Source organism: uncultured Metabacillus sp. (genome assembly GCF_947503125.1).
Taxonomy (GTDB): domain Bacteria; phylum Bacillota; class Bacilli; order Bacillales; family Bacillaceae; genus Metabacillus.
In genome coordinates this window covers 170185-285527 of record NZ_CANNCR010000002.1, presented here as the reverse complement: position 1 = coordinate 285527, position 115343 = coordinate 170185, and the positions used below count along the sequence as shown (strand labels likewise).

141 protein-coding genes, 3 pseudogenes and 2 riboswitches (2 of these 146 only partly in view) are annotated in these 115343 nt (G+C 34.9%); of the genes and pseudogenes, 9 read left to right on the top strand and 135 right to left on the bottom strand.

The annotated features are described in order from the left end of the window. Positions 1 to 122 carry the 3' portion of a metallophosphoesterase gene (locus Q1B07_RS03325; protein ID WP_299088391.1) on the top strand. 691 nt of this gene lie to the left of the window's left edge, so 122 of the gene's 813 nt are visible here — the last part of the coding sequence; its start codon lies beyond the left edge, outside the window; the stop codon is at positions 120 to 122. A 51-nt stretch (positions 123 to 173) separates the two neighbouring features. Here the strand turns inward: Q1B07_RS03325 and Q1B07_RS03320 are convergent, their stop codons facing one another. The 26 genes from Q1B07_RS03320 to Q1B07_RS03195 all read right to left on the bottom strand — a co-directional run bounded on the left by Q1B07_RS03320 (position 174) and on the right by Q1B07_RS03195 (position 27845). Beyond that, on the bottom strand, positions 174 to 593 hold the full coding sequence (locus Q1B07_RS03320; RefSeq protein WP_299088567.1) for a bifunctional adenosylcobinamide kinase/adenosylcobinamide-phosphate guanylyltransferase: 420 nt from the start codon (positions 591 to 593) through the stop codon (positions 174 to 176). Continuing rightward, complete coding sequence (locus Q1B07_RS03315) at positions 557 to 1180, bottom strand: histidine phosphatase family protein (protein ID WP_299088393.1); 624 nt, start codon at positions 1178 to 1180, stop codon at positions 557 to 559. Before Q1B07_RS03315 ends, Q1B07_RS03320 begins: the two co-directional genes overlap by 37 nt. After that, positions 1132 to 1905 carry an adenosylcobinamide-GDP ribazoletransferase gene (cobS, locus tag Q1B07_RS03310; RefSeq protein WP_299088395.1) on the bottom strand — a complete coding sequence of 258 codons (774 nt, stop codon included), beginning with the start codon at positions 1903 to 1905 and terminating at the stop codon, positions 1132 to 1134. Before cobS ends, Q1B07_RS03315 begins: the two co-directional genes overlap by 49 nt. Positions 1906 to 1910: 5 nt before the next feature. Next, positions 1911 to 2453, bottom strand: coding sequence for a bifunctional adenosylcobinamide kinase/adenosylcobinamide-phosphate guanylyltransferase (locus Q1B07_RS03305; RefSeq protein WP_299088398.1), 543 nt, complete (start codon positions 2451 to 2453; stop codon positions 1911 to 1913). Further along, the gene (locus Q1B07_RS03300; protein ID WP_299088401.1) at positions 2447 to 3535 is read right to left on the bottom strand and encodes a histidinol-phosphate transaminase; all 1089 of its coding nucleotides are present in this window, start codon (positions 3533 to 3535) and stop codon (positions 2447 to 2449) included. The genes Q1B07_RS03305 and Q1B07_RS03300 overlap by 7 nt, the downstream gene beginning before the upstream one ends. Positions 3536 to 3552: 17 nt before the next feature. Further along, complete coding sequence (gene cbiB, locus Q1B07_RS03295) at positions 3553 to 4509, bottom strand: adenosylcobinamide-phosphate synthase CbiB (RefSeq protein WP_299088402.1); 957 nt, start codon at positions 4507 to 4509, stop codon at positions 3553 to 3555. After that, positions 4506 to 5972, bottom strand: a complete 1467-nt coding sequence (locus tag Q1B07_RS03290) for an adenosylcobinamide amidohydrolase (RefSeq protein WP_299088404.1) — start codon at positions 5970 to 5972, stop codon at positions 4506 to 4508. The genes cbiB and Q1B07_RS03290 overlap by 4 nt, the downstream gene beginning before the upstream one ends. Beyond that, complete coding sequence (locus Q1B07_RS03285; RefSeq protein WP_299088406.1) at positions 5969 to 7039, bottom strand: iron ABC transporter permease; 1071 nt, start codon at positions 7037 to 7039, stop codon at positions 5969 to 5971. Before Q1B07_RS03285 ends, Q1B07_RS03290 begins: the two co-directional genes overlap by 4 nt. Beyond that, positions 7002 to 8000, bottom strand: coding sequence for an ABC transporter substrate-binding protein (locus Q1B07_RS03280; protein ID WP_299088408.1), 999 nt, complete (start codon positions 7998 to 8000; stop codon positions 7002 to 7004). Before Q1B07_RS03280 ends, Q1B07_RS03285 begins: the two co-directional genes overlap by 38 nt. A 136-nt stretch (positions 8001 to 8136) precedes the next feature. Beyond that, a riboswitch (cobalamin riboswitch) is annotated at positions 8137 to 8336 on the bottom strand. A 71-nt stretch (positions 8337 to 8407) separates the two neighbouring features. Next, a complete protein-coding gene (gene cobT, locus Q1B07_RS03275; protein ID WP_299088410.1) occupies positions 8408 to 9472 on the bottom strand; it encodes a nicotinate-nucleotide--dimethylbenzimidazole phosphoribosyltransferase in 1065 nt (354 codons plus the stop codon). Further along, positions 9469 to 10995 (bottom strand): cobyric acid synthase, encoded by a 1527-nt coding sequence (locus Q1B07_RS03270; protein WP_299088411.1) that lies wholly within the window; start codon positions 10993 to 10995, stop codon positions 9469 to 9471. The genes cobT and Q1B07_RS03270 overlap by 4 nt, the downstream gene beginning before the upstream one ends. Further along, on the bottom strand, positions 10982 to 12364 hold the full coding sequence (locus Q1B07_RS03265; protein ID WP_299088412.1) for a cobyrinate a,c-diamide synthase: 1383 nt from the start codon (positions 12362 to 12364) through the stop codon (positions 10982 to 10984). Before Q1B07_RS03265 ends, Q1B07_RS03270 begins: the two co-directional genes overlap by 14 nt. A 25-nt stretch (positions 12365 to 12389) precedes the next feature. Further along, positions 12390 to 12932 (bottom strand): cob(I)yrinic acid a,c-diamide adenosyltransferase, encoded by a 543-nt coding sequence (locus Q1B07_RS03260; protein WP_299088413.1) that lies wholly within the window; start codon positions 12930 to 12932, stop codon positions 12390 to 12392. Between the two features lie 142 nt (positions 12933 to 13074). Continuing rightward, positions 13075 to 13267: riboswitch (cobalamin riboswitch) on the bottom strand. Between the two features lie 664 nt (positions 13268 to 13931). Then, positions 13932 to 15092: a phosphoribosylglycinamide formyltransferase 2 gene (gene purT / locus Q1B07_RS03255; RefSeq protein WP_299088414.1), complete on the bottom strand. Its 1161-nt coding sequence runs from the start codon at positions 15090 to 15092 to the stop codon at positions 13932 to 13934. Between the two features lie 284 nt (positions 15093 to 15376). Then, positions 15377 to 16789 carry a LysM peptidoglycan-binding domain-containing protein gene (locus tag Q1B07_RS03250; RefSeq protein WP_299088415.1) on the bottom strand — a complete coding sequence of 471 codons (1413 nt, stop codon included), beginning with the start codon at positions 16787 to 16789 and terminating at the stop codon, positions 15377 to 15379. A 217-nt stretch (positions 16790 to 17006) separates the two neighbouring features. Then, positions 17007 to 17789, bottom strand: a complete 783-nt coding sequence (locus Q1B07_RS03245; RefSeq protein WP_299088417.1) for an enoyl-CoA hydratase — start codon at positions 17787 to 17789, stop codon at positions 17007 to 17009. Positions 17790 to 17819: 30 nt separating this feature from the next. Then, on the bottom strand, positions 17820 to 19166 hold the full coding sequence (locus tag Q1B07_RS03240; protein ID WP_299088418.1) for an acetyl-CoA carboxylase biotin carboxylase subunit: 1347 nt from the start codon (positions 19164 to 19166) through the stop codon (positions 17820 to 17822). 19 nt (positions 19167 to 19185) lie between these two features. Continuing rightward, positions 19186 to 20325, bottom strand: coding sequence for an acyl-CoA dehydrogenase (locus Q1B07_RS03235; protein WP_299088420.1), 1140 nt, complete (start codon positions 20323 to 20325; stop codon positions 19186 to 19188). Between the two features lie 52 nt (positions 20326 to 20377). Then, positions 20378 to 21037, bottom strand: a complete 660-nt coding sequence (locus Q1B07_RS03230; RefSeq protein WP_299088421.1) for a CoA transferase subunit B — start codon at positions 21035 to 21037, stop codon at positions 20378 to 20380. 17 nt (positions 21038 to 21054) lie between these two features. Further along, positions 21055 to 21756 carry a CoA transferase subunit A gene (locus Q1B07_RS03225; RefSeq protein ID WP_299088424.1) on the bottom strand — a complete coding sequence of 234 codons (702 nt, stop codon included), beginning with the start codon at positions 21754 to 21756 and terminating at the stop codon, positions 21055 to 21057. 29 nt (positions 21757 to 21785) lie between these two features. Beyond that, positions 21786 to 23315: an acyl-CoA carboxylase subunit beta gene (locus Q1B07_RS03220; RefSeq protein ID WP_299088426.1), complete on the bottom strand. Its 1530-nt coding sequence runs from the start codon at positions 23313 to 23315 to the stop codon at positions 21786 to 21788. A 172-nt stretch (positions 23316 to 23487) separates the two neighbouring features. Then, positions 23488 to 23697: an acetyl-CoA carboxylase biotin carboxyl carrier protein subunit gene (locus tag Q1B07_RS03215; protein ID WP_299088428.1), complete on the bottom strand. Its 210-nt coding sequence runs from the start codon at positions 23695 to 23697 to the stop codon at positions 23488 to 23490. Between the two features lie 198 nt (positions 23698 to 23895). Beyond that, on the bottom strand, positions 23896 to 24054 hold the full coding sequence (locus Q1B07_RS03210) for a hypothetical protein (protein ID WP_299088429.1): 159 nt from the start codon (positions 24052 to 24054) through the stop codon (positions 23896 to 23898). 101 nt (positions 24055 to 24155) lie between these two features. Next, positions 24156 to 24782: a YitT family protein gene (locus Q1B07_RS03205; protein WP_299088430.1), complete on the bottom strand. Its 627-nt coding sequence runs from the start codon at positions 24780 to 24782 to the stop codon at positions 24156 to 24158. A gap of 410 nt (positions 24783 to 25192) precedes the next feature. Then, a complete protein-coding gene (locus Q1B07_RS03200) occupies positions 25193 to 26548 on the bottom strand; it encodes a multi antimicrobial extrusion protein MatE (protein ID WP_299088431.1) in 1356 nt (451 codons plus the stop codon). Positions 26549 to 26702: 154 nt separating this feature from the next. Next, positions 26703 to 27845, bottom strand: a complete 1143-nt coding sequence (locus Q1B07_RS03195) for a M20 family metallopeptidase (RefSeq protein WP_299088432.1) — start codon at positions 27843 to 27845, stop codon at positions 26703 to 26705. A 225-nt stretch (positions 27846 to 28070) separates the two neighbouring features. On the opposite strand from Q1B07_RS03195, the gene Q1B07_RS03190 reads away from it, so the two are divergent. Beyond that, the gene (locus Q1B07_RS03190) at positions 28071 to 28385 is read left to right on the top strand and encodes a pyrimidine/purine nucleoside phosphorylase (protein WP_299088434.1); all 315 of its coding nucleotides are present in this window, start codon (positions 28071 to 28073) and stop codon (positions 28383 to 28385) included. A 23-nt stretch (positions 28386 to 28408) separates the two neighbouring features. Here Q1B07_RS03190 and Q1B07_RS03185 read toward each other — a convergent pair whose 3' ends face one another. Both Q1B07_RS03185 and Q1B07_RS03180 read right to left on the bottom strand, forming a co-directional pair. Then, positions 28409 to 29050: a branched-chain amino acid aminotransferase gene (locus Q1B07_RS03185; protein ID WP_299088436.1), complete on the bottom strand. Its 642-nt coding sequence runs from the start codon at positions 29048 to 29050 to the stop codon at positions 28409 to 28411. Positions 29051 to 29098: 48 nt separating this feature from the next. Beyond that, on the bottom strand, positions 29099 to 29869 hold the full coding sequence (locus Q1B07_RS03180; protein ID WP_299088437.1) for an exodeoxyribonuclease III: 771 nt from the start codon (positions 29867 to 29869) through the stop codon (positions 29099 to 29101). 226 nt (positions 29870 to 30095) lie between these two features. Between Q1B07_RS03180 and Q1B07_RS03175 the strand changes: the two genes are divergently transcribed. Continuing rightward, positions 30096 to 30785 carry an MgtC/SapB family protein gene (locus Q1B07_RS03175; protein WP_299088438.1) on the top strand — a complete coding sequence of 230 codons (690 nt, stop codon included), beginning with the start codon at positions 30096 to 30098 and terminating at the stop codon, positions 30783 to 30785. A gap of 401 nt (positions 30786 to 31186) precedes the next feature. Here Q1B07_RS03175 and Q1B07_RS03170 read toward each other — a convergent pair whose 3' ends face one another. The 9 genes from Q1B07_RS03170 to Q1B07_RS03130 form a co-directional block, all read right to left on the bottom strand. Beyond that, positions 31187 to 32110: a DUF1835 domain-containing protein gene (locus tag Q1B07_RS03170; RefSeq protein WP_299088440.1), complete on the bottom strand. Its 924-nt coding sequence runs from the start codon at positions 32108 to 32110 to the stop codon at positions 31187 to 31189. A 14-nt stretch (positions 32111 to 32124) separates the two neighbouring features. Beyond that, on the bottom strand, positions 32125 to 32262 hold the full coding sequence (locus Q1B07_RS03165) for a hypothetical protein (protein ID WP_299088581.1): 138 nt from the start codon (positions 32260 to 32262) through the stop codon (positions 32125 to 32127). Next, positions 32250 to 33218, bottom strand: a complete 969-nt coding sequence (locus Q1B07_RS03160) for a sugar phosphate isomerase/epimerase (RefSeq protein ID WP_299088441.1) — start codon at positions 33216 to 33218, stop codon at positions 32250 to 32252. Before Q1B07_RS03160 ends, Q1B07_RS03165 begins: the two co-directional genes overlap by 13 nt. Positions 33219 to 33499: 281 nt before the next feature. After that, the gene (locus Q1B07_RS03155; RefSeq protein WP_299088568.1) at positions 33500 to 34327 is read right to left on the bottom strand and encodes a carbohydrate ABC transporter permease; all 828 of its coding nucleotides are present in this window, start codon (positions 34325 to 34327) and stop codon (positions 33500 to 33502) included. Then, positions 34327 to 35268, bottom strand: a complete 942-nt coding sequence (locus tag Q1B07_RS03150; RefSeq protein ID WP_299088442.1) for a carbohydrate ABC transporter permease — start codon at positions 35266 to 35268, stop codon at positions 34327 to 34329. Before Q1B07_RS03150 ends, Q1B07_RS03155 begins: the two co-directional genes overlap by 1 nt. 61 nt (positions 35269 to 35329) lie before the next feature. Then, positions 35330 to 36574 (bottom strand): sugar ABC transporter substrate-binding protein, encoded by a 1245-nt coding sequence (locus Q1B07_RS03145; protein ID WP_299088443.1) that lies wholly within the window; start codon positions 36572 to 36574, stop codon positions 35330 to 35332. A 14-nt stretch (positions 36575 to 36588) separates the two neighbouring features. Beyond that, positions 36589 to 37602 carry a Gfo/Idh/MocA family oxidoreductase gene (locus Q1B07_RS03140; RefSeq protein WP_299088445.1) on the bottom strand — a complete coding sequence of 338 codons (1014 nt, stop codon included), beginning with the start codon at positions 37600 to 37602 and terminating at the stop codon, positions 36589 to 36591. A gap of 197 nt (positions 37603 to 37799) precedes the next feature. Next, a complete protein-coding gene (locus Q1B07_RS03135; protein ID WP_299088447.1) occupies positions 37800 to 38834 on the bottom strand; it encodes a LacI family DNA-binding transcriptional regulator in 1035 nt (344 codons plus the stop codon). A 321-nt stretch (positions 38835 to 39155) separates the two neighbouring features. Next, positions 39156 to 40307, bottom strand: coding sequence for a CapA family protein (locus tag Q1B07_RS03130; RefSeq protein ID WP_299088448.1), 1152 nt, complete (start codon positions 40305 to 40307; stop codon positions 39156 to 39158). 117 nt (positions 40308 to 40424) lie between these two features. On the opposite strand from Q1B07_RS03130, the gene Q1B07_RS03125 reads away from it, so the two are divergent. Further along, a complete protein-coding gene (locus Q1B07_RS03125) occupies positions 40425 to 41048 on the top strand; it encodes an NUDIX domain-containing protein (protein WP_366945124.1) in 624 nt (207 codons plus the stop codon). Between the two features lie 31 nt (positions 41049 to 41079). On the opposite strand, the gene Q1B07_RS03120 is transcribed toward Q1B07_RS03125, so the two are convergent. Continuing rightward, complete coding sequence (locus tag Q1B07_RS03120) at positions 41080 to 41349, bottom strand: DUF1292 domain-containing protein (protein ID WP_299088450.1); 270 nt, start codon at positions 41347 to 41349, stop codon at positions 41080 to 41082. A 164-nt stretch (positions 41350 to 41513) separates the two neighbouring features. Between Q1B07_RS03120 and Q1B07_RS03115 the strand changes: the two genes are divergently transcribed. After that, on the top strand, positions 41514 to 42197 hold the full coding sequence (locus Q1B07_RS03115; protein ID WP_299088452.1) for an SIMPL domain-containing protein: 684 nt from the start codon (positions 41514 to 41516) through the stop codon (positions 42195 to 42197). A 39-nt stretch (positions 42198 to 42236) separates the two neighbouring features. On the opposite strand, the gene Q1B07_RS03110 is transcribed toward Q1B07_RS03115, so the two are convergent. From Q1B07_RS03110 to Q1B07_RS03095, 4 genes are all read right to left on the bottom strand, one after another. Further along, positions 42237 to 43334: a PRK06851 family protein gene (locus Q1B07_RS03110; RefSeq protein WP_299088454.1), complete on the bottom strand. Its 1098-nt coding sequence runs from the start codon at positions 43332 to 43334 to the stop codon at positions 42237 to 42239. A gap of 157 nt (positions 43335 to 43491) precedes the next feature. Next, positions 43492 to 44727 (bottom strand): beta-ketoacyl-ACP synthase II, encoded by a 1236-nt coding sequence (gene fabF, locus Q1B07_RS03105; RefSeq protein ID WP_299088456.1) that lies wholly within the window; start codon positions 44725 to 44727, stop codon positions 43492 to 43494. Between the two features lie 158 nt (positions 44728 to 44885). Beyond that, positions 44886 to 45323, bottom strand: a complete 438-nt coding sequence (locus Q1B07_RS03100) for a DUF6376 family protein (RefSeq protein ID WP_299088458.1) — start codon at positions 45321 to 45323, stop codon at positions 44886 to 44888. Between the two features lie 752 nt (positions 45324 to 46075). Continuing rightward, positions 46076 to 48436: an FdhF/YdeP family oxidoreductase gene (locus Q1B07_RS03095; RefSeq protein WP_299088460.1), complete on the bottom strand. Its 2361-nt coding sequence runs from the start codon at positions 48434 to 48436 to the stop codon at positions 46076 to 46078. Positions 48437 to 48671: 235 nt separating this feature from the next. Between Q1B07_RS03095 and fdhD the strand changes: the two genes are divergently transcribed. From fdhD to Q1B07_RS03080, 3 genes are read left to right on the top strand one after another with little or no spacing between them, the layout of a single operon-like run. After that, a complete protein-coding gene (gene fdhD, locus Q1B07_RS03090) occupies positions 48672 to 49463 on the top strand; it encodes a formate dehydrogenase accessory sulfurtransferase FdhD (protein ID WP_299088462.1) in 792 nt (263 codons plus the stop codon). 57 nt (positions 49464 to 49520) lie between these two features. Continuing rightward, positions 49521 to 50543: a GTP 3',8-cyclase MoaA gene (moaA, locus tag Q1B07_RS03085; RefSeq protein ID WP_299088572.1), complete on the top strand. Its 1023-nt coding sequence runs from the start codon at positions 49521 to 49523 to the stop codon at positions 50541 to 50543. Positions 50544 to 50556: 13 nt separating this feature from the next. Continuing rightward, positions 50557 to 50799, top strand: a complete 243-nt coding sequence (locus tag Q1B07_RS03080) for a hypothetical protein (RefSeq protein WP_299088463.1) — start codon at positions 50557 to 50559, stop codon at positions 50797 to 50799. A gap of 77 nt (positions 50800 to 50876) precedes the next feature. Here the strand turns inward: Q1B07_RS03080 and speD are convergent, their stop codons facing one another. The 4 genes from speD to dacB all read right to left on the bottom strand — a co-directional run bounded on the left by speD (position 50877) and on the right by dacB (position 56992). Then, complete coding sequence (gene speD, locus Q1B07_RS03075) at positions 50877 to 51683, bottom strand: adenosylmethionine decarboxylase (protein ID WP_299088574.1); 807 nt, start codon at positions 51681 to 51683, stop codon at positions 50877 to 50879. A gap of 156 nt (positions 51684 to 51839) precedes the next feature. Next, a complete protein-coding gene (locus Q1B07_RS03070) occupies positions 51840 to 54329 on the bottom strand; it encodes a rhamnogalacturonan lyase (RefSeq protein WP_299088575.1) in 2490 nt (829 codons plus the stop codon). Positions 54330 to 54783: 454 nt separating this feature from the next. Next, complete coding sequence (locus tag Q1B07_RS03065) at positions 54784 to 55428, bottom strand: SDR family oxidoreductase (protein ID WP_299088464.1); 645 nt, start codon at positions 55426 to 55428, stop codon at positions 54784 to 54786. Positions 55429 to 55519: 91 nt separating this feature from the next. After that, the gene (gene dacB / locus Q1B07_RS03060; RefSeq protein WP_299088465.1) at positions 55520 to 56992 is read right to left on the bottom strand and encodes a D-alanyl-D-alanine carboxypeptidase/D-alanyl-D-alanine-endopeptidase; all 1473 of its coding nucleotides are present in this window, start codon (positions 56990 to 56992) and stop codon (positions 55520 to 55522) included. A gap of 147 nt (positions 56993 to 57139) precedes the next feature. Between dacB and Q1B07_RS03055 the strand changes: the two genes are divergently transcribed. Beyond that, complete coding sequence (locus Q1B07_RS03055) at positions 57140 to 57811, top strand: SOS response-associated peptidase (protein WP_299088466.1); 672 nt, start codon at positions 57140 to 57142, stop codon at positions 57809 to 57811. Between the two features lie 52 nt (positions 57812 to 57863). Here the strand turns inward: Q1B07_RS03055 and Q1B07_RS03050 are convergent, their stop codons facing one another. The 89 genes and pseudogenes from Q1B07_RS03050 to Q1B07_RS02610 all read right to left on the bottom strand — a co-directional run. Continuing rightward, on the bottom strand, positions 57864 to 58478 hold the full coding sequence (locus Q1B07_RS03050) for an alpha/beta hydrolase (protein ID WP_299088467.1): 615 nt from the start codon (positions 58476 to 58478) through the stop codon (positions 57864 to 57866). A gap of 21 nt (positions 58479 to 58499) precedes the next feature. Further along, the gene (locus Q1B07_RS03045; RefSeq protein WP_299088468.1) at positions 58500 to 59477 is read right to left on the bottom strand and encodes a ring-cleaving dioxygenase; all 978 of its coding nucleotides are present in this window, start codon (positions 59475 to 59477) and stop codon (positions 58500 to 58502) included. Positions 59478 to 59668: 191 nt separating this feature from the next. Continuing rightward, positions 59669 to 60040, bottom strand: coding sequence for a hypothetical protein (locus Q1B07_RS03040; protein WP_366945122.1), 372 nt, complete (start codon positions 60038 to 60040; stop codon positions 59669 to 59671). A 23-nt stretch (positions 60041 to 60063) separates the two neighbouring features. Next, the gene (locus Q1B07_RS03035; RefSeq protein ID WP_299088469.1) at positions 60064 to 60654 is read right to left on the bottom strand and encodes a spore coat protein; all 591 of its coding nucleotides are present in this window, start codon (positions 60652 to 60654) and stop codon (positions 60064 to 60066) included. A 225-nt stretch (positions 60655 to 60879) separates the two neighbouring features. Beyond that, on the bottom strand, positions 60880 to 61164 hold the full coding sequence (locus tag Q1B07_RS03030) for a hypothetical protein (RefSeq protein ID WP_299088471.1): 285 nt from the start codon (positions 61162 to 61164) through the stop codon (positions 60880 to 60882). A 93-nt stretch (positions 61165 to 61257) separates the two neighbouring features. Continuing rightward, positions 61258 to 61884: a YitT family protein gene (locus Q1B07_RS03025; protein WP_299088472.1), complete on the bottom strand. Its 627-nt coding sequence runs from the start codon at positions 61882 to 61884 to the stop codon at positions 61258 to 61260. Positions 61885 to 62067: 183 nt separating this feature from the next. Further along, positions 62068 to 64017 carry an LTA synthase family protein gene (locus tag Q1B07_RS03020; RefSeq protein ID WP_299088474.1) on the bottom strand — a complete coding sequence of 650 codons (1950 nt, stop codon included), beginning with the start codon at positions 64015 to 64017 and terminating at the stop codon, positions 62068 to 62070. Between the two features lie 432 nt (positions 64018 to 64449). Next, positions 64450 to 64785: pseudogene (locus tag Q1B07_RS03015) on the bottom strand (peptidylprolyl isomerase); the annotation flags it as partial. Then, positions 64754 to 66445: a recombinase family protein gene (locus Q1B07_RS03010; RefSeq protein WP_299831812.1), complete on the bottom strand. Its 1692-nt coding sequence runs from the start codon at positions 66443 to 66445 to the stop codon at positions 64754 to 64756. The pseudogene Q1B07_RS03015 and the gene Q1B07_RS03010, both read right to left, overlap by 32 nt. 74 nt (positions 66446 to 66519) lie before the next feature. Next, positions 66520 to 66684: a hypothetical protein gene (locus Q1B07_RS03005; protein WP_299831809.1), complete on the bottom strand. Its 165-nt coding sequence runs from the start codon at positions 66682 to 66684 to the stop codon at positions 66520 to 66522. Positions 66685 to 66769: 85 nt separating this feature from the next. Then, positions 66770 to 67339, bottom strand: a complete 570-nt coding sequence (locus tag Q1B07_RS03000) for a RusA family crossover junction endodeoxyribonuclease (protein ID WP_299831806.1) — start codon at positions 67337 to 67339, stop codon at positions 66770 to 66772. Between the two features lie 29 nt (positions 67340 to 67368). Further along, entirely contained in the window at positions 67369 to 67548 is a 180-nt protein-coding gene (locus Q1B07_RS02995) for a hypothetical protein (protein ID WP_299831803.1), read from the bottom strand. Positions 67549 to 67676: 128 nt separating this feature from the next. Continuing rightward, entirely contained in the window at positions 67677 to 68378 is a 702-nt protein-coding gene (locus Q1B07_RS02990) for a hypothetical protein (RefSeq protein WP_299831800.1), read from the bottom strand. Positions 68379 to 68417: 39 nt separating this feature from the next. Further along, positions 68418 to 68711: a hypothetical protein gene (locus tag Q1B07_RS02985; RefSeq protein ID WP_299831797.1), complete on the bottom strand. Its 294-nt coding sequence runs from the start codon at positions 68709 to 68711 to the stop codon at positions 68418 to 68420. Positions 68712 to 68829: 118 nt separating this feature from the next. Next, positions 68830 to 69246, bottom strand: a complete 417-nt coding sequence (locus Q1B07_RS02980; RefSeq protein ID WP_299831794.1) for a hypothetical protein — start codon at positions 69244 to 69246, stop codon at positions 68830 to 68832. Between the two features lie 6 nt (positions 69247 to 69252). After that, complete coding sequence (locus Q1B07_RS02975; RefSeq protein ID WP_299831791.1) at positions 69253 to 69432, bottom strand: hypothetical protein; 180 nt, start codon at positions 69430 to 69432, stop codon at positions 69253 to 69255. A gap of 169 nt (positions 69433 to 69601) precedes the next feature. Next, positions 69602 to 70102, bottom strand: coding sequence for a dihydrofolate reductase (locus tag Q1B07_RS02970; protein ID WP_299831788.1), 501 nt, complete (start codon positions 70100 to 70102; stop codon positions 69602 to 69604). Continuing rightward, positions 70102 to 70920 carry a thymidylate synthase gene (locus Q1B07_RS02965; RefSeq protein ID WP_299831785.1) on the bottom strand — a complete coding sequence of 273 codons (819 nt, stop codon included), beginning with the start codon at positions 70918 to 70920 and terminating at the stop codon, positions 70102 to 70104. Before Q1B07_RS02965 ends, Q1B07_RS02970 begins: the two co-directional genes overlap by 1 nt. A gap of 70 nt (positions 70921 to 70990) precedes the next feature. Beyond that, positions 70991 to 71311: a hypothetical protein gene (locus Q1B07_RS02960; RefSeq protein WP_299831782.1), complete on the bottom strand. Its 321-nt coding sequence runs from the start codon at positions 71309 to 71311 to the stop codon at positions 70991 to 70993. A gap of 25 nt (positions 71312 to 71336) precedes the next feature. Next, on the bottom strand, positions 71337 to 71708 hold the full coding sequence (locus Q1B07_RS02955; protein WP_299831780.1) for a hypothetical protein: 372 nt from the start codon (positions 71706 to 71708) through the stop codon (positions 71337 to 71339). Positions 71709 to 71764: 56 nt separating this feature from the next. Next, complete coding sequence (locus Q1B07_RS02950; protein ID WP_299831777.1) at positions 71765 to 71923, bottom strand: hypothetical protein; 159 nt, start codon at positions 71921 to 71923, stop codon at positions 71765 to 71767. 47 nt (positions 71924 to 71970) lie between these two features. Beyond that, positions 71971 to 72813, bottom strand: a complete 843-nt coding sequence (locus Q1B07_RS02945; RefSeq protein WP_299831774.1) for a prohibitin family protein — start codon at positions 72811 to 72813, stop codon at positions 71971 to 71973. A gap of 166 nt (positions 72814 to 72979) precedes the next feature. Then, on the bottom strand, positions 72980 to 73594 hold the full coding sequence (locus tag Q1B07_RS02940; RefSeq protein WP_299831771.1) for a hypothetical protein: 615 nt from the start codon (positions 73592 to 73594) through the stop codon (positions 72980 to 72982). Between the two features lie 61 nt (positions 73595 to 73655). Beyond that, the gene (gene nrdF / locus Q1B07_RS02935) at positions 73656 to 74606 is read right to left on the bottom strand and encodes a class 1b ribonucleoside-diphosphate reductase subunit beta (protein ID WP_299831768.1); all 951 of its coding nucleotides are present in this window, start codon (positions 74604 to 74606) and stop codon (positions 73656 to 73658) included. A 17-nt stretch (positions 74607 to 74623) separates the two neighbouring features. Next, positions 74624 to 75103 carry a hypothetical protein gene (locus Q1B07_RS02930; protein ID WP_366945120.1) on the bottom strand — a complete coding sequence of 160 codons (480 nt, stop codon included), beginning with the start codon at positions 75101 to 75103 and terminating at the stop codon, positions 74624 to 74626. 58 nt (positions 75104 to 75161) lie between these two features. After that, a complete protein-coding gene (locus Q1B07_RS02925) occupies positions 75162 to 76166 on the bottom strand; it encodes an HNH endonuclease (protein WP_299831765.1) in 1005 nt (334 codons plus the stop codon). Between the two features lie 262 nt (positions 76167 to 76428). Further along, positions 76429 to 77031 carry a hypothetical protein gene (locus Q1B07_RS02920; RefSeq protein WP_366945125.1) on the bottom strand — a complete coding sequence of 201 codons (603 nt, stop codon included), beginning with the start codon at positions 77029 to 77031 and terminating at the stop codon, positions 76429 to 76431. A gap of 262 nt (positions 77032 to 77293) precedes the next feature. Further along, entirely contained in the window at positions 77294 to 78454 is a 1161-nt protein-coding gene (locus tag Q1B07_RS02915; RefSeq protein WP_366945119.1) for a ribonucleotide reductase N-terminal alpha domain-containing protein, read from the bottom strand. Continuing rightward, positions 78432 to 78812: a class Ib ribonucleoside-diphosphate reductase assembly flavoprotein NrdI gene (gene nrdI, locus Q1B07_RS02910; protein ID WP_299831762.1), complete on the bottom strand. Its 381-nt coding sequence runs from the start codon at positions 78810 to 78812 to the stop codon at positions 78432 to 78434. Before nrdI ends, Q1B07_RS02915 begins: the two co-directional genes overlap by 23 nt. After that, the gene (locus tag Q1B07_RS02905) at positions 78809 to 79042 is read right to left on the bottom strand and encodes a glutaredoxin domain-containing protein (RefSeq protein ID WP_299831760.1); all 234 of its coding nucleotides are present in this window, start codon (positions 79040 to 79042) and stop codon (positions 78809 to 78811) included. Before Q1B07_RS02905 ends, nrdI begins: the two co-directional genes overlap by 4 nt. Before the next feature lie 58 nt (positions 79043 to 79100). Continuing rightward, positions 79101 to 79427 carry a hypothetical protein gene (locus tag Q1B07_RS02900; protein ID WP_299831757.1) on the bottom strand — a complete coding sequence of 109 codons (327 nt, stop codon included), beginning with the start codon at positions 79425 to 79427 and terminating at the stop codon, positions 79101 to 79103. Between the two features lie 134 nt (positions 79428 to 79561). Beyond that, a complete protein-coding gene (locus Q1B07_RS02895) occupies positions 79562 to 79840 on the bottom strand; it encodes a hypothetical protein (protein WP_299831754.1) in 279 nt (92 codons plus the stop codon). A 40-nt stretch (positions 79841 to 79880) separates the two neighbouring features. Further along, positions 79881 to 80747 (bottom strand): RNA ligase family protein, encoded by an 867-nt coding sequence (locus Q1B07_RS02890; protein ID WP_299831751.1) that lies wholly within the window; start codon positions 80745 to 80747, stop codon positions 79881 to 79883. Positions 80748 to 80990: 243 nt separating this feature from the next. Beyond that, entirely contained in the window at positions 80991 to 81182 is a 192-nt protein-coding gene (locus Q1B07_RS02885) for a hypothetical protein (protein WP_299831749.1), read from the bottom strand. Between the two features lie 24 nt (positions 81183 to 81206). Further along, the gene (locus Q1B07_RS02880; protein WP_299831746.1) at positions 81207 to 81521 is read right to left on the bottom strand and encodes a hypothetical protein; all 315 of its coding nucleotides are present in this window, start codon (positions 81519 to 81521) and stop codon (positions 81207 to 81209) included. 382 nt (positions 81522 to 81903) lie between these two features. Then, entirely contained in the window at positions 81904 to 82047 is a 144-nt protein-coding gene (locus tag Q1B07_RS02875; protein WP_299831743.1) for a hypothetical protein, read from the bottom strand. 143 nt (positions 82048 to 82190) lie between these two features. Next, positions 82191 to 82391 carry a hypothetical protein gene (locus tag Q1B07_RS02870; protein WP_299831740.1) on the bottom strand — a complete coding sequence of 67 codons (201 nt, stop codon included), beginning with the start codon at positions 82389 to 82391 and terminating at the stop codon, positions 82191 to 82193. 12 nt (positions 82392 to 82403) lie between these two features. Continuing rightward, positions 82404 to 82634 (bottom strand): hypothetical protein, encoded by a 231-nt coding sequence (locus Q1B07_RS02865; RefSeq protein WP_299831738.1) that lies wholly within the window; start codon positions 82632 to 82634, stop codon positions 82404 to 82406. 15 nt (positions 82635 to 82649) lie between these two features. After that, positions 82650 to 82955, bottom strand: coding sequence for a hypothetical protein (locus tag Q1B07_RS02860; protein WP_299831735.1), 306 nt, complete (start codon positions 82953 to 82955; stop codon positions 82650 to 82652). Positions 82956 to 83061: 106 nt separating this feature from the next. After that, positions 83062 to 83289: a hypothetical protein gene (locus Q1B07_RS02855; protein ID WP_299831732.1), complete on the bottom strand. Its 228-nt coding sequence runs from the start codon at positions 83287 to 83289 to the stop codon at positions 83062 to 83064. After that, positions 83276 to 83596, bottom strand: a complete 321-nt coding sequence (locus Q1B07_RS02850; protein WP_299831729.1) for a hypothetical protein — start codon at positions 83594 to 83596, stop codon at positions 83276 to 83278. The genes Q1B07_RS02855 and Q1B07_RS02850 overlap by 14 nt, the downstream gene beginning before the upstream one ends. A 16-nt stretch (positions 83597 to 83612) precedes the next feature. Beyond that, complete coding sequence (locus Q1B07_RS02845) at positions 83613 to 84338, bottom strand: metallophosphoesterase family protein (protein WP_299831726.1); 726 nt, start codon at positions 84336 to 84338, stop codon at positions 83613 to 83615. Between the two features lie 36 nt (positions 84339 to 84374). Further along, complete coding sequence (locus Q1B07_RS02840; RefSeq protein ID WP_299831723.1) at positions 84375 to 85106, bottom strand: DNA adenine methylase; 732 nt, start codon at positions 85104 to 85106, stop codon at positions 84375 to 84377. Positions 85107 to 85218: 112 nt separating this feature from the next. Continuing rightward, positions 85219 to 86172 carry a DNA (cytosine-5-)-methyltransferase gene (gene dcm, locus Q1B07_RS02835; RefSeq protein WP_299831720.1) on the bottom strand — a complete coding sequence of 318 codons (954 nt, stop codon included), beginning with the start codon at positions 86170 to 86172 and terminating at the stop codon, positions 85219 to 85221. 46 nt (positions 86173 to 86218) lie between these two features. Next, a complete protein-coding gene (locus Q1B07_RS02830) occupies positions 86219 to 86377 on the bottom strand; it encodes a hypothetical protein (RefSeq protein WP_299831718.1) in 159 nt (52 codons plus the stop codon). Between the two features lie 58 nt (positions 86378 to 86435). Beyond that, positions 86436 to 86846, bottom strand: coding sequence for a hypothetical protein (locus tag Q1B07_RS02825; protein ID WP_299831715.1), 411 nt, complete (start codon positions 86844 to 86846; stop codon positions 86436 to 86438). A gap of 38 nt (positions 86847 to 86884) precedes the next feature. Beyond that, positions 86885 to 87631 (bottom strand): HNH endonuclease signature motif containing protein, encoded by a 747-nt coding sequence (locus Q1B07_RS02820; protein WP_299831712.1) that lies wholly within the window; start codon positions 87629 to 87631, stop codon positions 86885 to 86887. Between the two features lie 69 nt (positions 87632 to 87700). Next, the gene (locus Q1B07_RS02815; protein WP_299831709.1) at positions 87701 to 88225 is read right to left on the bottom strand and encodes an adenylate kinase; all 525 of its coding nucleotides are present in this window, start codon (positions 88223 to 88225) and stop codon (positions 87701 to 87703) included. Continuing rightward, on the bottom strand, positions 88222 to 88377 hold the full coding sequence (locus Q1B07_RS02810) for a hypothetical protein (RefSeq protein ID WP_299831706.1): 156 nt from the start codon (positions 88375 to 88377) through the stop codon (positions 88222 to 88224). Before Q1B07_RS02810 ends, Q1B07_RS02815 begins: the two co-directional genes overlap by 4 nt. A 5-nt stretch (positions 88378 to 88382) precedes the next feature. Beyond that, entirely contained in the window at positions 88383 to 88589 is a 207-nt protein-coding gene (locus tag Q1B07_RS02805; RefSeq protein WP_299831703.1) for a YorP family protein, read from the bottom strand. Beyond that, on the bottom strand, positions 88590 to 88895 hold the full coding sequence (locus tag Q1B07_RS02800) for a 3D domain-containing protein (protein WP_299831700.1): 306 nt from the start codon (positions 88893 to 88895) through the stop codon (positions 88590 to 88592). 46 nt (positions 88896 to 88941) lie between these two features. After that, on the bottom strand, positions 88942 to 89274 hold the full coding sequence (locus tag Q1B07_RS02795) for a hypothetical protein (protein WP_299831697.1): 333 nt from the start codon (positions 89272 to 89274) through the stop codon (positions 88942 to 88944). 96 nt (positions 89275 to 89370) lie between these two features. Continuing rightward, a complete protein-coding gene (locus Q1B07_RS02790; protein WP_299831694.1) occupies positions 89371 to 90552 on the bottom strand; it encodes a hypothetical protein in 1182 nt (393 codons plus the stop codon). Positions 90553 to 90565: 13 nt separating this feature from the next. After that, a complete protein-coding gene (locus tag Q1B07_RS02785) occupies positions 90566 to 91951 on the bottom strand; it encodes a hypothetical protein (RefSeq protein WP_299831692.1) in 1386 nt (461 codons plus the stop codon). Between the two features lie 315 nt (positions 91952 to 92266). Next, the gene (locus Q1B07_RS02780; RefSeq protein WP_299831689.1) at positions 92267 to 93085 is read right to left on the bottom strand and encodes a hypothetical protein; all 819 of its coding nucleotides are present in this window, start codon (positions 93083 to 93085) and stop codon (positions 92267 to 92269) included. 64 nt (positions 93086 to 93149) lie between these two features. Continuing rightward, positions 93150 to 94244: pseudogene (locus Q1B07_RS02775) on the bottom strand (DNA polymerase III subunit alpha); the annotation flags it as partial. Between the two features lie 319 nt (positions 94245 to 94563). After that, a complete protein-coding gene (locus Q1B07_RS02770) occupies positions 94564 to 95499 on the bottom strand; it encodes a hypothetical protein (RefSeq protein WP_299831686.1) in 936 nt (311 codons plus the stop codon). A 55-nt stretch (positions 95500 to 95554) separates the two neighbouring features. Continuing rightward, a pseudogene (locus tag Q1B07_RS02765) lies at positions 95555 to 96949 on the bottom strand (PHP domain-containing protein); the annotation flags it as partial. Between the two features lie 47 nt (positions 96950 to 96996). After that, on the bottom strand, positions 96997 to 97617 hold the full coding sequence (locus tag Q1B07_RS02760; protein WP_299831683.1) for a hypothetical protein: 621 nt from the start codon (positions 97615 to 97617) through the stop codon (positions 96997 to 96999). A gap of 13 nt (positions 97618 to 97630) precedes the next feature. Next, positions 97631 to 99340, bottom strand: a complete 1710-nt coding sequence (locus Q1B07_RS02755) for a DHH family phosphoesterase (RefSeq protein WP_299831680.1) — start codon at positions 99338 to 99340, stop codon at positions 97631 to 97633. Beyond that, positions 99337 to 100446, bottom strand: coding sequence for a hypothetical protein (locus Q1B07_RS02750; RefSeq protein ID WP_299831638.1), 1110 nt, complete (start codon positions 100444 to 100446; stop codon positions 99337 to 99339). The genes Q1B07_RS02755 and Q1B07_RS02750 overlap by 4 nt, the downstream gene beginning before the upstream one ends. A gap of 13 nt (positions 100447 to 100459) precedes the next feature. Then, the gene (locus Q1B07_RS02745) at positions 100460 to 102001 is read right to left on the bottom strand and encodes a DnaB-like helicase C-terminal domain-containing protein (protein WP_299831635.1); all 1542 of its coding nucleotides are present in this window, start codon (positions 101999 to 102001) and stop codon (positions 100460 to 100462) included. Positions 102002 to 102018: 17 nt separating this feature from the next. Next, complete coding sequence (locus Q1B07_RS02740; RefSeq protein ID WP_299831632.1) at positions 102019 to 102492, bottom strand: hypothetical protein; 474 nt, start codon at positions 102490 to 102492, stop codon at positions 102019 to 102021. Between the two features lie 53 nt (positions 102493 to 102545). Beyond that, the gene (locus Q1B07_RS02735; protein WP_299831629.1) at positions 102546 to 103529 is read right to left on the bottom strand and encodes an ATP-binding protein; all 984 of its coding nucleotides are present in this window, start codon (positions 103527 to 103529) and stop codon (positions 102546 to 102548) included. Between the two features lie 88 nt (positions 103530 to 103617). After that, positions 103618 to 104553 carry a hypothetical protein gene (locus Q1B07_RS02730; protein ID WP_299831627.1) on the bottom strand — a complete coding sequence of 312 codons (936 nt, stop codon included), beginning with the start codon at positions 104551 to 104553 and terminating at the stop codon, positions 103618 to 103620. 127 nt (positions 104554 to 104680) lie between these two features. Continuing rightward, positions 104681 to 105058: a hypothetical protein gene (locus tag Q1B07_RS02725; protein ID WP_299831625.1), complete on the bottom strand. Its 378-nt coding sequence runs from the start codon at positions 105056 to 105058 to the stop codon at positions 104681 to 104683. Positions 105059 to 105166: 108 nt separating this feature from the next. After that, complete coding sequence (locus tag Q1B07_RS02720) at positions 105167 to 105556, bottom strand: hypothetical protein (protein WP_299831622.1); 390 nt, start codon at positions 105554 to 105556, stop codon at positions 105167 to 105169. Between the two features lie 28 nt (positions 105557 to 105584). Next, positions 105585 to 105755: a hypothetical protein gene (locus tag Q1B07_RS02715; RefSeq protein ID WP_299831619.1), complete on the bottom strand. Its 171-nt coding sequence runs from the start codon at positions 105753 to 105755 to the stop codon at positions 105585 to 105587. Between the two features lie 222 nt (positions 105756 to 105977). Next, a complete protein-coding gene (locus Q1B07_RS02710) occupies positions 105978 to 106169 on the bottom strand; it encodes a hypothetical protein (RefSeq protein ID WP_299831616.1) in 192 nt (63 codons plus the stop codon). A 68-nt stretch (positions 106170 to 106237) separates the two neighbouring features. Continuing rightward, positions 106238 to 106702 (bottom strand): hypothetical protein, encoded by a 465-nt coding sequence (locus tag Q1B07_RS02705; protein WP_299831613.1) that lies wholly within the window; start codon positions 106700 to 106702, stop codon positions 106238 to 106240. Positions 106703 to 106733: 31 nt separating this feature from the next. Beyond that, positions 106734 to 107315: a hypothetical protein gene (locus Q1B07_RS02700; protein WP_299831610.1), complete on the bottom strand. Its 582-nt coding sequence runs from the start codon at positions 107313 to 107315 to the stop codon at positions 106734 to 106736. Between the two features lie 44 nt (positions 107316 to 107359). Beyond that, positions 107360 to 107746, bottom strand: coding sequence for a hypothetical protein (locus Q1B07_RS02695; RefSeq protein ID WP_299831607.1), 387 nt, complete (start codon positions 107744 to 107746; stop codon positions 107360 to 107362). A 17-nt stretch (positions 107747 to 107763) separates the two neighbouring features. Continuing rightward, positions 107764 to 108849, bottom strand: coding sequence for a hypothetical protein (locus Q1B07_RS02690; protein WP_299831604.1), 1086 nt, complete (start codon positions 108847 to 108849; stop codon positions 107764 to 107766). A 45-nt stretch (positions 108850 to 108894) separates the two neighbouring features. Continuing rightward, positions 108895 to 109041 carry a hypothetical protein gene (locus tag Q1B07_RS02685; RefSeq protein ID WP_299831602.1) on the bottom strand — a complete coding sequence of 49 codons (147 nt, stop codon included), beginning with the start codon at positions 109039 to 109041 and terminating at the stop codon, positions 108895 to 108897. A gap of 34 nt (positions 109042 to 109075) precedes the next feature. Further along, positions 109076 to 109219: a hypothetical protein gene (locus Q1B07_RS02680; protein ID WP_299831599.1), complete on the bottom strand. Its 144-nt coding sequence runs from the start codon at positions 109217 to 109219 to the stop codon at positions 109076 to 109078. Positions 109220 to 109252: 33 nt separating this feature from the next. Further along, positions 109253 to 109423: a hypothetical protein gene (locus tag Q1B07_RS02675; protein WP_299831596.1), complete on the bottom strand. Its 171-nt coding sequence runs from the start codon at positions 109421 to 109423 to the stop codon at positions 109253 to 109255. Between the two features lie 32 nt (positions 109424 to 109455). Further along, positions 109456 to 109833 carry a hypothetical protein gene (locus Q1B07_RS02670; RefSeq protein ID WP_299831593.1) on the bottom strand — a complete coding sequence of 126 codons (378 nt, stop codon included), beginning with the start codon at positions 109831 to 109833 and terminating at the stop codon, positions 109456 to 109458. A 59-nt stretch (positions 109834 to 109892) separates the two neighbouring features. Beyond that, positions 109893 to 110555: a hypothetical protein gene (locus tag Q1B07_RS02665; protein WP_299831590.1), complete on the bottom strand. Its 663-nt coding sequence runs from the start codon at positions 110553 to 110555 to the stop codon at positions 109893 to 109895. Between the two features lie 75 nt (positions 110556 to 110630). Next, entirely contained in the window at positions 110631 to 110996 is a 366-nt protein-coding gene (locus Q1B07_RS02660; RefSeq protein ID WP_299831588.1) for a hypothetical protein, read from the bottom strand. A gap of 88 nt (positions 110997 to 111084) precedes the next feature. Further along, positions 111085 to 111411, bottom strand: coding sequence for a hypothetical protein (locus Q1B07_RS02655; protein ID WP_299831586.1), 327 nt, complete (start codon positions 111409 to 111411; stop codon positions 111085 to 111087). 229 nt (positions 111412 to 111640) lie between these two features. Beyond that, positions 111641 to 111847 (bottom strand): hypothetical protein, encoded by a 207-nt coding sequence (locus tag Q1B07_RS02650; RefSeq protein WP_299831583.1) that lies wholly within the window; start codon positions 111845 to 111847, stop codon positions 111641 to 111643. 24 nt (positions 111848 to 111871) lie between these two features. Beyond that, positions 111872 to 112084, bottom strand: coding sequence for a hypothetical protein (locus Q1B07_RS02645; protein ID WP_299831580.1), 213 nt, complete (start codon positions 112082 to 112084; stop codon positions 111872 to 111874). Continuing rightward, the gene (locus tag Q1B07_RS02640; protein WP_299831577.1) at positions 112085 to 112234 is read right to left on the bottom strand and encodes a hypothetical protein; all 150 of its coding nucleotides are present in this window, start codon (positions 112232 to 112234) and stop codon (positions 112085 to 112087) included. It lies immediately after the preceding gene. Position 112235: 1 nt separating this feature from the next. After that, on the bottom strand, positions 112236 to 112637 hold the full coding sequence (locus tag Q1B07_RS02635) for a hypothetical protein (RefSeq protein ID WP_299831574.1): 402 nt from the start codon (positions 112635 to 112637) through the stop codon (positions 112236 to 112238). A 23-nt stretch (positions 112638 to 112660) separates the two neighbouring features. Next, positions 112661 to 113233, bottom strand: a complete 573-nt coding sequence (locus Q1B07_RS02630; RefSeq protein ID WP_299831571.1) for a metallophosphoesterase — start codon at positions 113231 to 113233, stop codon at positions 112661 to 112663. An 18-nt stretch (positions 113234 to 113251) separates the two neighbouring features. Then, positions 113252 to 113392, bottom strand: coding sequence for a hypothetical protein (locus Q1B07_RS02625; RefSeq protein ID WP_299831568.1), 141 nt, complete (start codon positions 113390 to 113392; stop codon positions 113252 to 113254). Positions 113393 to 113472: 80 nt separating this feature from the next. Then, positions 113473 to 114201: a site-specific DNA-methyltransferase gene (locus tag Q1B07_RS02620; RefSeq protein ID WP_299831565.1), complete on the bottom strand. Its 729-nt coding sequence runs from the start codon at positions 114199 to 114201 to the stop codon at positions 113473 to 113475. Positions 114202 to 114227: 26 nt separating this feature from the next. After that, the gene (locus Q1B07_RS02615; protein ID WP_366945117.1) at positions 114228 to 114980 is read right to left on the bottom strand and encodes a site-specific DNA-methyltransferase; all 753 of its coding nucleotides are present in this window, start codon (positions 114978 to 114980) and stop codon (positions 114228 to 114230) included. Between the two features lie 141 nt (positions 114981 to 115121). After that, positions 115122 to 115343 carry the 3' portion of a hypothetical protein gene (locus Q1B07_RS02610; RefSeq protein ID WP_299831562.1) on the bottom strand. The gene runs 72 nt beyond the window's last position, so only the last 222 of its 294 coding nucleotides appear in the window; its start codon lies off the right edge, out of view — the gene reads right to left on this strand; its stop codon occupies positions 115122 to 115124.

Here is a 115343-nt window from a genome sequence, read left to right as displayed (position 1 = left end):
TGGTGAAAGGATTACATTATCATAATGATAAACCCTTTTATATAAGTGAGGGGCTCGGACAAACCGGGGTAAATATTCGGATTGGAAGTCGTCCTGAAATTACCATTCATAACCTTTCATAAATATTAGAACGTTTCAAGATAAAGTTAAACCCCCACTTCGTTTTAGGGGGTTTATTTAATGGTTTTTACTAAACCGTGCCAACAATATTGCACTGAATCGGCCTTGCTTGCAGCATACTGCAGCACCCAACCAGCTATATCACGGATGTTCCTATCCTCTTCATTTAATGGTACAATCCCTCTCCCCATTTCCAATATTATGAAAATAACAGATTTTTCGTACCTCTTCTCTAACTCGCAAATTTCATCAATTAGTTCATAAAAATGATCTTTTGCATCATCAAGAGTGGAGTATAATTTTAATTCATTCTTAATCCACACTTCCCACCCTTCTAATACTAGCATTGAGCTTGATCTGAATTTTATCTTCCAATCAAGTAACAGATCATATTGATAAGCACTATGCCAAGTTATTTCATCATAATGATCTCTTATTAACTTTCTTTTTCCTGAATAGGCACCTCCGACCACGAGTTGCAAATCCATTCCCCCCTTTGATGATAAAATGACAGACAATAGGCTGTTCCATGGTTAATTTGTATATCCCAATAAGTACTGATTAAATCTAAGTTTTTCATTATTGCGCGAATAACCCCGCCGTGTGTTACGATCAATGTTTTGCTATTTGACACGGTTTGTCGTGATTGTAATTCTGCAAGAAAAGTATTAATTCTGCTAGTAAATTGCTGCAATGTTTCTCCTTTTGGCGGTACATTCTTTTCAAAATCTGCTAACCATGCCTGATAAATGTGATCTCCTTTAAGATCTTCATAAGTTAAGCCTTCCCATTCGCCAAAATGAATTTCCCTTAGCCTGGAATCTAAACAAACTAGCTTATTGGGAAGTAAATACCGAAACGTTTCTAGACATCTCTTAAGATCACTACAATAATAAAAATCAAAATCAATGCTTTCAAGTGCTCTTCGCAGTTGATTTAATATATGAAGCTCTTGCTCTAATAAAGGTTCATCTGAATGACCCATATATCTTTTTTCAAGATTCCATCTCGTTATCCCATGACGAACAAAGTATACATCCATAGAATGAAAAGTCCCCATAATTCCCCTCCTTCAATTGAAGCACCTAGTATATCTCCGTTAATTCCTTTAAAGTTTTTCATGATCCATATTCGGAAGAAGAAGAAATAGACAAAATATGAAAAGCAAATCAACAGCATGCTTGGTGAAATCAATGTAAAAAGTATGACAACTACAGTTCCAATGATAACCTCGCGGATGGAAAGGTGCTGCTTCCAGTAATAAGCTAACCCCTCTTGCTTCATAACTGGTACAAAATATAGTAAAAAAAGCGGTATTAATCGGCTGCATGCAGCAATCAAGCTTAGACCCACGAAAAGCTGCTCAAATTGAACATTAAACTGTAAAACGATCACATAAAAAAGAGCTACTTTCCATACGAGATGAAAAATAACCGTGAGCACTGCAAAACTACCAACTTGAGGATCTTTCATAATTTCCAGCTTTTTCCCATAAGGAGCATTTGATCCGATTGCATCAGCTACATCCATTAAGCCGTCTAAATGCAATCCACCTGTTAAAATCACCCATAGAGTTATAATAAAGAGGGAACTCATCCATAAAGGAAATACCGGGTCTGTAATCGTGTAGACCAGTGACAAAATTCCGCCGATAATGAAACCAATTATACCAAAAGATTGAAGTGCTCCTTTTATAAATTGCTTTTCCCATGGACAATTAATTGGAATAGGAATACGGGTTAAAAATTGCAATGCTAAAATAATTCCAAGAACGAAATGCTTCATCCTGATCAACCTTTCCATTTAATCGGAATTCCTGCGACAACTTGATAAACCGATTTTGCATTTGAAGTAATAAGTTGATGCACTTTTTCAAGATTGTAGATATATTGGTGAATGAACAAATTGTCACTGGGCATACCTTCATTAACATCATTTGAGACAATGATCAATTCAAGTTTTTTCTGTTCCGATAAATGGATCCATTTTGAAACTTCTTGCAAAATCAGAAATAAATCAGCGTTTGCCTTGTACATGATGTTATTTACCCAAATAGTTAAGCAATCCAATAAAATGACATTTTGCTCATTAATGTTTTGTAACACGTTTGTTATATCCAAAGGAGCTTCTATTGTATGCCAAACCGAATCCCGTTCTTCTCTATGACGTTCAATTCGTCTTTCCATTTCAAGATCTGTCCGTTCTGCTGTTGCGATATAAAGTAACTTTTCTTTTTTTCCAGTCTTAATGCCTTTATTGAATTGGTGAATAGCATAGGTCTCTGCAAACGAACTTTTTCCAGAACGGGCGCCCCCTGAAATAAACGTTAACATCTTTTTTCTCTCCAGTTCCTTAAGGTTTCCAGTAAATAATTGTTTTCCTCAGCGCTGCGGACAGCCATCCGCAAATAGTTCCCATCAAGACCTTTAAAGGTATGAGTATGCCTTGGAATAATCTTATTATCTAGTAAAAATTCTAATAACTCTTCTGTATTTGTATCCTGGTTAAGATCCTTTAACAGGTAAAAATTTACGCAGGTTGGAGAATAATAGAAGCCAAGTTTAGTAAACTCTGTTGTTAAAAGCTTTAGCTGGCCTTGCAACCATGATTTCGTTGCTTCGATAAATCCGTCTTGTGCAACTAAGCTTGGCAAAAATGAAGCGACAATGCCATTTATACTCCATGGTATTTGGTTTTTCTTTAATTGTACGATTATCTCTGGTCTAGCAATTACATAACCTAGCCGCAAGCTTGGTATCGCATAAATTTTCGTTAATGATCGAAGTAAGATCAGATTTGAAAAGGTATCCATTAAATGTGTTAAATCAGTTATTTCTGACGGAAGAAAATGGATAAATGCCTCGTCAATAACAATGGTCGTTTGGCACTCAAGCCCTTTTTCCAGCAATTCCTTTATATCTTCAATCGCAACCACCGTGCCTGTAGGGTTATTAGGGCGACATAAAAAAACGACATCTACTTCTTCGATTTTGGATAATACCTTTTCAAGAGGAAATGAGAAGTCATGATCAAGTTGAAGAGAAACATGGGATACGGAAAGCCGGTACACATAACAAGCCCTTTCATATTCAGAAAAGGTCGGCTCAATAATTAAAGCCTTCTTACCAGAAAACAGCTGGGCAACAAGAAAAATCGCTTCTGAACCCCCATTCGTTAGCAGTACTACATCCTCATATAACCTTTCATGAGCCGCGACCAGCTTTGTCTCTTTTCGATAATCAGGATCAGGGTATCTCTCAAATTGATCATAAGCTTTGAACAAGCTCTCTTTTAGTTCTGGTGGGGGACCTAGTGGATTAATATTGGCACTAAAGTCAAAGAAATGATGATCTGTTGCTATGCCTTTTAATGCAAATATTTTATTCGGCTGTCCTCCGTGTTCTGGCCATTTCATTATAGTCACACCTCTCTTCATGATAAATTAATGGTAACTAAGAACAGGAGAAGGAGAAAGATGATCCAAGTGCCATGCATATAAACTATTATTTTCTTAATATCATTTGGTTCTAGACTTCGAATAGGATTTCCCAACTTAGCCCTGTTAGATACAACTCCTTTGTAGCGATTTTTTCCACCTAGGACAACGCCTAAAAGCCCTGCTCCCATTGCTTCAGGCCAGCCGCTATTCGGACTAGGATGCTTCTTTGCATCTCGCAATGTTACTGCAAGTGCATTCCACTTTAACGAATAAGGAACAAGCCATGAAAATAACCACATGTGAAGTGCAGTTAATCTGGCTGGTATCCAATTAACAACATCATCAAATCTTGCCGATGCCCAACCAAAATGTTCAAATTTCTCATTTTTATACCCAACCATTGAGTCCAATGTATTTGCAGCACGGTATGCCATTGCCATTGGTGCACCTCCAATAAGTGCCCAGCATAATGGCGCAATTATCGCATCAACTGTATTTTCGGCAACTGTTTCCACTGCTCCCCGTACCACTTCTTGCGGCGGCAAATCCTCAGTATCTCTCCCCACTATATAACTCAGCTTTTTCCGCGCTAGTTTAAGATCCCCTTTTAACAATGGGGAAGCAACCTCTATTCCGGCTTTATGCAAGCCCCTCATGGCAATTGTTGTGGAGATTAGGTAGATTTCGATAACCAGCTTTGCAACTGGATTGATGAAGTTGATGAAGGAAAGGAGGGCAAAGGTGCAGCCATATGTCCCGCCAACAATCGTTATGGTTAACAGAACACCTTTAAGCTTTTTCTGTCTCCTTTTATTCCATTTCCTTTCGAAAAAACTAACACATTTTCCTATGATGATAACAGGATGGGGAAGCCATCTTGGGTCTCCGATGAGTAAATCTAATAAAATGGCAGCTGTTATGAGATAAAAGTGAATAGTAATAATGCTCATAGCTGTTGTTCACATCGTTTTTTATATTTTTGAAGAGCTTCTATCATCGCTTTATAAACAGTCCTGCCAATTGCCTTACCGATTACAGTACCTGACCCAGCATAAGGTGTAGGCTCTCCGTTTTGTGTAGCAGCAACAAGCGTGATATCTGTTGAGGTACCACTTGCTAGTGTCCCACTATTCGGATCTTTTATTTTTAAATCAATCAAGGCTTTTGTTTTAGCTTCTGTAACAGACTGAACGGCATTTACTAATGCTCCGTCTGTTAAATGGGCATCGATAAAAACCATAATATTTATTGTACCTATGCTAAAGCCTAAATCTACAGGCTGTTTTGCTGTTATATCAACCGCATTCCCGACACCAGCGGTTAGGACAGCTAATATAGAAACATCCCCAAACTTCTCTTCTATTATACTTCTATCTTTAAGGTTAACGGCTGTCATCATTCCTGCAGTATCAAATTCTGAAATCCCTGCCTCTCTTAACCAGTTAATGATATCATTTTTCGGACAAGAGCAATTGTAATTTTTATCAACATGGAAATTACAAAAGTTCTTAGTCCATTGTAGACCTTCACCTAAAACACTGTTGGAAATCGTCCTTAGTTTCCCATTAAATTCAAGATGAATATACCGATCAGTTTCCGTAAAGTCATACTCTATGTCAAATACATCTTGCTCCCGCTGATTTGGTATGACGGAAACCTGTGGTTTTGGAAGGACCGGGTGATGATTCGTTTTTACGTCCACCTCATATATGCTGGTAAGCAATGCTTCGTTCTGCAAAATAGAAAGATCACCTGTTTCAACTAACTTCCCTTCATTTAGTAGCCCGATCTGATCTGCAAACAGGGCTGCCGTATTCAAATCATGTAAAATTGCAACAATTGTGAGCTGACGGCTTTGCTGATATTCCTTCAACTGCTGAAGCATTATGACCGTGTGCTTCATATCAAGATGGTTTGTTGGTTCATCTAAAAAAAGAATCTTCGGTTCTTGGGCAAGGGCTTTTGCTAGCAGAACACGTTGTTTTTCTCCGCCGCTCAATCGCTTAAAAGGCTGTTTTCGAAATTGGAAGACATTCGTTTGCTTCATGATTTCCTCGACAACCTGATGGTCTTTTTTTGAAGGATACTTAAAAAAGCCTGTTTGATGAGGATAACGGCCGAGCATGACAATTTCTTCTACGAGAAAATCAAATTCAACATGAACCTCCTGGGATAACACCGCCATAATCTTTGCTCTTGCAGATGCTGAATAGGACTGTATTGACTGATCAAAAAGGGTAATTGTGCCTTCTTGAATCGGGAGAACACCCGTTATTAACTTAACAAGAGTTGTTTTCCCGCTCCCATTTGGGCCAATAAGGGCATAGAATTTACCAGTTTCAATAGAAAGTGTTAGATTCTGTATGATTGCTTTCTGATGATAACCGCCTGTAACGTTTTGTATGTCAATCATGCCGATCCCCTTCCAATTCGTTCTCTAATTAACAGCAATGCAAAGACTGGTGCACCGATTAATGACGTAATAACACCTATTGGCAATTCACTTGGGGCAATAATCGTTCGCGCCACCAGGTCTGCCAGAATCAAGTATCCTCCACCAACTAGCATCGATAAAGGCAAAACATGGCGATGATTTGGCCCGCATAATAATCGGATAAAATGAGGAATCACTAATCCAACGAAGCCAATCGAACCAGATACAGAAACGGCTGCACCTGTTAATAGAGAAGCACCGACTAAAATGTAAAGCTTACTACGTTGCACATCAACACCTAAATGTTCTGCAGATTCCTCACCTAAAGCAAAGGCGTTTAATTCTCTAGAGCGGGAAAGTAAGATAATTGCCCCGATTAATAAGAAGGGGATCATTAGTTTTACATGGCTCCAGCCTCTCATTCCAACGTTCCCCATTAACCAATATAAAATTTGCCGAACATCTTCTCTTGCACTTAAGGAAATAATAAGCGAAATAACAGCACTAATAAAGGAACTGACGATAATCCCAGCAAGGATAATTGTTTCGATTGAAAGCTGTCGAGTAGATAAATGGGTAACTCCAAAAACAATAAACATCGTGATAAAACCGCAAATAATCGCTACCACCGGTAATGTATAGCCCTCTAAAAACGGAATTGTCAGTTGAAAATACAGAACGAAAACTGCACCTAAGGACGCACCTGAAGACACACCAATTGTATAGGGGTCTGCAAGCGGATTTCGCAACAGCCCCTGAAAGGCCGAACCTGCAAGAGATAATGCAGCACCCACTAAAAATGCCAATAATACACGAGGATAACGAATCTCCCAAATAATCGTCTCTGCCGACTTTCCGCCTTCACTATCAAAAAATGTTAGACCAAGCAATTTCGTCGTTAATACATCTATGATCATTACAATCGGATACTGAACACTACTAATGAATAAACCAAGGAGTGCTGTACTTACGACAAACACTCCGCTTAAAAGATACATCCAACTAATTTTATTTCCCAAAAACTTCCGGATAAACGAGCTTTGCAAGTGTCTCAACCCCATCAATTAATCGTGGCCCTGGTCTTGTTACCGTGTCATTGTTCACATCATAAACCTGCTTGTTTTGAATAGCCGGCACTTCCTTCCATCCAGCCCGGTTTAATACTTGCTCCTCCGGATTTTCAACATAATACCCATATGTAGTGATAATAACATCTGGATTTAATGTGACAATTTCTTCTTCTGTCATTTTTACCCAACCATTTTGTTCACCTGCAACATTTTCTGCATTAATCGCTTGGAGCATTTCATGCATAAACGTATTTTGTCCTGTTGTAAATATATCTGGAGCAGGTGATACTTCTACCCAAACTTTTTTCTTTTCTGTAACAGCCTTTGCCTTTTCTTTGATCTCAGCTAAGGAATCCTTCATTTCTTTCACGACCTTATCGGCCTCATCTGCGGCACCTGTCACTTGACCAATCAACTGGATCGTATTGTAGACATTTTCAAATGATTCGGCACTGCTTATAACAATTACATTAATTCCAGCATCTTTAAATTTCTTCAAGATATCTGGATTATTCTCATGCTGAAAATCGGTTACGAGCGCAAGATCAGGCTTTAAAGCTAAAATCTTTTCAACATTTAATTGCTGGTCACCAATTTTTTCAATCTTCTCCACCTCGGGCGGATAGTTACTATAGTTATCAACACCAATTAGCTTATCACCTTGCCCTAAAGCAAAAGTGATTTCCGTGTTACTTGGGATAACAGAGACGATCGTTTCCGGTTCAGTTTCAATGGTTACTTCTTCACCCGTACCATCAACTACAGTTACTGGAAAAGCTGTATCCCCTTTTCCTTCTTCCGCAGTTTTTGTTTCAGTTGCTTTATCCTTTTCATCTGTCGCTTTTTCTTCTGTCGCTCCACATGCAACTGTAAATACTGTTAACATGGTCAATACAAAGCTTAGAAAAAGCCATTTCTTCATACCTGTTTTCATCATTACACACTCCTTGACGTTTTTTGCCCACAAAAAAACGCCTATTCACTTGGAAAAGGCGATAAATGCAAAAAGAAATGATGATTCTAATAAATACAGAAAACACCAGCATTAAAAAGCCATCCTTTTCCTCGAAGGATCGTTTTTCTTTACAATAGGCAGGTCTCCTGGCTTACGCATCATCATGTTCGCTTTCCCTTCCCATATTCAATAATACAGTGGGTTCCTTTAAGCGCCATTCTGCGTTTACAGTGGCGGGACCGCGTTGGATTTTCACCAAACTTCCCTATTATCCTTAAATGCTCGATTACTTTAAGGACCTATTGCCTGAAACTATTCGTTTTTTTGTGACACGCCTTATTATAAAAGAAGATTTAGAACCTGTAAATGAATATTTTCTATAATTTGTCTTATTGACTTTTGCTTGCTATGCCAGCAGATTGAAAGGTTGCCATTTCTTTCATCATTCGAGCAGCTGCCTCAACTAATGGAAATGAGAGAGTAGCCCCAGTCCCTTCTCCTAACCGCAAATCAAGATTTAAAAGCGGTGATTTATGTAATGAAGCTAGTGCATGAGCATGACCCTGCTCATGAGATAGATGACCAGCAATGAGAAAATTACTCACTTTTTCTTCTAAAAGACATGCTAACAAAGCAGCAGATGTACTAATAAAGCCATCAAGCAGTACCGGTATTCTTTGTTCTGCAGCCTTAATGATCGCACCTGTCATTCCACCGATTTCAAGTCCGCCTACCTTTGATAAAATATCGATCGCATTATTGGGATCAGGATTTCTTTCCACCAATGCTTTTGAAAGAATGGAAATTTTCTTTTGCAAACTTTCATTCGTTATCCCAGTTCCTTTACCAACTGCTTCTTCAAGCGAACATCCGGTAATGACTGAAGTAATAGCACTTGCACTTGAAGTATTTCCAATCCCCATTTCACCAATAATAAGGCACCTCGTTCCTTCATCAATCAGATGCTGAGCTGCCTCCATCCCAATAAGAATTGCTTGATTAGCTTCTTCTTCTGACATGGCATTTTCAATTGCAAAGTTTTTGGTACCATATCTTATTTTTTTATGTAGCAGATGCTCATGTTGCAGGTCCCCAGCTACACCAATATCAACAATTTTGAGGATGGCATTAATTTGTCTTGAAAACACATTAATTGCAGCTCCTCCATTTAGAAAATTGTAAACCATTTGCATCGTTACTTCTTTTGGATAAGCTGAAACGCCCATATCACTTATTCCATGATCGGCTGCAAATACTGCAACACCAGGACGGCTGACGACAGGAAATACTTGATTTGTTATACCTGAAAGCTGAATCGCAAGCTCTTCTATTTTTCCTAAGCTTCCGATCGGTTTTGTTAGCGTATTAACATATTCCTTCGCATGCTCCATTTGTTCTTGGCTTAGCGGTTGAATAGATTGTAAGACTTCTTGAATTTGTCCATTTATATTCATCTGTTCTCTCTCTTTCTTTTTGCAAATTGTTCTATTTTTTGATTAAGCTGGCTGATATCGATAGCCGTTCTTACTTCCTCTGCTAAGCGGTTAAAATCATTTTCTTGTCGATCTTCATATGCTTCGCGCAGTATGTCAGGCTTGAGCCCCTTTTTCCACCGAATATTTTTTAGAAACGACCACCTGAACTCATCATTATGAAAAATCCCATGAAAATAAGTACCTATACATGTTTCTTCTTGATTCTTACTGCCATCGACACCTTCCTTTAATTGAATAAAAGGGGATACATGCGTTAGGCAAGTGGTCTTTCCCATATGAATTTCATATCCCGTCACATCCAGCTTTTCACCGCTAACTTCCACAGTACCTTTAGATCGTATCGTTATCTTTTCTTTCGTTAATATTGTGTGGATCGGCAGCAAGCCTAAACCTTTTATCTCATGTGTATTGGATTCCACCTGGTAGGGATCCTCAATCAAGTCACCTAGCATTTGGTATCCGCCGCATATTCCAAAGATGATTGCTCCATTTTGATGGGCTTTCAGAATCGCTTGATCAAGCCCTCTCTCTTTTAGAAACATGAGATCTTCTATTGTATTCTTACTTCCAGGTAAAAGAATGACATCAGGCTGTTCAAGCTGCCGGACATTTTCCACTAGCCGAACATGACAATCCGTCTCATAGTGAAGAGGGTCAATATCTGTGAAATTGGATATTCTAGGATAATGAATCACCGCTATATCTAGTTCTTTATCTTGATTTTTATGAATACTGTAGTTATTTAGACTTAATGAATCCTCAGCTTCAATTCCTAAATCGTTTATGAATGGTATGACACCTAATACAGGCTTTCCTGTATATTCTTCAAACCATGTGAGGCCCGGTTCTAGTAGGGAAAGATCTCCGCGAAACTTGTTAATGATCACTCCAATAATCCGATCACGTTCATCTTGAGATAGAAGCTGCAATGTACCAACAAGACTTGCAAAAACGCCTCCTTTATCAATATCCCCTACTAAAACAACCGGAGCATCAGCCATCTTTGCGATGCTCATATTAACAAGCTCACGGTCATTTAAATTTACTTCTGCTGGACTTCCAGCACCTTCGATGACAATTCTTTCATATGAAGAGGCAAGGTTTTCATAAGACGATTGAATAATAGCTTTAGCTGTTTCATAATAATCACTGCGATAGCTTTTCGCTTCCATGTTTTTCAACGGTTTTCCATGAACAACAACTTGGGCTTCATGATCCCTGGTTGGTTTAATTAAAATGGGGTTCATGTCTGTTGTAGCAATAACTCCTGCTGCCTCGGCTTGAATACCTTGTGATCTGCCTATCTCTTTCCCATCAAGAGTAATATAAGAATTTAACGCCATATTTTGTGATTTAAAGGGTGCTGTATGATGGCCATCCTGTGCAAATATCCGGCACAATGCCGTAACAATAATACTTTTCCCGGCATCCGAATGTGTTCCTTGGATCATAATCGGAAGCGCTGCTTTATTTGCTGCCATTATTTTTCATCTCCAAGCATTTTTGGATAAGGTTTTCGACCAGCTCTGGACATGATGCAAAATGGAGATGGGTGTAGCCAGCAATGACGTTGTTTGTTAGGCAGCCTTCATCTCCTTCGCTAAAGGATCCTTTTGTATAATAAGCGAAAGGTAACGATTCAATTGAATGATAAGAAGAATAGTGAAATTCATGACCACGAGCAATGAGCTTGTTTTGAAGAAGATAATTATCAGGATATCCGGAGACTTCTCTGTAGCCAAAGCCTGCAAGTTTTTCTCCCATTTTCATTTTTCCTGGAATAACCCCAACCATCGGATGAACTAAACCATCTAAGGTTTCAATCGCTTCTGCCAAATACATATAGCCTCCGCATTCAGCTATCGTTGGAAGCCCTTCAAGTATTTTCCGCTTTATTGATTCCTTGACTTCAACTTGATTTGCAAGCTCAGCTGCAAACTGCTCTGGAAAGCCGCCTCCTATGTATAATCCATCCGCCTCTTCAAGGATTGACTCACCATTCAAAGGAGAAAAGTAGATACATTCAGATCCGTATGCTTCGAGTAATTCAAGGTTTTCTCGATAGTAAAAATTAAATGCACGATCCTTGGCAATGGCTAACTTCACTCTTTTAGGTCCCCGTTTTTCAAAAATCGATTTCGCTGGATTTTTCTGTAATGGCTTTTGCTTGCTTAAATCTATGAGCTGATCCAAATCAATTGTCCCTTCAACTAATTTCGCTAATTGGTCAAAAAGGCTAGTTAAATCACCTCGTTCTATAGAAGGGACAAGCCCTAAATGCCGTTCTGGCATTTGAATGCTCGTATTGGCTAAAAGATAACCGCATACCGGGATGTCACACTCCTGTTCAACTGCTTCTTTAATGATTTGAAAATGACCCATGCTTCCAACCTTGTTTGCGATAACACCAACGATATTTACGTCTGGCTCTAAAAGCTGATAGCCTTTCACTATTGCGGATGCACTTCTTGCCATCTTGCTGCAATCAATGATTAAAATCGTTGGGCAATCAAGCAGCATGCTAATTTCTGCTGTTGAACCTTGATTTGAAAGAGCGGACTTGCCATCATAAAAGCCCATAACTCCCTCAATAACAGAAATATCTGCACCATCACTTCCATTTACATATACTTCCTTTAACACATCTTTCGAAAACATCCAACTGTCCAGATTCCGTGACGGCCTTCCTGTAACTGCTGTATGAAAACTTGTATCTATGTAATCCGGACCGCATTTAAAGCCTTGAACAGTCAAACCTCTTTGTTTTAGTGCAGCCATTAAACCAATTGTAATCGTTGTTTTGCCCACACCACTGGAAACTCCTGCAATCACTAGTCGCTGTGCAGTCACGGCGCTTCCCCCCTTTTATATTATGCTAATATTCTATTCCTTTAACCGCTGGTATCCCAGTGTCATAATAATGCTTTTCCACATCGACAACAGAAACTAGATCAGCGAGTTCCTTGATTTCTCCTTTTGCATGTCTACCTGTTATAACTAAATGCACATGTGAAGGCTTGTTTTTAATTAGTTCCTTGACTTCCTGAATTGGAAGAACATCATCAATTGGAAATGAATCGATCGCGAGTGCATTATTCAATTCATCTAAGACAACAACATCATATTTCCCTGACATAACCGTTTCTTTTGCTGTCTTCCATGCTGATTCGAGTGCTTTTCTGTGAACCTCAGGAGTTTTTGTCCATGTAAAGCCCTCACCAAGCTGAACCATTTCAACTCCTAACTTTTCTAACGATATCTGTTCACCATATGACCTTCCCTTTGATTTAATAAATTGAAGAATCTTTACTGACATTCCCTGTCCGATTGCACGTACACATAGACCAATCGAAGCAGTCGTCTTCCCTTTTCCATTACCTGTAAAAACAAGTGTTAATCCTTTTTGTTTTTCCAACACGAACCCCTCCTTGAATTTTTGAAAATAAAAAACGCCTTTCCTTTATTAGGTAAGGCGGGAGTTAAAAAGATTAAGAGTAAAATTGAAGAATTTCTACATCAATGCTGCTCTCGTTCTTTCAAATCCCCTTTCCTCGAAGGCTACTTGAACCAAACAAATAGGCAGGTCTCCTGGCTTACACTTCCTTGCTTACACAACTCCCTTCCCGTAAGCATCTGGTTACAGTGGGCTTCTGTCATGCAGCTCTGTGATTACAGTGGCGGGACCGCGTTGGACTTACACCAACTTCCCTATTATTCTTAATCTTATTAAGAACCTATTTGCGAAATCGTTATTTAGTTGAATCTAAGTCATTATAAATGTAGGTTTACGAGTTGTAAATATATCTAAAAGAAAAAAGTAGTTATCTATAATATAGTTATGTAAACAAATAAACAAAGAAAAAGCCCGACGAAGATCATGCAATTGTCAGGCTCAAATGAATTTATGACCACCACAAACGGCTCGTTTAGTGGTAATTTGAAAGACCTTTTCATTTTTTAGTTAACGTCTTTAACCAGATTTTAACCATTTAAAAAATCCGATTGTTCCCTTCCCTTCACATGAGGAACATGAAATGACACCCTCACCAGAACATGTATTGCACTTGTGATTTCCGAAATCAAACCCTTCACCTGAACAGTTTTCACAGTTTATAAGTCTAGTTCCGCTACAGCTTTTACACTTCATGAGTTTCCCTCCTGCTTCTACTATATTTAAGGAGCATTATTAAACGAAAATTAAAATAAATAGTTAAAATTTTGCTCCCATAACAGTATATTTACGTTCAGGAATTGATATGATTTTCCCAAGTTACAATTAAATTATATAACTATTACAACATGTAAGAGACCTAAGTATCTTATAACTCATAACGGTTGACATAATCCGACTAATTCTTGTGCTAATGTCTATTTATGCGCTTACCTGGGAAATGTTGCACCTGTTTGAATCTTTCTCTTATCTTTTTTCAATTTTTAAGCAATTCGATGCTTGCTTCGCCAGTTCCTTTGCATTATCAACAGTATCCGAGGTTGAGAGGGCAACAGCGATTCTTCTTCCAACTTTAGTCACTGGTTTTCCGAATATTCGTAGCTGAGTGTTCGGAACAGATAATGCCTGATCCACCCCTTCGACTGTATAATCATTCATTTCTTTCAGAGCCTTTAATGGACAACTTGCCCCAGGTGCTAAAAGGGTAATTTCAGGAATCGGAAAACCTAAAATTGCTCTTACATGTAGAGCGAACTCTGATAAATTTTGGCTGACTAATGTAACTAACCCCGTATCATGCGGCCGCGGTGATACTTCACTGAAATATACTTTATCCTTTGCAAGAAAAAGCTCTACACCGAAAACACCATATCCGCCAAGTTCATCAGTGATTGCTTTGGCAATTGCTTTTGCTTCTTGAAGTTGCTGCTCTGTTATGAAATGCGGCTGCCATGATTCAATATAGTCGCCATCTTTTTGAACATGTCCTATTGGTTCACAATACATTGTCCCATTAACCGCTCGAACGGTTAATAAGGTGATTTCAGAGTCAAATGGAATAAACTCTTCAATGATCACTCGTCCATTTTGCACCCTTCCTCCTTCCATTGCTATTCTCCAGCACTCCGCTATCGTTTGTTCTGAATGACATACACTCTGTCCCTTACCAGAAGAACTCATTAATGGCTTAATAACACATGGAAAACCAATTTCTTTTGCACCTTGCACAAATTCCTCATATGTATCAGCAAATTTGTAGTTAGCTGTAGGAAGCATAAGCTTTTCAGCAGCAAGACGGCGGATTCCTTCACGATCCATTGTCAGCTTTGCAGCACGTGCGTTAGGAATGACCTGAAACCCCTCATCCTCCAATTTGATAAGCTCTGAGGTTGCAATGGCCTCGATTTCCGGAACAATTAAATCAGGCTTTTCCTTTTCAATGACTTCCCTTACTTCCTTTGGATCAAGCATATCAATTACATAGCTGCGATGTGCTACCTGCATCGCAGGTGCATCCTCATATCTGTCTATTGCGATGGTCTCAATACCGAGGCGTTGTGCTTCAATTAGAACCTCTTTACCTAATTCACCTGAGCCTAATAAGACGATTTTCTTTGTATGATACATGCTACCAACCCTCTCTTATTTAGTTAACGCTATTATAAACGAACGTTAAATAAATAAAAAGAAGTTTTATTCGTATTTCAAATCAGAAGCTATGTATATAAGGTATATTTTTCTCAATACCTTTATGGGAACCGTATATTAAAAAACTCTTCTTAAATAGTTTAAAAAAAGGTATGTTCTACACCGATTGCTCCACTCCTCACTATCAACCATTATAAAAAAGCAGACAGGCTCCTCCCCATCCGCTTTCGTGTATTTTCATACCAATTTCACTTTATAGTTTCTTAATAATTTGGCGGTGGTGACCATTGTAAGGATGTAATTTGCAGATCTTCCAGTAAGCGTATAGGCACAGGATGTTTAATGTCAACAACCCACATTTCTCTTGCCGTCCCTTGATCATTACAGCCAGAAAGATAAGCAATTTTCCTACTATCAGGCGACCATGTAATAGGAGTGGCGAAACAATCTGAAATAGCCCATGTTCGATCGTTTTCCCCTTTTCTTCCCGAAGAGCGAATGAAAGAAAAATACCCTCTATCTTCAAATGCATTTGCACTATATGCGAGATGCAGCGAATTTGGCGACCATTCCGGGAAGTAATTTTTTCCGAGCGGTCCGCCACTCACTTCAACTGTATTTCCAGTTGCTATGTCAACAGTATGAATGATGGATATGCTTGCTCCAGGGGTTGTAAATAATGCATATGTCCCGTCTGGTGATAATCGGACATTATTTAGGCGTCCTTCTGTATTTCTGGTGATAACCCGCTTTTCTAATCCATTTGTTTTGATTCGGAAAAGCTGACTAAAACCAGCAGAATCCGGTGCTTGAAACAGCAATTCATCTCCGTTAGGAAACCATTGAACATCAGTAGCCGCAGGCTCCCTGATCCTTTGTGCTTGATGGAGGGTTACATCATAAAGAACAATCTCATCATTCTTTGTATAGACAAGCTTTTGATTATTTGGCGACCAATCTAAGAAGATTCCGAGCTCTGCCTCAAACTGGTCAATTTTTGCCACACTTCCGTCATCTAAATGAACGACATAAAGAATGTTATTCCTTCCTACAAAGGCAATTTTTCTTAGGTCCCAAGACCAAAAGGGTACGGAAAAACTGTCTGCTAATTGATTTGTCAGCCTGACTTTCTTTCCGCTGCACGGGTAAAACAACCAAATATCATAGCCGTCTTCTCGATTGGATGTATAGGCGATTATTCCGCTTACGAAAGGTGGCGTGTATGGTATTTTTAATTTCATCCCCGGGTAAATCACATTCGTTTGAAGCTGATTTACAATTCTTATCGGCTCAGGGTTAATATATCCTCCTACAATGACATTGAAGCGTTTTGCAATTTGATAAAGGGTATCTCCAGGCTGAACAGTGTAGTAGGGAACACCAGGCGGAACGTTTAACAGATCCCCTGCTTGAATGGTATATGGAGGCTGTAGTTTATTTTCTTCGACAATAATGGATTGCGGTATACCAAAATACTGGGATAGCTTAAAAAGTGTATCTCCCTCCTTAACTCGAATCGTTGTTACACCTGGCGGGATCGAGAGCTGCCCCCCAATATAAATCGTATACGGCGGAAGTAAATTATTTGCAGCAATAAGGGAATCAACCGGGAGCTCCCAACGTGTCGCAATTTGAAACAATGTATCCCCTGAACGCACGGTGTAAAACATTTGCATGATTATCCCCCCTAAACCATCAATCTTTTATGAAAAACAATGACATTAACCTTTTATTTATAAGTTCGTATTAAGGTATTTAATTTAGTTACGAGGAACCTGTTGATAAAAAATCTATATCTTTAAAGCTTATTCTTTTAGAAAGATGTCCTAAACCAATTTTCTCAAAAATGATTTAGAGCATCTTGGAGTCTTTCCGCTTTAGGGGGTTTTGTTTTTACTCTCCGATAAAATTAGGCTGTCTCTTTTCTTTAAAGGCTTGCAGTCCTTCTAACCGATCTTTAGTTGGAATTGTCCGTTCATAGGCACTTCTTTCGATAGCGAGTCCGGAATGTAAATCGACTTCAAAGCCATTATCAATCGCAAATTTTGCTTGGGTAATAGCGATCGGTGCATTTTTGACTATCTGATTCGCTATAGCTAACGCTTTATTTAGCACCGATTCAGCTGGAACCACATATTCAACTAATCCTATTTCCTTTGCTTCATTTGCATCAATCCTTCTCGCGGTATAAATCAATTCCTTTGCTTTTCCCTTCCCGATCAATCTTGGTAAACGCTGTGTACCGCCAGAGCCAGGAATAATACCAAGTGAAGTCTCGGTAAGAGCAAGCTTCGCTGTTTCAGATGCAATTCGAATATCGCAGGCCAAGGCCAATTCTATTCCACCGCCGAAGGCTACCCCATTTATCGCAGCAATCACTGGCAACGGCAATGCTTCTAAATCATTTATTGATTCGCGTATTTTTGCAACAGCTTTTTTGACCTGATTCTGATCCATTTTAGCCCGTTCCTTTAAGTCCGCACCTGCACAAAATATCCGTTCACCTGCTCCAGTAATGACCACACATCTTACCAAAGGGTCGAATTTTATTGAAGATATGGTCTCTTGAAGTTTTTCTAAAAGCAGGAGAGATAGTGAATTACCTGCTTCAGGACGATGTAATGTGATCATCACAATACCGTTGTTTAACGTCGAGATTACTAGTGGATTACTCATCCAACTCCTCCCTGTTCAACATTCCTTCTTTTATGTTTTTCTATTAATATATTTGTCTATAAAAGCGGTTGTTGTGTCTCCAGACCGGAACTTAGGATGTTCAGCTACTCTTTGCAGCATAGGAATATTCGTTTTAATTCCTTGAATTTCATACTTTGAAAGTGCTGCTTGAAGTTTATCAATTGCCTCATCACGTTCTTTTCCTTTAACTACAAGCTTTGCAATCATTGGATCATAATAAGTGGTTACCATTGAGGCTTCATGGATACCGAGCTCATGGCGGATACCAGACCCCTGCGGGATATTTAGCTTCGTTATTTTACCCGGGGATGGATAAAAGGTTTTTGGATCCTCTGCATAGATTCTTACTTCAATCGCATGGCCGTCTTTTTTAACATCTCCTTGTGTAATTGTTAAGGTTCCACCTGTTGCAATTCGAAGCTGCTCAGCGACTAAATCCAATCCGGTTATTTCTTCGGTGACAGGATGCTCGACTTGAAGCCGGGTATTCATTTCCAGAAAATAGAATTGCTTTTGTTCATCTACCAAAAATTCAATCGTTCCAGCATTTTTATAACCGATTGATTTTGCTGCGGTTACCGCTGCCTCCCCCATTTTTTGTCGAACAATCTCATCTAAAAAAGGGGATGGGGCTTCTTCAACAACCTTTTGGTGACGACGTTGGATCGAGCACTCACGCTCCCATAAATAAATTGTATTTCCAGCGCCATCGGCAAGAATTTGTATTTCGATATGTCTTGTATGTTCAATATACTTTTCCACATACATCGACCCATCGCCAAAAAAATCTTTGGCACGTTTTTGATTTCCTTCAAAGGCTTTCCGAATTTCATCATCACTTTTTACGATTTGCATGCCTATTCCACCGCCACCAGCTGAAGCTTTGAGCATAACCGGGTAACCAATTTGCTTTGCTGCAGCGATCGCTTCCTCAGCATCTGTTAAGGGAAACGATTTCCCTGGTACAACCGGTATACCTGCAGTTTCCATTGCCTTCCTTGCTTCAATTTTGCTACCCATGAGTGCAATTACATTATGTGATGGTCCGATAAATACAATTCCCAATTCCTCACAGCGCCGGGCAAATTCAGGATTTTCCGAAAGGAGCCCATAGCCCGGATGAATAGCCTCAGCTTTTGTTTGTAATGCCACTTCAAGAATTTTATCGATATTTAAATAGCTCTCGGCTACCCGTGGACCGCCAAGAAAGCAAGCCTCATCAGCCAGTTTGACATGCGGGGCATCCGAATCGGCTTGTGAGTAAACACCAATCGTATAAATCCCTAACAATTTACATGTTCGCATAATTCGTACAGCAATTTCACCTCTATTGGCGATTAATATTCGTTTAAACATCCATTCACTCCCTTTTTGCCTAACATCCTATTTGTCTGGCAATTACCATCCGCTGAACCTCTGATGTTCCTTCCCCAATTTCCAAAAGCTTTGCATCACGGAAAAATCGCTCTACCTGATATTCCTTCATATATCCGTAACCGCCATGAATCTGAATGGCTTGGTCACAGACCTTCATACACATTTCTGATGCAAATAATTTTGCAATCGCCGCTTCCTTTTTGAATTTTTTCCCTTGATCCTTTAACCATGCTGCTTTATACACCATATTTCGAGCCAATTCAATTTTCATTGCCATATCGGCCAATTTAAATTGGATCGCTTGAAACGCAGATAAGCTTTTACCAAATTGCTTGCGTTCCTTCGAATATTGTAAGGATTTTTCATAGGCACCCTGTGCGATGCCTACAGCCATAGCGCCAATTCCAATTCTTCCTCCATCTAATGTCGCTAAAAATTGTTTAAAGCCATTCCCTTCTGTTCCAAGAAGATTTTCTTTAGGAATCGTGACATTTTCTAAAATGAGTTCTGTTGTATTTGAGGCATGCAAACCCATTTTTTCGTAATTATTTACCACTGAAAATCCGCTTGCATCTGTTGGAATAATAAATGCACTAATGCCTTTTGTTCCTTGTGCCTGATCAGTTACAGCCGTAATGGCCAGATTTTTTGCATAGCCCGCATTTGTAATAAAACATTTTGACCCATTTATTACCCAGTGTTCTCCTTGAAGAGTGGCCTTTGTTTGTGTTCCGCCTGCATCTGAACCGGCATTAGGTTCAGTTAGGCCGAATGCACCTAAATATTCACCTTGACAAAGCGGTGTTAAATATTTTTTCTTTTGTTCTGGGGTACCGAATAAATGGATTGGTGCAGCACCTAAAGAAATATGGGCCGAATAGGTGATACCGGTTGAGGCGCAAACTCTGCTTAATTCTTCCGTCACGATGGCGAAGCTGATTGTATCTGCACCGCTGCCGCCATATTCTTCAGGAAAAGGGAGCCCCAGCATCCCGAGCCCTGCCAATTGCTCAAAAATTTTTTCTGGAAATGCACCTGTTCGGTCTCTTTCATCCGTTCCAGGTGCGACCTCTTCCTCAGCAAATTCGTGAATCAAGTTGCGAATCATTTCTTGTTCATTTGTTAAATCAAAATTCATCGCGCTTCAATCCTTTCTTATTTGCGGTCAGATAAAATCTGTTTCTATTTAACTAGAAAGCTCCAACCTTAGTCTGGTCGTCGATGATTAAATCCGGCTCCGTAACAGATTGAATATCTTCTACTGAATAGCCCTTGGCCGTTTCCACAAGTCTTAAACCTTTACTTGTTACATCGATTACAGCGCGTTCGGTGATAATCTGATCAACTACCCTTTTTCCTGTTAATGGAAGCGTGCATTGTTTTACTATTTTTGCCTCTCCTTGTTTTGTTGTATGATCCATGATGACGATAATTTTTCTTGCTCCATGGACAAGGTCCATCGCACCTCCCATGCCTTTAATCATTTTGCCGGGAATCATCCAATTGGCAAGATCGCCATTTTCTGATACTTCCATGCCTCCGAGTATCGCTAGATCGATATGTCCGCCGCGAATCATCGCAAATGATTCAGCACTGTTAAAATAGCTCGCACCCTGGATGGCTGTCACCGTTTCTTTTCCTGCATTAATTAAATCTGGATCCACCTCAACATTTTCTGGATAAGGGCCGATTCCAAGCAAACCATTCTCAGATTGCAGTACGATTTGCTTGTTAGAAGGAATATAGTTTGCCACAAGAGTGGGCATTCCGATCCCGAGATTTACATAAAAGCCATTTTGAATCTCTTTTTCTGCCCTTCTAGCAATCTTTTCTCTACTATTTGCAGACATACGAAACCTCCTTTACATTATTTCTTATTTTTATGTTGAATTGTTAATCGTTCGATCCGTTTTTCTTGTTTTCCAACAAGCAATTTTTGTACATAAATTCCTGGTGTATGAATATGATTAGCCGGCAGCATCCCTTTATCCACCAAATTCTCGACCTCAGCTATTGTCACTCTCCCTGCGGCAGCAATCATCGGATTAAAGTTTTGCGCGGTTTTATTGTAGATAAGATTACCGCTTTTATCTGCTTTCCAAGCACGGACCAAACTGAAATCCGCTGTCAGCGCTTCTTCCAGTAAATATTCCTTCCCATGAAAAATACGAGTTTCCCTGCCCTCCGCAATTGGCGTTCCTACACCTGCTGGCGTATAAAACGCAGGAATTCCGGCACCGCCGGCACGAATTTTTTCTGCCAATGTGCCTTGAGGGATAAGCTCTACCTCAAGCTCACCATTTAATACCTGACGTTCAAACTCCTTATTCTCTCCTACATATGAGGAAATCATCCTTTTTATTTGTTTCGTTTTTAAAAGTAAGCCAAGTCCCCAATCATCAACACCGCAATTATTTGAAATCACGGTGAGATTTTTAACACCAGTATGACAGAGCGCTTTGATTAAGTTCTCCGGTATCCCGCAAAGCCCAAAGCCGCCAACCATTATGGTTGCACCATCTTTGATTTCACTGACTGCTTCTTTAAAAGACGATAAAATTGGTTTCAATTTGACACCGCTCCATTCTCTTTATGAGGTTAAACAGGATAAACAGGGTGTTTTCGCTGTGAAAAAGGGAGATACTTTGTTTGATATGCTTCAAACCTTGTGAGTAGTTCTTTTCTTAATGAGTTAGGCGGGATGATTCCGTCGATAATCATTTCTGATGCAAGTCGATAAAGATCGATGTCTTTTTTGTATTCCTCCCGTTTTTCTTCAATAAAAGCCTTCTGCTCTTCTTTTGGCAACTCTGCGATCTTATTAGCATAAACTGCGTTTACTGCTGCTTCCGGTCCCATCACAGCAATTGATGCTGTCGGTAGAGCCAGGCAGCAATCTGGTTCAAATGCTGGTCCTGCCATTGCATATAGCCCTGCACCATACGCCTTGCGAACAATTATTGATATTTTTGGAACGGTCGCTTCTGACATGGCGGAAATCATTTTTGCCCCATGTCGAATGATTCCTGCTCGCTCCACCTTCGTCCCAATCATGAATCCAGGGATATCAGCTAAAAATAACAAGGGAATATTAAATGCATCACATAACGTAATAAACCTTGCAGCCTTATCTGCTGAATCATGAAATAGGACACCCCCCTTTACTTTTGGCTGATTTGCTATGATCCCGACCGATTGGCCATTTAACCGACAAAAGCCTGTAATAAGTTCTGGAGCAAACAATGCTTTAATTTCAAAAAATGAATCCTGATCGATCATTCGATCAATTAAATCCTTTATATTAAATGGAGCATTCTGATTTTTTGGAATGATATCTTCTAATGATTGATCATGTGTTTTAGGAGGGAGTGCTTCTTTTAATGGCGGTCTTTCTGAAAAATTGGCTGGTAAATAAGAGAGATATCTGCGTGCTAAAGAAATAGCCTCTTCTTCAGAATTGGCCAAAATGTCACCACATCCTGAAACAGTACAATGCATCCTCGCTCCTCCCATCTCTTCAAGCGAAACGCGTTCTCCTATAACCATTTCTGCCATACGGGGTGAACCTAAATACATGGATGCATTCCGGTTTACCATGATTACAACATCACAAAAAGCAGGGATATATGCTCCTCCTGCAGCCGAAGGTCCAAATAAAATACAAACTTGCGGAATTTTCCCCGATAGTTTCACTTGATTGTAGAATATTCTCCCTGCACCACGTCGGCCTGGAAACATCTCGATTTGATCTGTAATTCTCGCCCCTGCCGAATCAACTAAATAAATCAGTGGTACACTAAGCTTATCCGCTGTTTCCTGGATTCGGATGATTTTCTCAACTGTTTTTGCCCCCCAGGATCCTGCTTTTATAGTGGAATCATTACCCATAACACAGACAGTTTGCCCATTTACTTTCCCGATACCCGTGACAACACCATCTGCCGGTAAATGGTCTTCCATACAATTAGCCAGTAAAGCATCTTCTAGTTGTAAACCGTTGTCAAATAGTAATTCAATTCGTTTCCGTACAAAAAGCTTTCCCTTTTCCGCATTTTTAACATGGTATTTAGGTGCTCCTCCTTTTTTTATCGTTTCCAGCTTTTCTTGCAATGCTTTTTCAAGCGACATAGCCGTTCCCTCCTATAAAACATATAGCCTGTTGGAATTTAACTGCTGCTTCATAAACAACTGATCAAAATTCTTTAACAATGAAAAAATGATTTCAAACCTAAAGGAAGCGTTTACATTGATTTTCTATCGTATAATCTTCAATCGTATTAAATGGGCAAATGACAGTGAGTTACATTAATTCAATTAACACATCACCATCGTTTACAAAGTCACCTTCATTTATATTAATTTTTTTTACTGTACCCTTACACTCTGAAGTGATTGGAATTTCCATTTTCATTGATTCTAGGATGATAACATCCTGTCCCTCTTCGACTGTATCCCCAACTGCAACTAAGATTTTCCAGACGCTTCCCGCCATATTTGTCATAATCTGCATTCATATTCAGCCCCTTTCATTTATGTTATAAAGCTTTTATTATTTAAAAATAACTGCCTAGTTATATACTATTCATGTAAAAGCTAGTTATAATCAACAATGAATATTTGAATTATTTAAACTATTTGAGATAACCATTAGAAAAAGAAAAGTCAACGTTTTCACGTTGACACTGTCAGATTGGTTCTAAAAGACTTCCTATTTATCTCGGCAATTTTTGCATACATTTAGCAATTGCTTTCCTTCTCTTTTATATGGATATAATAATTTTATTCTCGTTTTTCCACAAATCGGACATGTACCTCTGCCTTTAGAAGGTAATTTTTTCAGTGATTTTCCGCGATATCTTTTTGCCATTAACCTTCATCCTAACTGTTTTTTAGTTACAATTTATTTAATGATAATAAGAACTAAAAATTGTTAGGCATTTATTAGGGTTGGCCAAAAATATTTTTTTATTAAAATATTTCTTGCTCCTTGTGAGCTTTTAAACTTCTTGATTTAACAGGAAGCTTGTAAATTGCATCTAATACCTTTGTCCCAATAAATTGACAAAGTAATGCGTAAATAATAATGTTCCATGAAACAACAATTCCTGTTATACCTAATAAGATTCCATTAATCAAAAAAAGTGCTTTGCCTGGTGAAAATCCAAAAGCCCTTGAAAGAATCAAGGCTAAAATATCCATTCCGCCTGAAGAGGCTCCCATTCGGAACAATATTCCTAACCCTAAACCAAAGAAAACTGATCCGAAAGCAATATCAAAAATATCAAGTAAAACATAAGATAATGGATCTTTAATCAGCGGGGAAATCCAGTTAATCACCGAAGATGTAACCGTTACACAGTACATTGTCCACAGCGCACTCTTTTTACCGAGCCATTTTACTGCTGCAAGTAACAACCCGGCATTTAAAAACCAAAGTGAATAGGCATATGGAATATTCAATAGGACATTTAATAATACCCCAACACTTGCAGCACCACCTGAGGGTATAAAGTGCGGAAATAAAAAAACAGCCATTGCTAAGCCTTGCACAGCTGCGGCAATTCCAAGTATGATGCATTTTACAAGTATATTCATTTGCAGATCTCCTAGCTGTCATTAAAATATGAAAATATAAGACAATTTATTTTACCATAAACAATAAAAAGGACTTCGTAAAACACCTCCAGATGATATCTTGTATGGATTTTTCATCGCTCTGTAAAAAAACATATCTGTTATTTTTTTGCTTCAGCTTTTATCTTTTATACGTGCCGACAGAATCCTTCTCGCTTCAGTGTGTCAGTTAGTTCTCCCTATGACACTTTAGCTGAGTCTCACATACTTATTCCTTTTCTTTTCACCTTAGCGTACTGTTGTATTGTGCATAACACATTCTGAGCTGATTGTTAATCATGAATAAAGCTTATGCTGGACAAAACTCAAAAAATAAGCTGCCATTCATAAGTGGCAGCTTAACCGATTAAAACATATATGATACCTCTTCCTTATCCATTTACATACTTATTCTCCCTATGTTTCAGCTGATGGCTATTGTTTGCTTTCTTTTCGATTTTATTAATGATCACAAATAAAACACATAACTCTGCCAGCATTCCAATTGATTGAGCCAATGCACCGATCTTTCCGTTCCAGTAAGGAAATAGACTTGAAGTTAGCAATAAAATGAGAAAGGTAAACAATAAATTGGTTGATTGGGAAATAACCATAATTTTTGTTTGCTTCCTTACCATTAACAGTCCATTACAATAATCAATAAATGGAAAAACAAGTGTCATAAGCATAAACACTTTTAAACTATCCAAGCTTGCAGCAACCAAGCGTTCATTAGCACCTAATGCATGCTCAATTACATATCCTCCAATAGGTGTAAAGCAAAAAACAGCTAATATACAAGTTGGAATAAATCCAATCATTAATGTAAACCTCTGCACTTTTTGCGGATGATCCTTATAAAAGGTTAAAACAATTTGATGAATATAACTAAAAAAGCTTAAAAAAAGCTGAGCAATACTTAAAGCAATTGCATATGAAGCAATCGCTAACTCTATTTCACTCGTTTTACCTAAAAAGGAATTAATAATTGGTCCTACCATTACAATAATGAGAGATGAGAGGATTAAAGGATTGTAAAAATTAAAAATTTGCGACTTCTTCGTTATTGTATGTTGTTCATCATTACCTACCATTTTTTTGACCAATGCTCGCCCTTCGATAAAACTTATCAGACATTCAACGATCATTCCTGATAAAAAGATGATTGCTCCTGTCTGCGCATTAATATTACCTGATCGAATAAATAGAAGGGATAATCCATACATGACAATTAACCGAATAATCATGCCAATTGTCAGCCATTTCGTTTGTCTATTTAAGATGATAACCCCTTGAAATAAACAGCGGATCGCAGAAAAAAAGGTGACGATGATAAGAATTTGATAAACATCGACTATTTGAACGATCATATTGGAATCTGCTCCAAAGAAGGTTGAAAATATCCATTTCCCTGCTGGAGTGTAAGCAATTGTTCCAGCCACAATCATTAAAGCTGCTACGACATATGCCGCAACAGCAGACATTACTTTAAACGATACCCTGTCCCTAACAAGTGCCGAGCATGCATTCCTCAATAAGACACCGAGACGTTCTGTAATCCCAAATAAACTCATTGCGATGACATAGCTTGCAATAACAACCTCTGCATTTTCTCCCCTTGTTAACGTCCCATTAATAATCATGTGGGAAAACGTTACTAAGCTAGCAGATAACCCTAAGGGGACAAAGAACCTTAGAATCTTCTTCGTTGACAGCCCATTTTCTGCTTGATCAAAAATTTTTCCCATCTCCCTTATTAATTTTAAATCTAGACAATCTCTTTCTTGTTTTTAATGATTTTACCAGATAATGAAAACGCATTCTATAATATTATCATTATTTTTTTCTTTTAGAACTTTAATTTATCCCTTTCAAGCAGAAAAAGGGAGAGAAAAACGTTTCTCACCCTTCTGATCTAGATAATCGTTCAATAACGGTTGCTAATAATAATGTGCGCTCCACTAAACTCGGTATTTCCAAATATTCTTTTTCACTATGAGCATTTCCGCCAACTGGACCTAATCCATCAATGGTTGCTACACCTAGTGAAGACGTATACGAGGCATCAGAACCTCCTCCAGTAGCTGTGTCTTCAATCTCGACACCTAATTCTTCGCCAACATCTTGAATAATACTAAGCAACTTGCAGGTTTTTTTATTTTTTTCCATTGGCGGGCGATTCATTTCACCTTCAAGAATGATTTTTGTACCAGCAACATCAGATGATGAACAAATTTTTTCAAGACGTTTTTCTAATAATTTGACTTGCTTCATTTCCTTTATCCGGACATCAATCTGTGCCTCTGCATGATCTGAAACGGTATTTGCACTTGAGCCGCCTTCAATCAACCCGACATTTACACTGATCCCTTTCTCATGGTCGGAAAGTTCGTGTAATTGAATGATTTTATGGGCTAACTCTTCAATTGCACTTCTGCCTTTTTCAGGTTCAATCCCTGAATGTGCTGCTTTTCCTTCCACAATAAGTGTATAATTTCCTTTTCCCCTTCTAGCAGAAACAATTGAACCATCTTTTCTTGCCGGCTCTAAAACGAGAGCATATTTTTTTCCTTTAGCTTCCCTTTCAATAATTTCTCTAGAGGTTGGTGAACCGACTTCCTCGTCACTATTAAAGACTAATCGAATGTTTTTATAGCCTTTATACCCTTCATTTTTCAATGCCTTAACTGCATACAGAAGGGACGCATGGCTTGCTTTCATATCAATCACACCGGGGCCATAAGCCCGATTTCCTTTAATATGAAATGGCCTTACCATTGCCGTGCCTTTTGGATACACTGTGTCCATATGAGCGAGAATAATGATCTTCGGTTCTTTTGCATCTTTATGCTCAATGATTAGGTGGTTACCGTATTCCTCTTGCTCCTCAATAAAAACATTAAAGCCTAACTCCTTATAGCAATCTTCCAAAATTTGTCCTATTGAATCGACACCTTTCTTGTTATGAGAACCACTATCAATATTTACAAGCCTTTTGATGAATAGCAGCATTTCTTTCTGATGAAGTTGTAAAAACGATTCCATGAAGTATTGCCTTCTTTCTTTCCTACTGATGAAATTTAATTATATTGATTTTATCAGAATGGCGGTAAATAGGTAAGAGTTCCTAATTGAAATTTTGAAAAAAATCACGCTTTTACACGTTACTTGATCAAATTTTTCAGAATTTCTAAATTTTTATAATGAATATTTTATTATTCATAATTTTATGATAAATTAAATTATACTACTTTGAGAGGAAGCTAAAATATGTCACAATTTACAAATATTACGATTGAAAAAGAGGCAAATATTTACTTTGAGGGAAAGGTTTCAAGCAGAACCATTTTATTTGCCGACGGTACAAGAAAAACATTAGGAATTATGCAGCCAGGTGAATATGAATTTGCAACAAGTGTAAAGGAAGAAATGGAAATTGTCTCAGGAAAATTGGAATATAAACTTCAGGGTGAAAATTGGAAAACAATTGAAGGAAGCGGTGTGTTTTACGTTCCTGCAAATGAAACATTTCAAGTAAAAGCAAATACAGTTGTTGATTATTGCTGTTCATATATAAACCAATAATCAAGCATAAAAAATGTCGACGGTTATCGCGTCGACATTTTCTCTTCCTCGACCGTTTCAACTAATTTAAAAAGAAAACGATAAATGATACACATCGCCTCACCTAAGGTAATCTCTTCGATAAAACCTTGAAGACATTCCAATGATACATTCAAATCCCACATGCCATCCTTTTGATTGTATATAAGATCAAATGAAACATCCTTACAAACAGATTCTTTAATGAGATAGTTTCTAATCACCTTTTCATGCTTCTTCTGAAGCTTAAGGCCAAGCAAAGCATCATATGTTTTGAAAACATCATCGACCTCTAAAGAAATCGCATCAACCCCTATTAATTCAAGCCACTTCGTTTCGATATAAATGAATTCATCCATATGCTCTTTTAAATACTTAACAGGTCTAGTTAAAAAAGAGGATGTCTCTGTATCTATTACTTCTTCTGTTTCCTTTATCCCTCGTTCTATATATGCATCATCAAAACGAGTGATCGGTTTTTTTTCTTTGAAGGTAAAGGTTTCCCTAAGATTATCATCGATTATTTGGTGCCTTTCAATATAGTCTTTTTCCTCTTTGTAAATTTCAACTATTCCACCCTTTTGTTGGTTCTTTTGCAGTTTCTCAATTTCTGTTACGATAAATTGTTTTAATACATCTTTTAACAATTTTTCTATCCTCCAGCTAAAATTTCCTTATTCTATCATTATACCCATTTACACTAAATTAAATGTAGGGTCAAGTTCAATGTATACCGGGCAATGATCACTACCCAATACATGACAATGTGCCTGAGAATCTTTTAAGTATCCAGCCAATTTTTTTGAAAGAATAAAATAGTCAATTCTCCAACCGATATTTCGTTCCCTGACTTTGTTCATATAAGACCACCACGTATAGACATCCTGTTTTTCAGGATATAGAAACCGAAAGCTATCAATAAAGCCAGCTTCGAGTAAAGAGGTCATTTTTCCTCGTTCTTCTTGGGTAAAACCTGAGTTTCCGTGATTTGATTTTGGATTCTTTAAATCGATTTCCTGATGTGCAACATTGAGGTCTCCGCAAAGGATAACCGGTTTGATTTTATCCAGATCTAGTAAATAGTCGAGTATTTGATCCTCCCATTCTAATCGGTAGTCAAGTCTTGACAAATCTCGTTTTGAATTCGGTGTATAGACAGTGATCAAATAATATTGATCAAATTCTAATGTAATGATTCTTCCTTCTGGTTCAGGATCAGAATCACCTAGCCCGTAAGAAACAGAAATCGGTTTATGCTTTGTAAAAACGGCGGTGCCTGAATACCCCTTTCGTAACGCATAATTCCAATATTGATGATACCCTTCAAGCTCTAATTCAATTTGACCTTCTTGTAATTTTGACTCTTGGATACAAAAGATATCCGCATCCATTTCCTTAAAGTAATTCAAAAACCCTTTTTTCACACATGCTCTAATCCCGTTAACATTCCATGATACAAGTTTCATTATTGAGTGCTCCCCGCTTCTATTATGTCCTATAATTATATATATTTAGTGGCAAAATTGCTATTTTTATATACTATAGTTAGTAATAGTTTTTATTGTCCCAAATTACCCATTAACAGAGTAAATACGAAATGCTTCCATTGTTATAGGTTTACTGCATGTTAAGATTGGGATAAATATTCATATGAATTTATGGAAAAATAATAAAAAAAATAGGAGATCAAATATGATATTACAGCCAAATTCTTTTATCTTTAATTTAACCATAGCAACTATTTTATCTATTATTATTGGACTGGAGCGTCAGTTAAAGAAAAAGCCGTTAGGTTTAAAAACATGCTTAGTGATTGGAATCGTCAGCTGCTTATTAACAACTGTTTCAATTGAAGCTTCCGAAAAATTTGCTGAATCCTATGTAAGACCAATGGATCCCTTAAGGCTGGCAGCACAAATTGTTTCCGGGATTGGTTTTCTTGGAGCGGGTGTGATTTTAAGAAGGAATAATGATATGATTTCAGGACTTACTACCGCTGCAATGGTTTGGGGTGCAGGTGGAATAGGAATTGCTTGCGGAGCAGGCTTTTGGATTGAAGCATCGATCGCAACATTGTTGTTAATCGTAAGTGTGGAGATTATCCCGTTTATTTTTAAGTTTATCGGACCAAAATCCCTTAGAGAACGAGAACTAAAAGTTAAAATTGTTGTTGATGAACACGATAAAATGACTGATATCCTTAAGGAGCTTAAGCTTAAAAAAATGAAAGCGAAAAAAGTGCGAGTAAAGGATATAAAAGAAGGTGATATGCAGCAATTAGAGCTAGTCCTGATCGTTAATGAAAATTTATATGTGACAGATGTCTATTACTCATTAAAGCAAATCAAGCATGTCATTAATGTTGAAATGGAATCTCTCTAATAAAAAAAGCGCAAGGCGCTAAGCATTCGGCGACAAGCATAAGTCAAATAGGAATAGAAGGTGTTATTTACCTTCAATTCCTATTTGACTAAACCCTAGTGGCAGTCAAAAACGCGACGTCCTGTCGCATTGACTGCACTTGCACATCCTGTGCTTCGCCGATGGTGCTTGGAGCTAGACACTAAAACTAAGTACAAAATTTTATACTTCTTAAACTTTAACAAAAGCATAAGCGCCTTATTCAGCCTAGGGCAAATAAGGCGCTCTTTGCCTTCAATTCTAGAGGGGCTAGGCGCTGGAGCTTATACGTGAGCGCTTAGCCACAGTTCAAGAATTTTATAATTTCCTGGCAACAATAAAACCACCAGTGGCTGTTTGACGTCACAATTGGAGGTTTTTGTTTATTTTAGATGCTGTAAATGAACTCCACCAATCCACCAATCAATTCCGATCAAATCAATCCGATTTGCTTCCCCAGACAAAACACGTTCGCCAAAAGAAGTAATAGTCAATATTGGATTATGCTGTTCTGAACCATACATTGGGAGCAAGCCATTGGTTTTTAGTAATGCTTGATCACCTTTTACTAACTCATTTAACAACGCAGATAGATGCAGATTACTTAAACCTTCATCCTTCAAAGAAGGAGCAATTTGATGAAATAAATCCCTAAAAGAAACTGGTTTTGTTGCAATCGCATTAAGAGCTATGCTTTCAATTATATTTAATCCTGTTTTAGCTGAAGGAAGATAGCTTTCATGTCTTGTTAATACCTCTAACAAAAAAGGCAATTCATGATCAATATCTGCTACCCACTTTTTCACCTCCTCTGAATCGGACGAAGTATAAACTCTCCACCCCGCTTCAGCTTCATTTACCTGCTTACTTGAGACGGTTTTTCTACTGTGAAAAAGCTCCAATAATTGATTACCAAGTAATTGACTTAATCCGTAAAAGGGAGAGATACCTGGATAAGAATTAACACTAACCATCGATATATTTAGATGATGCTGGTTCGCTAATTGTGTAAGTATGTACATGAGCATCGTTTGATCATAACGGTCATGCTCAAACCAGAGCACAACTTCCTCATCATGCGGGATCTCAGAAAGCTGAGCTAATTGCTTGTGACAAATTGCACTGAATAATGATGAAGGGATTTCCAGCTTTTCATCAAAAAAAGCGGCCCTTCTCGTTATTAACTCCTCATTTGACCATGACGAATGGAAAGGACCAAAATCATACATTTCTCTCCAACTCATAATTTTACCGCTTAATCCTTGTAATTTACTTGCGAGAATATCGCCATTTACGATATGGATCATCTGTTTTTCACCTCTTAATGCTTATCACTAACAGATTCAACCTTCAGATCAAAGAAAAAAGAAACATCTCTATTAGCATGTGAATGTGCTTTCCCCATAAACTTATAACCAACCATACAGATTCTTACTTGTTTATTAGTTAAGCCCACCACAGCTCTTTTGCTCCTTCCTTAATTAATTTATCTTGTAAGAATTCAACCGCTTTTGTAAATCCTTCTTCAATGCTCATTAGCCCATCTTCATGTTCGATGCTAACCGCACCTTCATACCCGATTGTTTGCAGGCTGCTAATGATTTCTCTCCACGTATCTTCACCATGACCATAACCTACAGTACGGAATACCCAAGAGCGGTTTGCGATATCCTTATAGCTTTTTGTATCTAATACACCATTTAATGGGTTGTTTTGACCATCAATTCTTGTATCTTTTGCGTGGAAATGGAATAACGCATTTTCCTTGCCAAGTGCTTTGATACACGCAACAGGATCCATCCCTTGCCAAAAATAGTGGCTTGGATCAAAGTTAGCACCAATTTGTTCGCCACACTCATGTCTCAAGCGAAGCAATGTTTCCGTATTATAAACGACAAAGCCTGGATGAGGCTCAACGGCAACACGAACATGATGTTCTTTTAAAAATTGATTTTGCTCGCGCCAATATGGAATCACCTTTTCTCTCCATTGCCAATCAACAACCTCAGAGAAATCATTCGGCCATGGGCATGTGATCCAAACCGGATGCAGGGAAAAGTCTGATTCTCCAGGGCATCCTGAAAAAGTTACAACATTTTCAATCCCTAACTTCGAAGCAAGTCTTACAGTATCTTGAAAAACCTGATGATGTTCATTCGCAATTTCTTTATTCGGATGCAGAGGATTACCGTGGCAGCTAAGAGCACTAATTTGGATGCCACGAGATTGGAATGCCTCTTTAAAAACAGCTAACTTTCTTTGATCAGCCAATAATTCTGCAGGATTGCAATGGGCATTGCCTACATATCCACCTGTGCCAATTTCTACAGTATCCAGTCCGGATTCCTTAATATAATCCAATGCTTCATGTAATGACTTTTCTGAAAACAATACAGCGAAAATTCCAAGTTTCATCTCAATCTCTCCTTCTACATAAATGAAAATGTTGTTTATTTCATACTGTCTGCTCATTAATCTTATTCTTCCTTTATCCCATTCTTAACGGGCAGTAAGACCTTAATAAAAAATTTCAGCCATTTAATAAGTATAAAAAATTGGATGAGGATAAACTGCCCGTAAAGATTCGACGAAGGACAGGACGTCCAAGTCAGGCGAAAGCCACAGGAGGTGGCGTACTAAGCATGATAAGTTTCACTACCATTCAGTAAAAAAACGCCACTGAATGAATTCTCACTTTATTTCTCAGATCCTGCTGTGATTCCGCTTACAATATATTTTTGCAAGAGGATAAACATAATGATTATCGGGGCAGCGGCAATGGTAGACACCGCCATTAGGCCGTCCCATTGTGTTCCATATTGACCGATAAATTTAGTTAATCCCATTGTCAGCGGGCGTATTTTTTCATCCATTGCAAGAGTTAAGGCGAAAATTAAATCTCCCCATGCAAATAAAAAACTGAACGTTCCAACTGTAAGTAAAGTAGGTTTTGTTAAAGGTAGTACAACTCTTACAAATGCAGTAAACCGATTACAACCATCTATAACTGCTGCATCCTCCAAACCTCTAGGAATGGATAGGAAAAACGGGCGCATGATCAGAATCGCAAATGGTAATGCAAGAGTTGTGTTTCCGATAATTAAACCTGCATAACTATTAAGAAGATTAAACTTTGAAAACAAAATAAATAGCGGCATCGCTGTCATTACCCCAGGCACCATTTGTGTAACAAGAAGGATAAGTAAAAAGATCCCACTTCCCTTTAACTTAAAACGCGCCATGGCATATGCTGCTGGCAATGCCAATAGAAGAGTAAGGGCTGCTGTTCCAATTGCAATAATGAATGAATTTTTTAAGTATAGTAATATACTACGATCCTCGATTATATTTTTAATGTACGCATCAAACTGAATTGTCTCAGGAAAGATCATCGGAGGGGTAGCAAATACGTCTTGTATCGGCTTTACAGATGTAGTTATCATCCAATAAATTGGAAATAAAAATACCAGTGTTATGACAAGTGCGACGAAAAACATCCCATATTCTCTAGTCGTATATTTCATCACATTGTCTCCTCCTTCCTGATCAAATATAAATAGATAAGGGAAATGCATGTTAAGATTAATAGAATAATCGTAGCAACTGCACCGCTAAGTCCGAACTTAAAATTTACAAATGCCAGCTCATATCCAAAAAACGGTAAAACTTGTGTAGCATTTACCGGTCCTCCCCCGGTCATGATCAAGATGATATCAAACACTTTAAATGTGTAGATTATTCCTAGAACGAGAACAACCAAAATGGCGGGCTTCATCAGTGGAACCGTGATTTTAAAAAAGGACTGAAGCCTTGATGCACCATCTATTTTTGCAGCTTCATATACGTCGTTTGGCAGCGCTTGCAACGATGACAATAAAAGAATCATATTAAAAGGAATTCCTATCCAAATATTCGTGACAATAATTGCGATTAACGCAGTGCTTTGTTGCCCCAACCAGTTTATCGGCTCATTAATCAAGCCGATTTGGACAAGAAAATAGTTGATAACACCATAATCAACATCATATAGCCATTTAAATAACGTACCAGTAATAACTAATGGCGTCATCCAAGCTAAAAGCAATATCGAACGAAAAAAATTACGGAGCGGAAATCGCTGATTAAAAAACAATGCCAATAAAAATCCAATCGAAAGCTGAAAAACAATGCAGGAAACGGTATAAATCACAGTGTTTTTCAAGGCGGGTAGAAATCTTTCATCTTGAAAAATTTGTCTGTAATTTTCAATTCCTATAAAAGGTTTTTCTCCTTTCAAATTATAGATCGTAAAGTCCTGAAAACTAATAAAAATATTATAGAAAATTGGGTAAAGCATAAAAATAACAACAAAAAGAAAAGCTGGTATAATGAATAAATATTTTGGGAGAGTTTTCTTTATAAATGGTCCAACCTGCATCTCGGTACCAATCTTTTTATTCGTTTCGATTCTTGTATCTGCTTCCATAGTATTGCCTCCTTTTGCTTCTAACCGTTTAGAAGCTATTATTCTAAAAGAATTCAATCCTTTATGGTAATAAAGGCTCTATCTTCTCAGCAGATTCTCTCATTATTTTCTCAACATCCTCACCAGTGATTGATCGTTGTATTGCTTCCTGAACTGCCGTTGAAATTTCAGGATATTTTGTTCCGTAAGCACGCGGTTTTGACGTTTTAATTTGTTGAACAAAAACTTGCAATTGCTCGTCTTTATTCCATTCATATCTCTTATCGTCAGCAACATCTTCTCGATTAGGCAAACGACCGCCAAGTTCATGCATTGGCCCTAAAATGTCAGGCTGTTGAGACCAAGTGATAAAATCAAACGCCTCTTGTCTATGCTCTGTAGTAGCAGAAATTGCCCAATTTTCTCCTCCTAGAATTGAAGCAGATTGTTTTCCTTCCGGCATAAGGGTAACATCCCAGTTTAAATCTTTCGATTCTTCTCTAAGAGTGGGTAATTGCCAAGGGCCGTTTACCATCATGGCTGCTTTACCAGTTTGAAATTGGACAAGTACATCTTGCTGATTCCAGTTCACAATATTTTCTGACATCGAACCTTCCTTCACCATATTCTGAATAAATTTCATCGCCGAGATTGCTTCCGGACTGCCAAAGGAATCTAAATCCGCGCCAGCCTGCCATAAAAAAGGAAGAAATTGAAATGTGCCTTCCTCACTTTTAGTGGCCGCAATGGCTAAACCTTTCCTGTCATTTGTCGTTAATTTTTTCGCTGCTTCTTCCAATTCACTCCATGTTTTCGGCGGTTCTGTAATACCTGCTTCTTTAAACATATCTTTATTGTAAAAAAGGGCAAGTGCATTACTGTTATTAGGAATGCCGTAATACTTTCCATCAAGCATCGTTGAGGCTCTTGGACCTTCAAAATATTGATCAGCCTCTCCCCATTCTTCCACTTCCTTCGTAATATCTGCAAATACCCCTGCTGCTGCGAATGCTTGATGATCAGGATTGTCGATGAGCACGATATCAGGCAGCTCACCACCGGCAATCCCTTGTAGAAGCTTTGTTTTTAAATCCGCAAATGGAAAGTACGTTCGCTCAAACTTTATATTTGGGTGGCTTTCTTCGTATTTACGAAGTAATTCTAACTGTTCTTTTTCCGATGGGGAATCCGGACTCAAATAATCCCAAACCTTTAATGTTATCACTCCATCATTTCTGCTTTCATTACTTGCCCCATCGCTGCATCCAACAAGTGCAATGACCATTAATAATAAAAGCCCGCATAACAGCTTCCATTGCAACTTCATTAACAATGCCCCCTTTATTTAGTTGCTTCAGTGGTTATACTTTCAAAAATCGTCACTTCTTCCCCTTTTTTAATCGATTGTAATGCTCCACCGACAATTGCAAAGCTCTTAAGATTATCTTCAAGATGTGTGATCGGTTTTCGATTTTCCTTTATTGCCTGAATCATCTCGTAAATGGAAAATTCCCGATCTGTATAGCGCATGTTTGGCAGCTCCAGCTCTGTTGTTATGCCATCTTCAAGTGTAATCATTGGCACATCATCGATTAATTCAACAATTCCTTTGCTGCCGACAAGACGAACCTCTCCGTTCCAAGAAGTTTCTTTTCCACGAGTAACCCAGCTGCCAAAATAATTGATAAGTGTATTATCAAAATTAATGATTGCGCTTGCAACTCCATTCCCGCCGAACCAACTCCAAGAAGGCTTCATGCTTTTCGCAAAAATAGATGATGGCTCCTTCCCTAAAATATGCCTTAATAAATCAAAGTGATGAATGCTCATATCCTCTATTAAAATCTCACTATATTGATCACGCCAGCCGCCAAATTTTGTTGCCCTTCTAAAATTCCATTCCCCATATTCGACAACGCCTATCGTTCCTTCTTGAATGCAATTTTTAATTGCTTCAATTTCTGGTCTCCAACGATAATTTTGGCTGATCATAATAAATTTCTCATATTGTTTTGCTTGATTTGCTAGCTCAATTGCTTCTTCAAAGGTGTGGGTAATGGGTTTCTCCATGAACACATACATTCCTGCTTCTAATGCATCTAGAGCCAATTGTTTATGGGTTTGCGGAGGTGTAATGATAATGGCAATATCTGCAGGAACCTGCTCAAAAGCATCTAAATGATTTTGAAATGTCTGGACAGATTTATCGTTTAATACATTTTTAGCATTCTGAATATTTATCGTATCAACATCGACTATGGCAACGAGTTCGATTTCGGCGAATTCTTTTAAAATAGTCAGCCAGGATTGACCAAAGCCGCCAACTCCAATTTGAATCACTTTTAGCTTATTCATGCATCAATCATCCTCCTAATGTTTGTGAATCTATAAATCAATTAATCTCATCAAAAATTTTTCCAAACACCACATCCTTTCAAGTATGTTTGATTATCGTACCTCATTTTTGAATAAACAAAAGGATAATCCTTTTGTTATCCATTTAAAAAGATCAGCAACCAATCTAAAACGCTTCCAATAATAAGGTACGATCATCAATCATGTATATAATATTTCACATTCCCCTTTGTTACAATTTCAAGCTTTACGATATCCTCTACCACCTTAATTGGCTCCTCCAGCATTAAATGATCAAAAGCCTTCCTTACTGCTAAAGAACCTTGATAAACCGGGTCCTGGCAGATCGTAGCTGTAATCATATCATTCAATAGATAATGATGAATTTCTTTATTCATATCATGCCCAATTAAGATTGGTTTTTTTGAAAGCTTCATTTTTTCTATTTCCTTAGCTACTTCTGCAAGAGCACCAGTGGCGACATAAATTCCGTCTACTTGTTCTAGATCTTTCTTTAATTCCAAGATTGAATTGGATAAATCCGAATTGCTGATCTTTAACGGCCGAATTGATTCGATTTGATCGCATTGTGTTATGTAGTCAATAAACCCTATTACTTTTTGTTGCATTTGAAATGTATTTATTTTGTCGGTGATTAATGCGAATTTCTTTGAGGTGTGTGTAAATCGATACAATAACTCACCAGCTAAACGGCCTGAATCTTGATAATTTGCACCAACATACGATAATCTTTTGCTTGAAGGAGAGTCATTATTGAATGTGTAGATAGGGAAACCTTTTTCAATTCCCGTATTTATAACTTGCATTAATGGGGCTGCATCATTTGCTGAAAGAACAAGTCCATTGTACTTCCCAGAATGAATAATGTCTTGCACGACCTTTACTTGTTCCTGAATATCAAATTTTTTCGTTCGTATAATCTCAATCTCAAATCCAAAGTCACGTAAATCCTTATATGCTTTCATGATTCCTATTTCGATTTCCTTCCAAAAGTATTCAGGATAAACGGGAAAAACAATCGCAATAAGAATGTTTTTCTTTCGAGAAAGCAAGCTTGCTGACATATTCGGTTTATAGTTTAATTCCTCTGCTTTCTCCAACACTTTTTTCAATGTTTTAGGACTAACCTTTCCCCTATTGTTTAGTGCCCGATCGACAGTGGCAATGGATAACCCTAGCTGCTCAGCAATTGTTTTAGCCGTAATTTTCATGTTTATCACCACATATCCTTGGTATCTTCTGTATAATTTACTAGCTATTTGATTTATATCATATGAGAAAAGACGAAGTCAATCTATTTTTAGAATTTTTTGATTATTGAGGTGCGTTCATCATAGTGTGATTGTGAAATATACTACTGTTGAGGTAATTTGTTATTATATTACATAGAATGTATTTATAGTTTACATAACAAGATTATTGTCAATTTATTTTTCGCTTTACTATATAAATTTATTAGAGTTGGTTCTCCCCTTTTCTTTATTTTTAATCTAATGAAAGGTATGGAGGAAAACCAACTTAAATTGCTTTGCTTATTTCAGTGAAAATGTCAGCTCTGGCATCCATTGTGACATATGCTTTTTGATTTTTTCATAATCAGCTTTTTTGCTTTTTATTTGATTCAGAGGTGAAACTACATATTTTTCGTTTACAAAAGTTGGAAAGAATGCAGGATCCTTTAATGTTATTGACATTTTTCCATCCACATCCACCTTTTCGACCTTAATTTGCATGATTCCGCCAAGGTCTTTATAATCTCCTGTTTGACCTGTTAAGAAATTGCCAAGTGAATAAGCGACAAAGGTCCGTTTGCCATCTTCTCTTGTGATCCATTCCATCGGCTGCAGTACATGTGGATGATGACCGATGATAATATCAGCACCAGCATTTGCGGTTTGACGAGCTATATTCTTTTGCTCATTATTTGGCAGCCTTTCATATTCCTTTCCAAAATGAAGACTGACCACTACAACATCAGATACCTTTTTAGCAAGGGCAATCTCTTTTTCTATTTTCTCCGCATCTATTAAGTTAACAAGATATGGCTTGCCCTCTGGTACAGGAATCCCATTTGTCCCATATGTATACGCTAAAAAAGAGAACATAATCCCATTCTTCTCGATTGTTCGAATGTTCGTTTGATCCTTAGCAGAAACAAATGAACCAGTATAAAGCATTCCGATCTTATTCCAATGGGCAATCGCATTCTGAATGGCCTTTTCACCTCGATCTAAAGTATGGTTATTCGCCATCGTAACAATATCTACACCGCTTTCTTTTAATGCATTCCCCACCTCATGCGGACTGTTGAACGAAGGATATGTCGAAAGGCCAATTCCTGCTCCGCCAATCATTGACTCTTGATTCGCAACCGTTATATCTGCTGTTCCGATAGAGGATTTAACAGGTGCAAGCAATGGCATAAAATCATACTTGTCATTTCCTAGATGTTGAGGATTGTATACCCGATCATGAATAAGCACATCTCCAATAGCAGAAAGAGTTACTGTAGAGGCTGCAATTGGCGTTTCTGACAGCTTAGCTGGCCGTTCCATTTCTTCGATAAACTGTTTCTTTTTTGAATCAGCATTCTCATTTTGAATCGATTTGTATTGAACAAAAGTATAAATCGAAACGATAATAAGAAGAGGCGCTAGCATCCAACAAAATAATCGCTTTTTCATCATCATTCTTCCTTTTTCTACTTAAATCTCTTTTAAATTTACCATTTTTTTCAGCAGATGACAAAAGACTAGGATAAATAAGCTTTTTTCAATTTAAAATGAATTAGGAAAAGGAGAATGATTCAGGATGTCGAATTTGACTACTACATTTATTTTTTTGATATAGAGAGGATGTTAGATTTGTCAGCAAATTTCTGTTTAAAATGTGGAATTGCATTGGAGAATCGGGACATTGATGGAACAATTAGAAAGGCCTGCCCGAACTGTGATTTTATCTTTTGGGGAGATTATAGTATTGGCGTCGGAGCTTTAGTAATAAAAGACGATAAATTTCTACTGGTTAAAAGAGCACAAAATCCTGGAAAAGGCTATTGGACGAACCCTGGTGGTTATATTGAGCAATTAGAATCAATTGAGGATACAATTGTACGGGAAGTTGAAGAAGAGGCGGGAATTAAAGCTAAGATAAGAAGTATTGTGGCTATTCGTGACCTTCCGCGAAGTGTACATAACCTTTATATCGCTTTTGCTATGGATTATCTTGATGGAACACCTATTCCAGATGGGGTGGAAGCAGATGAAGCAGGTTTTTACAGTATAGAGGAGACCGAATCAATGAATGTTGCTCCTTTCACTAAATGGCTCATCCATCTTGCTTACAATGGAAAAAGCGAAGGATTGCTTAAAGATCTGAAACCTCTAGTATCACTTAATGACCATGTCTTATTCCGAATATCTTAGAAATACAATAACTAGAGAGGGAATTCCCTCTCTATTCCTCTTCATCCATCAATTCTTCAAATGCAGCTGAAACCTTCGCAAAATCCTCATCACTTTCAATAGACGAGAAATCCCCTTCCTCATCTACCATCAAAAAAAAGACATCAATATCTTCTTCTGATTCTTCTTGTAAATCCTCAACAAACCCAACAGCAACATAATCAGTACCTTCTACATTTATCGCTGCTAAAACTTCGACTTCGTTTTCCCGATCGTTTTCATCTGTAATTGTAAAAACTTCTCCTATTTCGATTTTATCCATGGAAAATCAATCCTTTCTAGACATTCTGCTTCAAAAAATACCTTATTTAGTTTTTCCACTTCGAAATCTTGTATTCATAAATTGTCTAGCAGCATACGTTTATATAGATCATTTATCCTTTTCAAATAGGAATTCGGAAATTAAAAAGAGAGGATGTCATTTTCATGAACTATTTTCAAACACCATATATATTTCATCGTTCATCAGTAAGATCTGTTAGACAGGCACAAGGTAAAATGATAGTTGAGGGTACTGGACGTTTAACGGTTATGCCTGATAAAGCAATCATTCATATCGGGGTAATGACGGAAAATAAAGATGTTGAGGCTGCACAAAATGAAAATTCCAAACGATCCCAACAAGTGATTGAGGCACTTAAGAAAATTGGCATGACTGATGATGATATTCAAACATTATCATATACCATCCACCCAGTCTATGACTTTGTCGAAGGTAAATCAATCTTAAGAGGCTACCAAATTCAGCATGTTTTCGAACTAACTGTTCGTGATCTTCAAAAAGCTGGGGTCATTTATAAAACAGCCGTTTCCGCTGGAGCAAATATGGCAGGAAGCTTGCGGTTTGAAGTCACGAATGAACAGTCATACTACCAAAAAGCGTTACAGCTTGCAATGAAAAATGCCACTGATAAAGCAGTAAAGCTTGGAGAACAAATTGGTGTTACAATCCAACAGCCTCCAGTAAAAATAACGGAAGCTCCTTCTGTTATTAAACCAAAGGAATTAAGTTTATCTATTGCAGCAGAAGCATCCTTTCAAGCACCTCCTCCTATACAAAGGAGAGAAATTGAAATAGAGGCTAATGTATCGACTGTTTTTGAGTATTAGTATGAAAGGCGGTCAAATGATCTGACCGCCTCAACTATATTATTTCTGGTCAATAAACGCATTAATCTCCTTTAAGATGCCTTGTTGAATCTCTTCTACCTTGGCAAAATCCATAGCTTCAATATAATAATCCTCTAGCTTATCTCGAAGCTCTTTTGCTTCTGCCAAGTAGGAAATAGCTTCCTTCATTTTATCTTTATATGCTTTTGTTGTTCTTGCAATGTCTTCTGCATATTTTTCGTCTGTCCCTGGTGTCATGCATCTTTCGTACATATCGATGATTTCATCTGATTCTCGATCTGGAAAATACTCATGCGGGGCTGTACTGTCAAAGATGGCAATACTTTTTTCCCTCAAAATGACCATATCAAGACTATTAGGATCAAAGCCGCAATGATAGACTTCGACATCAAAGCCTTTTTCTTCACCCGCGGCAACAATTTTCTTAAGCATAGTTGATTTACCAGACCCTGCTCTCCCTTTAACAAAGTAACGTTTTTCAATATCTTCCGTTAAATTTTGAATAAAATCAACTGCTCCTAATGGAGTTGCAGCACCTAAAAATCGATGCTTAATGCTTGGTTTTTTTTCTAGTTGGTCATCACCATAAAAAAGAGAAATTAATTCTTGTGAAAGCTTATTTGCTTCGGCAAAATCCATATTAGATATATAAATTTCTTCAATATCATCATGTGCACGCAACGCTTCAGCAAATGTTTTATAAGCCATAGAAAACTTACTTGAAATCTCTTCGTTCAATTGAAGAATCGCTTCTTTATTAAGTGAAAGCTTTTGCGAGTCCCAAGCAACCCCCAAATTTACATACTCTTCAATGACACCAGGTGCTTTCGGTTCAATAATATGTGGTGCAGTGCCATCGACTATTCCAACCTTATATGCCGGTAGCAGGACCCCATCAATTGAATGATTATCCGATGCACAATGCAGGTATTCAATATCAAACCCTTTCCCTTCCATGTACTCGCCAATTCTTTTCATGAGCGAGGATTTCCCCGTACCAGGACCCCCTTTTAATATATACAATCGTTCTACATCCTCTAATACCGAATCATAAAGACTATAAAACCCCTTCGCTGTATTCCCGCCAGCATAATAATGGCGAACTTTTGCACTCATTTGTATCACCCTTTCCCGCCTTTTCTCCTAACATATGTAGATTATCTCACAAGGGTGAATGCCTATTTTTTCATTCGTTTGTCAGATTTTATTCAAGACCCTGCTAAAAAAGGACTGTCTCAACACTTTGAGATAGCCCTTTTCTTTCATTCATTTTTTAATATTTTTTGAAGACTAATGTTGCATTATGACCGCCAAACCCAAAAGAGTTGGATAAGACTACATTTACTTCCGCTCTTTTCGCTAGATTTGGTACATAATTCAAATCTAGCTCGTCATCTGGAGTTTCATAGTTAATGGTTGGAGGGATGATTCCGTCCTGAATTGCCATAATTGAGAAAATCGCTTCAATGGCACCCGCAGCTCCTAGTAAATGCCCTGTCATCGATTTGGTTGAGCTAATCGCGAGTTCATATGCATGCTTCCCGAAAACCTCTTTAACCGCCTGTGTTTCATAAAGATCATTATAATACGTGCTTGTTCCATGAGCATTAATATAATCCACATTCTCTGGTCTAAGATTTGCATCATTTAATGCAAGTTTTATTGCACGTTGACCGCCTTCTCCCTCAGGTGCAGGTGTTGTGATATGATAAGCATCACCAGTTGCTCCATATCCAACAATTTCACCATAAATTTTTGCACCACGTGCTAACGCATGCTCAAGCTCTTCTAATACTAAAATACCTGAACCCTCAGCAATGACAAATCCATCACGATTTTTATCAAAAGGACGGCTAGCTGTACCCGGGTCTGGATTTGTAGACAAAGCTGTCATGTTTGTAAAACCTGCGACTGTCATTTCTGTAATAGCTGCCTCTGTTCCACCTGTAACCATCATATCTACATGGCCATTTTGTATGACACGAAAGGCATCTCCTATAGAATTTGCCCCAGAAGCACAAGCAGTGACTGAACAGTTATTAATTCCTTTTGCTCCAAGTTCAATTGAAACTCTCCCTGCGGCCATATCCGGTATAAACATTGGAATAATAAACGGACTTACCCGCTTAGGACCCTTTGCTAAATACCTCTTATGCTGTTCTTCAAACTCATCAAGTCCGCCAATACCTGATCCAATCCATACTCCTATTCGCTCAGGATCGACATCCTCTCCAATACGAACACCAGCATCAGAAATCGCCATCTTACTTGCTGCAACAGCAAGATGAATATATCTTCCCATCCTTCTAGCTTCCTTATGATCAATAAATTCCTCTGGAACAAAGTTTTTCACTTCACCAGCTACTTTAACATTGAATTTTTCAGTATCAATTCGGGTTAATGGCGCAATACCGGATATCCCATTTTTTATCTGATCCCAAGAAGAAAATGCATCATTGCCAACAGGCGTAACAGCTCCGATGCCGGTAACAACGACTCGTTTTTTCATTTTTGTTTCTCCCCTTCAACTCTATCTTTATTCTAGTATTTTATCAATTGATGATCATAAAAATAGTATTTGAATATAGTTGTTACTTGGTCTTAGTAGTAAAGTATATTCTATACTAATTTTTTATAAAAAAAAAGTCTCACACACAGTGAGCACATTTAAAATTCTAAGTTCTCTATTGAATCCATCAATGAGGTTATCTCATTCACTGTATTCATAATTTCCGAATCCTCTAGTTCTTCAATAACTAATTCTCCGTTTTGCATTGCTGTATTAATTTCTTCTAATAATTTTTCATTATTGTTTACAATATCTTGATGAATATCCTCTGCAATAGCAGGAGCCTCTAATTCATTAAACGTATTTATTTCTTCAACTACTGTATTTAGTTGCTCTTCAAGGTTCTGTTTTGCCTCTGAATCAACTGCCGCATCTTGAACTAGTTGCGGTGCTTCCTGAGCGAAATCACTTAATGAATTAAGATAATCTTGTGCTTCATTTACATAATCAACGGAATTGTTCACATCTTCTAAAAAAGAACAGGCACTTAACATCATCACTAACAAAATAGCAGCAACCGATCGTAATTTTTTCACCTATTAATCACCTCTTGTAATTGGTTATATCAAATATACGGATTACTATTAGAAAAGTTTCAAATTTTTAATAATGATTTTATTCTCAAGAATTCTTGCATAGCCTTCTTATAAAAAAAGAGCTGCCTAAAAGCAAAGGTTAGACCTTTATAAGACAGCCTCAAAAAAAGTATGTATAAATTATTCTTTGATCACAAGCCACTTCAAAAATTCTTGTTCTGATTTTGTTAAAAACCTTCCTAAGTTTTGTGAAAAATGCACATATAATTCAATATACCGCTTTGCTTTCTTGTCCATTCTTAACCCCCAAATTTTAAATAAGAGCTTTTCTATTTTATCACGTTTTCATGGGTGTTAAAGCATTTTTTTTCAAAATATTACAAATATAATTAATTTCCAATAACTGTTGCATCTTTATTTTTCGTAGCTTACTACATATTTCATACAATAATAACACAACCTACATACACACTTATTTTTAAAAAAGGTGGTGATGAAGGCAATGAAAAAGCTATTAGTACTTTTACTTGCGGGTATCTTGGCTACATCTGTTGTTGCTTGTGATGATGCACCAGGGGAAGATGAAATTGGTGATGGTGAAATCAATGATGAAGAATAAGTAAGACTTCCTTCTATTGAGGTTACTGGACGTTTAGATTGCGATAAATAAACAGGGGGCTGACTCTATAACAACCAGCCCCGTATTCTATCAATGCTTTTATACTCAGCCTTTTGATATGGCGAATTAATTCCTAAACAGGTGCATCAATTTCCAACTCTTCAATACGTTTCTCTAAATATTGCACATCCTTCCTCGCATTAAAACGATCTGCCTTTTCTACTTTAGCGGTAATATTGTAATCCGGAATGCCGGCGTATTTTTCATATCTGCCTCTTGGCAATAAGAAATTCCCTTCTGGAAAGTGTACCTCTATGTTTCCTCTTGCTATATCAACAAACATTGCTTTGCCTTGAAAAACTCCAAATCCATTATATACGACAATTCCTTCACCCTCTGTAATATTTAGCTCAAGCGCATCCTGCTTATTCATTAAAACATCATAACGGCTTGCTCCATTAAAGGGATCCGTTTCTTTATAAACCATCGAATTAAATTGTTTTCCACGACGTGAAGTTACAATAAATTGCCCTTCCTTCTTCCCTAAGTCAGGAATCTCAACCTGGATTAAAGTCGCTTTTCCATCAGGTGTCGGACAAATTCCGCCTTCACATAACCATGCTCCACCCCATTGGAATACATCACCTTGTTTCTTAAGATGTTGTATTCCATCATAATCGCGATTCGCAATAGCAATTTCATTGCGAATTTCTTGACCAGTTTTAAAGTCAACTAAGTGGGCTGTCTCAGGTTTTACTCGTTTGGCAAGGTCAATATAGATCTTCCATTCTGCTCGAGCCTCCAAAATTTTATTTTTATTTCCTTTAATTTCTGGAGAAAAATAAACCATTCGTTCAGTTGAAGTGGATGTTCCTCCCCCTTCTTGTTCGTAGCGTGTTTTCGCGGGTAGAACAAGAACTGCTTCCTTTGCATCAACTAAAGTGGAAGAGTTTAGAATAATATCTTGGTGTACACGAATATCGAGTTCAGATAAGGCTTTTTTTACAAAATCAGGGTCAGGCATTGTTTCCAGAAAATTTCCTCCTGATAAATAATAGAGCTTTATCTTACGCTCATGCGTGTCTGGAAGCAAGATGTTATCTAAGGTTACACCGACAATATCACCTTGCCATTGCGGAATCTCAAATCCCCATATCTGTTCCATCCGCTTAATATTCTCGGCATCGAATCCGCTTCCTGGCAAAACAAAGGGATCTGCACCCATTTCACCTGAGCCTTGCACAGAGGAGTGGCCTCTAAAAGGCATTAAGCCATTATTCTTTCTTCCTAAGAAGCCTCGTAAAAAAGCAAGATTCGCTACTTGTGAAATATTATCTGTAGCAAAAGAGTGCATCGTTAAGCCTAATGCCCAAGCAAATACAGCATTTTCACTCCTGGCTAACAGCTTGGATAATTCAATCATTCTTTCTTTTGTAACCCCTGAGGATTTTATAATTTCATCCCATGACTGTTCTTGAACCTTTGCCTTAAGTTCCTCGTATCCATTTACATGCTCCTGAACAAATTGATGGTTAATGGCCGAACCATATTCCGCTTCTTCCATTTCGAACCAATGCTTCATAATTCCGTACATGAACGCAATATCACCGCCGATATTCACCTGGTAGAAGTCATCGGCTATTTTTGTCCCAAATAATGCTGATTCCATATTTGAGGGAATCCAATATTGCTCCATTGCTGGTTCTTTATATGGATTAATCACAATAATCTTTGTTCCTCTTTTTTTAGCTTCAAGCATATATTTTGTTGAAACAGGTGAAGAATTGGAAGCAATACTACCCCAAAATATTAGAACATCAGTCCCGAACCAATCCTGATAATTCGCAGTCGATGCCCCTACACCGATTGAACGCTTTAGTGCCGTTTTACTTGGCGAGTGACAAATTCGTGAAGCATTATCTATATTATTTGTTCCTAAAAACCGAGCTACTTTTCCAGCAACATAATAAGATTCATTGGTAATTCCTCTTGCAGTTAAATAAAACGCATATTGTTTCGGGTCCAATTTCTTCATTTTTTTTGCAATGAGATCCATTGCCTCGTCCCAGGTAATCCTCGAAAATCTTTTTTCACCCTTACGGCGGATAAGCGGATATGGAATACGGCCTAATTTTCGTAATTCAGTACTACTATATTTCCGCAATTTATCAATGTCAGAATGAAGAATGTCTTCTTTTACTGCCGGCATTGTATTTAAGCGAAGGACATTAAGACGTGTTGTACAAACATGCGGTCCTTTAAGTGTCTGGTCATATAGACCTGAAACCCCTAATGCACAACCATCACAAACCCCCTGTGTTAAAATCCGTGTCGCATAGCCTATGTTATCTCGATTGTCCCAGGCAATTTTCATTGTATCGCGAAAATGCTGAGGTTTTACTTTTCCTAAGCCGAAGGGAATTGGACTAACCCAATGTTTTGGTTGTGGTATTTTCGTCGCTTTTATAGGTCCTTGATGCTTTGTCTCTCCCATTTTGTTCACTCCTAATCTATAGAAAGAAAGTCAGAATGATTATTTGTTTCACTTAATTAATTCTGTAAAATCCTCCATAATCCTTGTCCTTTATAGCAAATATCATCCAAACCCTAGGAAATGTTAAACTCATTAATTATGTTTTAAATAAGTATAAAACTCTCTAGATATTATACTTGTTAAATAAATTAGAATATGTTTATACTTTATTAATCTTAAAAATCAGGTGAATCGTATGATAAAAAAGATAAGTGTAGAGCAGAAAATAAGGAAATATACAAACGGTCAATTATTTGATACTGTAGATGATATCGTTACAGAATTTCCATTAACGATCTTTATTAATAATCAAGAATTTGCTACTATGGTCTGCACTCCTGCCCATTTTGAAGAAATGGTCTTCGGTTTTTTGGCATCAGAAGGTGTGATTCGATTTCTAGATGATATTAAAGCCTTAACGATTGACGAAAATGCCGGTTATGCCCATGTGACATTGCATGCGGATGTGACAACGAGCCAGCAATATTATTCAAAACGATTTATTGGTTCTTGCTGTGGTAAGAGCAGACAGTTTTATTTTCATAATGATGCCCGAACAGCTAAAACTGCAACGACTAACCTATCTATTAATCCTGACCAATGTATAAAGCTAATGAATGATATGCAAAAAAGAAGTACTGTTTTTCAGGAAACCGGCGGTGCTCATAATGCAGCATTGTGTACCCCTGAAAAGATCGTTGTCACTCGGACAGACATTGGCAGACATAACGCTTTAGATAAATTATATGGATATAGTATGATGAATCAACTTTCTGTTCGTGATAAAATCATTGTCTTTAGTGGCAGAATCTCGTCAGAAGTGCTCGTAAAAGCAGCAAAAATCGGAGTTGGAATTGTCCTTTCTAAATCCGCACCAACTGATCTTGCCATAAATCTTGCAGATGACTTAAATATAACTACAGTTGGGTTTATCCGCGGGCAATCATTCAATATTTATTCACATCCTGAGAGAATCATCAACGGATAAAGCAAAAACTTATTTGTGGAAAGGTTATAAATGGATAAACTATAGTGGGAGGAATCTATATTGAAAGCAAATAACTCGGTTTATGATCATCTTAACCGCCCGCTTCGTGATTTAAGAATTTCTGTTACCGATAAATGTAATTTTCGCTGTACGTATTGTATGCCTGCAGAAATATTTGGACCAGATTATCCGTTTTTAAAAAGAGATGAACTTCTATCTTATGAAGAAATTGTACGGTTGACGAACCTTTTTGTTCAATCCTTAGGAGTGCAGAAGATAAGAATTACCGGCGGCGAACCTTTAATGAGAAAGGATTTGCCGATACTCATTGAAAACATAAGCTGCATTAATGGCGTAGAAGATATTGCAATGACGACAAACGGCTACCTTCTTCCTAAATATGCCAAAAAGTTAAAAGAAGCCGGCTTAAAACGGGTATCCATTAGTCTTGATTCTTTACATGACGAATTGTTCGGTAAAATAAATGGACGCAATATTCCTGTTCAGACAGTTATTGAGGGAATAGATGCCGCGGCAGATGCCGGTTTAAAAGTAAAAATCAATATGGTTGTAAAACGCGGGCTGAATGAGCATGAAATTATTCCTATGGCTAAATTTTTTCGCAAAAAAGGCCATATTCTACGCTTTATTGAATTTATGGATGTTGGCAATACCAATCAATGGAACCTTCAAGATGTGTACCCTAAAAAGCAAATTATTGAAGATATCCATCAGGTCATGCCGCTTGAAGCAATCGAACCAAATTACACAGGTGAAGTGGCTACACGGTATCGCTATATCGGATCCAATGATGAGATTGGTGTTATCTCCTCAGTATCTGATGCTTTTTGTTCAACATGTAACCGTGCCCGTCTTTCTGCAAACGGAATGTTGTATACTTGTCTATTTGCTTCCATGGGCCATGATTTACGTGAACCGATAAGATCTGGTCTATCTGATATAGAACTGGCTGAGCTTCTTAAAAATATTTGGCATGGCAGAAAAGATCGATATTCACTTGAGCGCAGTGAAGCATCCACAAAACGAAAAAAAATTGAAATGTCCCATATCGGAGGTTAGGAGGAATCAAAACGTGAGCCCTTGTAACATTGACCATTCAGTAGAAGATGTGAAGAAAAAGCTTGAGGAACAATCCCCTTTTCTTTTATCGGAATTAGCGGAGAAATGCGCTAACTTTTTAACCGTCCCACGAAGCCAAAATGACCTAAATGAGCTGTTCCATCACTTAAAAAAGTATGATTTGGCCTCAGAGGAGGAAAGAGAAGTTCGCAACAAAAAAATCACTTCACTTTTCGAAAAAAATATTTTGAAATAACATACCATCTTTAAACAAAAGAAGTTTAAATTTCAAAAGGGGAAGAGATTGACATCTCTCCCCTTTTTGAAATTAACCTAATTAATATTTTTTCCATAAAAAATTTCATCCATCTCTCTTGTTAAACGATCCGTTATTTCATCTTGTTCCTTTCTGCTTAGTTTTTCCTTTGTATAACCAAACAGATAATTATTTAAATCAAATTTTTTCAGCTTACATTTTGTATGAAAGATATTCTCTTGATAAATATTTACATCAATCATATCATACTGTTCCTTCACTTCATCAGGGATGTAATTTTGGATTGAGCTTATATCATGATCGATAAATAATTTATCTCCATTTATATCTCTTGTAAAGCCGCGAACACGATAATCCATTGTCATGATATCGGTATCGAATGAATGAATTAAATAATTAAGTGCTTTTAATGGGGAAATTTCTCCGCATGTCGAAACATCGATATCTGCCCGAAAGGTACTGATCCCTTCATTCGGATGGAATTCAGGATAGGTATGAACGGTAATATGACTTTTATCTAAACTGAGAGCAACTGCTTCTGGCAGCGGACCCGGTGATTCATCATAGGATTCTGTTGGGACCTCTACGATCGGTCCTTCTGATACCAAGATCGTCACACTTGCTCCTTGAGGTACATAATCTTGTTTTGCGATATTAAGTACATGAGCACCAATAATATCTGTTACATTTTTTAAGATATTTGTTAATCGTTCAGCATTATATTGTTCATCAATATATTCAATATATGCCTCCCGTTCTTCCCTCGTTTTTGTAAAGCAAATATCGTACATATTAAAACTTAGTGATTTTGTTAAGTTATTAAATCCGTGTAGCTGTATTCGCTGCTCTGGAATTAGCATGATTCTTCCCCCTTGTATGGATTTTTTCACCTGTACTATTTTCCGAATCTTTACAAGTCATATATATCTTACCCGTTTCTGGAAAAAGAAATCAGTATAAGAGGAAATCCTTTTAAACTGAAAATCGCCTCCCTTGAGATTGGGAGACGACAATTTCAATTATTCATTATTTAAATCGTTCATTATATGTTCTGACTGGTTTACCAGAAGTTCTCTTGCATCTTCTGAAACATTATTTTTCACAGAAGCGTCCTTTACCTGATCAATGAATCTTTCAACAAATGAAATCATTTGTTTTTTGTTACCTTTTCTTTCATGGAGTTGAGCTTGTTTTAAAGTATTGGCTAGTTGTGAAGAAAGCGGTGCTTCGATTTCTTTATTTTCTATAATTGTAGAAAGGATATTTTTTAAAACACTCAATTTACTTGGTATTTCTATGTCAGGTACAGGAACCTCTCCCCAATCTGTATCTGATGCGAAATAAAAGCTTGTGTATGCTGGTTGGTTATAGCCAACATTTTGCCATGCAATACCGGTTCTGTATTGTGGATCGTGCATTAATGTATATAATTTCCGATCTGTTACCTCTGTGCTTAGGAAAATTCGGATTGCTTGACTGTCAGCAGTACGAACAAGCAGCTCTTCACGCCAATCACCAAAAACATCAGCTACTAATGAAGGATTCCCTTTCGTATGATTATTTGTTCGTGTATTTTCTGCTGTTAAAACCGTTCCTTTTTTCCAATTATTAATTGTTGGTGTACTATCGATTGATCCACTGACAATCTGTGTTGTCATATCAGGAGACCACTTAATATTCATATTTGTACCTGGTGCCTGGTCGCTGAGTTTAGTACCATTTGCTGACCATAATCCAACTGCCCAAGTCTCCAACCCTTTAGTGTCTGGTTCAACATCACCGATCATACCTCGGCCTGTATCCTTACCAGTGTATCCGCCGTATATCACCTCTCCGGTTTTCGCATCCCTTAGTGCATATCCGTATGGTGCATATCTTCCGCCTTCGTGAACCATAAAAATTTCTAAGCCCTCGCGTTCCGGATCAATATCTGTGACATGCAAGGCATCTCCATGACCTAAACCAGCTGTTACACCAGGTGTTGCACTTTCCGGCGGCATGACATCAGTGGAACTATAGAGCAATGCACCATTATGATCAATTGTAGCAGACCCATAAATGATTTCTTGCTTTCCATCCCCGTCAACATCTGCGGTACTCAATGAATGCGCACCTTGAGTTGTAAGAGAACCAAATTCCTCACTAGTTCCAAATTTACCATGAGGACTATCATTGAAAGGATTGCTCATTGGTGTCCATCCACTATCAACTGACCAGTTTTCCTTGAGATGCTCCCCGTCCCAGCTATACGTCACCATTGTTGTTCTTGTATAGTAACCTCGTGAGAAAACAGCGTATGGCTTTTTCCCGTCCAAATAGGCTACACCTGCAAGGAATCGATCAACACGATTGCCCGGCTCGATTCTTGACATTGCGTAGTCTCCCCACATTAATCCATCATCATGACGACCATACTTATAATGAATTGTTTCTAATTCTTTACCTGTTTCACCTTCAAATACTGATAAATACTCAGGGCCAGTAAGGATAAATCCTTCAAAACTTCTTAGATCATTGCGCGAGCTTCTGCTTGGTGCATATTCATCAATAAAATAATCGGCTAAGCTTTCAGCATCCTCTCTTGATAATGGATATTGGTATTGCTTTTCAATACCAAAGCTTTCTTCTAGTGTTGACGGCCAATTTCCATTGATCACTTCCTCATGGTTATGCCAGTTCATAAACATATCTACTATATGTTGATAATAATCTTTACTGCTCATGCGGTAATCATCTTGATGACTGTAGCCTGCTTTTCGATCCTCTTTTGGCATAGTAATATAGTCCTCGGATTTGATATTACCTTGCTTATCATATCTAATTACTTTTGTTCCTGGTGCTGTTTTAAACATTAATTCGGATTTACCATCTCCATCGAAATCATAGACTAAAAATTGCGTATAATGTGCTCCAGAGCGGATATTGACCCCATGATCTATTCGATATAACAATGTGCCATCGAATGTGTAACAATCAATATACGTTTTTCCTGTATAGCCTTTTTGTGATACATCCTTTGAGTTTGTAGGATCCCACTTTACAAAGAATTCATATTGACCATCACCGTCAACATCCCCTATACTCATATCATTTGCCGTGTAAGAATATGCTTCACCACTTGGAGTGACACCATCTGCCGGCTTTTTTAATCTTAAATCGTAATATGTATGTTCCCAAGATGTTGTTTTACTGCTTTGATCGATTTCTTTACCATTTTTAACTGCCTTTACATAGTAAGTTGACGTTGGCGATCCATTTGCATCTAAATAGTTTGTACTATCTTTTATCGTGGCAATTTTTTCACCGTTACGATAAAGATGAAAGTTTACCCCAGTTAAACCGGTATCTGATTGTCTGGTAACCTCATCGGCTAACAGCCTCCAGCTTAAAAAATTACCTTCAGATGTAGAAGCTGCAACGAGACCCCTATCAAGATATTCTAATTGGATTCCATTCCCCTTAATTGGGTTATCCGTTTTAGCTGATGCATTGCTTTGAAAACCTGACATTAATAGAGGAACTGCTAGGGATGCTGCTAAAACCTTTTTGGTTAGTGATTGTTTTTTCACGTTCTTGTTCATCACCTTTCCGTTAAAATTTAAAGCTTACTAAATAAGTAAATGACGCAAATTATAATAAGTTCTAGCGGTTAAATTCATCATTAAATTCAAAAAAATCTGCTTTTTTAGGACTGATTAATCACCTCCTGTAATTAAACATAAAAACCAGGTATTGAAAGCACTTACATTTTTAAAAAGCAGAAAATTGAGAATTCAATTTAATTATAGGGGAATAAATTTTACACTTACATAAAAAAATCAGTCTACTATTTATAAAAAACAGTGTTTCTTTTAAAAACTCTCTAGTTTATACTGATTAAATTAACCGGCAAGTTTAAAAGAACGTAAAAAACCCTTTTACAGAAAGAACTCTCTGTAAAAAGGGTTTAAATACTTCTTTAACTTAAACCTTTTTCAAGGCATCTGAAATTGATTCTTCTCCAGTAACAAGGTCAAATGAACGATGATAAGTATGCTCCTCATTTAAGCTGGCCATAATTGTTCGTGCTACGTCTTCACGAGGAATTGTCGTTCTCATTAAATTTTCTCCAACAGATATTTTACCTTTACCTGGTTCATTTAGTAATCCTCCAGGCCGGATAATTGTATAATTTAAATCAGATTTCATGAGCATTTTATCAGCATAATGTTTCGCAACATAATAAGGCTTTATTTTTTCATTCCAATTCTCTCTATTGTGGGCTTGAAGTGCACTTACCATGATAAACCGATTAATACCAGCTTTTTCTGCTGCTTCAATTGTTTTTACAGCCCCATCAAGATCAATTAATAGTGTTTTATCTGCCCCAGTATGTCCGCCGGAACCTGCAGTGAAAACAATGGTGTCACAGCCGCTGGCAGCTTTTGCGATTTCATCTACACTACCTTCTAAATCTGCTATTACTGCCTCAATTCCATTTTCCGAAAACATCCTCATTTGTTCATCTTTTCGTACCATTGCCCGAACAGTGTGTTCTCCACTTTCTTTTAAGATTTGAGCAAGCTGTTTACCTATTTGCCCATTAGCACCAACTACAAATACCTTCATAAAATCCTTGCTCCTCCCATTAGTAATATAATGCACGTCATTTCTATTATTTCAAAGAAAAAGATACGATTCAAAAAGTCTGCTTTTTTAATTAAAAATCACCATTAGCGATCAACTTTACAATTTCCTCTTCCACAAGTTTTCCTTCAGCTTCATTATGTAGATGATTCATGAGTATGGAGAAAATGACCGTTTCACCTTTCTTCGTTTGCACATAGCCGCAAAGAGACGTCACATTTGTTAGGGTGCCTGTTTTTGCTATAACATGTTTATTTAAAGGTGGACTTGTCATGCGTTTACGTAATGTCCCTCCGATCATTTTTTCCTTGGATCCGGCAATAGGCAAAGAGTTTAAAAAGATCGGAAACCATTCCCGTTTTTTCACTTGATAAAGCAAATTCGAAAGTTCATTTGCTGAGGTCAAATTTAAGTGTGAGATCCCAGATCCATCCCTAAATTCTATGTTACTTGTATTGACACCCAATTCAGCAAGGGCAAGTCGTTCAACCTCCAGACCAGCTTCCCAGCTGCCATTATTTTTAAATACCTTTCCCATTTCCTTAATTAAGATCTCTCCATGGCTATTGTTGCTTAATTTCATAAACGGTATTAGCAATTCTGATAAAGGCATTGAACGGTGAGAAAGGATTAGTTTTGCTTTATCAGGTGTCACTCCAACTTTTTCATCGCCAACCAACCTTATTCCTTGTTTTTTTAGTGAATGTTTCAACCATTGAACAGCATGCAAAGTCGGTTCCCAAACAGCAATTGATTCTTTCTGTATTGGCGTATTGATTGGTATTGTTCCTTTAACTGTTATTATATTCGAACCATGTTCTCGACAGATACTAATGGTGTTTTCTCCTTTATCCGATACTGTATTTGTTTTATTAATAATCTTGACTATTCTTGTTTGCGGATGTACATTGATCATAGCTTTATTGTTCGTTTTGTTGTGAGGGATAATCTCAATATTTACAGTCCCTGGGTTATACTCCTTATCAGGGGCAATTGTTAAAGCAGAGATTTGCGCACCATAATAAAAAGTCTCATCACTCCAAGGGACATCAATCGAATAACGGATATCATCATACCAAGAATCATCCCCAATCAAATCCCCTTGTATTATTTTAACCCCTTTCTTTTTTAATTCTTGCGCCAGCCGATCAAAGTCTTCAGGTAAAAGAGTAGGATCTCCTTTTCCTCTTACATAAAGGTTTCCAACAAGCACCTTCCAATTAATTGACCCATCTGTCAGGAATTCAGTATGAAATTGATAATCTTTTCCTAATGTTTCTAAAGCTGCCGCAGCGTTAAACAGCTTCCTGTTAGAGGCAGGTGTTAAACGTAGGTCACCATTATAAGAATAGAGTAATTCACCATTAGACGATGAACGAATACTTACCCCAGCAAGAGTTCCTTGTAATATTGGATGATAATTCAGCAGTTTATTTAATTGGCTTTTAAGATCAGTTGTCCAGTTATTTGCGCTTATATGGTGGATACTTGTTGAAAAAAGTGTAGACACAAGGCAAAAAAGCAGACAGATTATCAGTTTAGCCATATTGGACTGTTCCTCCTAAGTATGTTATCTACTGATTAATCTTTTCAAAGTTTATCAATTTTATGTTGATTAATACTATGTTTGAAAATCTGTTATGTTTTGCTTTATTATATAGAAAGATCAGAAAATAAACGGCGGTGTTTATCAATGTGCGGACGATTTTCGTTAGCAACAGAGCAGGAAATTCTGCAGGAGCAATTTGAATTTATCATACATGAGGAGATAAAATACCGATTTAATATTGCCCCATCCCAGGATATATTGGTCGTTGGGTCTAATGGGCGAAATCGGGTGGGAGTTTCGATGCGTTGGGGGCTTGTCCCTCCATGGTCAAAGGATTTAAAGATTGGGAATAAGCTAATAAATGCAAGGGCGGAAACGATTGCCCAGAAACAAAGCTTTAGACAGGCTTTTAAGAAAAAAAGATGTTTAATCTTATGCGATGGCTTTTTCGAATGGAAAAAACAGGATAATAAAAAACAACCATATCGGTTTACCATGAAGGATCGTCGACCTTTTGCATTTGCAGGACTTTGGGAACAATCAAATTTAGGTGATGAAAAACCGCTTTACACATGTACAATTATCACAACGACAGCAAATGAACTTACAAAAGATGTTCATGATCGCATGCCTGTTATTCTTCCTCCTGAAACATATGAGCGTTGGCTTAATAGGGACTTCCAAAACCTTGATACATTACATTCCTTTCTTAGCCCATATGAAGCAAATCTGATGGATGCTTATCCGGTTTCGAACATTGTCAATTCACCGCGTAATGACAATGCAAAATGTATACAACCGTTAAACAGCCTTTAATCGTCTTCATAAATAGGAAGAGGCTGCCCCAACAGCCTCTCTATCTGATTATTTATTTGTCCCAAAAATGTTGATCATACCACTCTTTTGCTTTTTCAATCTCTTCTCTAGTAAGCTGATGTCCGGCATTACCCCAATGCTCTGTTACTGCCGCGTTCGCTTGTCGCAACACATTGGTTAACTCCTTCGTTTCTGCTTGGGGAATTAGCGGATCATTTGTTCCGGCACCGATGAAAACTGGCGTGTTTGCTAAATCCGGAACTTCAATTCCTCTTCTTGGCACCATTGCATGTAATAAAATTGCCCCATTTAATGCATTTTTATAATGATACATAAGACTGGCAGCGATATTAGCGCCATTTGAATAACCGATCGCAACAACATTGTTACGGTTAAACTGATGCTGTTCCGCCATTTCTGAAAGAAACTCGTTTAATTCTTCCGTGCGGAAAATCAAATCTTCTTCATCAAACACTCCTTCCGCTAGTCGGCGGAAAAACCGGGGCATGCCATTTTCTAATACATTACCTCTAACACCTAACACAGATGCATCTTGGTCAATCATTTCAGCAATAGGCAGTAAATCCCGCTCATTTCCACCTGTTCCATGTAGAAGTAAAAGAGTTGGTGCGTTTTTATTTTTTCCTTCTATAAAAATATGTTTCATTCTGTCTACTCCTTTGTCTTCTTATTCTTTTGTATCTAACGGTTTTAACTTTGCTTCTATTTCTTTCCGTCTACCTTCAAAATATGGTGGAAGAGCCAGATTTTCACCAAGATGCTCAAAGTCCTCATCACCTTCAAATCCAGGTCCATCTGTCGCAAGCTCAAACAAAATACCGTTCGGCTCCCTAAAGTATAAAGAACGGAAATAATAACGCTCAACAAATCCTGAATTTGGTAAATGACTTTCGTTTAACACATCGACCCATTTATTTAATTCCTCAACATCCTCCACTCGAAAGGCAACATGGTGAACACTTCCACGTCCAGGACGTTCACGACTCAATTCTTTCTCTTCAATGATGTGGATTTCTGCACCAGAACCACCTTCACCAGTTTCAAAAACTCGCACTTTCTTTTGGTCGAACTCTCTCAAATAACCTGATTTTTCCCGGAAGCCCATCAAGTTTGTTAAAACGTTTATCGTCCGTTCCGGTCTAGTGACTGTTAAATGTACCGGACCAAGTCCAGTAATCCCTTTTTCTTGTGGAACAGGGCTTTTATTCCATGGAATTCCGCTTGGGACACCTCCGTTTTCCTGATCAGATACAAGAATTAAGCGTTGACCTTCATGATCCCGGAAGGCAAGGCTTGCTCTACCACTTTCATAGCTAATTTCATCATGTTTAATTTGTAATTCTTTAAAGCGATTCTCCCAAAACTTTAGTGTTTGATCATCCTTTACACGTAAAGACGTTGCACTTATACTATTTGTTCCCGGATATGTTCTTCCCGCATGCGGAATTTCGAAGAACGTTAAATCTGTACCTGGATTTCCACGTTCATCTGCATAAAACAAATGGTAAACAGATGTATCATCCTGATTAACTGTTTTTTTAACTAATCTCATACCTAAAACCTTTGTATAAAAATGATAGTTTTCCTTCGCATTTGCTGTAAGAGCTGAGACATGGTGAATACCTTTTAATGATTTTCTATTCATAAAAAGCTCCTTTCTTCATAACCGTTATCTCAAATGAAATAATCTCGAATTCAAGATAAATTATAAATGAATTAGTTTATGTATGTCAACCCATAAGAACTTGTACGGTTTTATATAAAAATGAAAGGGTCTAACCCCATCACATTAATCTGTGTTTTAATGGAAGGTCAGACCCTAAAGATTATGTCCAATTATTGTGGCATAAATTGTCGGCCTTGTTGGAAGCTTTGATAGCTTGGAACCTGTTGTGTTTGATGTTGAAATCGTTGAAAATCAACATTGTAAGCTATACCCTGAGAAACTTCCTGTTGCATTTGATTACAAGTGTTTAAAATTTGCTGACATTTTTGGATGGCTTGTTGATGACCTTGAAGGCTTTGTTGAATATTTTGTACAGCTTGTTGCTCGCGTTGCATAAGCTGTTGTAACATTTGTGCGTTTTGCTGCTCTTGTTGGAGCATTTGTTTGTACAATTGGTTTCCTTGTTCTGTTTGTTGGATTAATTGTTGAACAAGTTGACGACATTCATTGATTTGTTGTAAAGCATGTTGTTGTGTATGCATATTAGTCCCTCCATCAAATAGTATTATTGTTGTTGCGGCGGATTGCTGTATAAACTGCTTGGCTGATAACTGTTCATTAACGAACGAGTAGTTGTTTGATCAAATGTCGGTACTTGATAATAGCCTTTTTTATTCATATAGCCCCATGTTTCATACGCTTGATCAGCGCAATTTTTTGCTCCTTGAATCATCATCTCTCTTATTTGCGGATCTGTACATTCTAAAGAAGCATGCATTTTAAATACCGCACCAGCTTTATGACAGCCAAGCATTGCTGACGAGATATCGCGGTCATTTAATTGGCTAATTGAAGCATTTGGTCCTTCTGGAACTGCATTGCTGCTTACTCCATAGGTTGGTGACACATTGACCTGTGATTTCACACTTGGCAACTGTCCGATATTGGACTTTTGTTGAAGCACATTAACAAACGCATTGTATTCATTTGTCATAAATGAAAGTTGATTATTTAGAATGTTTTTTAATTCTTGGTCCTGGCAATATTGCTGATAAAGTTGGAAATGATTAATTCCATTTATCATACTGCAAAGAACCTCATGACATTCCATCAATTCATGTGCGCCAATGTTGATTTGGTTCATTTGGTTTTGCATCACGATTCCTCCTTGAAACAATTTTGTAATGCCAAAATTAAAATCCCACTAACTAAAATGTTTTATACATATAAACCATCATCTTGTTAAAACTTATTTTCCTCAACAAAAAAAGGGCTGTCTCAAATCAAAGGATGAGCCCCCAACCCACAATATAGGACACTAAACTAGTCCATTTAATTGTAATTGTTAGGAAGCTGAATCCTTTTTAGAGACAGACCCTTTTTATGAAAATTTATATGTGATCATTCCATTCGGCTGAACAATAATGGAAAAGTAGCAATGATGTTTTATTTGTCTGGATAAGGAAAATTGGCTTCCATCCCAATCTAAGTTCCAATTCTTTGGAGCACTTGCCTTTAAATGCATGAATTGATGCTTAAAGGTATGATATTTGAGTGATAAAGGGAAGCTTTCCTCTTCAATTGCATACCATAATTCCATCAAGTATTTTTTCGCCTGAATCGATTCTGTATTTTCAATAATTTTGTTTACTGTTAAATAATTCACTTTATCTCCTCTCCTCTAATAACTACATTAGTTGAGATTCGATAAAAAAACTACCCTAAAATGTTTCCAATCAAGGGTAGTGTTAACTATAGCTTAAGAATGTATCTGATGATCTGCTAGCTTCTCTTCCTGGTCTCGTTCCATTTCTTTTATCGGTGACTTTTTATATCGGCCAATAATGGAGCTGGCAATAAAAATACACATTATCGAAACTAGGGCTTTAAACCATCCCACCATTGTTAGCGTAAGAATAATTATAAAGGAATCGGAAATGAATAAAACGAGTCCTCTGTTAATGCCGAATTTCTTATCAATATAAAGCCCTAAAATGTGGATTCCGCCTAATGATGAACCATTATTCAAAACAAACGTGACACCAATTCCAATCAGCAAGCCTGCTAGAATTGCAGCAAGAACAAGATTCATTTGAAAAGCAGGAATGAAGAGATCGTACCACTCACGCAGTATAGAGATCCCGGTTATCGATAATAAGCTGGATATAGTAAACCATTTTCCAAGCTCCTGTATAGAAATAAGAAAAAACGGCAAGTTTACAATAAAAAATAAACTTCCCCATGAAATCTCTGATGCATAACCTAGAATCGTCGCAATCCCTGCCGTTCCTCCGAATGTTAACATATTATCTGCTAAAAGTTTTATTCCGAATGATGTAATAACTAGTCCAACTAGTACAAATAAAAGTCTTTTAATAAGAGTCATATAGATCCCCCGATCATTGTTGTCCTCTACTAACTTATAGCATAGGGTAACAATGGTCAATAAGCTGAGAATTATTCGGAAACTTAAGTTTATTGCGACATTTATTTTATGTTTCAATGATTAATTAACATATTCTCAAAACAAAAAAGCTGTTAAGAGAAAATCCCTTAACAGCCATATTTTTTACTTTTTAGTTACTTCAGCATTTTCATCCGTCATCCGATTCGTATAATCATAATCAGACGGGTCAATTGGGTCAAACCCTTGAGGGGTGTAAAAACGCAATAAATCTTGGTTGACAATTTTGTCTGATATCTTGAGCTTCATTTGGGTGATTTGATCATACTTTTTGATTTCTTCATTTACTTCAACCTGTTCACCCGTTTGGGTATCATAATATTTACCATTTATTCCTGCTACATTTTCCGTTACAAAGTCACCGTTACGGAATGGTACAACCTCTTGATGATCTTCTGATAATAGATCTGTCCCCAATTGAACATATCCTTTTGTTTCAATTCCTAGTAAATGAAGGAGAGTCGGCATTAAATCAATTTGTCCGCCATACTGATGCATTGTACCGCCTTCTACTCCAGGAATGTGAATAAATAGTGGTACCCTCTGAAGCTGAGCATTTTCGAAATCTCCTACTTCCTTACCTAACACTGTAGACATCGCCTTATTATGATTATCTGAAATACCATAATGATCTCCATACATTACAATGATTGAGTTTTCATATAATCCTGATGCTTTAAGATCAGAGAAGAATTGTTTAATAGCTTCGTCTAAATATCTAGCAGTCTGGAAATAGTTATCTACTGATTTGTCTCCAGTTGTATGCTTCTCAATCGTAGCTAAATCCTGATCAATTGGATAAGGAAAATGGTTCGTTAATGTTATAAATTTTGTATAGAACGGTTGTTTTAATGATTTTAGCATCGGAATGGATTGTTCGAAAAATGGCTTATCCATTAAACCATAATTCACAATATCTCCTTCTTTTGCCGTATAATAACTCAAATCAAAGAACTTATCAAAGCCTAATGATTTATAGATCTCGTTTCGGTTCCAGAATGTTTTTGTATTTCCATGGAACACGGCAGACGTGTAGCCGTTTTGTCCTAAAATAGCTGGTGCTGCTTGATACGTGTTACGCCCTTTCGTAGAAAAAGCTGATCCTTGCGGCAATCCAAATAACGAGTTTTCTAACATAAATTCAGCATCCGCAGTTTTACCTTGTCCCGTTTGATGGAAAAAGTTATCAAAATAAAACGTATTTTTATCTCTTGTCATAGAGTTAAGGAAAGGTGTAACCTCTTCCCCATTTAACTTGTAATCAATGATAAACTCCTGCAAAGACTCTAAATGAATATAAATAACATTTCGATCTTTTGCGACCCCGAAGTATTTAGGATTTGGTTCAGCATAAATCGCATTTGTATAGTTCGTCACTTCAGTAATGTCATCAGAGTCTGCCATCGCACGTTGTGCAGAGGCATTTGTACTTTTAACGGCATCGTAAATGGTAAAATTATACATACCTAAATATTTCACAATATAGTTACGATCAAATGTTCTTGTAAGCAACTGAGGTCGATCTGCTTCAGCTAGACTTAAATTCACAGCAAAAAATGCAACTGCTGCAGAAAAAACCATCACTAACGCACGCTTTTTCATTTTAATCGGTGCAGGTTTGACGGCCTTCATCAAGACTAATACAACTAAAATAATTGTATCTAAGAAGTACAAAACATCGTAAGGTTTTAGCAACGCTTCAATACTTTGTCCCAAGTCACCGGCATTCCCTGTTTGTGTCAATGTTGGTAAGGTAATAAAATCAGAGAAAAAGCGGTAATACACAATATTTGCGTATAGCAAGAATGATAGAAGTAAATCAATAATAATCATCCATACATATGATTTTTTCCCTTTAAAAAATAAGGCAAGACCTAAAAATAATATAGCCGAGCTTACAGGGTTAATAAATAAAAGAAACTCCTGCAACTTATTATCAATACCTAAGCTAAACTCTACTCTATAAGCAGAATAGGTTTTAATCCATAAAAGTACAACAGCAAGTGTAAAAAAAGCAATCGGTTTATTCAGTAACGAAGTTAATTTTGTTTTCATTTGAAACACCTCTTTAATTGAATAAAAAATTTACAATTATCCAATTGAAATTTACATAAAATTGATTTTAAATTTACATTTAATTAACAGTAATAAATATTAACTCATTTTTTGCTAGATTGCAATCTTATAAATTTACAGAATGTCTATGAAGCTATGTCCTGACTGCATTCAACAAAATTATTAACAATTTATGAACGGATTATTCCTTTAAAACTATGTTTCATTTGATTTATCTTGCAAAGAATTTCAGCGATGAGGTGGTTTTAAGTGAACAAAAAAGTCAAAATGACTTTTTTCTCAATAAAAAGAGGCTGTCTCAGCCAAAGGTCACAAACCCTTTTGAGACAACCTCTCTATTTTTTCGAAATAAATAGTACGACTTAGTTTAATGATTCCTTTCGCCGTAAATATATTTACATATTAATAAAGCTACTCTATCTTTTCTGGTTCTGGATAATCCACACCAAAGGTATCAACTTTTATATGTTTGATTTTCTGCTCCTCTAACGGCTTGTCTTGTTGATCTGTTTCAACATTGACGATTTGATCAACTACATCCATACCTTCTGTTACCTTCCCGAAAGCTGCATATTCCCCATCTAAATGGCTGGAATCCGCTACCATAATGAAAAATTGCGAGCCTGCCGAATCAGGTTCCTGTGTGCGTGCCATTGAAATGACGCCTCGTTCATGCTTTAAATTGTTTTCAAAGCCATTTGAAGTAAATTCTCCTTTAATACTGTAATCTGGACCGCCTATACCGGTCGGAAGTGGAGGTATTATACACCTCGATATTATCAAGATTTTCCCCTAAATCACTGATATTTCTTTCTATGATAAACTTAAATTGTATATGTGCTTCATTTTTCTTGATAATTACTTTATCAACTACTTGAGACAGCATTATCTTTTTTCTGTCGAAATCAGCTTTTTGGTACTCTTCAACCCAACCATCATAATTATCAATTATATTCTTTGCATCATTAGCTTCTAATTCGACTCCTCTTATTTCCTCTTCACACTCATTAATCCTACACTGGATCTCTTCAATTTCTCCCTCTACCTTCTTCAAGGCTCTACTCAACTGATCTTCTGTAAATTTACTTTCACCCATCAATACATTAACTAATTCATCATTCAATTTATCTAATTGTTTATGTTTGGATTCCATTGATGTTTTCAATTGACTTAATTCTTTTTTCTTCTGAGTTAAATTTTTATCTCTATACTTTTTATAGTCGTTAATAAATTCTTCTAATTTAAATTCTTCGCTAAACACTCTAATAATTTCATCTTGAATATCATTGTCGTATTTTTTTGAAGCAAAAGATTTTACAGGATGCTTTACACTTTTTGCATGATGACAAACATATCTGTATTGCTTTGTAATAGTTACTTCTCCATCAGTTTTTCTTTTATATTTTTTGACACTATAATCGGCAGATAATTTGCTACCGCAGTAACCACAGTATGCGAAACCGGTTAGAAGTAATTTGCTTTTTGTAGGAATGTTTATATTTTTTGATTGGGTTTTATTTTTTCTCATATCCATTATCTGTTGAACTTTGTAAAAATCTTGTTCATCAATAATAACAAGGTCTTCATTTTTAGGTTGCAATTTCCATTCTTCATTTGTGTTAGTCTTATTTTTGTCGTTTTTATCCTTATAGTTATATCTCTTTCTTCCTATATAAATGGGATTTCGAAGCATTCTAAGGATAGTATTATCTCTCCATACTTTCCCTTCTCTATTTTTATAACCATGTTCATTTAAATATTGACTTATTCTTCCTGATCCATATCCCTTCTCTAAGAATAAATTAAAGATTAATTCAACAATTTCTTTTTCTTCCTCATTGATACGAATATCTTTTATAAATTTGTCTTTTTTAGGATGGCGCTTAGTTGTTTCATAAACTTCATATCCTATAGGCGGTTTACCTCCCGTATACAAGCCCTCTTCATTCATTTGACTCATAATTTCCTGTACACGTACGGAGGTTTTCAGTGACTCACCGGAAGATTGCCAAAAAGTTATATAGTTCATTAACTTGTCAATGTGATTCTCCATGCTTCTTTTTCCTTCTTTGACAGACCAGCATTCTACCCCATTTTTATGAAGGAAATCAACAACAAGAGGACTTTCATCATCCTTTCGACCAATGCGGTCAAAAAGAAATACAAGTAATATGTCGAATTCACCTTTTTCTGCTAATTGTTTGATTTGTATCAATGCATCACGATCATCAGTTCCTTTTTTCCAACCAGATACGCCTAACTCAGAATATTCTTTTATTAACTCCCAGTCTTTTTGTTCATCTATAAATTTTCTACATGCTTTACGCTGCATTGGGATATCGTCTTCTCCATTGTTGACTTGCCCTTTCGTTGAGACACGATATAAAGTAATAACTCGTTTTTTCATCGTTGTTTTCTCCACCTTTACCTGTTAAAGATTCTCCCACTACCAATTATATCATATACAAAAATAAGAGAGACCTATAGAATCTCTCTTACAATAAAATCTTTTATTATTTCTCTAGAGTTTTTATCGTCCTCTTCATTATCAGTAAATGATACGGTAATTTTTATTCCATTTTTACCAACAGATGAATAGCTTTTAACTTTTACTTTCTTGTCTTTGATGTCTGTTATTTTATTCATCCTTCCCACCTCTCATTATGTACGTTATGTATTTGATAAGTTGTCTTATTACAAATAAAAATGTATTTTGTTGTGATTTTAAAATTCACTTCTTCTCACTGTACTTCGCACAAACAAACTCCTCATTAATTTCTTCCTGGATACGCCCTTCTTTGGCCTTATTCAAAATAGAGCAATTCCTCTTATACCTTTTACACTTTTTACATTTATCTTCAAACTGGTTCATATGTATTTCATTATTAAATATTCCTTTATATTCAACCGGCTTAAGCGTAACTTCAATATGTGGATTAGTTGTATCATAAAGTATCTTTTGTGTTCTAATTAATACTCTGCTATCATTCTCGTAAACTAGCTTTTCCAATGAATCACAAAGCAACTTATAAATATTATTATCGTCTCGGCCTTTACGTGAGAAATAAATAACCGTGTCCATGTATATGTAATTGTCCAATGTATACTCATAATCCCATTGTTGATCTTGTAGCTGCTCAGTCGTTAATTTGATTAACTCGGCTTTACACTTTTCTCCATCTTTACTTAGTATTCTTCTACCCGTTGGTGTTCTCATTTTCTTTTTAGGATTCCAGGAATATTCATTTATGTATAATTCATTGAGACTCGTTGGTACAGGTAACGTTAAACTTAGTTGCAAATAACCACTCCTAAAATATATTTAATTTATTATTCTTCTGCTAATACTCCCAACAATTCTTTAATGTTTTCAAAGTATGTTTCATCATCCTTTATAACCTCTTTCATACCACACATACCACACAATAAATTGATTAAGAATTCTCTCTCATTGTTGTTCAACTGGTATGTGTAGTATGTTTCCTTACGTTTACTTAGTAATAGTGCCAAAACATTCACTCCCTTAATGCATAACAATTATTTCCTATGTAAATACTTTTAAAGAACTGCTAGGGAGACGGTTCGCAGCAAGCTTGCTCATCTCCCTAAATATTAGATGTATGTATAATTTATTTATATTAATTAGAATAAGCTAATACTCCATTTTCCTTCATTTCAATGTCATATGTTTTTAACTTTTCAACAAATGAATCATAAACTGCTACAGATACGCCAACAGTATTAAAAATAACTTGATTAGGTCTTTTTTGGACAATGTAATTAATAATTTTACTCGCAACTTCAGATGAATTTCTAAGATCAATAAATCGTTTCATATACTTAAACTCACCTTTGTTAACATCCAGCGCATCAATTCTTATGTCGAATTTATAATTACCGTCTTTATTGAAAATGGAATCAATGTACCATACTATATTGTTTTGTTGTGAAATCGTAATGCTTCCAGATTTACAATCCATACCATTATGATTAAGGATACAATCTCCTTCTGCACCTGAAATTATAATACCTTTTCCTCTAGCAGCATTTTTAACATCAAGTTGATCTCTCAATTCTTGAATTTTCACAATTGCCTCATAGATGTTTCCATTATATGCTTTCTCAATAATGAAATGTTTTAGTTCATTTTCTTGATTAGATGTCAATGTTTTACTGTTGCTTAAGGCTTCTCTTAATCCATTAGTCAGATAGTTCTCATTCACAAATGGCGAGAAGTTTTCAACGTACTCAATTTTACCGTTCTCTCTATATAATAAGCGTGTTACTTGCTCCCCATTCTTTTGTAATAGTTCCAACATTTCAATCATTAAATCTTTCATAATATATCTCTCCTTTTTATTTTAAATAAAATACAGAATTTATTCGCTTATTAACCTTTCAATATACTCATCTAATTCTTTGAATTTTCTCTTTTTCATTTCAGATGTAAGTTTCTCATATTGTAAACTAAATGAATTTGAACTCGCTAACAAAGACAAATCAGATCCGTATTCATCTTCAATACGTTTCAACTCGCTTTGCTGTTCTTTCAATTTAGAAATAAGCTCGCTTTTTGTATATTGATTTCTATTTTTTATAAGATTGACTGCTTTTTCAAATGCTCCTGACTCCAATTTAGATTTCTCAACTCTTTCACTACTGTAAATTGTCATAATTCAACCTCCTTTCAACTTTAAATAAAATTTAGGTTTTATCTTAATTTAGTTTGTGAATTGTTTTTAGAAACCCTTATGTATCAACACTTTGAACAGTTGTAAATTTCACAAACTTTTAATCTTCAATAGTCCACGCACCTTCAATTAACTCATGGAGACATATGCTGTCATTGGCTAACTGATCAAACTGACCTGTTTCCAATTCCTTTTTAAATGTATAAGTTAATTCTTTATCATGATGATATGTTACTGTTTTACCAAATTCATGGGCACTCATAGCTTCATGGAATCTTACATACTTAGGTATAATTCTCCACATTAGCTTTCTATTCTCATCTGATAAACTAAATAAAAGAAAAGGCCTGTGATTACCTGTTTCATCACAAAATGAAATTAATCCCTCATCTGTAATTGTTACATAATTAACATACTCTCCACTTATAAATGCATCTGATTTACGTGCTTCCGTTTCCGCAATATCTCCAACTTTTAACCTGTCAATCATTTGTCCTGTCGTTAACCATTTAGTCATTATGTATCACCAAACCTTTGCATCATATTTTCCATCAATTATGTCATTTCTAATGTTTGCAGCTTCGTATATTCGACCTTGTAATAGGTGATGCTGATGTGAATTAATACTTTCTAATTTTAATAAGTGCTCCAAAGTTTTAATACGTTTATCTATAAATTGAATCATCACTTTTTTATCTAACATTACACTCATCTCCTAATATGTATATTATATTTATCTATGTAACTCTTAACTTAACAACTATCCTCCTTTACAATAAAATAAGAGCAACCTAAGATTGTTTCCTTGAAGTTACCCTTATTATATACGATTAATTTATTTATGTAAATACCTTTTTATAATTAATTTACTTTTATTTCTTTGCGTATTCAACAAAATAGTAATCATAAGGATATTCATTTGTTGCTTCATTTTTAACACTTGACGTAACTTTCCACTCATCAAGTGAGAATTCAGGAAAATGTCTGTCAGCTTCCTGGAAAGAATGATCAACGATTGTTAAATATATCTTATTAGAATATGGAAGGAAATCGTTATATAGCCTTTCCCCTCCGCAGATAAAAAGCTCTACATTTTCTTCTGCATAAGATGAATACTCTCTTAATACTTGGTTTACGGACTTATAATGATAAACCCCATTGGGTAGTTTGATATCTTGATTACTGAGGACGATGTTATGTCGCTTTGTTAATGGCCGACCTATTTCTTCAAATGTAGATCGACCAAATACAACTATGTTCCCCATTGTTAACTTCTTAAAATGTGGAAAGTCTAATGGAGGTTTAGTTAACAATGAACCGTTGCTACCGATACCTCTTGATTTATCAATACATGCTATAAGGTTAATAGTCATTAAACAGCTACATCTCCTTTAATTAAAGGATGGTGAGTGTAACCACTAACTACAAAATCCTCTAATTTGTAATCGAATATTGATTCTGGTTTGCGACCAATATTTAATCTTGGTAATTCATACGGATCTCTAGACAACTGCTCTTCAACTTGTTTCAAGTGATTGTGATAAATATGCGCTACGCCTACTGTATGTTTCATTATTGTTGGCTTGAGTTCACACTGTTGTGCAATCATTGTCATTAAGGTTGCATAGGAAGCAATATTGACTGGTACACCTAAGAATAGATCCCCTGAGCGCTGATAATGATACATCTGAAGCTCATCACCCGTCACATAAAATTGAACAGTTGTAGAATGGCAGCAAGGTAAAGCAGTGTCTGGATATTGCATCTCAGGAGCATTCCATCCGGTAAATAAGATTCTTCTACTATTTGGATTTGAATTAATCTCATCAATAACATATTTGATTTGATTAAATATATTACCTTTTCCATCTTCCCATCTAACCCATTGCTTCCCGTAAATGTTAGGTAATTGACCAACTTCATTCTGCCATTCTCTCCAAAACTTAATATTATACTTTTCTTCTAATTCAATATTGGATGTTGAGCCACTTAGAAACCATAATAATTCTCCGAATACTCCACGAGTAAACATTTTCTTTGTTGTGATTAATGGAAAACCTTCACGTAAATCAAACTCCATTGTTTCACCAAATAAACTTCTCATACCTGTACCTGTGCGGTCTCCTGTGTCATTACCTTGTTTATATACTTTATCTAATAGATTTAAATACTGCATTTCATTTTTACTCATTCATTATCCCCTCTCGTAAGTAAAAGAGAAGGCGAGTTAACACCTTCTCGATATGTATAGTTTATTTATGTTAGAATTTTACACTGCCACTTTTGTTTATGCTTTTAGCCATTAACTCTACAAATTTATCTGCTTCTTTAGGATCAAAATTATAGGAACCGTTTATGTAGTCAATTACTTCAGTTTCAATCTTCTCACTGACATCATCTTTAATATAAGTTTCTAATTCCTCTGATATAATAGTGGCCATGTTGATTTCAGTATCTGTTGCTTTATCTTCAATACTATCAAATCGAGTAAAGAATTCTAGAATACTGTGTAATGTTAACGCTGCTTCTGGAGTAACTGTAATTGTAATATTCTCATCTAACTGTTTTTCCACTCTGAACATATTAATCTCTCCTTTTTTGTTTAATTTATTTATTTTGAGGTAAAGATTTTCTTTCTACAATTTTACGATTAAACTTCAAAATTAAAGATTCTAAATACTCTTTATTTCTAACTAAATCTACATAAACATTCGATAATATAAAGTGATCTTTAAAATTTCGATTGCTCAAAGCTTTTTCAATCCAGATTTCCAAAAAAGTAATTTCTCTATTATAAAAATCAACTAGATCGTTCATAAAATTAATTTCCTCAATTTTTACTCTGTCTATTAAACTAATGTACTCCCTAGACGATTTTGCAAGTGTTTTGTATTCATGCGATTTATAATTTTCTCTTGAAATTCTCAAGTTGTTAAAAATATTTTTTAGCATTTTCTCAGCAAATTTTACAGTATCCATTTAAATTCTCCTTTAGCGATTGGTCGCTACCCTATATTTTGTGTAAAGTTTATTTATTAATCTTCTTTCTCTACACCAATGACAGAACCGACTTTATCAATCGCCTTGAGTAAACGTTCGGTATCTTTATTACTTAAAACAGTCTCTCTTTTATGAAGAACGTCTAATTTTTCACTATCTACAAAACCACCATTTAAAATTTTCTTATGTTCCAATTTATCACCTCCTTTCAAATTCTAATAAAATACTTAATTATTACAAATTATTTTCCACCAACAATTACATTGGCATCAGATCCAACAACTTTTGTTTGAACGTTCTTATCTCCATCCCATTTGTCTATGCGTTTTAATTCAATGATTTGAGCAGTTAAAGAAGCGTTAATTGTTTTATTTGCTTCTGCCTCAGCTTTTGCTTGAATTAATTGAGCATCTGCCTTACCTTGTGCTTCAATTTTAGATTTCTCTGCTGCTACTTTAGCCTGTTCTTTTTCAATTTCAAGTTGCTCTAATTTTTGTTGAGCATCTACTACTGCCTGGATTGCTTGAGCAGTTTTCTTATCTGGAGTTGGAGCTCCCAAAGTTACAGAATCAACAATGAACCCATGTTCCTCTACAATTTTACGGAATTCTTTCTCAATTTCTGCATTGATTTGTCCCTGATGTTGGAATACTTCTAATACAGAGTATTTTGCGAATACGTTCAATGTTGCTTTTTTAATTCTTGTTTGTAACCAACCTTCTTGAATTGTTGCAGAATCTTGACCTTTAAACTTGTTATAGATACTTGGCAATTTCTCTAAAGCATTTGAATAGTCATAAGACAGTTCTACGGATAAAGGTTTACCGTCTTTAGTCTGTACATTAAATTTAGTTACTTTAACAGTTTCAGTTGAAACAGGATATTCAGTTACTCTTTCAAATGGACTTACAAAATGCCAACCTTGACCTAATGTTTCCTCTTCAACTCCATGAGATCGGTTATAAACTACTCCAGCATGACCTTGACCAATAACTTCAATTGACATAACTCCTAATACTCCACCAACTAATAAACCTACTCCTACTACACCAGCACCTACGATTGATTTTGTTGTTTTAAACATTATTTATTTTCCTCCTCTTTATCTTCAAACATATTTTTTAGATTAATAGTTTTATTGCCGATTTTATTAAACAATCCTAACTTACCAATAAGAAACCATATTCCACTTAAAAACAAAGCGAATAGAATTAGTAGTACAAAGGCTGAAAACATTTATTTCACCTCTTTTATAGAATTCCTACAACAAATTGTGACCATGTTTCCAATGATTCAAATACTTCTGGTTGTTTTAACTCATCTACACTAAACCATAACCCCTCTAATTGATCAGTTTCTTTAACTGATACCTTGGCACCCTCTTCTAACTCGGCAATTACTAGCATTCCAAGATGTACTCGGCCTACCTCGTTTTCATCATCGTTGATTAGACCGATTGTGCTTAAAGTGAATTTATCCTGGTCAATATATAACTCTTCATCTAATTCACGTTTAAGACTTTCTGAAATTACACCATAAAAGTCTAAACCTTCAATATCGTTTACGTGACCGCCTACACCTAATGAAATTTGATTATGTAATCGTGCTTCTCCTCCACCGGATAAACGTTTGTAGCCAAATACTTTGTCACCTTGACGAATGACGCAGTAAGGAATAGGCTGCTTATATTCAGGATTTTCTTCTGCATCTCCTCTACGCATAACTGAGTAACTTGAAGCCATATTTGCTACGATTTGTTGAGTTTGTGATTGTTTGCTATTTACACCTTGAAAAGTTAATTGTTCATTGTTGAATACTGTAGTACGTGGAGCTACGATAATTTGTTCATCCATTTTATTAGTCATTTAAAATCTCCTTTTATGTAAAGTTTGTTTATAAGGGAGAGGTTAGTCTCCCATGTGTTTATTAATAATCGTAATCAGAGTCTTTCATTACTTCCGCAGCAGACATTAGATATCCATTACCTACTAATGAAAAGAAATCATGATTATTCGTTCCTGTAGACAATCCATTTAATACTATAGGATTAACATCGTCTGCCGTATCAGAGAATAATGGTGATAATCCTAAATTCATTAATGCTTTGTTGGCATTGTAACGTAAGAATACTTTAACATCATTTGTCCAACCAATTTCATTGTAAAGATATTCAGTGTATTTTACTTCATTCTCGTATAATTTATAAAGTAATTGATATGTCCAAGATTTAATTTCTTCTTGTTCTTTTGCTGGCAACTCATTGTACCCTAGTTTAAATTTATACCCTATGTATGCTCCATGCTGGGATTCGTCCTTAAGAATCATTTTAATTACTTCTGCGACATTAATAAGCTTGGATTTACCTAGATAGTACAAAGGAGTATAGAACCCAGAATAGAATAAGAAAGATTCCAATAGCACACTTGCAACTTTTCTTTGTAGATCAGTTCCATTTTGATAAATTTCATCAATAATATTAGCTTTTATTTGAAGTGTTTCGTGAACTTCAACCCACTCGAAAATATCACGAATTTCTTTATTTGTATTTAGTGTGCTAAATATTGATGAATAACTTCTTGCGTGTTCAGTTTCCATCCATTGAATTTGATTTAGAACATCAATTTCCATATCAGTTCTAGCACCTTTTTTTAATGAAGAAATCCCTTCTCTTGATTGAAGTGTGTCTAGTAAAGTCAACCCACCAAATACTTTTTCAACTAAACGTTTCTCAATATCGGGTAATTTACTCCAATCTGCTCTATCTTTTGAAACAGGCATACGAGTTGCAAACCACGTTTGCTCGGTAAGTTTCTCATATGTCTTTTTATCAAAGAAATCCTCTAACACATTCCAATTCATTGCTTTGTAATGTTTCATATTAATATTTTCCTCCCTTAAATTGAGCAGTTCTCACAGTAATTTGCTCCAACTTCTTCTCCATCATCTGTAAATGTTCTAATGTAATATATTGATTTAACGCCTTGTTTCCAGGCATAATTTCGGAGAATATTTAAATCTCTAGTTGTTTTCTTTGTTGGATATTCACTGTCAATTTTCCACTCGTACATTCCCTCAGGGAGTTCTGATCTTAAAAATAATGTCATACTAAGCCCTTGATCAACATGTTTTGTTGCTTTTGCATAAGTATCAATGATTTTTCGTTGATCAATATCATAGGCTGATTCATAGTATTTGATTGTTTCATCAGACAGGTATGGAACTGGATAATAAACTTTACCACGCTTACCTTCTGTTCTTTCCTCAATACGCTGCGTAATTGGATGAATTGAAGCAGTTGCTTCATTTACGTAACTGATGCTCCATTTTGTTACTCCTTGTTTTACAAGGGGATGAGTAGTTTCTGTTCCTCTCATCTCTTTAGGTTTCCCTAAAGTGCAGACTGTATCATAATCTCTTTTATAATTAATTTATTTATAAGTCTATGTATTTCTTATAATTTCTAGGATGGTTTTCACCACTATGTATTTTGCGATGGCAAGGTTCACATACACATAAGAGATTATCTAACTTATTCGCCTCTTTAGTATCTTTAAAGGCAACAAAAGGTGTAATATGATGGACAGATAGCTCCATGCCATACTCATCTTCTGTGATTCCACATTGTTGACAAGTATAATTATCTCTCAATCTAGCTTTCCTTCTTTGAGGAAGCCAATCCTCACCGTAATATTTCTTATGCCTATCAAAAGAACCTGTATAATTGCCATTATTTTTACCTGCTACTAAACCGTACTTGGAATTAAACTCTCCATTACACTTTCTTGAGCAAAAATGATGTTCATGTCCTTTTTGTTGTGCTAACGGTCTGTAAAATTCCTCTTCGCAATTATCACACTTGCAATTCGGTGTTTCTTTATCTACCTCTCTAGATTTTGATGCACATTTCCTAGAGCAGAATTTTCTATGTGCTTTGTTTGGTTCAACATAGAAGTTTTCTTTACATGTCGGACAATTGATCTCAATCCTAACTTTTCTTTTTTCATTTGCACATTTAGGGGAACAACAGACTTGATTATGATTACCTTTAAACATTTTTTCGCAAACAGGACATTGTTTTTCAACCAGTTTTAATCTCCATCTTTGTTTTCTACATTCTTCTGAGCAAAAAACCGATTGTCTCGCTTTACCTTCTACTGTAAAGGAAGATTCACAGATCACGCATTTTTTCTCCAATGTTCCTTTTAGCTTTTTATTATTTTTATATTCATCTTTACACTTAATAGTACAAAATTTCTTTCTAGTGTTAGATGTTGTAAAAACAATATCACAGTTTGGACATTTTAATTCTCTTTCTTTTTTCTTTTTCTCTATTTTTCTCCTATGTCTTTGTGAACACTTATCTGAGCAAAACAGACTCTTGAATGATTTCGTTTCATATTCTATATCACACTCACGACATTTATTTACTTTTATCAAATACTCACCTCCGTTCATTATATATTAAGTTAAGTTTATTTATAAAAGAGATCCTTCCCACATCAGTCGTTGAACCTTCTACCTATTTACATAGGAAGCTTGGCTGCGGATTGCCCATTGTCACATATTCTATCTTTTTACCATATCGCTGTGGTTAGCAACGCCCTAATACATGTCACCATTATTAGTTGGTAATAGAATCTTTAGGGGTTTCCCGCAATTCGAGAAGTTTTCATTACATATCACTACATAATGGGGCTAATCAATAACCCGTCGGTGCGGTAGCGAGTCTAAACGCATTATATATACCATGTTCCATTACTGACTCTTTTAACTTGATCCAATCCTCATGCTTAGGAATAAAGATTCCTTTGAATAGTGACTTAACTTTATCATGTTTGAATTCAAAGTCAGGTTCGTTTAAATATAAATCAAAGTACGTTCCATCTGCATATTTAGATTTTTCAAACTCAAAGAATTTCTTTCCTGTCTCAATTGAAATGTTATTACTTTCAACTAGAGTCCAGTAGTTTAATAGCATAAAGTAGATATCAGTAAATTCCAATGCTTCAGGAGAGCCATAGTAAATCTTATTTTTTGCTAGGAACCCATGAAGGTTCATAACCCCTAAGCCTACTGAATGGTATTTATCGTTACCGTTTTTAACTGATGGAACAACATCAATATTGGATGCATTTGTTACATGAGTTAAAGCTCTTAACATTGTTCTAACAGACTTACCAAAGTCAGGAGAAGCCATTAGAGTTGTTACATTTGTAGATCCTAAGTTGCAGCTAATGTCGTTGCCAAGAACTTCATAGGTTTGATCATTGCTAATTACAGATTCTTGTTGTACCTGGAATATTTCCGTCCTTTATGTTCCTCTAGAGTCGCTAATTCTAGAGCGTGGGCTAACCACAGCTTACTGTCACCAGTAAGAGCAGACTATATCATAATCCCATTGGGACTCCCTGCGCTTCCACTCGCTTGAGCGTACGTCATCTGACTAGTCGTTACACCTTTCATATAATTTAATTATATGACTTGGCTCGGCATTATCTACTTGAGACTTCCACCGAATTCACAGGGTTATTCGACATACATTACTGTATGAAGGTGCTAGGTTATTAACACAAATTAGACATTATAATCTTTCCATCTACTGGATTAGCTCTATTTGCATGATCAATGTTGATAATATATGGATAACCACTTTCATTCTGTAAGTTACTAATCTCTGTTTCTAGTTCTCTAGCTTTAATCTTAGATTTACGGATATTGGGATTAGAAACCATGTTGTCGTATTCTTTAGTGATATCAATATAAGAGAATGGTGTTCCGTATTCTTTTTCAACATCATGAGGCGAGAATAAATACATATCCTCATTCTTCTTGATCAGTTCATAAAACTTATCTGGTACAACTAATCCTAATGATAGTGTTTTAATTCGTACTTTTTCATCTGCGTTTTCTTTACGAACAGATAAGAAATCAACTACATCAGGATGAAAAATATTCAAGTAAACTACTCCAGCGCCATCTCTTTTCCCACCTTGATTAGAGTAAGAGAAAGCATCTTCAAATATTTTCATTACTGGTACAACACCATCTGCTAAACCGTAAACACCCTTTATAGGATCATTATTTGCACGAAGGTTAGTTAGATTTATTCCCACGCCACCAGAAATTTTTGATAGCTGCAACGCTGAATTTACAGTACGACCAATTGAATTCATATCATCTGATACTGTTAGCAAGAAACAAGAAACCATTTCTCCAGCACGTTGTTTACCGATATTTAAAAATGTTGGAGTCGCAGGTTGATAGCGTTGATTAATTAATTCATCTGCTAAGTCTAATGCTAATTGCTCATTTCCATCTGCTAAAGCAAGTGCGTTAAAAGCTAATCTATCTTCAAATCTTTCTAAGAATCTCTTCCCATCATCCGTTGTTAAAGCATATTGCTTATAGAACTTGTATGCTCCCATAAATGAACGGAAACGAAATTTCTTTTTATATATCTTTTGAAAAACTTTCTTAATAAACTTACGGCTGTACTTCTTCAAGAAGTCTTCTTTAATGTAGTTATTTTCAATTAAGTAATCTAATTTTTCATCCAAGGTGTGAAAGAATACTGTGTTAGGATTAACATGCTCTAAGAAATATGCCTTTGCAGCTTCTTTATCTTTATCCAACTGAATACGACCATCTTTTGGAATGTTTAATAAGTTGTTTAATGTAAAATACGTATCTTCTTTAACTTTCTTACTTAGTTCTGGTGATTTCAATAAGTTCCACTTCCTTTTTAAAATTTATAATGTCGTCTTCCGTTCCACTAAATTCAAACTTAAATATCAGTGGTTTGTTGTACTTCTCTGACAAATCTTTTGCATTAAAGCAGAACCCATCATTAAAGTTTCTACTTCCACTTCCTACAATTGCAACCAAGTTTTCTTCGTTATTTTCATATTCGATAAACTCACTCATTAAATCCGTAATTTCTTGATCATATGAAGGGACAATTAATACAAAATCTTCGTTAATTTCAATGAGGGGATTAGAATAACTTATCTCAGTAGCTTCAATCCCTCCATCATTTATAAATTTTCTAATGTTGCCTGATAGTGATAAATAAACTATTCTCATTGTTCAATAGATTGGAGTTTATCTGGTTGGAAACCTGTGAAAGGTTCTTGACCTTCAACTACTACTACTGGCATTGATGTTAACTTTAATTCATTAACAACATATTCTCTTGCTGCTAAATCTTCATCAACGTTAATCAATTCAAACTCGATTCCTTCACCATTTAAAACCATCTTTGTCATATCGCATTGTGGGCATCCATTCTTCGTATATACTGTAACTTTAGCCATATCAATCACTCTTTTCTGTATTTTTTATATTAAATTTATCTTTATTATATTTTTTAAATCATTCAATCGAATGAATATCTTTCGTACCTTTTATGTAATTTTCATCTTCCTCATTGTTAGTCATCCAACTACCATAACTGGCATACATAGCAGCCATATCTTCTTTGTCAATCTCTAGTTTATCTTCCTCAATCTCAACCTGTATGTACTTGCTCTCGAATAGCTCCTTAGTTTCAGGCAATTCATTTTTATAAAGATCAACAAGCTTGATTTCCCCAGCGAATATGGGCATTATTCCATACTGACTTACAGCTTCACCATTTTCTTTAACCTCTTCAGCATCAAATATAAAACCTTTAGGAACGTACCTTTTTACTCTCCCCACTTTTCTCACTCCTTCTTATTTAGTTTAGTCCGAAATCTACTAAACTCACCTCCTTTAAATGATAGTTTAATAGTAACACTTGTTCGTTGTTTTGTAAATATGTATATTTAATTTATTTGTATAAATTAAAACTTTTAAAGAGACTTTTGTAATAATGCTGCTATATTATTAATTAATACTTCTTTGTCTTTATTATCACTGATAATCAAACTAGCAATTTTTATTTCTCTCTTCAGTTCCCCATTTGAATCTTTAATACTAACTTTTACTTTTGGATTCGGAGGAAGTATTAGATCGTAAGAGGTTGAATCTCCTAAGTCGCTAATCATCTTACCCATGCTCATTATTTTATTTTCATACACATTTTCTCGTACTTCATAATCTCCTTCAAATTCAATATGTAACTTTACCACTAATTTCACTCTCCTTTTCTATATAAAAATCGAATTATATTTAGACTCTACCCTCTTCAGCTAATACGCTTTTAACAATCCCAGGAACTTTCTTGCCAATCTTACCTTTTAAGACTTTTAACAATTCATCTAATTCCTCTTTAATAACATCCTCATACACTCTGCTGCCAGCATGCTTTAAAATAGTCCCCATGTCTTCAATTGCATAGTCTTCATTCAATAGGCCTTCATCGACTAATTTATGGACAATTTTAGAAACTCTAGCTGTATTTACAGTTGAATCAATGAATTCTTGAAGTTGATCCGTTGGTTGTTTAATCGTTTGTTTCTTAACTTGTGCTTTTTCTGCAAAGGCATCAGATACAATTTTAGTGAATTGTTGCACACCATATTTATTTTTATAAGACGTATTTTTAACAACTACTCCTTCGCCAATTTCACCTAGCATTGATTTACCAACAAATGACTGAATGTGTTCTAATGATTGAAACTCGCCCTCATAGAAAACCGGAACTAAATTTAAGTTTAATTGTTTAGCAGTTTCTTTAACTAATTCGAATGGTAAATACTCCTCAGTTTTTTCATCGTAGACATCAAACAGATAAAATTGATTTGCATTTTCACCATAATCTAATTTATGTCTAACTAACCACTCTCCAAATAGAATTAGACCTTCGTGAAAAGTTAGATCTTTAAAATGATCATTTACCCATACACTAAACCCTCTTAGTGTATTACTTTCATCTAATTCAGTATTACGACTAAAACATCTAATGCTGTCACCTTCAAACTTAAAACTTGCATTTGCACCGTCTAACTTTTCTTGGATTACAATATGAGGATTACCTTCAAGTGTTAAATGTGTACCAGATTTACCATGTCTCACAATATCTTGATATTTCTTCATTTCATAACCTCCAATATGTATAATTTATTAGATAGTAAACTTATTTAGACTCCATGTATACTTCAATAACATTTTGAACATCTTGATATGAGAAATTTTCTGTGTACATTTACTTCACCTCCTGGATTTAAATAAAAGAAATATTTCATTGAAAAATTGCTGTGAAACATACCGCCTAAAACCTTTTATAGCAACATTTAAAAATTACAAAATGTTTCACAGTTTAAGCGAAATGCGACACAATTAGTAATGCTTTCTCAATGTTTCCATAGCGATTTTCATACATCTAGCGTGGTACTCTCCTGTATAAGTCCAACCACCACCGAACTTTTCGGAATACCCGACTAATGAAATTTCTTCTAACGCTAACTCATAACGTTCAATCTTTTTTAAAAGGTCGTTATAATCACTTTCTTGTATTTTTATTACCGTCATTTTCGTTCCTCCTTATGTAGCAATTTAATTCAATTCTTCATCATTCTTCTTATGTACAAACTCGATATTTTCCTTTTTAACGACTTTCTCAACATGCTGCTCTAATCCTTTTAACACTTTAGCTAGCTCTTCAACGATTAATTTATCTTCTTCCCTAATTCTCTCAGTGGTATATCTCTTCAATGCAAGACCTAAATTTAATCCATAATGGCCAATTTCTTTCCACTTCTTATCAATTACTTCACCAGATTTCTTATCTTTTACATCATCTAACCTTAGCAATATATAGTTCATACGGTCACTAACAATCTTATGCCTAGCATCAAGTTTCAGTTCCATCGTTATCAACCTCCAATCCTAATAATCTTTTAGTCTCGTCTAACGTTAATTTTTTACTCTTCTTAACTATCTCAACTATTTCCTTAATACAACCTTCACATCCAGTTACTTCAAGTTTCTTATCTGTTTTTAATACTGGAATGAAGCAGCCCCAAACTGTACCGTCTATGTAAAAGTGGCATTTCATACAGATTTTGTTTATCGATACCACAACCTTTTATATATAATTTACCTGTATTAAACATGTTTTACATTAACTTAGTATATGTGTATTCATAAGCAGCATCTTCATATGCACTTGGAACGTTTGCTTTCATTATCATCACCCGAATGTTTGTTCTTATTTTATATTATATCTAGGTGATAATATGTTTGCAAGTAATTAATCATGATATTGTCTGTCTTTTAGCAATACGTCATCTGCCTTACTTGCTGCAATCATAATCGACATAATAAACATAACTAGTAAAGCCCACAAACTTATTGCTCCTAACCCCATAAACACTATCGCCCACGTTTCATACATTTTACTATCCCCTTTGTTATATTGAGAGTGAGCGTTGTTTCTCACTCCCGTTAACTTGTCGTGGTGTTTGTTGTTGTCTGTACTCTTACTATACACGATTAATTTGCTTATGTAAATAGGTATATTAAATTTATTTATAAAAATTATACATCTTCTAGTTCGGATCTTAATTGCTCAAGTCTGACTAGTATCTTGCCTAATAAATCATCGTATTCTGGCCATTTCTTATCAGGAAATAACTTTTTATCGTCTTCAATCAACTGTCTTATTTCATCAACAAGATCAATCGATGTACTGGCTTGCTGAGTAAGAGAGTCCTTTGTGTGTTCGGATATATGTTTCATTATTACACCTCCTTAACAAAATACTGTAATACATTTCCCATCACGATTAATTACATGCGGAGAAGAATGTCCTCTCCTCCACTCAAATCCCTTACTCTTTACTTCCTCGCTAATGTTAAATACTTGCTTAACTTTATGTATATTGAAGGCTATCTCCTTTGCTGCGTTTTTGCTCTCGGCTTCAATTTTAAGTGTTATGTTCTGGTTATGCTGAGAGCAACATCTTACGAAATATTTCTTCACTCATGTCCTCCTGTTCTATTTGAAAAATACGTATTCGAATTCTGGTACTCCATTTATGTCAAATGTTTTATTGATGTGGACTAAAACTAAATCTTTAATATCAAATGAATCAGTTTCTTCATTTTCTCTGTTTTGGTCAAAGGTTAAGTAATGACAATTTAAATCGCAAGTGAGTCCTCTGACAAATTCCTTAACTGTTTCAGCACATCTCAGGTAAACACGATCATCTTGTTCATCTAAATATTGCATCGTTTCAATTGTACGTACCGGCTCATTATTCTTAATTACTGTTACATTTGGAACTGAATATGGGAATCTCATACTATATCGTTCTCCTTTTAATAAAACTCTCGTTTTATGTTAATTTCATGTCTATATGTAGTGGTTTTCACTAACTGATACACTAAATGTAGTGTATAATGATAATTTATTTTACTTTTAATACTTTAATTTCGAATGAATTAGCAAGTGTAACCAGTTCTATACTCTCATCAGTCAATGCATGCCTTACACTTTCATGAATTAGCTTCACTGTATCAAGTGGAATGTCTTCCTTTGCTTGCATGATAATTTTATCACCATTATTAATGGTTATTGTTTCTTGCTTGATCGTTTCACCATACTGATCTTGTATTTCTAGACTAATTTGTTTCATTAATCTGTGCCTCCAATTCAACATTTTCACTTGCATAATGTTTAGCAGAAGCTAAGTCTCGGTTAAGGAATGAGTTGATTAACACCTTGTTTACTGCAATTTCATCTTTCAGTTCCAGATAAACTCCTAGTCTACTTTCAGAATACCAATCTTTATATGTGCTTTGTCCGACTTGAACCAAATATTCGTATGTAGAATTTGTACGTCCATCTTTGTATATGTATTTAGTTTCCTTAATCTGTTCAACTACACCGATATTACTCTTACCTGTTACCACAACCTTTTCGCCAATCGAGAACTTGTTCATGTTATCCATCCCCTTATTATTTTAATTTACTTACATGGTATTGCTTATATCCTTCTTCCGTTATCTCTAGACAGTTTAACTGGTGTCCGTAAGCACATGCGCCATCAATAGCAATCTTATCTTCTCTAAAATAAATATCCGGTTTCTTATGTAGGTAAACACATGGAGTATGACCATGAATTACAGTTTTACTATGTGAGTGTTTGTGATTTAGAAACGGCTCACGAATCCAAATGAAGTCTTCCTTATTAGTATTCTTCCAGTCAGCTAAATTAGGATTAATTCCTGCATGTACGTATATATGTTTATCATCTTCATAGTAGTAATCTAAATCAGATAAGAAATCAAATTCTTCCCAATAACCTAATTTAATTTCATTAGCCCATTCCATATATGTATCCCAACATAATACTTGATTCTCTGCACCAGGAATAAATGATTTAATTGTTTCCATTCCACCGTTTTGCATGTAATGGTATAAGTTTTCAATTGGATTTTTAAGCCAATCTAATAACATTTGATCATGATTTCCTCTAAGTGTAATTGCTCCATATTTATTATTTAACTCTCTGACAAACTCTAAAACTTTTAAGCTATCCTTGCCTCTATCTATGTAATCACCTAGAAGTATTAATCGATCTGTTGATGAACTGTAATTAACCATTCCTAATAGTTTGTTAAATTCATCATAGCAGCCATGAATGTCACTAATAACCAATGTGCGATTTTTAATATTACCCACCCACTTTATTTAATTTGTTTATGTAAAATATTGCTTTTAAGCTGTTTCATTATGTATAATTTGTTTTAAATTACTTTTATGTAAGAATAATTTTTCAATACGCTGTTCTTTTTTATTATCTTTATTTCTTATATCTGTTTTAACATCTTTAGACCAAACTTCAACAAAATCTTCTGGTGCGTTATATTCGCTAACTACCACCATATTTTCTTTTGACCATTCTCTTACTACATCCCAAAATTCATTTGAGTCAAAGTTTCCCACTAAGCCATATTGAGTAGTTCCCTGATAAGGTGGATCACAATATACTAACAACCCCTTTGGATTTATCTCCTTATAATCACAATCATAAAACTTAACGTCTTTCATTGTTTCCATCTTCTTCATTATGGAATTATGAGCGTTTAAACAATAATTCCTATCTTTACTTGAAGCGAATCCACCAAACCATTTACCTGCGAAACTACAACCAAAGCCTACAAAGCCAGTAAGATACGGTTTTTCATCTCTATTATTTTTAATATACTCATATTCTTCCTTTGTAAGATTAGTAGGTGGAATCCAACCATTTTGCATTGCTTTATACATTTCAATTAAGTATGTATGTTTATCACAAGCAATTCTTTCACCATCCATAAGCGACATTACCCAACCTCCACCTACAAATGGTTCTATATACGGCTGACCTTCTTCCCTAATCGACTTTAAATATTCAACTATAGGCTTTGCAATTCTAGCCTTTCCTCCAAAGTATCTTATATCGATCACCTCATATTAGTTTAATTTATTTATGTTAAGATAAAATGTAAATTTTATTTAGTTTTAAATCTATATGTAGTATGCATTAGATACCTAAATCACCGTATGTAGTGTTTTCGTTTCATTTAATTGTATAATTTGTATGTAAAAGATTCTTAAATATATGTTCGAGTACATCTACTGTAATACTGTTTCCACTTAACTTACCAATTTGTTCTTTGGTAATTCCATTTTGTAATAATTTATCTGCATATGACTTTTTAAATCCTTGTAAAGATAATAACTCCCTAGATGTCATAACTCGATAACCTTTTTCATCCTTAACAAAGTTTTGTGGATTAGCTAAATTGCCTTGTTTAGTTGTTTGACATACAATAACATCAGAGTTTAATGAACTGTATTTTTTCTTTAACCTAAATTCGCTTAAATATTTCATATCACTTTCTCGCAAGTAATGATCTTCACTTGCAAATGAATCATAATAATCACTTGCTTTCTTTGTCAATTCAATTGGGGCTGGAAATTCAAACTGTCCATCATCTATGTCTTTTCTAATGCTAATTATATATATCCGATTTCTACTATGTGGGATTCCATAATCTTTAGAGTTTAAAACTTTCCAATATGAATTATAACCAATATCATCTAGTAATTTTAGCATCGCAGATAAGTCATTTTTAAATTTCTTTGAAGCTAACATTCTTACATTCTCAGCAACCATATATTTAGGTTTCTTGTATTTTGCTATTCTCATAGCTTCAAAGAATAATCCACTGCGAGTTAAGTTTCCTTTTTCATCGGTAAATCCTTTCATATCACCTAGAGCAGAAATATCCTGGCATGGGAATCCGTATGTCATTAAATCGAAGTTCTCAAGTTTTGTTTCATCTACTTTAGTTATATCACCTAAATTCAAATCTTCTGATACATTATGTATTATTGAATATGCTTTACTTGCAGTTGGTTCAAACTCACAGTAGTTATTCAAATTATAATTTATGTTTAATTTATTTAATGCTTCCTCAAATGCTCCAATTCCACTAAACAATGATAATACTTTTAACTGTTCTGTCATTTAATCTCTCCTAATATTATTTATTTGAGTAAAAGGATTCTTTTATCTAAAGTTCTTTTATGTATTCACCCCAATTATCTGAATCATATATGTTCATCAATGCCACATCGTTCAAATCCTTGATACTATTGGCTTTTTCAGGGTATTCTTTGATTAATTTGCCTTCATAGTAGTCTCGTTCCCAATTTTCAAGAAAATACTCCATTTTTACGTTTTTCACCTCACTTTATATAAAATTCATGTTTTATTGAAACTTATATGTATTATTTATTTGAATTTCTTTGCTTTAAACACCAATAGTATGCAGGATATAGAAATTCTCCTTTATTATGAGTTTCATCACGATAATTTAAATATTTTATTCTTATAAGATCTCTCTCCTTTTCACTTAGACTCTTTTTGTATTCATGATATTGTTTAATTAACATATCCTCTTCTTCTTTAGATTTAACTAATCCAGGTTTCCATCTATACATATCAAAGTAGTCTAATATCCAAAAGTAAAACGGAAAATAGTCTTCATAATTTTTAATTTTGTTAGACTTGTATTTTCTATAGATGCCACCCAACTCTTGCATTGAATATTCATTTTCTAAGTTAATTCTTCCACTAGTTCTTTCTAGGATTATGTCTGCTTCATAATCTGTATAACCAACATCAATCATCTTACTCACACTCATTCCTCCCACTATTTTTAAATAAATCGATTAACTTATCTAGACTTTCTCGTATACGGTTTTCTAGGCTTCTTTTCCTTTATGTATAATTTATAATCCTTAGATAACCAATTATTGATTTTTTCATGTTTCCCTTCACTATAAAACTCTTGACTCGGATACCACTCTTCTAAACTGTAAATATGTTTTTTACTGTTACATCTCTTACATGCAGGAACGCAGTTGCTTAAATCATCAGCACCTTTATCGTTAACATGTTCCTTATGTAAGTCTTCATTAAATTTCCCTTTATGATCATCATATGTAATTCCACAGTAAGCACAAGAATTATCAAAGTAAGCTTTACATTGTTCCCATTCTTGCTTGTTAATTTTATGACGTTTATTCCCTCTATTCAGCCTATATTGAAATAATTTATCTTTATTATCTTGCTGCCATTTTTTAAATTCTCCAGATTCTTGTCTTCTCTTATTGGCTTCATATATACGTTTCCTTGCTTTAGGCTTACTATTTCTACGTTTAATTTGTTCTAGATAGCCCTCTCGATTGTTTTCCCTCCAATCGTATGAGTGTTCCAATGCACATTTTTTACAATAGGGATACAATCCATCAATGCCATTCTTATCATTTTTATAAAAGTGCTCGTTTGTTGATGGATAATGTTCGTTACATCTGTTGCAAATTTTATGATCTACACCATCAATCAATTTGTGTGTATCATTCCACTTCTTTAACTTACGTTCCTCAGCTCGTTTTTGTTTCTCTTCTGGTGATAAAGCCATTGAATTCCTCCTTTCTAATTCTAAATAAATCAATCATTTTATACAATCTCATATACTACATATAGATATTTATTTTTCATATTCAACTACATATTGTATTAGACTATCAACTTGTTTGTATAAATCTTCCAAACTACCGTTATTATTTATCATATAATCATAGTTAAATTTATCTATGTGCATTTCTGTATCATGTTTGAGGTTACTCATATTAAATTGATCATTCTTTTGCATAATTCTTTTTACCCTAAGCTCATCATCACACTCAATTTTGACTATTGTATATCCTTCTGCTTTACACTTTTTATATTCGTTTGGTTGCCTTAAATCACTTACTACAATATGTATAGGATCAAATTTATCAATGTTTTCAAAGCACTTTCTTACCCATATGTCTCTATCACGTTGTCTAAGCGTCTGGCCAAACCATTGATAACCTTCTCTTGGCTTTGCTTCAGTTTCACCAAACAATTCATGATAGTATCTTTTTAGTTCATCACCAAAAGCATATTTATCAAATCCGTATTGTTCACAAAGATAGTCCGCCACAGTGTCCTTACCACTTCTCATTTTTGCTATGAGAGCTATTTTCATCCATTCACCTTCTCAATCTGTTTAAAGTTATATACAAAGTAACTACCGTCTTGAAATTCTAATTCTGCTTGCTCATGTTGATGATCAATCATTAATACTTTTCCTGGTTCTTTGGTATGTACTAACTGAACTTGTTCACCTACTTCAAACAAGTGTATCACTCCTGTATATTAAGTTTATTTAATTCAATTTCTTTGAATCGACTTAAATATCCTGAATCAAGCAGCACTTCGTAATCATATTGTGAGACTTCTAATGTATCTAGAATTACCCCTTCTTTGCCTACATCATATTTCATACCTGATTTAGCATGGTCGTTTACAATAACTCTGTCACCAATTTCATATGTATAATATTTAGGCATTTATCCTTTCCCCTTTCTTAAAACTTTAACTGTTGCACTCTGTCTCCCGAATTGAATAGCGTTATTGTATGTATCAACTAATAGATCAAGCTTATAACCTTTGATTGCCCCACCTCTATCAAGTACAATAGCTTTAAAAGACTGACCGTTTACTTCAATTTCTAACAATGAGTACATCGGAAGTATTGACGTGTCTGCTGCTACAATGCGATATCCATTATGGTAAATTGTATCGGTTACCCACTTACCACTCGCTGTTTGACCAGAACAGCCTTTACAACTTGATGTATAAGCTGATATATTCATTGTTAAAGTTTTATAAGCAGTGCTATCATCTCTACTCACTTGAGGACTAGGGTGAAGTTGCCTCCCTGTCTCTAGCCTGACTCAACTGTTCTTTTAGCTTAACAATATCTTCTTTTTGCTTAGTAACAGTTTCATTTAAACTATTATTCTCATCTTTCAATCCATTAATTGTTTCAGCTTGATTCTTATTCTCACTTTCTTTTTCATCTAACAATTCTAATTTATTCGTATAATTTACTTTTAATTCTTCATACTGCTCAGTTTTAACTTTTAACTTCTTACTGAATTGATCGTAATCATTTTTATATTCCCATGCAATTACACCATTTGACAGCAACAATGCAGCGATAATTCCAGTTGTTAATGGTTTTTTAATCATAATGTAAGCCTCTTTGCGAGTGAGGCTTCATCACCTGCCTTTGTATGTATAATTTATTCGTTAGTTTATCTTTATTTTCAGCCTAATGAAATCTTTCTAATTTAAAATGGGTTTAAATTCTATGTGTTTATTTGCTTCACTCCACAAATTATCAGCCAGTAGCGTGTAATACTGTCTTTCCCCTTTTGGTATTTGTTTAATTAAATTATAAACACTCATTATTTTTGTTTTATTTGTTAACATTTGAACTCTATTCTTATTACCTCTAAGATATACAATAGTTAATAAAGAACAGTGGGGTTCATATTTCTCGATTGTCTTACAGTTGAATATTGTATGCTCTGATAGTTTTGCGTCCATCCATTGATTATTTTTTAAAACAATATCTGGTCTTATTTCCTTATTAAATCCTTTAGTGTGAGTAAGTTTCAACTCTTGTAAAATAGATCTTAACAATTCTTCAAATTTAAAACCATATATTCTAGATAGCTCAGTGTCTTCTCTTATATCTTCATAGTTTAGTTCACATGCTTCAATGGCTTCTTTATATGTGTTAAAGTATCTAATGCAAGCATTTAATAATGAACTATCTTCACTAGACAAAATATCAACACTCATTGGCTTTCCACTTTTAAATCGCTTTTTCAATTCAATTATAACTTTATCCTTATTCCAATCTTTCCTTTCTCCTACATCATCATAAGTTAAACCACAATTTAACAATGCGTTTTTGTAGCATTTAAAAAACCTTTTACTGGCACTGTAGAGAGACGGATTCTCTAAGCTAATGCTTTTAACACTCATTGACAGCCCATTTTGATAACGTTTTAATAAATTATTTATCACCTTTTCCTTACTCCAAGAGTGATTTTGTTTAGTGTCTTCATAATTAAGTCCAGAAAACTCAATTGCAGATTTAATGCTTCCAAAATGATTCAAGCAAGCTTTGTATAAAGAATGATCATTATTCTTTAAAACAGAAGGGTTTAAAGCCAATCCCTTTAACTGCCTGTCAATCAGGGATGCTGCTACTATATCTTTTGTCCATTTTTGAGATTCCTGTATTTCACTGTAGTCACATTCAGCTATCCTAATAGCGTTTTCCCAACTGTTGAAATGCTTTATTGCAGCAGTCATTAGTCCACTATCTTCATTTCTCATTGTTTTATTGTTTAACTTTAGACCATTTTCATATCTTCTTGCTATTTCTTTAATTATATTTTCTTTATTGTTAAAGTATCCTCTAGGTCTTCTGTTCTTTTTGAAAGCATCGGTCAATATTAATCACCTCCTAAGTATTAACTCTTTCTGTTGTTAAATATAGGTTTCCTTCTTCATCTACCTTGTTAATAAGGCTTACGCTATTTTGATAAATTGAATTTTTGTAAGTCTTAACAACAAAGTTGTTACCCCTGCGATATCCAGTGAACATCAATAAATTTCCTCTTGTGAACCAACTTTTTTCAATTACTACCTTTTTATCCCCTTGTTTTTCAGAGATTTGTTTTGCATAATAAGAAAATTTACTAGAATACATCTTAACTGTTACAACACCATCGGGAGTTAGCAATGAAATTGTATGTTTAGTTTTGTTTCTATCTAATACTGTTCCTGCTAATCTGGTAAGCTCATATTCAAACATTTGCCTTCCTCTCCAGGTATACGGCTTACCTTTAATTGGTTCTTCAGGTAATTCGAAAAAGTTGGCTATACCATACTTTTCTTTATTTACATGTGCTAATTCATGCTCATTATAGTAATAACTTAAGGAATCCATTTCCCATTTACTAATTGATCCACTTGCGTATTTATCCCATTCATTTTCTAACAACTTTTGATTTAGGCTATTTAACGCTTCTTCTGATGAAATCCACTCTTTAATTTCTTCCATTTTTTTATCATACAGTTTTTTAAATTTATTCTCAGAAACAACAAGTTGACCTTCATGTGTATCAACAACTGCATCATCACTGAAATGCTCACTATAAAAATTTGATGCAATGTCATCAATAATAAGCAGTTTATCTTTTGGCTTAGAAATAGTCTTCAGAACATTTTTAGATATGTAGTTTTTATACTTGAAAAATCTTATTTCAAGATTAAATTTATCAGGTATCAAATCATTAACCATTAACATGTTAAAGTTTTGCATTGTAAGTTTTTCTTTAGGTTCACTTACAATTTTAATGAACTTCTTCATTATCTCAATTCTATCCTCGAATGAGTCAAAGCATCCGGCTTTAATTAACTGTATGATCTGTCCTTTTTTAACTAACCCAGTTTCAAACATTCTATCTAAAAAATCACCAAATGAATTATATGGTCTATGTTGCATGATTAAATGTACAACTTCATCCCCAATACCATTTAGGCCTTTTAAACCAAAGACAATTGAATCATTTTGAATATCAGGAGTGAATCCAAATTGTGCCTTATTGATGTCCGGTAAATTTACTTTAACTCCACGTTGACGAATAGTTCCTATTGCCGAAGCAACTTTACCATAGTTGGTTGCACGAGTTTTTTTCTTGTCGTCTTCTTCTTCATCTTCATTATCTAAATCTTCCTCATCTTCAATTCCTCCACTGTTAACGGTTAAACAGGCAGTGTTCCAGTATAAAGGATTGTAGTGATAATTAAGATTTAACTCTTGGAGAGCAATAACTGAGTATGCCAATGTATGAAGTAAGCTGAAACTGTATCCAAATTGTCGTTTAAACTGGACATTCCACACGTACCTTTGTACCGTCCTTTTCAGGATACTTTAACACTATAAAGTCGGAGTAGACTATACCATCAACTCAATGAGCTGCCTATTGGTAGTCGTTGGGGGCTTACCATATTGAAATTCAACTTAGGTCTATCCCTGCTGATTGCCCAATCCTTTTGATTTTTAGGTATTGCTATTATTTCTAATATCAATTTCTACAAAAGGCTCTAAGGGGTTTCCAGCATATTCTAGGTTTGCTTATGTTATCACTAACATAAGGGACTATAATTGTTGTTGTTTTAATAATAAATATCTATTGTATTTCCTATCTAAGAAAATATTTGCATCTTCGTACAAATAATTAAGAATAGTGTAGACTTGTTTATTGCCACCAATGCTTATTAAGTAGTAACTATTTATTTCATAAATATGTTTATCTGATAAGTTAAGATTTTTTATAATTCCTAATAAAATGTCTTTTGTGCCGATAATATTTAATCCAAAACTATTTCTATCTTTGGTTGTTGTAAGTGTGATTGACCCATCACCATCAAAATATCCTCTAATAAAATCTTTACTGTACTCATTTGAGATGTTCGGATATTTAAGAATCAAGCTTTTATTGGGAACAACTCCTTTATGATTCAAATGGCTGCAAAATATATCATCCTGTATTTTTATTTCACAATACTTACCCAAACCATAATTCGTTTGTTGCTCATATTTCCTTATAGGATATGTTCCATTTATTGCATTTTTAAATTTTTCTAAATGTTTAATGTCATTTACTTTTAGCGTTATTTTCAACATGCTAGAGTTTTTATAGGTTTTTTTAGTTACACATCCGTCTGCCATTATAAAACCCAGCCAATATGCTTTATCCTCTGAATCAATCTCCTTAAAAAAGTCTAAACTACAACTATATTTTTTACGTGATTCTGAAAGAGACCTTCCTTCAACTTGATGTTTATTTAAAATATTCTTAATTGTATTCGGACTATTTGCTCCTACCAATCTCTGTATTTCTCTCATTGATTTGCGATGTACTACATATTGTTCCAGAATAAACTTCTCTATTTCTTCTGTTGCTTTAAATCTCATTGTCTACACCTCCTCTGCTATATAGTTAATTAATTTAATTATTATTTAAAACAACAATTTTTTAATCCAACAAGTTGTCGGAAGTTCCAATTTCTCGACCTTTTGCAAAGAATAAATCCTGTGCTTCCTTTAACACTTTTTCCTTCTTTTTAGCGATGGCCTTACGTAATTTATTTGATTCTGCAATGCTAAAGTTAGCAATCTTCTCATCCATAACCATCATCATTACCACTTCTTGAGTATCAGCAACTCCATATATATCTTTAAGATAATTCTCCATAATCATTATTTCTTCATCAGTTAATCCATAGTCTTGCATTTCTTGATACCATAGGCCGATATCATTTTTAAACTTAATATATGTATCTACCGGCTGTTCTTCACCATCGGACATTAACCTCATTAAAGAGTTAATAACTGCTGCTTCAAGTAGATTGTTAGGTTTAACCTTTAATGCAGACTGAAAACCTACTTCAGTTGAAAACTGGAATAGATCCATAATTTCACCTTTACCAACCATTTCCCAAAGTTCGGGTTTATCATAGTCAATTACATCTGGGTGTAAATATTTGTTGTAAGTTTCCTTTAAATTTCCTTGCCATTCAATTTCTCCTTGTTCAATAAGATAATCTAAAGTAACACGAATTTTATCAAGGGCTTCAATTGTTAGTAAATCATACTTCACATTCCCTAATGACTCAGAATCTCCCATGTTAAATTGTGTAATGTAAGCCCCTTTAGGTGTTTTCATCATTGCGTTAGATTTAGTGTAATGATCGTTGAATATAATTATTCCAGCAGCATGACTAGAGCGTTTATTTACAAGTCCTTCAATTTTCAAAGCAGTTTCCTTTAAATTTGGATACTGTTCAACTTCCCTGATAAATTCTTTAATTGGCTTACGCTCCTTCTCTTCGTTACCAAAGAAGCAATCCGATAAAGACCAGTTAGATCCTCTTTCAAACGGAATCATTCCACTTAAATATTGTGAAATATCATTGTCTATACCCAAACCTCTACAGGCAGTTTGCAATGCAGATTTTGAACCTTCTGTCCCAAATGTAGCTATTTGTAATACTCTATGTGTTCCAAATTTATTTCTTAATGCTTTAAGAATCTGTTGTCTTTTTGCTCCTTCAGTGTCAATATCTATATCAGGATACCTTAATACCCTTCCTTTCGGAATATTTCTCATGACATTACTGTCAATCGGGAGTAGACCATATCTTCACCCTCGACTTTACGTTAGGGCTGCCCCACTTCGCAATTAAGCTACGTCCCTTTGGACTGGTCGTTGAACCTTCTCCAGAGTTTCCTCACAGGAGCTTGGCTGCTGATTGCCCAATTTACACTGTTTTCAAACCGTCACGCTTACCGTTTCCAATTACGTTGTGGTCAGTGTAACTATAAGGGGTTTCCAGCAATTCGAGGCTCTTTAAGCACAATGTCTCCACTATGCACGACTATTGTAAAAATGCTTAGTTTACTTGTTTTAATACCTTACGAATATAGTCCCTAGAAAACCCAGTTTGTCTATGAATCTCTGATTTGTTTGTAATTCCATTATTAAATAAATCAAGCACGATCTTTTCCTTTTCTAATCTTTCTTTATTGCGATATTCTTTTGTATACCTTGTTAAATTTGTTTCTCCACATTCATAGATAGATGCTATTTCCTTTCCAGTTAGCCCACTTTTTAACAGTCTTGTCATTTCAAGTTTTTTAATATCAAACTCTAACTTTGAAATTTCATCTATTAAATTTTGAACGTCATTTAACTGTTGAAGTTGTGTATATTGGTCATATTTTCTATCTAGATAAACAGTGGCATCTTCGTATAGCTTATTTGCAATTTGTAAGCTTTGTACATTCCCCTTAATGCGAAGTTGTCTAAAGTTTTCATTAGTTCCTTTCTTTCCATTGATAGCTACATTAAGATTAAAATAATCCAATATATATTCACATGTTTCTTTAGTTCCACAAAAATTTATAGCAAAAGTTAAGTACTTATCACCAAGTGTAAATCCTCCATCTCCGTCAAATATCCCTCTTATAAAGTGATGTTCTAAGTGTTCTGGAATCATATCTTTTCTTGGTGGCTTAATTGAATTAGATTTTCTTGCTACTATTCCATATTTATTTAGATCATTGAATATTTTTTCACTAACTATTGATATCCTACAGCTATTCTTCTTCTCTGTAATCCTATAGCTTGTTTCAATGTCTTGTTTAAACTTCTCCAAATGATCTTTATCAGACAGTTGTAAACCTATTTCAAGAATTTTCGAATTAGAGTTCTTATGTGTTGTCACACATCCATCTGCGTAAATAAAACCTAACCAATATGCTTTAGATTCAGTATCTATAGCATCAAAAAAATTATCGTTAACAATGTATTTTCTAGCTCCTGCCAAAGTTTTCACCTCCTTCTCCTTTTAATGTAGTAAAAACAAGTAATTAAGCACAATAATCTGGTCTAGATTTGTGAATATGTCTCCAGTGAGGCAAGTTGTAAGTCATAGGGTTAATTTGTGTAATATCAATCAAATAGTTAACTAGATAACCTGCTGCTGAACCCCTTGCTACCCCTACTAAAGAGTTCCCTCCACATTCGTCACCCCAAATGATATTGATAATTTCACGTACAGTAACGTAATATGATGACATTGATTGATTTAACTTTTGACTAATTTCCCAAAGTTCACCTAATTCAACATCGATTCTTTCTAATATTTCATGAAAGCTATCTTGTGTTAGCTCAGGTTTCAATAACTTCTCTTCAAATCCATCTTCAATTAATTTTAGTAAATACTTGTCTTGCTCATCTTCTGAATATGCCATTTTATTTATGTATTCATACTTCTCATATGCCGGTTTAAACATATGTCTTAATTCAAAGTCTGGTAGTTCCATCTTTGGTATAATTGGGTCATGTTCAATTGTATATTCTTCAACCATTTCTCCAATTAGCAATGTATTTTTTATTGCTTCATCTACAATTTCTCTTTCTAGATAGTCCATTCTTTCCCTTATCTCATCAATATTTTGAACGAAACAAGCTTCATAGAAGAGGTCTACTTCCCTCTCTCCATCTTTGGCATTTAGGAACGCTTGATGAATAACTCTGTCTTCCGGTCTTAAAAAGTGTGCATCAGTTGATACTATTCTCTTTAAACCGTAAGCATCTGCAATATCAACTAGTTTTTTATTGCAGTAAATTTGTTCATCGCTTAAAGCAGGTTGTAGCTCGATAAAGAAGTTTTCTTGACCAAAAACATCAATGCACCAAGTTATAAATTCATGTATAATTTGTTTATGTTCAATAATTTTATCTTCATTGTTTACTAACTCAGCTTCCTTAATGGCCAATAAATTAATGTTAACTTCAGATCCTAAACAAGCAGTTGTTGCAATTAAATGACCTGGATTACTTTTTACAACTTCTTCAACATCTGATTTAATTGTTGGTACACGTTCCATTGTTCCAGTGTAGAATGAGTTTTCCCATGCTTTACTTGATAAGATTCTAAGTTGCTCATGTCCTTCTGCATCCTTCGCTAACATTAAGAAGTGAGGAAACTTTGTTACTCCTGATTTATAATTATCTTTAACCTCTTCAATGGAGTTTACTAAGTATGCCTCATTTCCAAGAATAAGCTTGAAGTCTTCAGGCATTTCACCTTCTTTTTTCATGCTTCTGACTGTTTGAATTGCTTCAACGTGAGCTGAAAGAACTTCGTGATCAGTTATTGCTAATCCTGCATAGTTCATTTCAACTGCTGTTTTTAGTAAGTCTGCTACTCGATTAGTTGAATCCAGTAGCCTTATGTTACTTTTATCTGTATGACAGTGACAACCTATCAATTTATCACCCCTCTGTTTATTTGTTATTTTCATTATATATAATTAATTTACTTATGTAAATACATTTTTAAATTAAATTTATTAATTATTTTATCTCTTTCTTCAATAGCATCTTCTAAGTTGTCAAAGTAACCAAAGTGTTTCAACTTATTCTTTTCCAATCTTAGTCTCAATCTCCATTTCTTCTTATCTTTGCTCCAAGTAAGTCCCTCAATGTGCACTTGTTTTTCTGCTGGATTTTTATCTTTTGGTTTTTCAAGTAACGCTAAACCTTCTATGCCATTATGATATCTATTTAGCAATGTTGAAACATGAATATCATTTTCTTCCGCCCATTGAATTGCTGTCTTAGTCTCTTTGTCTATGGTTATGTAAACACATGTTCTTCTATTGTTGCCTTGCTCTTTTCTTGTAGCCCAACGACAGTTTGAGGGTTCGTAATTTCCATCATTATCTATCCGATCAATCTGAAGTTCTTCTTCATAGCCGTTTTCCATCGCCCAATTGTAGAAATTCATAAAGTCTTCACGCCATTCATCGCATACACTGATTCCCCTCCCACCATAATTATGATAATGAGTAGAATCTTCTTTGTAGCACCTATATTTCATTCCATCCCATATTTTATAAAGTCTTGTTCCAGTCATTCTATGCTTTGGTACACCCACTCAATTACCTCCTCTAAAATACCCATTGTTTCTTTTTAACTTTTATAACTTCAAAATCCTCAATTATAACTTGAGCTTTCTCTTTTCCTTCCCAGATGTTCAATCCACACCTTCCAACTAAATCAATGACAAAAGTTCCATTGTTGCTAAATAAATCATTAAATTCATTTTCGTTAAATTTAAATTTGATAAATTCAATTCCTCTAAATGTAAACTTTAAAGTTGCTCTATTAGATCCTAAAAGCATTAAATCTTCTTTATTGACTTCAATGCCACTGAAAGCTAAAAGAGGTTCTTCGACTCTCTGACCCCAGTAATCTCTCAAGTCATGTATGTCTTTAATAATGGAATCTGCTAGTTGTTTTCCAGGAATTATAAAATCTACTTCATGTATGTCCATATTAATATCAATTTCACTTAGCTTTTCGTTAACTATTTCATTAACATTAATTAAATTTTCACCTTCTATCTCGATCCCAAAGGCTGATTTATGCCCTTCACAAAAGATAAATTTATCTGTATCCAATAAAAACCCTTTTAAATCCTTGATAAATCCTTTCTCATACCCCCTTGCTGAGCCACCAAATACTGTTGAATCATCCTTTTGACGTATTAGTAAAACAGGTCTTTTATATAGCCTTGAAAGCTGATTCGCTACTAATCCAGTAAGATTTTTATCTAATAAATCAGTAACGTTGATAATTAAAATCTTATTTTGAAGCAGATTCTTTTCTTCAATACGTTCGTTAATAGCTTCAACTCCTTTATCTCTTAATCTATTTTGTCTTGCACGAATATTCGCAAGCAATCTAGCTGTATTAGTTTGAATATCCTCATAAATATCTTTTCGCTTGTAATAAATTTTTTCGTCTGATTCTAAAAAAGCATTAATCATTTGCATCTTCTCTTCATGTGAACCAACTCGTATAGCAGCATTACACAATGGAGCGATATAAAATGCAGTATTAATTAAATTGACTACCCCTTTAGTTGAGAATTCTTGTTTATCAAACAATGCTTGTAAAAACTTATTGTTGATTTTCTTTAATCCTTCAGACATGTAATAACGAGTTTCTAATTCTCTACTATCCATCATGTCTCCAATATTTCCAACTGCAACTAAATCAAGATAATGGTTAGCATGATTAATTTGTAGTTTATCATCTAAAGCCTGTAGGAATTTAAACACAATTCCAGCCCCTGAGAAATTCTTATTTAAATAATCAGGAGATAATTGATTATTAACTACAATTGCATAATCTGATTCCTTTTCACAGTCATGGTGATCTAGTACAATGACGTCAATACCTTTATCCTTTAGTTGCTTATGCTCTCTGTATTGGTTACTCCCTGCATCCGGTATAATAACCAAATCAACATCATCTGGTACTTCATTTACAATAACACCATGCTCTTTACCGTTATGTATTCTCCATTGCAGTTTAATATCAGGAAAGACTTTCTTAAGATACTTGATTATCATCGTACTTGAACATATGCCATCAATATCGCTATCATACTGTACAAATATGTAACTACCCTTTTTAACATGTTCTAATAAACACTCAGCAGCTCGAACGATATTTCGTAATAAACTCCAATGAATAACATCCTTCTCACTAATATTTAAAAAGGATTGAATATCTTCAATCCCTCGATTTTTCAAAATTGTCTCAATTGGATTTAAGAAATAATCATTCTTTCCAATTAGCTCATACTTCATTCTTCCACCCCACTAGTATTAATCTCATACTTAGTTTTCATTAGCTGCTCTAAAATTTCTTTACCTTTATCAATAGGTGAATCTTTGGGTTCGAGTAAGTCAAAGTCATCCCACAGTATATAAGTTCTTACATATGGAGTGAATTTCTTTGCAAACTTCAACAAGTTTTCCTGGTATTCTTTGATCATCTCTTCATATTTTTCTTCTGACTCATTTTCTTTTCTTGCTCTAAACTTATCAAATCCTATAAAAACTTCTTCAACTCCAAGCGATAAAATTATATCCCTATGGAAATTTGTAATCTGACTTGAACAAGCTGCACAAGTGAAATTATTTTCTCCATATATGTCTTCACTTTTAAGAATAGATTTTTCACCTTCAAGTATCATTATTTTTTTTAGTCTTTTTACTGCATGTTGAGTGTGATTAAGTCCAAATAGGTTAAACATTGTCTGGTGATTGTATAATTTATTTCCAATGGTTAATGGCATATACTTCTTACCAGCGTCAATATCCTCTTGTTTCATTGCTCTTCCACGTAAACCTATAAATCTATTGTTAATGTCTCGGTGAACTATTGATATTCTTTCGTCTCGAAAATAATACCCCACCTCATATTTTTCCTGAGTCTCATAAGATATTCCTTCTGATAGCCAATCTTCATGTGGAAGTTTTATTAATACATCTAAAACCTTTTCACTGTACTCAGGCAATTCAATGACTTTCTTTTCCTTTTTCTTCAGTCTAGAAATCCAATCCCAGTCAGTTATTATTTCCTCTTGATTATTCTTAACAACAGATCCAAAACCAAAGGTTTTATTGGTTGTTTCTGCAACATACCGTACTGCTTGAGGAAATGATACTTTCTTATTTCTCATTACTAAATCGAATATATTAAATGACTCTGAGCAATGTGTGTAGCAATGAAACAACTTCGTATCATGATAATAGTAAAGCTTATGGCTATCTCCATGATGACAGACAGTTTGAAACATGGGATTTCCTTGATTGTCTTCTCTTGGTTCTTTGCTTCCTAGGTTATATAAAATTAATTTTATTTCTTCTATTGTTAGCGATTCTTTAAGTTTATCCTTGTCGTATCTCACTAGGGTTCACTCCCTAGAAACTATATTTCGTTTGCTTTGGTTCGGTTTTAATTTCAGTTGGCTCAATATTAATTAACTCATAATTATTTTTTGTTAAAAATAGCTCTTGTTGTCTCATAGTGTCATAGTCAATATAAAGCCATAGTTTACAATCTTTATATTCTGTTTCACGATTTTTATAAATATGGTAAACAACGTTTGGCTCTGGATAAAAACCATTTCTTAAAATTGGCTCAATGGACTCTAAATCCTTTGCTGTAGGAGTTAAAGCGATAATCCCCTTTGTGGCTTTATCTGCAATGGCCTTTGATCCCCTCAAAACTGTACTGTCTGCATTTTCTGTGTGTTTCCAGTCACCATTTACCTGTGTTGCTGTTTGTATGTATACATTGTAACGTTTTCTCATTTGATCTAATCTATTCATAAACATGAATAAGACCATATCTTCTCTGAGTTTCATGCCTTTTGATGAGTTAGCAATCTCCTCTAGAATACTCATGCTAATATGTAGATAGTCAAAATAAATGTACTGTGCTTGATTTTCAATAATGTGCTGCTTGATTTTATTTTCAATTAATTGTGTATCGAAATCAGGTATGTACTCTATCCAGTAATTACTTCTTTCCAGTATTTCGATGGCTTTGGCTAATCTCTCATCTTCATCCTCATTAGTAGCACCATCTTTAATTTTTTTCTCAGGTACACCAGATATGTAGGCCAATATAGTACTTTGGAGTGCATCTCCTTCAATCTCTGTACTAATAAACAAAACATTTTCACCATTATTATTTGAAACCCATTCTTCCTTTTTTAGATCGTAAATTTCATCAATCGCCATATCTGTGGCTTCGCCTAGTGCAATACGTGTTTTACCTAAGTTGGATGGAGCCGATCTTAAGCCTAACGACTTTAATTTAGCACCTCTGAAAATTGTATTTTGTATTTTTCCAATCATTGATATACCATAATCAGGCGCTTTTTTAAACTTTGCTAATAACTCTTTTGCTTTATCTGATGCATGTATAGTTTTAGTTTCCTGGTTACTTGAAAACTGATTGGCTATTTCAACAAGTTTCTTATCATAGTGTTCAATCATTTTATCAATCGTCAACTCATCAAATTCAGCCATCATCTTTTCCGATTCTCTTGGGACAATAATATTTTCATCGTACAACTCTGAAATGTCGAAGCCATTATTTTTATACATTCTAAGCAAACTAAATTTCTTTAAGCGATTATAACTATAGTCAAAATTTCTAAAGTGTGATTGATCTATTGCATTTTGTAAATACTCTAATCCATCGTTATCATTAAATATCTTATATTGCACATCATAGCTGCTTAAAAAAGAGTCAATCATCATTAGGTCTAATTCTTCAATACCTTGTTTATAAAGATTGTTAATTGCTGCATAGATAATTGTGTAGAATGATGACTCACCATCTGAATGGAAATCCTCTGTAGTGAATTTATATTTCTCTTCATCTAGTAAAGATGGTTTTTTCATTAAGTTGCCTAGTATTTGGAATACGCTTCTTTTATCTATTAAACTCATAAGTTCACCTCACATGACTATAACGAACCAATATCAATTTGCTGTAACTTTCTTTCATAATTAAATTGAGGAGATTGAACAGTGACAGATTTACTTTCTACAGTTTTTAAATCCTCGACACTTTCTTCAACTTTTAATTTCATCATGAAGTGCTTCTTAGCATCCTCATATACAAATGGAACAATGCCTATCCCAGTACCACTTTGAACAGGTTTTTCGAGTGTTTCATGGAAGTATCTCAATGCCAGTTCAATGCCTTTTAATTTGTATTTATAATCTTCTTGAAATTCTTTAATTTGTTTTAACATCATGCCAGTTGGAGCATCTAATTTATAAAGACTGCATATGTATTCAATTAATTCTTTTCTGTGTTCTGCTTCCATTCTCCATGTTTCAAAGCACTCTTCGTGATAATAGCGCTTTTTATATTCAACTGAATCATCTTTATCAAGTTTCAATTCACAATATGGACATTTTACTTGTCTCCCCATATCACACCTCTTTAAAATAAAAGGGATAGCAAGAATACTATCCCTATGCATTGTTATTCTAATTCTTCAAGGAAATCTTGAAGTTCATCAACAATTAAACTAATAATATCTGCTTGTTCTTCTTCAGCTTCACTTAACTTGCTGTTTTTACCAAGATTTTTCTCAATAATTTTTGTAATCTTCTTAGCATTATCCTCGTCTTTTTCCATGATTTCATTAATGATACTGGTTGCTTTTTCCATAACTTCATTGAAGTCGTATTCTTCACTTTCCTGAGTTGATTTTTGCTCTGTAAATGTAACTGCCTGAATGCCCTCTTCTTCTTCTTGGCGCTCAATTGCTTCAACAATTGCTGCTTCCAAACTCTCTGCTGTGTATTCTTCAATATAAGTATCAATGTAGTCAAATCTTGATCGTGCAAAAAACTCATCTGTTTCAGCTAGGTAAGCACTTGATTTAATTACGTTTCCGTCCTCGTCTACTCCATTCGGCTTTAAGAATGCAACAATATCACTATTGTTAATAACAGGAGCCAATGAGCGTTTGTCGCCTTTAGGGTAGAATTTACCGGTCTTATCGGCTTCAGCATGGGCAATGAATACCACTGTGAATCCAGGGCCTAACAATTTACTGATTTGTTCCCAGTATTCTGTTTCATACTCGTTCCAAAGACCGAAACCATCATTGCCATCTTTAATACGATCAACTCCGTAAACATTACAAATATGTCTTGAACAAAACTTTGCAGAGTCTCCTACTTGGTCAAAGATAATAGTTTGATACATCTCTTTTGCTTTTTCTGTGTTTTTTTCTAATTGTCTTACTACTTTTTTAAAGTCAGACCATTTATTAATGGCCATAAAAGGTACTCCAGCAATGGCATTTAAACCTTTTTCAAATGCAAGATAAAGTGGTTTTTTCATTCTAGTTGCCTGTTTTGTTTTACCTAAGTTGTTTCCACCTACGATTGTAATAACTTTACCTTCTAATCCTTTTGCTACAACTGAAATCTGTGGGTTAAAAATATCTAATGACATATAATAATTTCCTCCATTGTTATGTATTGAGTGGGAGTTTCACCCACTCGTTTTTTATTTTGTTTTGTACATTTATTTTATTTATATGTTAGAATGGTAAATCAATTTTCTTTTTCTCTTTTTTCTCAGTTGTTTTATTAGATTTGGTGTTAAATCCAGCTTTTTTCTCTTCTTGTTTTGGTTGATCTTTTTTAGCTTTTAATTCAGCTAAGTAAATTTCACGTTCAGTTAATGCTTTCTTAATTAGCTCTACATCGTATGCTTTGTTATTTTCTTCTTCATATGGTTCAGATCCACCTGTGATTAAGTATTCACGTACTGTATTGTATGTAACTTTCTCTTTTGGTTTACCGAATGCAACATCTTCAAGGACAACTTTCTTTTCTTTGAAGTTAATGATATCACCGTAAATTTTAACTGTGCTACCTGGCTCGTAGTTATCTTCAATATATTCAGCAGCTTCAACAGGAGCCATTAAACTGAATGGTAACACTTTACCGCCATACGCTGGAATGATAGCCTCAACTTTAACTCGACCAGTTTCTTCTTCGTTTTTAACTTCAGGGCTAACAGACTTAATAAATGCTTCAATTTCAAACTCTGCTTTTGGTTCGAACTCTTCTCCTGCTTGGACTCGATTAATAAAGTTAGCTGAAATCTGAGGGAATGAACGTAACATTCCATCTTGACCATAGTATTCATTTAGTCCAATTTGACCTTGTGTAATTCGAACTTTATCAGCCTCTTCTCGTCCGTTTTCTGCAACTGATTTATATTCATTGTCTACTGTTTTTAATCCTTTGAAGATACCGTTATCTGACCCATCTACTTTCTTTTCGAATGAGAATACTCTTACTGTATGTACTTCATTTTCTGCTGTTTCAATGTCAAGTTCTCCAGTAATTGCATTTCGTTTTCCATTTTGGCCATTAAACTCTTTTTCTTCCAATCTCTTTTCTAAAAGAGTTCCTTCGATAATAACCTTGTTTTCTGCTTCACGTAAAACTGTTTGATTTTCTGACATATGTATATTCCTCCAATATTGTTTTAATATATAATTAATTTACCTATAAATATTATTTTAAATAAAAGGTTTAATTTATTCTAACCTATGGTGAACCTCTGTTATATTCTATAACCCTCACCACCTTTTAAGCAAATTTTCTATTATTCTTTTTTCTACCAAACTTCTTCTCGTAACCTTCTATTCTAAGTTGCTTACTAAGCTGCTCATATCTTCTTCTTGGAACAAAGAATTCAAATTCTTGTTCACCTTGAAAGTTTTTCACTCCTATAACTTTTCCATTCCAGACTTTAATATGTAAGTTACCGTAAAAGTATGTAGTACCAAACATTGATTCATGAATCAGTTTTTCTTTCATCCATTTATGTCGCTCAACCTTCTCTTTGACAATCTGGATATTTCTTGTAAGCTTCCTTGATGCCTGATCCATATCTGTTGTTTCATTTCCCTTAACTGAAGTGGTATACTGTTTATAGGCCTTCTTACTGAGCTTTAGAATCTTCATTTTTTTCATCTCCTTTCCTTATGGGGTACTTTTAGTATATATGATTAATTTATCTTTGTAAATAGTTTTTTATAAATAAATTTAATTTATTTATATTTTCTTTTTTCGTTAAACTGCACTCTTACTTCTCTTATATGATCCGGATTTTCTACACACTCTTAACCCACTATCTACTAATAGTTCCTTTAATTGTCCTGGATCTAAACCAAGACTGTATTCATGATTTAATCTTTCGGCCAATATATCTACGGCAGCAGATACACTTGTTTCTCCCTCTGGCTCACCTTTAAGTATGTAATTATAAACTCCATCATTAATTGATACTGTTTCAATAATATACCCCTGTTGATATAACTCATGAAGACGAGCAGTATAACGAATAGCAATCTCCAATAATTCTGTGTTAGTTACTCCTTTATCTCCGGCATCCCTTAGTTTATTTAATATTTGTTCTCGTTGAGTAGGCATGCGCTTCTTTGCTTCATTATATGAATCCATATTAACTCCTTTCAATAAAAGTTTGTTTTTATCTAAATATAATTCCTGCTGAAATTGCAGTAATTAGTGTTGAAACAAATACAATTACCCATGCCCTTGTTGTGACATTATTCATTTTAGGTTGCAAAAATATACTTAACCAAGTTAAAACCGATAACAAGCCAAACGGAATTAATAATATCCATGCTGAAACAATCATTTACTTACCTCCTTATTAAGTCTAATTAAAATCATCAATTTATTCTTTTTCCGAAACTTTCAGCCAAGTTAGGCATATTGAACATACTGCAAAGATACCTAAATTACCGAGTGCTCCAACTGGATATATAGAGCTATCTACAACAAACAATGCAAATATAGATAAAATCAGCATAACCCATAATACGTAATACATATCAAATCACCTCATATTAAATTTACTTTAATTAACAACCTCTTCATTCAACAACTTCTTAAGCATTTCAACCTGTTCATTCCTGTCAGATCCATTCAGTAGACCTGTAGAATAACCAGTATCAAATCCAATCAATAAGAGATTAATTATTTTATCTGAGTAACCGTAAGCTCTAAGTGATTGTTCATAAACCATTTTGGATTCTTCCCTGTAGTTCATTGTTGTTCCTCCTTCTCAGATGATTTTATGTATATATTTAATTTATATATGTATGTAATCAATCTTTATTAATAAGCAGGTATTAAAGTTTTAAAAAGCGATAACACTCCAACTAATACTACAGGAAGTACTGGAACATTGGGTAACTTCAACTGAGGTTCAATTTCAGCCTTTAAATCCTCTTCTGTTACCACTCTTGGTTCAACTGACTCCACTGTTTCAACAGGTTGATTAATAGGTTGGTTATTGATTGATATTTTTATTTGTTCTTTTAACGTTTCGATTTTTGTTTCAGCTAAGTTTAATTGAATCTGATAATCTGCATTCACTTGAGTTAATTCTGAAAGCTGTCCTTGTAGCATATCGATATGTTTTCCTTGTTGAGTCACTTTTTCAATTAAGGCTGCGTTTGTATTCATTAGATCGTTTATGAGAGATATTAACAAGAACAGCAGAATCAGAATAAACAGGATTTTAAAACCAGTCTTCAAGGTTTTCCAAATCTTATTCTTTTTCACACTATTCTTTTTCATGGTTTATTTTCCTCTCCTTTTAAAATAGTAATTAATTCTTAAACTCTACAACTTTATCATTATTCGTATTGAGTATGTAATAAGGTGGTGCCACTCCTGTGCTAAATTGGCTCGCTGCCTGTAATGCTTTAAGTATTCTTTCTTCTGGAGTTAAGTTTGTTCCTTCTGTCGAATGTAATGATCCCAATGCAAAGTCTTCACCACATCCACAAGCACTATAATTATCAAAAGATTCACCTACTTGGAAGTCTGATGAAATTTTGTATAATTTATCCGTATATCCAAGTAAGAATTCTCCTCCTATTTTTTCACCGCTATTGTTCCTTGAATATCCACCACGTTCAAATAAACTTGTTACATTTGGAATAAATCTAGTTACTAAATATTCATGATCAATATTCGGCTCATCTCTGTTGTCAATTAATCCTGTTGCATACATTAGTAACTGACCCATCCTAAATGAACTTGTATATCCTAAAATTGCGTTAGGAGTGTCTTTAAGTTTAAATACTTTCTTATCTCTTCTAATGACTTTTGAATGTCCATTTGATCCTAATGAATCTCCACCTATGTATGTAATTCCATCATAAACTAATCCGACAATACATGTCATAGCATTTCCCCTCTCTATAAAAACTTGATTGTATCTAAAATTAGTTATAGTACAGACACTTCTTTAATATTAATAACTCGCCAAAAGTTAGGTTTATGTTTGTGTTTGTCCATCCACTTATGTAAAACCTCATCTAATTCCTTTTCTAATTCTCTAGCTTGAGAAATTGTTACATCTCGCAGATAGTCTTCTGCAACATCACCAACTTCATCATAAACATTTTCACCTATATCCTCTAGAATTCTGTCTACATTTACCCCAACAGGAACTTCGTCAGATTGGCCAACGTTAAATTTATCTTTATCATATTCTTGATATTCATGTTTAAAATATTCTCTTCCTGCTGCAATTGCTTCTTCCATAGTTTCGTATTGATCGTGCCACCAAATTTCACTATTGAGTTCATTAAAAGACCATTTACCTGTTTCCAACTATCTATTCCTCCTTATTAAGCTGCTCGTTCAACAACTTCATTTAGCCAATCCATCCACTTTTCAAAAGCATCTACAAAAGGTTTTAAATTGTATCCAGATGCCCAACCAGCAAATCCTATGAAGCCATCTTGATTAAACGTAATACCTTCTCTTCTATCAAAATATGATCCTTTTACTGTAATCGCTGTATACCTTAACCCTTTTCTTTTCAGGATGTCAGTATCTTTCTTTCGAGGCGCTCTTATAGACAAATTTATTTCCTTATCATGGTTTACTAATTCATTAGAAACAAGTAATCTCAGATGATTCATATGTACTTCATTTATCATTGAATAGCTAAACTCTTCGTTAAAACGAGTTCTAGCCTTTTCTGCTCTGACTCTATGTGGTATTACTCGACTATAAATTTTAGGAATTCGATCCTCTTCAGTCGTTAAATCAAATAACTGAAATGCACCAATATTTGTGTAATCTTTCTTATTTAGAATAACCCACCACATATTATTGATGTTGTGATAAATAATCCCTCGCTTCAAACGTCCTTTTCGATCACGAAAATACTTCATTTGACCGTTATATAATTGCTTATCATCTCTATCTTTAGCATTGTAGGAGGGAAATTCAAAACTAGGAAGCTCCTTACCTTCTTCGTAGTGCCAACAACTTTTAATTTTGTACATTACTTTGTCATAGGAACCTTTAAACTCTGGTTCTGCTCGATTAGAAAACCCCTCTGATTCTATTAATTCGCAGATCAGTTTTCGCACAATCTTGAATTCACATTTAACCAGGTAAGGCATCTTTTCTAATTTATCAAAGTCATAATATCCACCATGTCTATTTTCAGTTACTATTTCTTGAAAAAACTTTATATCAAATCCTGCCGGATAGATATGAGACTTAAACTGTAAATCTCCTTTGATACCTTCCCAATAACTGTCTGCCAAAATAGGCGCTTCTTTAAGAATTCTTTGATCTGTTTGAATTTTAAATCCTCTAGACTCAAGTAGACCAAACACTTTGTCAAGAAGGTCTTTCTTTCCATCGTTCACTGTAATACTTGTGTCTTTTGGGTCAGCATAGTATGTAAGTTTATTCATAATTACTCCTTTCACATTAAATTTATTTACATTAAAACTTGTCTTTTATTTAGAATTTTTTATCAATTTTTCTTCTAATTTAGTGATTAAATCCATTTCTTCATAATCACCCTCATCTTTGGCTAAATAATACCTTGATTCAAGGGCTTTTCTGATGAGTTTATATTCATTTTTATTTAGTTCAATTTTCATAATTTTTATCACCTTTCTCATTAAAATGTTCCTTTTATTTAAACCTGATAACCTCATAATCTCCATAAATCTTTTCGACTTCGCCATCAATCAGCTTATAATAATATGTATGTTCAATGTTTCTCTCAACAATTCCGCCATTAGATATGTGCTGTTCAATTATTTCATTTAATTCCACATAATCACCTCATTTCTCCATGAAAGATTGCTTTTATTTAGTTGATTTTCTTACCCATTCCTTTGTAATATCTAGATTTTCATGAATTCCCCTTAGTTTATAATCCAATTCTTCAATAACACCTTTTCTCATGTGCCATCCAATTGCTATACCTAATCCAAATATTCCAATACCGAGCATCATTCCTAAAGTTAAGTCCATCATTAACACTCCTTAAAAAATTACTTTTAAACAATTTAAGCATCTACAATTGGGAAGTGTATTCCGTTTACAACAAATGATCCTACAGAATAATAATACCCTCCGTTACCTGCATCTGCTGTCATTTCAGCTAAAGCAATTGGATTTTGGTTATGAAACAATGTTACTTTAACTTCGTTTACAGTTGTATCAAAGTCAGGAATATTAACTTGTTCTCCGACTTCTACGTTTGTAATTACCGCATCTAATTCAACATTGCTAAAATTCCCTCCTGCGTAAGCACAACAATCGCTCTCACTCATTTCAAGAGTAATAACTGTTCCATCATCTAATATGAGTTTATCTTTATTCCATTCTACAATGCGTTTGTAAAGTAAATGCTTGTTTAAATCCTTTAAATCACCGTACTCCATATGTATTCCTCCATTTTTATATTAAATTTATTTGTTTAAAATATCGTTTTGATACAGAATTAATCCAATCCGTTATACAGTTCCATAGCTAACATTTCATCCGAAAAACTTGGAACATTTCTCAATGCTTCAATAATCTTAGCTTTCGTTTCTCTACAAGGGAAATATCCGTATCTCGCATAACGGAACATCCTATTAAACGTGTTAACTGGTAGAATAATATTTTGCATTTCTTGATCAATAACTAACCGTTTCATATGTAAATGTTCAAAGAATTTCTTATGATATGCTACTTTCCATTCAACATATCCAACTTCATCTACTCCGAAAAACTCATTCTTTTCACCATGTACATCAACCTTATAGCAAACAAACTGTGTAATAGTAAAATCAAATTCATCAATCATATCTAAAGGTGATTTAAATTTATGTTTAATTAGCTCAACTGTAACTCCGGTTTCAATATTTCTATATGCTGTTACCTTATTATTTTTATAACTTGATTTGTACTTGTCATCTTTCTTAAATAGTTCAACAGCTTCAAGATAATCTCTTTCACTCTCAAAGAAAATATCTACATCTTTAAAGTTCTCATTGTTGAAGATATTCTTGAAAACTCCACCGGCAATATATCCTTTGTGACCTGTCATGTAATTATCCAACTGTCTCAACTTGGTGTAATTTGAAGTTGGTTCGTTTAATGAGTATTTATCCTTGTTCATTTTCTACCTCCTTGATTTCATTATATTAAATTTATCCTTATTAATCAATATAATAATTAAATTTATTTATAAAACTTATAATTCAATTTCATTAATATCTATTTTATGATCCAGTATTATCTTTTTACATAACTCTTTCCATTGAGTACCCCATTCTCTAACATCTTCAATTGCACCTCTGATCTTTTCAATATCATCTTCAAGACCGTAAACTTCATATCTAATTGAATGTAACTTATCACTTAATACCTCTAAATCATCCTCATCTCGTCTTTTTACATCAGCTTCTACTTCTATGCTGCCTACTCTATCTTTGATTTTAGTTATAAAATCACATTGGTATTCTACAGGATCATTTATACCAAATATCTCTTCAGTTCTACCTACACCATATTCATCCTTTATCTTTCCCCATGTAATCAAACTTTCTTCTTTGGTCAATATTCACACCTCTCTCATTCTCCGTTTTTCTCGCAAATGCTCCATTTTCCATTCTTATATTTAGAATAAAATCTTTATTTTATTGAAATTAACACTTGCCGTTCCAGGAATTAAATTTTTCAATTCCATCGCTATGAGCCCTCGTATTCTTCTCTTCTGTCTTTAATAAGCCTTCATAATGTTCTACTTGTGTTTTAGCCATTTTCACATAATCATAATTATATTTACTTGGATCGTAATGTCTATCCCATATACTTCCGCCATAAAGAACTTTAAACTTTTCTCTTTTCCTAAACTTAGATAATCCGACATATTTATAAATTGCAACACCTATGTAGCCAAATTCAATTTCTGCAACATCAACTCTGTATTCATTTCCTTCTTTACTAATTACAGGATGTTTTGATAAATACACATTATCACTCCTTATTAAATTTATTTATATTCCTCTTATAAGCAGCCCAACTACAGTTATCCCAAATACTAATATCTGATCCTGGCCACTGCTTATAATATATGTTAAAACCAACAGTGTCGTAAACATACTTTATGTATTTAAACATTTTCAACCTCCGTTTTCCTTCCATTTACTCACTCATTCTCTGTTTTTCTAGCTTATAATTAAGGTAAAATGGGAATTTTATTTAAATTAATTCTTCACCTTGAACATCTGATATTTGCTCTTCATGATGATTATCTTCGGTTAATCCATCGAGAAGTTCATCTAGACTCTTAGTGGTTGCCTTTTGCATTATTGTTTCTTTGGTTATTAGGTTAAGTGCCTTTTTAATATCCTCTGATTTAAAACCTTCTGATTTTAATTGTTCAATTGCAATTTCTAATTCACCCATTTTGCCACTCATAAAATAGAATCTTTATCCTTCAAAATATACATAATCGCCCTCATGCCCTAAAAAGATCAAAGAAGCAACTCCTTTATCATCTACAATGAAATATTCATCTTCAATTTGATCATATTCTAGAGGATAGAACACTCCTACTCTAACATCTGACAGATGATTATTTTCATCCACTTTTGCTAACCAGTGACTTGCTTTAGTGATGTCATCAGTTATTTTATAATCCATTTAATGTCTCTCCTCATAGATTAATTTCTTTATATAATGTAGAAGTTCAATCTCTATATTAGCAGCACGAAAATTTTGCTCCTGGAGTTTTTCAATATGATCCTTAAGTGATTGTTTACATGATGTCATAGTTTCTTCAACAGTTTTCATTTTAATACTCCTTATTGAAATATTGATTCTGCCAGTAGTTTACTTGACGTTCATTGTCTCTAGATGTAACTCTCACTTTAGATAGTTCATTCTCTAACTCTTGAATTCTTTTAATTAGTTCTGGTACGTATCTAAGCTGCAAAGCCCCGTCATATGTGATATCATCTCTACTTGAACAGTTAGGAAGGATATGTTTATTTAACTTATAGACCAAAACTTCATTGGTGTATTTCTTGATGAGTTCATTTTGTCCTGGAGTGTTTGCTCTGATGTCTGTATTTGTGTAGAAGTCTAAAGTTAATGATTGATTTTCTAACTCGTCTAGATTAACTTGCTCACCATTAAATGAAGCAAAAGGCTCTAGTTTAGGTTTTAATTTATCTTCTGGTATTTTAAATCCCATTTGTTTTCACCTCACAATCTATATTATCTATTCATCTTCTGTTTAAGATATCTCTCTTCAATTCCAGGTAATCGTTTCATCATTTCCTCATATAATTCATCAATTGTAATTAATTCACCAAAAGGCTTATGTTTAAAATGTGGACTATCTACTCCAACATTAATTTGATTATCATAAGATGATTCATTTCCATGTATGTGACCATGTATTGACCACTTTCTAGGCCTTAATCCAATTTCAAAAGGATAATGAGTTAGCCACATTTGCTGCTTTTGATAATTAAGTGTAATTCCAATTTCATGATACCCATGCAACAATCCCATTTGATTAATTTTCTTGTAATGTTTTGAGAAATCGTGATTCCCTTTGATTAAAATGATCTTTCCTTTTAGTTGTTGCAAAACATCTACTGTTTGTTCTAAATTCCCTAAACATAAATCACCTAAGTGATAAACAGTATCTTCATTATTTACTTGCTCATTCCATTTCTGAATCATATCAAACGTCATTTCTTCAACAGATTCATATGGTCTATTTTCAAAGTTTAATATATTTTTATGCCAATAGTGAGTGTCACTTGTAAAATATGTTTTCAAATTGTCACCTCAATATATTTATACAGTTTTTATCCAAATATGATCAAAATCATCTGAATCTTCATCCACGTTGTCCAAAATATAGTTTACGCATTTAATTTGTTCGTCATCTTCAAATAACACTTCATTTGTTCTACTATCATAAACTTGATGCTTCATTTGTAGTCCATCCTTTCGATACAAGAATTATTTTATAGTAAATTATATCTATATTTAGTATGTATTATTTAATTATAATACTATATATTGTGTGATATTAATTTATTTTTATATGTATTATTAATTCTTTCATTGCCCAATATGTAATACTCATCGTCTAATTCAAATCCTAAATATTGCCTGTTCGCATTGATCGCAGCAATAGCAGTAGTAGCACTTCCCATAAAAGGATCAAATACAATCTCATTTTCCTGTGATGAGTTTTCAATAAGCATTTGCACGTAATCTAATGGTTTCTGTGTAGGATGAATCTTTTCAGATTTACTTGGCATAGTAGCATTAGTTGCGGTTTTAATTCCTCTGTTATTTAACGGTTTAGCCTTTCCTTTTCTAAAGAATGCTACATATTCAACATTCTTCATATACCATTGATTAACAACACAGTTATCCTTGATCATAACCAATACATTATTTAATTTAAATTTTGATTGTTTAGCTACAGTTAACAGCTCATTCAGGTTTAAACTATTAATGAAACAATAGAAGAATCCGCCATCTTCTAATACTCGATAAACTTCTGGAATCCAATCACTTAACTTAATATCATTATGTTTGAACAATGTCCCACTGCTTACTTCACTTTTACCCTGTGCCAATGTTCCACCCATTGCATTTTTACCTTTTGTTTTAGCTCCACCTTGCACTATTTTAAAAGGAGGGTCGGTGATGACTAAATTAATACTATTGTCCTCAATCTTTTTCATGCCTTCTAGACAGTCTTCTTTATGTATTTTATTTAATTCTATCAAATAAACATCTCCTTTACTGTATTAATTTATTTTTTATATGTATTTTCAATTCGTTCTAACGCACCATTATAGTATTCTTCTTCTAATTCAAAACCTATAAAATTTCTATTCGTGTTTAATGCTGCAATTAAAGTAGTCCCTGATCCGGCACAATTATCTAAAACGGTCTCACCTTCGTTCGTATAAGTTTTTATTAACCATTCACATAATTCAACGGGTTTCTGAGTCGGATGAATTGTAGTTGAAGGATGTGGTTTTTGAAATGTTAAAATTGATTTAGGATATTTCATGTCGCCTTCTGTTTGAACCTTTTTAAATTCTCCGTAATTAGTGTTACGTGAATGATCTTCCTGACTGATTCCTTCTGCTTTACCAACGCTATGACTAGGCTTACCTTTCACCATTTGAGGATTGTAAGTCGGTTGTTTTTTATAAAACACGCATATATCTTCATGTTCTCTCATTGGTTGTTTTTTAGCATTGAGATGACCACTAGGCAAAACCTTTCCCCAAACTAAATTATATTTCCAATTTTTACGGTTACTTTGCATTAAGTCAGCAGTAAACATTCCATTCGCAAACAATACAATAGCTCCATCATCTTTTATAATTCTATTATAGTGTTCCCATAGCTCATCAAAGGGAATAATTTGATCCCACTTATTCCTTGCTGTAACTCCGTAAGGCAAATCGCAAAGAATCATATCAATCGATCTATCTTTAATTCTTTTCATTCCTATCAAACAGTCTTCATTATAAATTTTGTTCAATTCAATCAATATGTCACTCTCCTGTAATAATTTTTCGGACTATAAGAGTATTACGAATTAGTAAAATCCTAAAATATAAACTCATTTCATTAAATTTATTTATATAAAACATAACTTTTAAATAGTTGCACTATTTATGCGGATTGTGCATCAACCTTCTGCATTGTCATAATCTAAGGTTGATTTATAAACGGTAATTACTTCACCTTTAAATCCAGTTTTTTGAGCGTATGATTTACTTTGCCAACACTCATCGTATACATCACCGTTATATACAATTTCCATTAAAAGAGGTTTAAATAAAGGCACTTTGTAACCTCTTGTTTCTTTTACATATTTTTCTGCTTGTTCTAAGAAATCATTTTCATCCTT

What these genes read in the sequence shown, in the direction of transcription:
- Q1B07_RS03300 (WP_299088401.1), bottom strand. Translation starts at nt 3,535, where the DNA reads ATGAAATGGCCAGAACACGGAGGACAGCCGAATAAAATATTTGCATTA.
- Q1B07_RS03270 (WP_299088411.1), bottom strand. Translation starts at nt 10,995, where the DNA reads ATGGCAGCAAATAAAGCAGCGCTTCCGATTATGATCCAAGGAACACAT.
- Q1B07_RS02625 (WP_299831568.1), bottom strand. Translation starts at nt 113,392, where the DNA reads ATGAAGCATCAAGTTTATGATAGTAGAACAAATGAAGTGTTATTTGAA.
- Q1B07_RS03170 (WP_299088440.1), bottom strand. Translation starts at nt 32,110, where the DNA reads ATGATCCATATCGTAAATGGCGATATTCTCGCAAGTAAATTACAAGGA.
- Q1B07_RS02645 (WP_299831580.1), bottom strand. Translation starts at nt 112,084, where the DNA reads ATGGATTATAAAATAACTGATGACATCACTAAAGCAAGTCACTGGTTA.
- Q1B07_RS02740 (WP_299831632.1), bottom strand. Translation starts at nt 102,492, where the DNA reads ATGGGGAGACAAGTAAAATGTCCATATTGTGAATTGAAACTTGATAAA.
- Q1B07_RS02700 (WP_299831610.1), bottom strand. Translation starts at nt 107,315, where the DNA reads ATGACATGTATTGTCGGATTAGTTTATGATGGAATTACATACATAGGT.
- cobT (WP_299088410.1), bottom strand. Translation starts at nt 9,472, where the DNA reads ATGAATATAAATGGACAAATTCAAGAAGTCTTACAATCTATTCAACCG.
- Q1B07_RS02985 (WP_299831797.1), bottom strand. Translation starts at nt 68,711, where the DNA reads ATGACAATTTACAGTAGTGAAAGAGTTGAGAAATCTAAATTGGAGTCA.
- Q1B07_RS02800 (WP_299831700.1), bottom strand. Translation starts at nt 88,895, where the DNA reads ATGAATATATCAGCTTATACATCAAGTTGTAAAGGCTGTTCTGGTCAA.
- Q1B07_RS02795 (WP_299831697.1), bottom strand. Translation starts at nt 89,274, where the DNA reads ATGATTAAAAAACCATTAACAACTGGAATTATCGCTGCATTGTTGCTG.
- Q1B07_RS02960 (WP_299831782.1), bottom strand. Translation starts at nt 71,311, where the DNA reads ATGTTCAGAGTGGAAAAACAGTTAGATGAGAATATTACAATTACAGTT.
- Q1B07_RS03250 (WP_299088415.1), bottom strand. Translation starts at nt 16,789, where the DNA reads ATGCAAATGTTTTACACCGTGCGTTCAGGGGATACATTGTTTCAAATT.
- Q1B07_RS03025 (WP_299088472.1), bottom strand. Translation starts at nt 61,884, where the DNA reads ATGACTCTTATTAAAAGACTTTTATTTGTACTAGTTGGACTAGTTATT.
- Q1B07_RS02705 (WP_299831613.1), bottom strand. Translation starts at nt 106,702, where the DNA reads ATGAAAAAGAATAGTGTGAAAAAGAATAAGATTTGGAAAACCTTGAAG.
- Q1B07_RS03135 (WP_299088447.1), bottom strand. Translation starts at nt 38,834, where the DNA reads ATGAAAATTACGGCTAAAACAATTGCTGAGCAGCTAGGGTTATCCATT.
- Q1B07_RS02720 (WP_299831622.1), bottom strand. Translation starts at nt 105,556, where the DNA reads ATGGATTCATATAATGAAGCAAAGAAGCGCATGCCTACTCAACGAGAA.
- Q1B07_RS03235 (WP_299088420.1), bottom strand. Translation starts at nt 20,325, where the DNA reads ATGAATTTTGATTTAACAAATGAACAAGAAATGATTCGCAACTTGATT.
- Q1B07_RS03190 (WP_299088434.1), top strand. Translation starts at nt 28,071, where the DNA reads ATGTCACAATTTACAAATATTACGATTGAAAAAGAGGCAAATATTTAC.
- Q1B07_RS02975 (WP_299831791.1), bottom strand. Translation starts at nt 69,432, where the DNA reads ATGTTAGATAAAAAAGTGATGATTCAATTTATAGATAAACGTATTAAA.
- Q1B07_RS03055 (WP_299088466.1), top strand. Translation starts at nt 57,140, where the DNA reads ATGTGCGGACGATTTTCGTTAGCAACAGAGCAGGAAATTCTGCAGGAG.
- Q1B07_RS02830 (WP_299831718.1), bottom strand. Translation starts at nt 86,377, where the DNA reads ATGGAGTATTTTCTTGAAAATTGGGAACGAGACTACTATGAAGGCAAA.
- Q1B07_RS03215 (WP_299088428.1), bottom strand. Translation starts at nt 23,697, where the DNA reads ATGCAGATTATGACAAATATGGCGGGAAGCGTCTGGAAAATCTTAGTT.
- Q1B07_RS03140 (WP_299088445.1), bottom strand. Translation starts at nt 37,602, where the DNA reads ATGAATAAGCTAAAAGTGATTCAAATTGGAGTTGGCGGCTTTGGTCAA.
- Q1B07_RS03050 (WP_299088467.1), bottom strand. Translation starts at nt 58,478, where the DNA reads ATGAAACATATTTTTATAGAAGGAAAAAATAAAAACGCACCAACTCTT.
- Q1B07_RS03180 (WP_299088437.1), bottom strand. Translation starts at nt 29,869, where the DNA reads ATGAAACTTGTATCATGGAATGTTAACGGGATTAGAGCATGTGTGAAA.
- Q1B07_RS03290 (WP_299088404.1), bottom strand. Translation starts at nt 5,972, where the DNA reads ATGATTGACATACAAAACGTTACAGGCGGTTATCATCAGAAAGCAATC.
- purT (WP_299088414.1), bottom strand. Translation starts at nt 15,092, where the DNA reads ATGTATCATACAAAGAAAATCGTCTTATTAGGCTCAGGTGAATTAGGT.
- Q1B07_RS03110 (WP_299088454.1), bottom strand. Translation starts at nt 43,334, where the DNA reads ATGAGTGCAAAAGTTCGCCATTATTATGCTGGCGGGAATACAGCGAAG.
- Q1B07_RS03115 (WP_299088452.1), top strand. Translation starts at nt 41,514, where the DNA reads ATGAACTATTTTCAAACACCATATATATTTCATCGTTCATCAGTAAGA.
- Q1B07_RS02880 (WP_299831746.1), bottom strand. Translation starts at nt 81,521, where the DNA reads ATGGAACTGAAACTTGATGCTAGGCATAAGATTGTTAGTGACCGTATG.
- Q1B07_RS02755 (WP_299831680.1), bottom strand. Translation starts at nt 99,340, where the DNA reads ATGAAGTATGAGCTAATTGGAAAGAATGATTATTTCTTAAATCCAATT.
- Q1B07_RS03145 (WP_299088443.1), bottom strand. Translation starts at nt 36,574, where the DNA reads ATGAAGTTGCAATGGAAGCTGTTATGCGGGCTTTTATTATTAATGGTC.
- Q1B07_RS02930 (WP_366945120.1), bottom strand. Translation starts at nt 75,103, where the DNA reads ATGAGAGGAACAGAAACTACTCATCCCCTTGTAAAACAAGGAGTAACA.
- Q1B07_RS03210 (WP_299088429.1), bottom strand. Translation starts at nt 24,054, where the DNA reads ATGGCAAAAAGATATCGCGGAAAATCACTGAAAAAATTACCTTCTAAA.
- Q1B07_RS03230 (WP_299088421.1), bottom strand. Translation starts at nt 21,037, where the DNA reads ATGTCTGCAAATAGTAGAGAAAAGATTGCTAGAAGGGCAGAAAAAGAG.
- Q1B07_RS02940 (WP_299831771.1), bottom strand. Translation starts at nt 73,594, where the DNA reads ATGACTAATAAAATGGATGAACAAATTATCGTAGCTCCACGTACTACA.
- Q1B07_RS02955 (WP_299831780.1), bottom strand. Translation starts at nt 71,708, where the DNA reads ATGGATACTGTAAAATTTGCTGAGAAAATGCTAAAAAATATTTTTAAC.
- Q1B07_RS02905 (WP_299831760.1), bottom strand. Translation starts at nt 79,042, where the DNA reads ATGGCTAAAGTTACAGTATATACGAAGAATGGATGCCCACAATGCGAT.
- Q1B07_RS02715 (WP_299831619.1), bottom strand. Translation starts at nt 105,755, where the DNA reads ATGATTGTTTCAGCATGGATATTATTAATTCCGTTTGGCTTGTTATCG.
- Q1B07_RS02875 (WP_299831743.1), bottom strand. Translation starts at nt 82,047, where the DNA reads ATGTATGAAACGTGGGCGATAGTGTTTATGGGGTTAGGAGCAATAAGT.
- fdhD (WP_299088462.1), top strand. Translation starts at nt 48,672, where the DNA reads ATGATAAAAAAGATAAGTGTAGAGCAGAAAATAAGGAAATATACAAAC.
- Q1B07_RS03205 (WP_299088430.1), bottom strand. Translation starts at nt 24,782, where the DNA reads ATGAATATACTTGTAAAATGCATCATACTTGGAATTGCCGCAGCTGTG.
- Q1B07_RS03125 (WP_366945124.1), top strand. Translation starts at nt 40,425, where the DNA reads ATGATTCAGGATGTCGAATTTGACTACTACATTTATTTTTTTGATATA.
- Q1B07_RS02780 (WP_299831689.1), bottom strand. Translation starts at nt 93,085, where the DNA reads ATGAGATTTAAAGCAACAGAAGAAATAGAGAAGTTTATTCTGGAACAA.
- Q1B07_RS02855 (WP_299831732.1), bottom strand. Translation starts at nt 83,289, where the DNA reads ATGAAACAAATTAGTCTAGAAATACAAGATCAGTATGGTGAAACGATC.
- Q1B07_RS02730 (WP_299831627.1), bottom strand. Translation starts at nt 104,553, where the DNA reads ATGTCAGAAAATCAAACAGTTTTACGTGAAGCAGAAAACAAGGTTATT.
- dacB (WP_299088465.1), bottom strand. Translation starts at nt 56,992, where the DNA reads ATGGCTAAACTGATAATCTGTCTGCTTTTTTGCCTTGTGTCTACACTT.
- Q1B07_RS03150 (WP_299088442.1), bottom strand. Translation starts at nt 35,268, where the DNA reads ATGGAAGCAGATACAAGAATCGAAACGAATAAAAAGATTGGTACCGAG.
- Q1B07_RS03200 (WP_299088431.1), bottom strand. Translation starts at nt 26,548, where the DNA reads ATGGGAAAAATTTTTGATCAAGCAGAAAATGGGCTGTCAACGAAGAAG.
- Q1B07_RS02870 (WP_299831740.1), bottom strand. Translation starts at nt 82,391, where the DNA reads ATGAAACATATATCCGAACACACAAAGGACTCTCTTACTCAGCAAGCC.
- fabF (WP_299088456.1), bottom strand. Translation starts at nt 44,727, where the DNA reads ATGAAAAAACGAGTCGTTGTTACCGGCATCGGAGCTGTTACGCCTGTT.
- Q1B07_RS03195 (WP_299088432.1), bottom strand. Translation starts at nt 27,845, where the DNA reads ATGGAATCGTTTTTACAACTTCATCAGAAAGAAATGCTGCTATTCATC.
- Q1B07_RS03095 (WP_299088460.1), bottom strand. Translation starts at nt 48,436, where the DNA reads ATGGGAGAGACAAAGCATCAAGGACCTATAAAAGCGACGAAAATACCA.
- Q1B07_RS02635 (WP_299831574.1), bottom strand. Translation starts at nt 112,637, where the DNA reads ATGGGATTTAAAATACCAGAAGATAAATTAAAACCTAAACTAGAGCCT.
- Q1B07_RS03065 (WP_299088464.1), bottom strand. Translation starts at nt 55,428, where the DNA reads ATGAAGGTATTTGTAGTTGGTGCTAATGGGCAAATAGGTAAACAGCTT.
- Q1B07_RS02805 (WP_299831703.1), bottom strand. Translation starts at nt 88,589, where the DNA reads ATGCCTAAATATTATACATATGAAATTGGTGACAGAGTTATTGTAAAC.
- Q1B07_RS03315 (WP_299088393.1), bottom strand. Translation starts at nt 1,180, where the DNA reads ATGGGGACTTTTCATTCTATGGATGTATACTTTGTTCGTCATGGGATA.
- Q1B07_RS03280 (WP_299088408.1), bottom strand. Translation starts at nt 8,000, where the DNA reads ATGATGAAAACAGGTATGAAGAAATGGCTTTTTCTAAGCTTTGTATTG.
- Q1B07_RS03020 (WP_299088474.1), bottom strand. Translation starts at nt 64,017, where the DNA reads ATGAAAACAAAATTAACTTCGTTACTGAATAAACCGATTGCTTTTTTT.
- Q1B07_RS02820 (WP_299831712.1), bottom strand. Translation starts at nt 87,631, where the DNA reads ATGGCTTTATCACCAGAAGAGAAACAAAAACGAGCTGAGGAACGTAAG.
- Q1B07_RS03160 (WP_299088441.1), bottom strand. Translation starts at nt 33,218, where the DNA reads ATGAAACTTGGAATTTTCGCTGTATTGTTTTCAGAAAAGTCATTACAT.
- Q1B07_RS02640 (WP_299831577.1), bottom strand. Translation starts at nt 112,234, where the DNA reads ATGAAAACTGTTGAAGAAACTATGACATCATGTAAACAATCACTTAAG.
- cobS (WP_299088395.1), bottom strand. Translation starts at nt 1,905, where the DNA reads ATGAAGCATTTCGTTCTTGGAATTATTTTAGCATTGCAATTTTTAACC.
- Q1B07_RS02710 (WP_299831616.1), bottom strand. Translation starts at nt 106,169, where the DNA reads ATGAACTACAGGGAAGAATCCAAAATGGTTTATGAACAATCACTTAGA.
- Q1B07_RS02990 (WP_299831800.1), bottom strand. Translation starts at nt 68,378, where the DNA reads ATGAAAGATTTAATGATTGAAATGTTGGAACTATTACAAAAGAATGGG.
- Q1B07_RS02675 (WP_299831596.1), bottom strand. Translation starts at nt 109,423, where the DNA reads ATGATGGACTTAACTTTAGGAATGATGCTCGGTATTGGAATATTTGGA.
- Q1B07_RS03130 (WP_299088448.1), bottom strand. Translation starts at nt 40,307, where the DNA reads ATGAAAAAGCGATTATTTTGTTGGATGCTAGCGCCTCTTCTTATTATC.
- Q1B07_RS02670 (WP_299831593.1), bottom strand. Translation starts at nt 109,833, where the DNA reads ATGGAGTACGGTGATTTAAAGGATTTAAACAAGCATTTACTTTACAAA.
- Q1B07_RS02685 (WP_299831602.1), bottom strand. Translation starts at nt 109,041, where the DNA reads ATGAAAATTGAACTAAATAAAAATGAATATAAACTCATCAGAAAAGCC.
- Q1B07_RS02850 (WP_299831729.1), bottom strand. Translation starts at nt 83,596, where the DNA reads ATGAACAAGTTCTCGATTGGCGAAAAGGTTGTGGTAACAGGTAAGAGT.
- Q1B07_RS03035 (WP_299088469.1), bottom strand. Translation starts at nt 60,654, where the DNA reads ATGCAAAACCAAATGAACCAAATCAACATTGGCGCACATGAATTGATG.
- Q1B07_RS02690 (WP_299831604.1), bottom strand. Translation starts at nt 108,849, where the DNA reads ATGAATAAACTTACATACTATGCTGACCCAAAAGACACAAGTATTACA.
- Q1B07_RS02745 (WP_299831635.1), bottom strand. Translation starts at nt 102,001, where the DNA reads ATGAGTTTAATAGATAAAAGAAGCGTATTCCAAATACTAGGCAACTTA.
- Q1B07_RS03120 (WP_299088450.1), bottom strand. Translation starts at nt 41,349, where the DNA reads ATGGATAAAATCGAAATAGGAGAAGTTTTTACAATTACAGATGAAAAC.
- Q1B07_RS03155 (WP_299088568.1), bottom strand. Translation starts at nt 34,327, where the DNA reads ATGAAATATACGACTAGAGAATATGGGATGTTTTTCGTCGCACTTGTC.
- Q1B07_RS02885 (WP_299831749.1), bottom strand. Translation starts at nt 81,182, where the DNA reads ATGACGGTAATAAAAATACAAGAAAGTGATTATAACGACCTTTTAAAA.
- Q1B07_RS03005 (WP_299831809.1), bottom strand. Translation starts at nt 66,684, where the DNA reads ATGAATAAAATAACAGACATCAAAGACAAGAAAGTAAAAGTTAAAAGC.
- Q1B07_RS03175 (WP_299088438.1), top strand. Translation starts at nt 30,096, where the DNA reads ATGATATTACAGCCAAATTCTTTTATCTTTAATTTAACCATAGCAACT.
- cbiB (WP_299088402.1), bottom strand. Translation starts at nt 4,509, where the DNA reads ATGAGCATTATTACTATTCACTTTTATCTCATAACAGCTGCCATTTTA.
- Q1B07_RS03220 (WP_299088426.1), bottom strand. Translation starts at nt 23,315, where the DNA reads ATGTCGCTTGAAAAAGCATTGCAAGAAAAGCTGGAAACGATAAAAAAA.
- Q1B07_RS02945 (WP_299831774.1), bottom strand. Translation starts at nt 72,813, where the DNA reads ATGTTTAAAACAACAAAATCAATCGTAGGTGCTGGTGTAGTAGGAGTA.
- Q1B07_RS02665 (WP_299831590.1), bottom strand. Translation starts at nt 110,555, where the DNA reads ATGAACAAGGATAAATACTCATTAAACGAACCAACTTCAAATTACACC.
- Q1B07_RS02980 (WP_299831794.1), bottom strand. Translation starts at nt 69,246, where the DNA reads ATGACTAAATGGTTAACGACAGGACAAATGATTGACAGGTTAAAAGTT.
- Q1B07_RS02860 (WP_299831735.1), bottom strand. Translation starts at nt 82,955, where the DNA reads ATGAGATTCCCATATTCAGTTCCAAATGTAACAGTAATTAAGAATAAT.
- Q1B07_RS02965 (WP_299831785.1), bottom strand. Translation starts at nt 70,920, where the DNA reads ATGAGTAAAAATGAAATGCAGTATTTAAATCTATTAGATAAAGTATAT.
- Q1B07_RS02650 (WP_299831583.1), bottom strand. Translation starts at nt 111,847, where the DNA reads ATGGGTGAATTAGAAATTGCAATTGAACAATTAAAATCAGAAGGTTTT.
- Q1B07_RS03240 (WP_299088418.1), bottom strand. Translation starts at nt 19,166, where the DNA reads ATGTTTAAACGAATATTAATCGCCAATAGAGGTGAAATTGCTGTACGA.
- Q1B07_RS02890 (WP_299831751.1), bottom strand. Translation starts at nt 80,747, where the DNA reads ATGAAGAAATATCAAGATATTGTGAGACATGGTAAATCTGGTACACAT.
- Q1B07_RS02970 (WP_299831788.1), bottom strand. Translation starts at nt 70,102, where the DNA reads ATGACTATTAACCTTATAGCATGTATTGATAAATCAAGAGGTATCGGT.
- nrdF (WP_299831768.1), bottom strand. Translation starts at nt 74,606, where the DNA reads ATGAAACATTACAAAGCAATGAATTGGAATGTGTTAGAGGATTTCTTT.
- Q1B07_RS02815 (WP_299831709.1), bottom strand. Translation starts at nt 88,225, where the DNA reads ATGAAAATAGCTCTCATAGCAAAAATGAGAAGTGGTAAGGACACTGTG.
- Q1B07_RS03040 (WP_366945122.1), bottom strand. Translation starts at nt 60,040, where the DNA reads ATGCATACACAACAACATGCTTTACAACAAATCAATGAATGTCGTCAA.
- Q1B07_RS02735 (WP_299831629.1), bottom strand. Translation starts at nt 103,529, where the DNA reads ATGTCATTAGATATTTTTAACCCACAGATTTCAGTTGTAGCAAAAGGA.
- Q1B07_RS03245 (WP_299088417.1), bottom strand. Translation starts at nt 17,789, where the DNA reads ATGAGTAATCCACTAGTAATCTCGACGTTAAACAACGGTATTGTGATG.
- Q1B07_RS03070 (WP_299088575.1), bottom strand. Translation starts at nt 54,329, where the DNA reads ATGTCAGGTTTTCAAAGCAATGCATCAGCTAAAACGGATAACCCAATT.
- Q1B07_RS03010 (WP_299831812.1), bottom strand. Translation starts at nt 66,445, where the DNA reads ATGAAAAAACGAGTTATTACTTTATATCGTGTCTCAACGAAAGGGCAA.
- nrdI (WP_299831762.1), bottom strand. Translation starts at nt 78,812, where the DNA reads ATGAGAATAGTTTATTTATCACTATCAGGCAACATTAGAAAATTTATA.
- dcm (WP_299831720.1), bottom strand. Translation starts at nt 86,172, where the DNA reads ATGACAGAACAGTTAAAAGTATTATCATTGTTTAGTGGAATTGGAGCA.
- Q1B07_RS02725 (WP_299831625.1), bottom strand. Translation starts at nt 105,058, where the DNA reads ATGAAGATTCTAAAGCTCAGTAAGAAGGCCTATAAACAGTATACCACT.
- Q1B07_RS03305 (WP_299088398.1), bottom strand. Translation starts at nt 2,453, where the DNA reads ATGTTAACGTTTATTTCAGGGGGCGCCCGTTCTGGAAAAAGTTCGTTT.
- Q1B07_RS03045 (WP_299088468.1), bottom strand. Translation starts at nt 59,477, where the DNA reads ATGAATAGAAAATCATTAAAAGGTATTCACCATGTCTCAGCTCTTACA.